111 protein-coding genes are annotated in these 111,608 nt (G+C 68.8%); 69 read left to right on the top strand and 42 right to left on the bottom strand.

Going from position 1 to position 111,608, the window contains the following annotated elements; translation table 11 throughout:
- Nucleotides 1–91: 91 nt before the first annotated feature.
- Together MKK51_RS08355 and rnd are read left to right on the top strand one after the other, a co-directional pair.
- Nucleotides 92–511: a hypothetical protein gene (locus tag MKK51_RS08355; protein ID WP_243976294.1), complete on the top strand. Its 420-nt coding sequence runs from the start codon at nt 92–94 to the stop codon at nt 509–511.
- A 106-nt stretch (nt 512–617) separates the two neighbouring features.
- Nucleotides 618–1,769 (top strand): ribonuclease D, encoded by a 1,152-nt coding sequence (gene rnd, locus MKK51_RS08350; protein WP_243976291.1) that lies wholly within the window; start codon nt 618–620, stop codon nt 1,767–1,769.
- Between the two features lie 66 nt (nt 1,770–1,835).
- On the opposite strand, the gene MKK51_RS08345 is transcribed toward rnd, so the two are convergent.
- Together MKK51_RS08345 and MKK51_RS08340 are read right to left on the bottom strand one after the other, a co-directional pair.
- The gene (locus MKK51_RS08345) at nt 1,836–3,680 is read right to left on the bottom strand and encodes a hypothetical protein (protein WP_243976289.1); all 1,845 of its coding nucleotides are present in this window, start codon (nt 3,678–3,680) and stop codon (nt 1,836–1,838) included.
- A gap of 131 nt (nt 3,681–3,811) precedes the next feature.
- Nucleotides 3,812–4,138 carry a HesB/IscA family protein gene (locus MKK51_RS08340; RefSeq protein WP_018043514.1) on the bottom strand — a complete coding sequence of 109 codons (327 nt, stop codon included), beginning with the start codon at nt 4,136–4,138 and terminating at the stop codon, nt 3,812–3,814.
- A gap of 99 nt (nt 4,139–4,237) precedes the next feature.
- Between MKK51_RS08340 and MKK51_RS08335 the strand changes: the two genes are divergently transcribed.
- The 13 genes from MKK51_RS08335 (at nt 4,238) to MKK51_RS08280 (ending at nt 17,176) form a co-directional block, all read left to right on the top strand.
- Nucleotides 4,238–5,506, top strand: a complete 1,269-nt coding sequence (locus MKK51_RS08335; RefSeq protein WP_243976287.1) for a deoxyguanosinetriphosphate triphosphohydrolase — start codon at nt 4,238–4,240, stop codon at nt 5,504–5,506.
- Nucleotides 5,424–5,915 carry a GDSL-type esterase/lipase family protein gene (locus tag MKK51_RS08330; protein WP_409565645.1) on the top strand — a complete coding sequence of 164 codons (492 nt, stop codon included), beginning with the start codon at nt 5,424–5,426 and terminating at the stop codon, nt 5,913–5,915. Before MKK51_RS08335 ends, MKK51_RS08330 begins: the two co-directional genes overlap by 83 nt.
- 72 nt (nt 5,916–5,987) lie before the next feature.
- A complete protein-coding gene (locus tag MKK51_RS27170; protein ID WP_279601032.1) occupies nt 5,988–6,116 on the top strand; it encodes a hypothetical protein in 129 nt (42 codons plus the stop codon).
- A 136-nt stretch (nt 6,117–6,252) separates the two neighbouring features.
- On the top strand, nt 6,253–7,998 hold the full coding sequence (gene argS / locus MKK51_RS08325) for an arginine--tRNA ligase (protein WP_243976283.1): 1,746 nt from the start codon (nt 6,253–6,255) through the stop codon (nt 7,996–7,998).
- Nucleotides 7,999–8,028: 30 nt separating this feature from the next.
- Nucleotides 8,029–9,459, top strand: a complete 1,431-nt coding sequence (locus tag MKK51_RS08320) for an SPOR domain-containing protein (protein ID WP_243976281.1) — start codon at nt 8,029–8,031, stop codon at nt 9,457–9,459.
- A gap of 245 nt (nt 9,460–9,704) precedes the next feature.
- Nucleotides 9,705–10,709, top strand: a complete 1,005-nt coding sequence (gene nagZ, locus MKK51_RS08315; protein WP_243976279.1) for a beta-N-acetylhexosaminidase — start codon at nt 9,705–9,707, stop codon at nt 10,707–10,709.
- A gap of 175 nt (nt 10,710–10,884) precedes the next feature.
- Nucleotides 10,885–11,148: a twin-arginine translocase TatA/TatE family subunit gene (locus tag MKK51_RS08310; RefSeq protein WP_018043520.1), complete on the top strand. Its 264-nt coding sequence runs from the start codon at nt 10,885–10,887 to the stop codon at nt 11,146–11,148.
- A 150-nt stretch (nt 11,149–11,298) separates the two neighbouring features.
- Entirely contained in the window at nt 11,299–11,814 is a 516-nt protein-coding gene (gene tatB / locus MKK51_RS08305) for a Sec-independent protein translocase protein TatB (RefSeq protein ID WP_243976277.1), read from the top strand.
- Complete coding sequence (gene tatC / locus MKK51_RS08300; RefSeq protein WP_243976275.1) at nt 11,811–12,611, top strand: twin-arginine translocase subunit TatC; 801 nt, start codon at nt 11,811–11,813, stop codon at nt 12,609–12,611. The genes tatB and tatC overlap by 4 nt, the downstream gene beginning before the upstream one ends.
- A 153-nt stretch (nt 12,612–12,764) precedes the next feature.
- Entirely contained in the window at nt 12,765–14,051 is a 1,287-nt protein-coding gene (gene serS / locus MKK51_RS08295) for a serine--tRNA ligase (RefSeq protein ID WP_243976273.1), read from the top strand.
- On the top strand, nt 14,051–14,815 hold the full coding sequence (surE, locus tag MKK51_RS08290) for a 5'/3'-nucleotidase SurE (protein WP_243976270.1): 765 nt from the start codon (nt 14,051–14,053) through the stop codon (nt 14,813–14,815). Before serS ends, surE begins: the two co-directional genes overlap by 1 nt.
- Nucleotides 14,816–14,926: 111 nt before the next feature.
- Nucleotides 14,927–15,580, top strand: a complete 654-nt coding sequence (locus MKK51_RS08285; RefSeq protein ID WP_243976268.1) for a protein-L-isoaspartate O-methyltransferase family protein — start codon at nt 14,927–14,929, stop codon at nt 15,578–15,580.
- A gap of 213 nt (nt 15,581–15,793) precedes the next feature.
- Nucleotides 15,794–17,176 (top strand): murein hydrolase activator EnvC family protein, encoded by a 1,383-nt coding sequence (locus MKK51_RS08280; protein WP_243976266.1) that lies wholly within the window; start codon nt 15,794–15,796, stop codon nt 17,174–17,176.
- Nucleotides 17,177–17,351: 175 nt separating this feature from the next.
- On the opposite strand, the gene MKK51_RS08275 is transcribed toward MKK51_RS08280, so the two are convergent.
- Complete coding sequence (locus MKK51_RS08275; protein WP_243976265.1) at nt 17,352–18,242, bottom strand: ATP-binding protein; 891 nt, start codon at nt 18,240–18,242, stop codon at nt 17,352–17,354.
- Nucleotides 18,243–18,475: 233 nt separating this feature from the next.
- Between MKK51_RS08275 and yajC the strand changes: the two genes are divergently transcribed.
- From yajC to MKK51_RS08250, 5 genes are all read left to right on the top strand, one after another.
- A complete protein-coding gene (gene yajC, locus MKK51_RS08270) occupies nt 18,476–18,811 on the top strand; it encodes a preprotein translocase subunit YajC (protein ID WP_056424225.1) in 336 nt (111 codons plus the stop codon).
- 91 nt (nt 18,812–18,902) lie between these two features.
- Complete coding sequence (gene secD, locus MKK51_RS08265) at nt 18,903–20,510, top strand: protein translocase subunit SecD (RefSeq protein ID WP_243976264.1); 1,608 nt, start codon at nt 18,903–18,905, stop codon at nt 20,508–20,510.
- A 193-nt stretch (nt 20,511–20,703) separates the two neighbouring features.
- The gene (secF, locus tag MKK51_RS08260) at nt 20,704–21,651 is read left to right on the top strand and encodes a protein translocase subunit SecF (RefSeq protein ID WP_243976263.1); all 948 of its coding nucleotides are present in this window, start codon (nt 20,704–20,706) and stop codon (nt 21,649–21,651) included.
- A gap of 2 nt (nt 21,652–21,653) precedes the next feature.
- Nucleotides 21,654–22,040, top strand: a complete 387-nt coding sequence (locus MKK51_RS08255; RefSeq protein WP_243976262.1) for an Mth938-like domain-containing protein — start codon at nt 21,654–21,656, stop codon at nt 22,038–22,040.
- Nucleotides 22,037–22,915, top strand: coding sequence for a phytoene/squalene synthase family protein (locus tag MKK51_RS08250; RefSeq protein WP_243976261.1), 879 nt, complete (start codon nt 22,037–22,039; stop codon nt 22,913–22,915). Before MKK51_RS08255 ends, MKK51_RS08250 begins: the two co-directional genes overlap by 4 nt.
- Before the next feature lie 152 nt (nt 22,916–23,067).
- Here MKK51_RS08250 and MKK51_RS08245 read toward each other — a convergent pair whose 3' ends face one another.
- Entirely contained in the window at nt 23,068–23,991 is a 924-nt protein-coding gene (locus tag MKK51_RS08245; RefSeq protein ID WP_243976260.1) for a manganese catalase family protein, read from the bottom strand.
- Nucleotides 23,992–24,239: 248 nt separating this feature from the next.
- On the opposite strand from MKK51_RS08245, the gene MKK51_RS08240 reads away from it, so the two are divergent.
- The 4 genes from MKK51_RS08240 to MKK51_RS27165 all read left to right on the top strand — a co-directional run bounded on the left by MKK51_RS08240 (nt 24,240) and on the right by MKK51_RS27165 (nt 26,999).
- The gene (locus tag MKK51_RS08240) at nt 24,240–25,934 is read left to right on the top strand and encodes an L-lactate permease (RefSeq protein WP_243976259.1); all 1,695 of its coding nucleotides are present in this window, start codon (nt 24,240–24,242) and stop codon (nt 25,932–25,934) included.
- A 140-nt stretch (nt 25,935–26,074) separates the two neighbouring features.
- The gene (locus tag MKK51_RS08235; RefSeq protein WP_243976377.1) at nt 26,075–26,599 is read left to right on the top strand and encodes a GNAT family N-acetyltransferase; all 525 of its coding nucleotides are present in this window, start codon (nt 26,075–26,077) and stop codon (nt 26,597–26,599) included.
- 26 nt (nt 26,600–26,625) lie between these two features.
- Nucleotides 26,626–26,862, top strand: a complete 237-nt coding sequence (locus tag MKK51_RS08230; RefSeq protein ID WP_243976258.1) for a hypothetical protein — start codon at nt 26,626–26,628, stop codon at nt 26,860–26,862.
- Nucleotides 26,863–26,867: 5 nt separating this feature from the next.
- On the top strand, nt 26,868–26,999 hold the full coding sequence (locus MKK51_RS27165; protein WP_279601031.1) for a hypothetical protein: 132 nt from the start codon (nt 26,868–26,870) through the stop codon (nt 26,997–26,999).
- 25 nt (nt 27,000–27,024) lie between these two features.
- Here MKK51_RS27165 and MKK51_RS08225 read toward each other — a convergent pair whose 3' ends face one another.
- The 3 genes from MKK51_RS08225 to MKK51_RS08215 form a co-directional block, all read right to left on the bottom strand.
- Nucleotides 27,025–27,360, bottom strand: a complete 336-nt coding sequence (locus MKK51_RS08225; protein WP_243976255.1) for a hypothetical protein — start codon at nt 27,358–27,360, stop codon at nt 27,025–27,027.
- A 130-nt stretch (nt 27,361–27,490) separates the two neighbouring features.
- Complete coding sequence (gene trmFO, locus MKK51_RS08220; protein ID WP_243976253.1) at nt 27,491–28,921, bottom strand: methylenetetrahydrofolate--tRNA-(uracil(54)-C(5))-methyltransferase (FADH(2)-oxidizing) TrmFO; 1,431 nt, start codon at nt 28,919–28,921, stop codon at nt 27,491–27,493.
- Between the two features lie 31 nt (nt 28,922–28,952).
- Nucleotides 28,953–29,927 (bottom strand): S1C family serine protease, encoded by a 975-nt coding sequence (locus MKK51_RS08215; RefSeq protein ID WP_243976251.1) that lies wholly within the window; start codon nt 29,925–29,927, stop codon nt 28,953–28,955.
- A 238-nt stretch (nt 29,928–30,165) separates the two neighbouring features.
- Here MKK51_RS08215 and MKK51_RS08210 point away from each other — a divergent pair, with 238 nt between their 5' ends.
- From MKK51_RS08210 to MKK51_RS08195, 4 genes are all read left to right on the top strand, one after another.
- Complete coding sequence (locus tag MKK51_RS08210) at nt 30,166–30,717, top strand: sigma-70 family RNA polymerase sigma factor (RefSeq protein WP_243976249.1); 552 nt, start codon at nt 30,166–30,168, stop codon at nt 30,715–30,717.
- Nucleotides 30,714–31,427, top strand: coding sequence for an anti-sigma factor domain-containing protein (locus tag MKK51_RS08205; protein WP_243976247.1), 714 nt, complete (start codon nt 30,714–30,716; stop codon nt 31,425–31,427). The genes MKK51_RS08210 and MKK51_RS08205 overlap by 4 nt, the downstream gene beginning before the upstream one ends.
- A gap of 41 nt (nt 31,428–31,468) precedes the next feature.
- Nucleotides 31,469–32,266, top strand: coding sequence for a 2-oxo-tetronate isomerase (gene otnI / locus MKK51_RS08200; RefSeq protein WP_243976245.1), 798 nt, complete (start codon nt 31,469–31,471; stop codon nt 32,264–32,266).
- Between the two features lie 155 nt (nt 32,267–32,421).
- On the top strand, nt 32,422–32,769 hold the full coding sequence (locus MKK51_RS08195; RefSeq protein ID WP_243976243.1) for a hypothetical protein: 348 nt from the start codon (nt 32,422–32,424) through the stop codon (nt 32,767–32,769).
- A gap of 18 nt (nt 32,770–32,787) precedes the next feature.
- On the opposite strand, the gene MKK51_RS08190 is transcribed toward MKK51_RS08195, so the two are convergent.
- The 4 genes from MKK51_RS08190 to MKK51_RS08175 form a co-directional block, all read right to left on the bottom strand.
- Entirely contained in the window at nt 32,788–33,198 is a 411-nt protein-coding gene (locus tag MKK51_RS08190; RefSeq protein ID WP_243976241.1) for a DUF305 domain-containing protein, read from the bottom strand.
- A gap of 15 nt (nt 33,199–33,213) precedes the next feature.
- On the bottom strand, nt 33,214–36,354 hold the full coding sequence (locus MKK51_RS08185) for an efflux RND transporter permease subunit (protein WP_243976239.1): 3,141 nt from the start codon (nt 36,352–36,354) through the stop codon (nt 33,214–33,216).
- A 12-nt stretch (nt 36,355–36,366) separates the two neighbouring features.
- Nucleotides 36,367–38,055 carry an efflux RND transporter periplasmic adaptor subunit gene (locus tag MKK51_RS08180; RefSeq protein WP_243976237.1) on the bottom strand — a complete coding sequence of 563 codons (1,689 nt, stop codon included), beginning with the start codon at nt 38,053–38,055 and terminating at the stop codon, nt 36,367–36,369.
- Nucleotides 38,056–38,141: 86 nt separating this feature from the next.
- The gene (locus MKK51_RS08175) at nt 38,142–38,576 is read right to left on the bottom strand and encodes a hypothetical protein (protein ID WP_243976234.1); all 435 of its coding nucleotides are present in this window, start codon (nt 38,574–38,576) and stop codon (nt 38,142–38,144) included.
- 79 nt (nt 38,577–38,655) lie between these two features.
- Here MKK51_RS08175 and cobF point away from each other — a divergent pair, with 79 nt between their 5' ends.
- Nucleotides 38,656–39,414 (top strand): precorrin-6A synthase (deacetylating), encoded by a 759-nt coding sequence (cobF, locus tag MKK51_RS08170; RefSeq protein WP_243976232.1) that lies wholly within the window; start codon nt 38,656–38,658, stop codon nt 39,412–39,414.
- A gap of 15 nt (nt 39,415–39,429) precedes the next feature.
- Here the strand turns inward: cobF and MKK51_RS08165 are convergent, their stop codons facing one another.
- Nucleotides 39,430–40,011 carry a PAS domain-containing protein gene (locus tag MKK51_RS08165; RefSeq protein WP_243976230.1) on the bottom strand — a complete coding sequence of 194 codons (582 nt, stop codon included), beginning with the start codon at nt 40,009–40,011 and terminating at the stop codon, nt 39,430–39,432.
- Between the two features lie 474 nt (nt 40,012–40,485).
- On the opposite strand from MKK51_RS08165, the gene MKK51_RS08160 reads away from it, so the two are divergent.
- From MKK51_RS08160 to MKK51_RS08120, 9 genes are all read left to right on the top strand, one after another.
- Complete coding sequence (locus tag MKK51_RS08160) at nt 40,486–41,124, top strand: ParA family protein (RefSeq protein ID WP_027173591.1); 639 nt, start codon at nt 40,486–40,488, stop codon at nt 41,122–41,124.
- Nucleotides 41,108–41,413, top strand: a complete 306-nt coding sequence (locus MKK51_RS08155; protein WP_027173590.1) for a ribbon-helix-helix domain-containing protein — start codon at nt 41,108–41,110, stop codon at nt 41,411–41,413. The genes MKK51_RS08160 and MKK51_RS08155 overlap by 17 nt, the downstream gene beginning before the upstream one ends.
- Before the next feature lie 393 nt (nt 41,414–41,806).
- Complete coding sequence (locus MKK51_RS08150) at nt 41,807–43,237, top strand: septal ring lytic transglycosylase RlpA family protein (RefSeq protein ID WP_243976229.1); 1,431 nt, start codon at nt 41,807–41,809, stop codon at nt 43,235–43,237.
- Between the two features lie 195 nt (nt 43,238–43,432).
- The gene (locus MKK51_RS08145; RefSeq protein ID WP_243976227.1) at nt 43,433–44,674 is read left to right on the top strand and encodes a D-alanyl-D-alanine carboxypeptidase family protein; all 1,242 of its coding nucleotides are present in this window, start codon (nt 43,433–43,435) and stop codon (nt 44,672–44,674) included.
- Nucleotides 44,671–45,375: a dTMP kinase gene (gene tmk, locus MKK51_RS08140; RefSeq protein ID WP_243976225.1), complete on the top strand. Its 705-nt coding sequence runs from the start codon at nt 44,671–44,673 to the stop codon at nt 45,373–45,375. Before MKK51_RS08145 ends, tmk begins: the two co-directional genes overlap by 4 nt.
- Complete coding sequence (locus MKK51_RS08135; protein WP_243976223.1) at nt 45,365–46,429, top strand: DNA polymerase III subunit delta'; 1,065 nt, start codon at nt 45,365–45,367, stop codon at nt 46,427–46,429. The genes tmk and MKK51_RS08135 overlap by 11 nt, the downstream gene beginning before the upstream one ends.
- A 53-nt stretch (nt 46,430–46,482) precedes the next feature.
- Nucleotides 46,483–48,108 carry a methionine--tRNA ligase gene (metG, locus tag MKK51_RS08130; protein ID WP_243976221.1) on the top strand — a complete coding sequence of 542 codons (1,626 nt, stop codon included), beginning with the start codon at nt 46,483–46,485 and terminating at the stop codon, nt 48,106–48,108.
- A gap of 41 nt (nt 48,109–48,149) precedes the next feature.
- Complete coding sequence (locus tag MKK51_RS08125) at nt 48,150–48,947, top strand: TatD family hydrolase (protein WP_243976219.1); 798 nt, start codon at nt 48,150–48,152, stop codon at nt 48,945–48,947.
- A 43-nt stretch (nt 48,948–48,990) separates the two neighbouring features.
- Nucleotides 48,991–49,794 carry an MBL fold metallo-hydrolase gene (locus tag MKK51_RS08120; RefSeq protein ID WP_243976218.1) on the top strand — a complete coding sequence of 268 codons (804 nt, stop codon included), beginning with the start codon at nt 48,991–48,993 and terminating at the stop codon, nt 49,792–49,794.
- Nucleotides 49,795–49,841: 47 nt separating this feature from the next.
- Here the strand turns inward: MKK51_RS08120 and MKK51_RS08115 are convergent, their stop codons facing one another.
- From MKK51_RS08115 to MKK51_RS08100, 4 genes are all read right to left on the bottom strand, one after another.
- Nucleotides 49,842–50,633 (bottom strand): SGNH/GDSL hydrolase family protein, encoded by a 792-nt coding sequence (locus MKK51_RS08115; RefSeq protein ID WP_243976216.1) that lies wholly within the window; start codon nt 50,631–50,633, stop codon nt 49,842–49,844.
- A gap of 317 nt (nt 50,634–50,950) precedes the next feature.
- Entirely contained in the window at nt 50,951–51,466 is a 516-nt protein-coding gene (locus MKK51_RS08110; protein ID WP_243976214.1) for a hypothetical protein, read from the bottom strand.
- Nucleotides 51,467–51,516: 50 nt separating this feature from the next.
- Nucleotides 51,517–54,666, bottom strand: coding sequence for an efflux RND transporter permease subunit (locus MKK51_RS08105; protein WP_243976212.1), 3,150 nt, complete (start codon nt 54,664–54,666; stop codon nt 51,517–51,519).
- A 1-nt stretch (nt 54,667) separates the two neighbouring features.
- Nucleotides 54,668–55,732, bottom strand: coding sequence for an efflux RND transporter periplasmic adaptor subunit (locus tag MKK51_RS08100; protein ID WP_409565643.1), 1,065 nt, complete (start codon nt 55,730–55,732; stop codon nt 54,668–54,670).
- Nucleotides 55,733–55,948: 216 nt separating this feature from the next.
- On the opposite strand from MKK51_RS08100, the gene MKK51_RS08095 reads away from it, so the two are divergent.
- Both MKK51_RS08095 and MKK51_RS08090 read left to right on the top strand, forming a co-directional pair.
- The gene (locus MKK51_RS08095; RefSeq protein ID WP_243976210.1) at nt 55,949–56,902 is read left to right on the top strand and encodes a DNA-3-methyladenine glycosylase family protein; all 954 of its coding nucleotides are present in this window, start codon (nt 55,949–55,951) and stop codon (nt 56,900–56,902) included.
- Between the two features lie 110 nt (nt 56,903–57,012).
- Nucleotides 57,013–57,954 carry a DMT family transporter gene (locus MKK51_RS08090; protein ID WP_243976208.1) on the top strand — a complete coding sequence of 314 codons (942 nt, stop codon included), beginning with the start codon at nt 57,013–57,015 and terminating at the stop codon, nt 57,952–57,954.
- 15 nt (nt 57,955–57,969) lie between these two features.
- On the opposite strand, the gene MKK51_RS08085 is transcribed toward MKK51_RS08090, so the two are convergent.
- The 3 genes from MKK51_RS08085 to MKK51_RS08075 form a co-directional block, all read right to left on the bottom strand.
- Nucleotides 57,970–58,482: a VOC family protein gene (locus tag MKK51_RS08085; protein ID WP_243976206.1), complete on the bottom strand. Its 513-nt coding sequence runs from the start codon at nt 58,480–58,482 to the stop codon at nt 57,970–57,972.
- Nucleotides 58,482–59,213 (bottom strand): LuxR family transcriptional regulator, encoded by a 732-nt coding sequence (locus MKK51_RS08080; protein WP_243976205.1) that lies wholly within the window; start codon nt 59,211–59,213, stop codon nt 58,482–58,484. Before MKK51_RS08080 ends, MKK51_RS08085 begins: the two co-directional genes overlap by 1 nt.
- Nucleotides 59,214–59,340: 127 nt before the next feature.
- Complete coding sequence (locus MKK51_RS08075) at nt 59,341–59,784, bottom strand: DUF488 family protein (RefSeq protein WP_243976374.1); 444 nt, start codon at nt 59,782–59,784, stop codon at nt 59,341–59,343.
- Nucleotides 59,785–60,030: 246 nt separating this feature from the next.
- Here MKK51_RS08075 and MKK51_RS08070 point away from each other — a divergent pair, with 246 nt between their 5' ends.
- Nucleotides 60,031–60,858, top strand: a complete 828-nt coding sequence (locus tag MKK51_RS08070) for a GH25 family lysozyme (RefSeq protein WP_409565649.1) — start codon at nt 60,031–60,033, stop codon at nt 60,856–60,858.
- 74 nt (nt 60,859–60,932) lie between these two features.
- Here the strand turns inward: MKK51_RS08070 and trhA are convergent, their stop codons facing one another.
- From trhA to MKK51_RS08055, 3 genes are all read right to left on the bottom strand, one after another.
- Complete coding sequence (gene trhA, locus MKK51_RS08065; protein WP_243976203.1) at nt 60,933–61,613, bottom strand: PAQR family membrane homeostasis protein TrhA; 681 nt, start codon at nt 61,611–61,613, stop codon at nt 60,933–60,935.
- 136 nt (nt 61,614–61,749) lie between these two features.
- On the bottom strand, nt 61,750–61,938 hold the full coding sequence (locus MKK51_RS08060) for a hypothetical protein (protein ID WP_018043569.1): 189 nt from the start codon (nt 61,936–61,938) through the stop codon (nt 61,750–61,752).
- 303 nt (nt 61,939–62,241) lie between these two features.
- Entirely contained in the window at nt 62,242–63,369 is a 1,128-nt protein-coding gene (locus tag MKK51_RS08055) for a COX15/CtaA family protein (protein ID WP_243976202.1), read from the bottom strand.
- Between the two features lie 242 nt (nt 63,370–63,611).
- On the opposite strand from MKK51_RS08055, the gene MKK51_RS08050 reads away from it, so the two are divergent.
- Nucleotides 63,612–63,830: a DUF2842 domain-containing protein gene (locus MKK51_RS08050; RefSeq protein WP_018043571.1), complete on the top strand. Its 219-nt coding sequence runs from the start codon at nt 63,612–63,614 to the stop codon at nt 63,828–63,830.
- A gap of 103 nt (nt 63,831–63,933) precedes the next feature.
- Entirely contained in the window at nt 63,934–64,344 is a 411-nt protein-coding gene (locus MKK51_RS08045) for a hypothetical protein (RefSeq protein ID WP_243976372.1), read from the top strand.
- 30 nt (nt 64,345–64,374) lie between these two features.
- Here MKK51_RS08045 and MKK51_RS08040 read toward each other — a convergent pair whose 3' ends face one another.
- Nucleotides 64,375–65,439, bottom strand: coding sequence for a polysaccharide deacetylase family protein (locus MKK51_RS08040; protein WP_243976201.1), 1,065 nt, complete (start codon nt 65,437–65,439; stop codon nt 64,375–64,377).
- A gap of 187 nt (nt 65,440–65,626) precedes the next feature.
- Here MKK51_RS08040 and MKK51_RS08035 point away from each other — a divergent pair, with 187 nt between their 5' ends.
- The gene (locus tag MKK51_RS08035) at nt 65,627–66,892 is read left to right on the top strand and encodes a GNAT family N-acetyltransferase (RefSeq protein ID WP_243976200.1); all 1,266 of its coding nucleotides are present in this window, start codon (nt 65,627–65,629) and stop codon (nt 66,890–66,892) included.
- Between the two features lie 69 nt (nt 66,893–66,961).
- Here MKK51_RS08035 and MKK51_RS08030 read toward each other — a convergent pair whose 3' ends face one another.
- Complete coding sequence (locus MKK51_RS08030) at nt 66,962–69,211, bottom strand: GumC family protein (protein ID WP_243976199.1); 2,250 nt, start codon at nt 69,209–69,211, stop codon at nt 66,962–66,964.
- A 182-nt stretch (nt 69,212–69,393) separates the two neighbouring features.
- Between MKK51_RS08030 and MKK51_RS08025 the strand changes: the two genes are divergently transcribed.
- The 3 genes from MKK51_RS08025 to MKK51_RS08015 all read left to right on the top strand — a co-directional run bounded on the left by MKK51_RS08025 (nt 69,394) and on the right by MKK51_RS08015 (nt 73,169).
- On the top strand, nt 69,394–69,966 hold the full coding sequence (locus MKK51_RS08025) for a polysaccharide biosynthesis/export family protein (protein WP_243976370.1): 573 nt from the start codon (nt 69,394–69,396) through the stop codon (nt 69,964–69,966).
- A 284-nt stretch (nt 69,967–70,250) separates the two neighbouring features.
- On the top strand, nt 70,251–71,516 hold the full coding sequence (locus MKK51_RS08020; protein WP_279601029.1) for a glycosyltransferase family 4 protein: 1,266 nt from the start codon (nt 70,251–70,253) through the stop codon (nt 71,514–71,516).
- A 108-nt stretch (nt 71,517–71,624) separates the two neighbouring features.
- Nucleotides 71,625–73,169 (top strand): undecaprenyl-phosphate glucose phosphotransferase, encoded by a 1,545-nt coding sequence (locus tag MKK51_RS08015; protein WP_243976196.1) that lies wholly within the window; start codon nt 71,625–71,627, stop codon nt 73,167–73,169.
- 91 nt (nt 73,170–73,260) lie between these two features.
- Here the strand turns inward: MKK51_RS08015 and MKK51_RS08010 are convergent, their stop codons facing one another.
- The 9 genes from MKK51_RS08010 to MKK51_RS07970 all read right to left on the bottom strand — a co-directional run bounded on the left by MKK51_RS08010 (nt 73,261) and on the right by MKK51_RS07970 (nt 82,340).
- On the bottom strand, nt 73,261–73,683 hold the full coding sequence (locus tag MKK51_RS08010; protein WP_243976194.1) for a hypothetical protein: 423 nt from the start codon (nt 73,681–73,683) through the stop codon (nt 73,261–73,263).
- A gap of 225 nt (nt 73,684–73,908) precedes the next feature.
- Nucleotides 73,909–76,359 (bottom strand): TonB-dependent receptor, encoded by a 2,451-nt coding sequence (locus tag MKK51_RS08005; protein ID WP_243976193.1) that lies wholly within the window; start codon nt 76,357–76,359, stop codon nt 73,909–73,911.
- 430 nt (nt 76,360–76,789) lie between these two features.
- Nucleotides 76,790–77,416 carry a hypothetical protein gene (locus tag MKK51_RS08000; RefSeq protein WP_243976192.1) on the bottom strand — a complete coding sequence of 209 codons (627 nt, stop codon included), beginning with the start codon at nt 77,414–77,416 and terminating at the stop codon, nt 76,790–76,792.
- Nucleotides 77,413–78,306 (bottom strand): ABC transporter permease, encoded by an 894-nt coding sequence (locus MKK51_RS07995; RefSeq protein ID WP_243976191.1) that lies wholly within the window; start codon nt 78,304–78,306, stop codon nt 77,413–77,415. Before MKK51_RS07995 ends, MKK51_RS08000 begins: the two co-directional genes overlap by 4 nt.
- A gap of 139 nt (nt 78,307–78,445) precedes the next feature.
- Nucleotides 78,446–79,201, bottom strand: a complete 756-nt coding sequence (locus tag MKK51_RS07990) for an ABC transporter ATP-binding protein (protein WP_243976190.1) — start codon at nt 79,199–79,201, stop codon at nt 78,446–78,448.
- Complete coding sequence (locus MKK51_RS07985; RefSeq protein ID WP_243976189.1) at nt 79,198–79,440, bottom strand: hypothetical protein; 243 nt, start codon at nt 79,438–79,440, stop codon at nt 79,198–79,200. Before MKK51_RS07985 ends, MKK51_RS07990 begins: the two co-directional genes overlap by 4 nt.
- Nucleotides 79,441–79,469: 29 nt before the next feature.
- Nucleotides 79,470–79,904, bottom strand: a complete 435-nt coding sequence (locus MKK51_RS07980; protein ID WP_243976188.1) for a hypothetical protein — start codon at nt 79,902–79,904, stop codon at nt 79,470–79,472.
- A 92-nt stretch (nt 79,905–79,996) separates the two neighbouring features.
- The gene (locus MKK51_RS07975; RefSeq protein ID WP_409565648.1) at nt 79,997–80,929 is read right to left on the bottom strand and encodes a YVTN family beta-propeller repeat protein; all 933 of its coding nucleotides are present in this window, start codon (nt 80,927–80,929) and stop codon (nt 79,997–79,999) included.
- A gap of 172 nt (nt 80,930–81,101) precedes the next feature.
- Nucleotides 81,102–82,340, bottom strand: a complete 1,239-nt coding sequence (locus tag MKK51_RS07970; RefSeq protein WP_243976185.1) for an ABC transporter substrate-binding protein — start codon at nt 82,338–82,340, stop codon at nt 81,102–81,104.
- Nucleotides 82,341–82,591: 251 nt separating this feature from the next.
- Here MKK51_RS07970 and MKK51_RS07965 point away from each other — a divergent pair, with 251 nt between their 5' ends.
- From MKK51_RS07965 to MKK51_RS07935, 7 genes are all read left to right on the top strand, one after another.
- Complete coding sequence (locus MKK51_RS07965; protein WP_409565642.1) at nt 82,592–83,134, top strand: DUF3280 domain-containing protein; 543 nt, start codon at nt 82,592–82,594, stop codon at nt 83,132–83,134.
- A 47-nt stretch (nt 83,135–83,181) separates the two neighbouring features.
- On the top strand, nt 83,182–83,877 hold the full coding sequence (locus MKK51_RS07960) for a (5-formylfuran-3-yl)methyl phosphate synthase (protein ID WP_243976183.1): 696 nt from the start codon (nt 83,182–83,184) through the stop codon (nt 83,875–83,877).
- The gene (locus tag MKK51_RS07955) at nt 83,874–84,452 is read left to right on the top strand and encodes a uridylate kinase (protein WP_243976181.1); all 579 of its coding nucleotides are present in this window, start codon (nt 83,874–83,876) and stop codon (nt 84,450–84,452) included. The genes MKK51_RS07960 and MKK51_RS07955 overlap by 4 nt, the downstream gene beginning before the upstream one ends.
- Complete coding sequence (locus MKK51_RS07950; RefSeq protein ID WP_243976179.1) at nt 84,449–86,020, top strand: DUF6513 domain-containing protein; 1,572 nt, start codon at nt 84,449–84,451, stop codon at nt 86,018–86,020. Before MKK51_RS07955 ends, MKK51_RS07950 begins: the two co-directional genes overlap by 4 nt.
- Nucleotides 86,021–86,024: 4 nt before the next feature.
- Nucleotides 86,025–86,621 carry a DUF447 domain-containing protein gene (locus MKK51_RS07945; protein ID WP_243976178.1) on the top strand — a complete coding sequence of 199 codons (597 nt, stop codon included), beginning with the start codon at nt 86,025–86,027 and terminating at the stop codon, nt 86,619–86,621.
- A 28-nt stretch (nt 86,622–86,649) separates the two neighbouring features.
- Nucleotides 86,650–87,180 (top strand): SRPBCC family protein, encoded by a 531-nt coding sequence (locus MKK51_RS07940; RefSeq protein WP_243976177.1) that lies wholly within the window; start codon nt 86,650–86,652, stop codon nt 87,178–87,180.
- 133 nt (nt 87,181–87,313) lie between these two features.
- The gene (locus MKK51_RS07935; protein WP_243976176.1) at nt 87,314–88,249 is read left to right on the top strand and encodes a beta-propeller fold lactonase family protein; all 936 of its coding nucleotides are present in this window, start codon (nt 87,314–87,316) and stop codon (nt 88,247–88,249) included.
- Between the two features lie 158 nt (nt 88,250–88,407).
- Here the strand turns inward: MKK51_RS07935 and dprA are convergent, their stop codons facing one another.
- From dprA to MKK51_RS07910, 5 genes are all read right to left on the bottom strand, one after another.
- The gene (dprA, locus tag MKK51_RS07930) at nt 88,408–89,598 is read right to left on the bottom strand and encodes a DNA-processing protein DprA (RefSeq protein WP_243976367.1); all 1,191 of its coding nucleotides are present in this window, start codon (nt 89,596–89,598) and stop codon (nt 88,408–88,410) included.
- Between the two features lie 36 nt (nt 89,599–89,634).
- Nucleotides 89,635–90,243 carry a glycerol-3-phosphate 1-O-acyltransferase PlsY gene (gene plsY / locus MKK51_RS07925; RefSeq protein ID WP_243976175.1) on the bottom strand — a complete coding sequence of 203 codons (609 nt, stop codon included), beginning with the start codon at nt 90,241–90,243 and terminating at the stop codon, nt 89,635–89,637.
- Complete coding sequence (locus MKK51_RS07920) at nt 90,240–91,553, bottom strand: dihydroorotase (RefSeq protein ID WP_243976174.1); 1,314 nt, start codon at nt 91,551–91,553, stop codon at nt 90,240–90,242. The genes plsY and MKK51_RS07920 overlap by 4 nt, the downstream gene beginning before the upstream one ends.
- Nucleotides 91,554–91,617: 64 nt before the next feature.
- Nucleotides 91,618–91,848, bottom strand: coding sequence for a hypothetical protein (locus tag MKK51_RS07915; protein WP_243976173.1), 231 nt, complete (start codon nt 91,846–91,848; stop codon nt 91,618–91,620).
- A 418-nt stretch (nt 91,849–92,266) separates the two neighbouring features.
- The gene (locus tag MKK51_RS07910) at nt 92,267–93,211 is read right to left on the bottom strand and encodes an aspartate carbamoyltransferase catalytic subunit (RefSeq protein WP_243976172.1); all 945 of its coding nucleotides are present in this window, start codon (nt 93,209–93,211) and stop codon (nt 92,267–92,269) included.
- 188 nt (nt 93,212–93,399) lie between these two features.
- Between MKK51_RS07910 and MKK51_RS07905 the strand changes: the two genes are divergently transcribed.
- The 15 genes from MKK51_RS07905 to folK all read left to right on the top strand — a co-directional run bounded on the left by MKK51_RS07905 (nt 93,400) and on the right by folK (nt 107,604).
- A complete protein-coding gene (locus MKK51_RS07905) occupies nt 93,400–94,269 on the top strand; it encodes a cytochrome b/b6 domain-containing protein (protein WP_243976171.1) in 870 nt (289 codons plus the stop codon).
- The gene (locus MKK51_RS07900) at nt 94,266–95,099 is read left to right on the top strand and encodes a molybdopterin-binding protein (RefSeq protein ID WP_243976170.1); all 834 of its coding nucleotides are present in this window, start codon (nt 94,266–94,268) and stop codon (nt 95,097–95,099) included. Before MKK51_RS07905 ends, MKK51_RS07900 begins: the two co-directional genes overlap by 4 nt.
- Before the next feature lie 208 nt (nt 95,100–95,307).
- The gene (topA, locus tag MKK51_RS07895; RefSeq protein ID WP_243976168.1) at nt 95,308–98,061 is read left to right on the top strand and encodes a type I DNA topoisomerase; all 2,754 of its coding nucleotides are present in this window, start codon (nt 95,308–95,310) and stop codon (nt 98,059–98,061) included.
- A 379-nt stretch (nt 98,062–98,440) separates the two neighbouring features.
- The gene (locus MKK51_RS07890) at nt 98,441–98,647 is read left to right on the top strand and encodes a hypothetical protein (RefSeq protein WP_243976166.1); all 207 of its coding nucleotides are present in this window, start codon (nt 98,441–98,443) and stop codon (nt 98,645–98,647) included.
- Nucleotides 98,648–98,739: 92 nt separating this feature from the next.
- Nucleotides 98,740–100,353, top strand: coding sequence for a sensor histidine kinase (locus tag MKK51_RS07885; protein ID WP_243976164.1), 1,614 nt, complete (start codon nt 98,740–98,742; stop codon nt 100,351–100,353).
- Nucleotides 100,350–101,054, top strand: a complete 705-nt coding sequence (locus MKK51_RS07880; protein ID WP_227438101.1) for a response regulator transcription factor — start codon at nt 100,350–100,352, stop codon at nt 101,052–101,054. The genes MKK51_RS07885 and MKK51_RS07880 overlap by 4 nt, the downstream gene beginning before the upstream one ends.
- A gap of 181 nt (nt 101,055–101,235) precedes the next feature.
- Nucleotides 101,236–101,325: a pyrroloquinoline quinone precursor peptide PqqA gene (gene pqqA, locus MKK51_RS07875; RefSeq protein ID WP_018043604.1), complete on the top strand. Its 90-nt coding sequence runs from the start codon at nt 101,236–101,238 to the stop codon at nt 101,323–101,325.
- 44 nt (nt 101,326–101,369) lie between these two features.
- The gene (gene pqqB, locus MKK51_RS07870) at nt 101,370–102,269 is read left to right on the top strand and encodes a pyrroloquinoline quinone biosynthesis protein PqqB (RefSeq protein WP_243976162.1); all 900 of its coding nucleotides are present in this window, start codon (nt 101,370–101,372) and stop codon (nt 102,267–102,269) included.
- Between the two features lie 148 nt (nt 102,270–102,417).
- On the top strand, nt 102,418–103,494 hold the full coding sequence (pqqC, locus tag MKK51_RS07865) for a pyrroloquinoline-quinone synthase PqqC (protein WP_243976160.1): 1,077 nt from the start codon (nt 102,418–102,420) through the stop codon (nt 103,492–103,494).
- Nucleotides 103,491–104,648 carry a pyrroloquinoline quinone biosynthesis protein PqqE gene (gene pqqE, locus MKK51_RS07860; protein WP_243976158.1) on the top strand — a complete coding sequence of 386 codons (1,158 nt, stop codon included), beginning with the start codon at nt 103,491–103,493 and terminating at the stop codon, nt 104,646–104,648. The genes pqqC and pqqE overlap by 4 nt, the downstream gene beginning before the upstream one ends.
- Complete coding sequence (locus MKK51_RS07855; protein ID WP_243976155.1) at nt 104,645–105,358, top strand: hypothetical protein; 714 nt, start codon at nt 104,645–104,647, stop codon at nt 105,356–105,358. The genes pqqE and MKK51_RS07855 overlap by 4 nt, the downstream gene beginning before the upstream one ends.
- A complete protein-coding gene (locus MKK51_RS07850; RefSeq protein WP_243976153.1) occupies nt 105,339–105,707 on the top strand; it encodes a hypothetical protein in 369 nt (122 codons plus the stop codon). Before MKK51_RS07855 ends, MKK51_RS07850 begins: the two co-directional genes overlap by 20 nt.
- Nucleotides 105,708–105,971: 264 nt before the next feature.
- Nucleotides 105,972–106,760, top strand: coding sequence for a dihydropteroate synthase (gene folP, locus MKK51_RS07845; RefSeq protein ID WP_243976365.1), 789 nt, complete (start codon nt 105,972–105,974; stop codon nt 106,758–106,760).
- Nucleotides 106,757–107,134, top strand: a complete 378-nt coding sequence (gene folB / locus MKK51_RS07840) for a dihydroneopterin aldolase (protein ID WP_243976152.1) — start codon at nt 106,757–106,759, stop codon at nt 107,132–107,134. Before folP ends, folB begins: the two co-directional genes overlap by 4 nt.
- Nucleotides 107,131–107,604 (top strand): 2-amino-4-hydroxy-6-hydroxymethyldihydropteridine diphosphokinase, encoded by a 474-nt coding sequence (folK, locus tag MKK51_RS07835; RefSeq protein ID WP_243976150.1) that lies wholly within the window; start codon nt 107,131–107,133, stop codon nt 107,602–107,604. The genes folB and folK overlap by 4 nt, the downstream gene beginning before the upstream one ends.
- Nucleotides 107,605–107,614: 10 nt before the next feature.
- Here folK and MKK51_RS07830 read toward each other — a convergent pair whose 3' ends face one another.
- From MKK51_RS07830 to xoxF5, 4 genes are all read right to left on the bottom strand, one after another.
- Entirely contained in the window at nt 107,615–108,160 is a 546-nt protein-coding gene (locus tag MKK51_RS07830) for a murein L,D-transpeptidase family protein (protein ID WP_243976149.1), read from the bottom strand.
- Nucleotides 108,161–108,233: 73 nt separating this feature from the next.
- Entirely contained in the window at nt 108,234–109,088 is an 855-nt protein-coding gene (gene xoxJ / locus MKK51_RS07825; RefSeq protein WP_243976147.1) for a rare earth element methanol dehydrogenase accessory protein XoxJ, read from the bottom strand.
- On the bottom strand, nt 109,088–109,696 hold the full coding sequence (locus MKK51_RS07820) for a c-type cytochrome, methanol metabolism-related (RefSeq protein ID WP_279601027.1): 609 nt from the start codon (nt 109,694–109,696) through the stop codon (nt 109,088–109,090). The genes xoxJ and MKK51_RS07820 overlap by 1 nt, the downstream gene beginning before the upstream one ends.
- Before the next feature lie 134 nt (nt 109,697–109,830).
- Nucleotides 109,831–111,597, bottom strand: a complete 1,767-nt coding sequence (gene xoxF5 / locus MKK51_RS07815) for a lanthanide-dependent methanol dehydrogenase XoxF5 (RefSeq protein ID WP_243976363.1) — start codon at nt 111,595–111,597, stop codon at nt 109,831–109,833.
- Nucleotides 111,598–111,608 lie beyond the last annotated feature (11 nt).

Here is a 111,608-nt window from a genome sequence, read left to right as displayed (position 1 = left end):
GCAGCCCAGCATGCACCAGAGAAGAAGCCCCAAGGTTGCCGAGGACAGCAAAGACCTTACGAAAACGAGGGGAAATCCCCATATCAAGTCCATGAATGCGAACGCGTTTTTCAACATTTTGCACGAGGCCGCAGCGGCTCCCTCCGTAGGGGGAAAGGGTGCGGCACGGGGCGAGCACAAGCCCGGCGCCTGGCAGATCCTACCGCTCGAAGGCCGGTTCGAGATCGTCTACGAGGATTCCCGTGGTCTCTGGAGCACGCGTGTCCTCGACGCGCGCGAGTTGAGGCTCGGACCGGGCCGGACGCTGCTCGGCGGCATCGACCGCGCACGCGGCGGCTATCGCGGCTTCCGGGTGGATCGCATCCGGCGCCTGACCGAGGAGGCCGGACCGCGGATGAAAGCCGGCATCCTCGACTGGCTTTTGACCCGTGCCTCGGCCCAGAAGCGCGAGCGCGCCGAACGGATGCGCAGCCTCGCCTGCCGGGACCGGTCCCGCAAGCACGCCGCCTGAAGAGGGATCCGGGGCACAGGATCCGGGCGGGGATGTCGGGGATAGCCGCGCGCGGCGCGAGATACGATCTCGCCTCGCGCGTCAACCTCCGATATAGCCGGCTCTCATGGATCTCATCGCCACCACGCCGGCCCTCGCCGAGGCCTGCATCCGTTTCGCCGGACAGCCGTTCGTCACCGTGGACACGGAGTTCATGCGGGAGACGACCTACTACCCCAAGCTCTGCCTCATCCAGATGGCGGGGCCGGACGGGTCGGGGGTGCTCGTCGACCCGTTGTCCCCCGACATCGACCTCGCGCCGTTCTTCGCGCTGATGGCCGACGAGGGCGTGGTCAAGGTGTTCCACTCGGCGCGCCAGGACCTCGAGATCATCTGGCTGCTCGGGGGGCTGCTGCCGCAGCCCTTCTTCGATACGCAGGTCGCCGCCATGGTCTGCGGCTACGGCGACTCGGTCTCCTACGAGCAACTCGTCAACGACGTGGCGAAGGCGAAGATCGACAAATCCTCCCGCTTCACCGACTGGTCGCGCCGCCCGCTCTCCGACGCCCAGTCGAGCTACGCCCTCTCCGACGTGACCCACCTGGTGAAGGTCTACGAGGTGCTGGCGGGGCAGCTCCTCTCCACCGATCGCGGCGAATGGCTCGACGAGGAGATGAGCGTCCTCACGTCGCCGGAGACCTACAAGGCCGACCCGGCCCAGGCCTGGCGCCGGTTGTCCGGCCGCATGCGCAAGCCGCGCGAGATCGCGGTGCTGGCCGAGGTCGCCGCCTGGCGCGAGCGCGAGGCGCAGACCCGCAACGTCCCGCGCGGCCGTATCCTGAAGGACGAGGCGGTGATCGACATCGCCACCTCCTCTCCGCGCAGCGTCGAGGCCCTGGGGCGCCTGCGCTCGATCCCGGCGGGCTTCGAGCGTTCGCGGACCGGAGCCGATATCCTCGCCGCCGTGGAGCGCGGCTTCCAGCGCGACCTGTCCGATATCGTCCTGCCCGAGCGCAGCCGGGGCCGGGGCGGCAACGGCGCCGTGGTGGAATTGCTGAAGGTGCTGCTCAAGGCGGTCTGCGAGGCCGAGGACGTGGCGCCCAAGATCGTCGCCACGATGGATGACCTCGAAGCCATCGCCGAAGACGACGAGGCCGACATCGCCGTCCTGCACGGCTGGCGCCGGACACTGTTCGGCGAGAAGGCGCTGGCCCTCAAGGCCGGCCGCCTCGCCCTGTCGGCCGAGGGCGGGCGGATCGTGGTGCGCACATTGGATTGATCCGGGCTCAGACGCCTCTCCACCCCGCAACGGGGGAGGAGAGACGTAGGCGTTCCTCCCCCGTCGTCAGTTCGCCTTCGCGCTCACGTCCAGCCTGTCGAGCACGGCGCCCGGCGTCGGGGCCGCGCTGAATTCGAGCATGCCGATGCCGCCGGCATTCTTCGCCTTGGCGCTGAGAAGAAGTGTGCCCGGCTTCATCACGAACTGGCCCAGGGCCGCGCCGATGGCCTTGGCCCCGGCCGAATTGCCGAGGATGGCCGGCACGCCGAACGTCGTGGCGGTGACGTATTCCTGAGTCAGTTCCTCGGGCTTGAGGCTCAGGCTCTTCGACTGCGTGGCGATGAAGCGCTCGAACAGGCCGGTATTCTCGATCCGCAGGTCGAGGGTCTTGGCGGTCGCGCCCAGCATGGCGAAGGTCGAGACGCTCGGATCCGGGTCGAACACCGCCGGGCCGATGCCGCCGAGGGTGCCGTTGATCTTCACGCTGCCCATGTCCTTGCCCGACACCGACACCTCGCTGAAGGTGAGTTCCTTGGCGGCCTCGTTCCAGGCCGTGTCGGCCACGACGTCGAGGTCGAGGTCGCGGTAGCCATAGGCGCCGAGGGAGCCGAGTCCCGGAATTCCGGCCACCGCCGAGGCGGGGAGGGTGAGGCCCGAGAGGTTGGCCCGGCCGGTGGTGGGCAGGCCGTCGCGCAGCGGTCCAAAGGCGAAGGCGCCGTCGCGCAGGCCGATATGCTTGGGCGCCGTCGCGGCCGCGGGCGACGGGGCGCCAGGGGGCTTCGCGGAGGGCTTGGGCGGAGCAGACACCTCGTCCGGCGGCAGGTCGAGGCTCAGATCCTTGAATGCCAGGGTGCCGAGCACCGGCGTCATCTGTCGTAAATCCGCTTCGGTGGGCTCCCCGGCCTGCGTCGAGAGCTTGCGCATGGCCGCCACGGTCGGGGCGAAGGAGAAGCCCGCGAAGGACAGGCGCGAGAGCTTGCCGCCGGCTTCGCCCACCGTGAAGCCGAGATCCTCGAAGGTCAGGTTTCCCGAAGCGAAGGCCATGCGTCCCATGGTCATCGCCACGGGCTCGCCGTCATGAGTCTGGTTGATCGTGAGTCCGCTGGCCTGGAACGAGCCGACAGAGAATCCGTCGATGAGGTCGGCCACGGTTCCCAGGATCCGCGCCTTGTCGGCGGAGGCGGGCTGGATGGGGTCCACGCGGGACATCGCGTCGAGCGCGCCGGTCCATGTAGCCGGAATCTGGCGTCCGCTGACGTCGCTGCCCTCGAGACGGGCAATCTTCACCACCGTGCCCTCGGCCTCCATCGAAATGTCGGCGGCCGAGAAGGCGCCATAGATCCGCAGCATCGGGCTCTTGGCGTCGCCCGCTTCACCGTAGAGCCGCGCCATCGCGGCGAGATCGACATCCTTCATCTCGATGCGACCGTAACTGGCGCTGTGTTTCGCCTCGCCCCCGGCCTCCACAGCCGTTAACCCCGCCGCACTTGCCTGGGCGATGCGGCCGCCACGCACGTCCTTGGCCGTCACGTCGCGATAGGTCGCGTTCTGGGTCTTGGTCCCGATCCGGGTCTCGGAGCGAAGCTCCGGGATCACGATGCTCGCGGCATCGAACTTCGCGAGACGCGCGGCCAGGGGCTCGGGGCCGGATCTCAGCAGACCGAGGAGATCGTCCTTCGTCAGGCGCGTCCCGCTGACGATGACCTGCGGCGCGGTGAGGACCGTGCCGCCGAAGGTCATCGTCACGTTCTGGAGCGTCACGTCCTGCACGGCGGACGCCGCTTCCTGGGCCGAGACCGGCAAGGGGCCGAGCAAGGGGCGGAGCGGGCCGCCGCCGCCGAAGATGAGGAGGGCGCAGACCGAAAGGCCAGCCGTCCGCATGAAGAAGGGACGACCTTGTGGGACGATCATGAGCGGATCCGGGGCGCTGCGAAAAAAGGCGCTTCGTGCAACGGTGCCGCGCCGAACCGCATCCGTGCCGCTTTTTCCACGGCGAGGCAATCGCGCAGCCGCACGCCGTGCCGTGACGGAATGACGATGCCTCAGAGCGAGAACGACGTGCCGCAGCCGCAGGAGGAAGTGACCTGCGGATTCTCGATCTTGAAGGCCTGGCCGATCAGATCGTTGGCGAAATCGATGGTCGATCCGCTCATGTATTCGAGGGAGACCGGATCGACGAGGACGGTGGCGCCGTCGCGCTCGATCACCACGTCGTCCTCGGCCCGCGCCCGCTCGATGTCGAAGGCGTAGGAGAAGCCCGAGCAGCCGCCGCCGTTCACGCTGATCCGCAGGGACGCGCCGGGAGGCTCGGCTCCCATGATCTCGTTGATGCGCTTGGCCGCGCGGGGGGTCAGGGTGATGTCGGCCATCGTGATGCTCTTGGGTTCTCGTCGATTGCCAGAAGCGCTAGCCCACACAAGATATGCGCCGTAGAGACGCGCTGCAACGCGAGATGGTCGTTGCGCGCGATGGCGCATTCAGGAGGTGACGTGCGGCACAGGGGCGAACGCTGGCGGGCGCGCTACGCCACCGATCCGGCGGCCACGCGCGGGCGGTTGATCCCGGAGGCGATCTCGCCCACGCGCAGCGACTTCCAGCGCGACCGCGACCGGATCATCCATTCGGCCGCCTTCCGCCGCCTCAAGCACAAGACCCAGGTTTTCGTCCACCACGAGGGCGATCATTACCGCACCCGCCTGACCCATACCCTCGAAGTCAGCCAGATCGCCCGCGCGCTGGCCCGGGCGCTCGGCCTCGACGAGGATCTCGCGGAGGCGCTGGCGCTCTCCCACGACCTCGGCCACACCTGTTTCGGCCATACCGGCGAGGACGCGCTCGATGCTCTGATGGCCGCTCATGGCGGGTTCGACCACAATGCCCAGGCCCTGAGGATCGTGACGCGGCTCGAACGGCGCTATGCCGGGTTCGACGGGCTCAACCTCGCCTGGGAGACCCTGGAGGGCCTCGTCAAGCACAATGGCCCTCTCCTCACGAAGGAGGGCGACCCGACCCCGCGCTGGGCGGGACGGGGCATTCCCGCCGCCATCCTCGAATACAACGCGCAGAACGATCTCGATCTCGCCCGTTTCGCCGGGCCGGAGGCGCAGGCGGCGGCCCTGGCCGACGACATCGCCTATGACAGCCACGACCTCGACGACGGCCTGCGGGCAGGCCTGTTCGAACTCTCGGATCTCGACGGCGTCCCCTTCCTCCGGGACATCCTCGACGAGATCGACGCGCTGCACCCGAATCTTGAGGAATCGCGAAAGATCCACGAACTGGCGCGTCGTGTGATCACCCGCTTCGTGGAGGACGTGATCGCCGAGAGCACCCGTCGGATCGAGGCCCTGGCACCGGGTTCCGTCGCCGATATCCGCGCGGCCAGCGAGGCGGTCGTCTCCTTCTCGCCGGCCCTGGAGGAGGCGGATGCCACGATCAAGCGCTTCCTCTACGCGCGGATGTACCGCCATCCGAGCGTGCTGGCGGTGCGGGCGAAGGCGGACATCATCGTCGCGGACCTGTTCGATGCCTTCAGCACGAACCCTGCCTCCATGCCGGAGGAATGGCAGGCCGGGCTCGAGGGGGCAGGGGAGGGGCGCATCGCCCGGCGCGTGGCCGACTACATCGCCGGCATGACCGACACCTACGCGGTGCTTGCCCACAAGCGCCTGTTCGCCACGACGCCGGACCTGCACTGGAGCCCCGAGAGCCGGGGCCTGCCGCTGGCGGAGGGGTAGGGGCCGGGATTTCGGCGCGATCCATGCGCATTGCTTCATCGGCGACAGTTTCGTGAACGGGGTCGGTGACGACACCTGTCTCGGATGGACGGGCCGTCTCTGTGCCGAGGCCCGCCGCGCGGGCTGGGACGTGACGCATGACAATCCCGGCATTCGCCGCGACACCAGCCTCGACATCCGCGGCCGCTGGCGGAACGAGGCCGAAGCCCGCCTGCCCGAGGGACTGGACGGCAGGCTCGTTTTCGCGTTCGGCGCAAACGATTGCACCCTCGTGGATGGCCGAACCCGCGTCCCTCACGTCCGCTCCCTCGAAATGGCCACGGCGATTCTCACGGACGCCGCCGGCTGGCGGAAGACCCTCATGGTCGGCCTGCTTCCCGTCTGCGACGATCCCTCGACGGATGCATGAATCCTGGCTCTGTCGCGGGACCTCGCTCTCCTCTGCGCCCGACTCGGCGTTCCGTTCCTGCCGGTCTTCGACGTGGCCACGGGATCCGACGCCTGGACCAGCGAGGCCGCGGCGGGAGACGGAACCCACCCCAATGCCGGCGGCTACGCGGCCCTGGCCAGCGCCGTGGCAGCGTGGGAGGCTTGGCGCGCCTGGTTCTGAAGCGCCGGGCTGAGAGAAGACCCCGAAGGGCGATGGGCGGTCTCCCGTGACACGTGCCCCCCGCATTGGTATGCCGCCGCATTGAGGCGCCGGCCGTCGTGACGATGCGGCTTGGCGCGAGCGGAACAGATATCCCATGAACATCTTCGCCACCTTCGAGGCGCGCGTGCGCGAGGCGCTCGAGAGCCTGATCCGGTCCGGGACGCTGCCCGAAGGGCTCGATCTCTCCCGCGTGGTGGTCGAGCCGCCGCGCGATGCCGCTCACGGCGACCTCGCCACCAATGCCGCCCTGGTCCTCGCCAAGGAGGCCCGGACCAATCCGAAGGCGCTCGGCGAGGCGCTGGCGGCGGAACTCCGGCAGGATCCCCGCGTGGTCGAGGCGAGCGTGGCGGGACCGGGTTTCATCAATCTGCGCCTGACGCCCGAGACCTATCACGAGGTCGTGCGTGCGGCGCTCGGCGACGGCGCCGCCTACGGCCGCGCCCGCATGCCCGGCGGCAAGGTCAACATCGAGTACGTCTCGGCCAACCCCACCGGGCCGATGCATGTGGGCCATGGCCGCGGTGCGGTGTTCGGCGACGCGCTGGCCAACCTGCTCGTGGCGGCCGGCCGCGACGTGACGCGCGAGTACTACATCAACGATGCCGGCGCACAGGTGGACGTTCTCGCCCGCTCGGCGTTCCTGCGCTACCGCGAGGCGCTCGGCGAAGAGGTCGGCACGGTGCCGGAAGGCCTTTATCCCGGCGACTATCTCGTGCCGGTGGGCAGGGCGCTCGCCGAGAAGCACGGCCGCGCGCTCCTCGACGCACCGGAATCCGATTGGCTGCCGCAGGTGCGGGCGGATGCCATCGCGGCGATGATGGCGCTGATCCGGGGCGACCTCGCGCGGCTCGGCATCCATCACGACGTCTTCTTCTCGGAAGCGACCCTGAAGGAGGCGGTGCCCGTCCTCCTGGCGGAGCTTCGCGAGAAGGGCCTCGTCTACGAGGGCCGGCTGCCGCCGCCGAAGGGTCAGCTGCCGGAGGATTGGGAGGACCGTGAGCAGACCCTGTTCCGCACCGTGGAGTTCGGTGACGACGTCGACCGGCCGCTCCTGAAGTCGGACGGCTCGTTCACCTACTTCGCCTCCGACATCGCCTATCACCGCGACAAGATCCGGCGCGGCGCCACCGACCTCATCGACGTGCTCGGGGCGGATCACGGCGGCTACGTCAAGCGCATGCAGGCGGCGGTCAGAGCGGTGAGCGACGGCGAGGCGACCCTCGACGTGAAGCTGTGCCAGCTGGTGCGCCTCCTTCGGGCCGGCGAGCCGGTGAAGATGTCCAAGCGCGCCGGCGAGTTCATCACCCTGGCCGAGGTGGTCGACGAGGTCGGTCGCGACGCGATCCGCTTCATGATGCTCTACCGCAAGAACGACGCGACCCTGGATTTCGACCTCGCCAAGGTGGTGGAGCAATCCAAGGACAACCCGGTCTTCTACGTGCAGTACGCCCATGCCCGCTGCGCCTCGGTGTTCCGGCAGGCGCGCGAAGCCATGCCCGGCGAGGACTTTTCCGTCGCCGGCCTCGCGGATGCGGATCTGACGCTGCTGGCCGATTCCGCGGAAGCCGAGATCATGCGGCTCATCGCCCAATACCCACGGGTGATCGAAGCGGCGGCGGCGGCGCACGAGCCGCACCGTGTGGCCTTCTACCTCTACGAGCTCGCAAGTTCCCTGCATGGTTTCTGGAACAAAGGCAAAGACTTGCCGCATTTGCGGTTTATTAATCTAAACGACCGAAACTCGACACGGGCAAGACTGGCCCTCGTGGAGGCTTTGAGAGGCGTCGTCGCCTCCGGCCTCGCGGTCTTGGGTGTCACCGCGCCGGATGAAATGCGGTGAGGTGATCTCGGCGTGAAGGGGAATGCTGCCATGACGACGAACGCTTCGCGAGCGCCTGTCGATTTCGACGCCTTCGCGCGTGACTTGCAGCCCACGACACCGCCCCAGCCGCAGGCCCAGCCTGCGGCAAAGCCCGACCCGTTGGCGGAGCTCGCCCGCATCGTCGGCCAGGACGACCCCTTCCGCGCCCTCCTCGAGGCCCGTGATTCCCGTACCGCGCCCCAGCCGCAGGGCCAGGGCGGGCGGAGGGAGCCGAGCTTCCACGACGAGGCGCCGGCAGCCGCTCCTTCGGCCCATGCCGGGGCGCCGGCGGCCTATGCAACCGCGCCGGCGGCCTACGCCCAGCATCCCCCGTACCAGACAGCGCCCGAATCTGAGGCCACGCTCTCGGCCCATCCGGCCGATGCCTTCGACCAGTATCTCGCCTCCGTCGATCACGGCGCCTATGCGGACGGGACCCACGATCCCCGGGGATCGGAGGCCTATGCGCCGGAGCAGGACGACCGCCTCAACCGCGCGGCCGAGCGGCCCCGCCAGCGGAGCCGCCTCGTCTCCGTGGGGGCCGGCCTCGGCGTGCTGGTGGTCTGCGTCACCGGTGCGCTCACCTGGCGCGGCCTGCATTCGAGCCAGGGCGACGGCACCGTGCCCACGATCCTGGCCGACAAGGCTCCGCTGAAGATCGCCCCGCAGAAGGCGGACGGCGTCGAAATCCCCGACCAGAACAAGCAGATCTACGACCGCAACGCCAAGGACGGCCAGATCCGCATCGTCAACCGCGAAGAGCAGCCGGTCGACGTCGCGCAGGCCGCCCGTTCCGCCCAGCGTGCCGGGGAGGGCGGAGCCACGCCGTCCACCGGGCAGGGCGGCAATACGGGTCCCCTCACCGAAACCCTCGGCGAGCCCCGCCGGGTGCGGACCGTTTCGGTGAAGCCGGATACGCCTCCCCCGCCACCCCAGCGCGAGGCTTCCGCCGCCCAATCCGTCATCCCCACCATGACCCTTCCGGGCGATAACGGTGGCTCCACCAGCGGGTCGATGCATCCGCGCGCCGGAAAGCTGCCGGCGACGACGCCCGCCTCGGCCGACGAAGCCCCGGCACCCGAGCAGGCCGCACCCGCTCCCCGCGTGAAGGCCTCGCAGCGCGTCGCCGCCGTCGCCCCCGATGCGACCTCCGCCCTGCCGACTCCCGCTCCCGCTCCGGCGGCTTCGACCGCCCCGGTCAGCGGGTACTCGGTCCAGCTCGGGGTACGCACCAGCGAGGCCGAGGCGCAGGCCGCGTTCAAGCAGATGCAGGGCAAGTTCAGCCAGCTCTCCGGCAAGCCCGCCCTGATCCGTCAGGCCGAGGTCAGCGGCAAGACCATCTACCGCGTCCGCGTCGGGCCCCTGGCCAAGGCGGAGGCGACGACCCTCTGCACCGAACTGCAGGGTGCCGGCGGCCAGTGCTTCGTCGCCAAGAACTGAGACACGGGATGCGGGCGTCGAAGCCGAGTTCCGGCAGTCGCCCCTCGTGAGCCGAGCGTCCGCGATCCCGGTCTGAGAACTCGAGACCGACGTCGCCGAAGCGCAGACTTCGAAGGCGACCGTCGACGCCTCGCATGGGCAGCGCTCCGTGCGGGACCCGCCCATGCGAGGGCCGCCGCGACCGGGACGAGCAGGGACGGACGTTCCTCGGATCCTCCGTGCATTCAAGCCGAGCAGCATACCCCATGACCACTCGCGCCCTGATCCTCGGCTGTGCCGGCCGGACCCTCTCGGACGAGGAGGCCGCGTTCTTCCGCGATGCGCAGCCCTGGGGCTTCATCCTGTTCAAGCGCAACATCGGCTCGCCGGACGAGGTGAGGGCGCTGACCGATGCGCTGCGGGCCACATCGGGCCGGGCCGACACGCCGATCCTGATCGACCAGGAGGGCGGACGGGTACAGCGCATGGGGCCGCCGCACTGGCCGTCCTATCCGGCCGGCGCCCGCTTCGGCCGGCTCAACGGGTCGGGCACCGCCATGGCGCGCCTCGGCGCACGGCTGATGGCGCACGACCTCGCCTCGGTGGGGATCAACGTCGATTGCGCGCCCGTCCTCGACGTACCGGTGGCCGGCGCCCACGACATCATCGGCGACCGTGCCTACGGCACCGATCCGCACGCCGTCATCGCCCTGGGACGCGCGGTGGCCGAAGGGCTGATGGAGGGCGGCGTCCTCCCCGTGATCAAGCATATTCCCGGGCATGGCCGTGCCGCCTGCGACAGCCACATGGATCTGCCCGTGGTGGAGGCCGAGGGCGTGAGCCTCGCCGCCCACGATTTCGTTCCGTTCCGCGCCCTCGCGGACCTGCCGATGGCGATGAGCGCGCACGTGGTCTACGCCGCCCTCGACCCGCATCATCCCGCGACACAGTCCAGCGTGGTGATCGGACAGGTGATCCGCGGCCTGATCGGCTTCGATGGCCTCCTCATGACCGACGACCTCTCGATGAAAGCACTGGACGGCAGTTTTCGCGAGAAGGCCGAGAAAGCCTTCGCCGCCGGAATCGACGTCGCGCTCCATTGCAACGGCGATCGGCAGGAGATGCGCGTCGTCCTGGAGGGCACGCCGACCCTGTCCGGCGAAGCCCTGCGCCGCGCCGAGGCCGCCCTGGCCCGGCTCGCACCGCATGCGGAGTTCGATGTCGCCGAGGCGCGCTCGCGTTTCGAAGCGGGTCTTTCCGCCCAGGCATGAATGCGATGCGTCCCGCGCGTCCGTGACGCACTGCACAATTGCCTCAGATGCCGTGAATGCCGCAGCCGGAGCCCCCGTGGTTCTTGTGTTCGCTCCTTCCCATCCCTAGTTTCCCGACAATCCGTCGTGAGAGGGCGTCGCTGGGCAGGCGACCGCATGGGCGCAGGAGTTTGCCATGGGCAGCATGAGTATCTGGCACTGGATCATCGTTGCGGGCATCGTGATGCTGCTGTTCGGGCGCGGCAAGATCTCCGACCTGATGGGCGACGTCGCCAAGGGCATCAAGGCCTTCAAGAAGGGCATGGCCGAGGACGAGACGCCTGCCGGACAGGCGCCGGCCGTGCCGCCGCCGAGCAACGGCGAGCCCGTGCGCACCCTGCCTCACCAGGGCGAGCCGGCCACCGCCAGCCACGTCTCGGCCGACCGCAAGGTCGTCTGAGACTCCTTAGGCGATATCGGCGGTCCTGGACGGGATCGCCCAGAGTTCGTGTGAGCGAAATCGCCCGGACGGACATCGGCCCGGCGTGAACCATGCTAGGCCGCCGGTCGTGACGAGGCACAGGCCATCGGCCGCGGGACGAGCGACACCATGTTCGACATGAGTTGGGGCGAGGTGATGCTGATCGGCGGCGTCGCCCTCATCGTCATCGGGCCCAAGGACCTGCCCAAGGCCCTGCGCACCGTTGGCCAGGTGACGGGCAAGATGCGCCGCATGGCCGGCGAGTTCCACGCCCAGTTCAACGAGGCGATCCGCGAGGCCGAGTTCGATGAGGTCCGCCGCGAGGTCGACGGCATCAAGCGCTCCGCGAGCACGATGGGGCCGAGTTTCAATCCGGTCCAGACCATCCGCGACGAGATCCGTGGCGCCGTGGACGGACGCTCGCAATCGAGCACGCAGCCGCTGGCCAACGTGGCCGCCAAGCTCGCCGAGAACGACCCGCCCGCGCCCTCCGAGCCGTCGATCCAGGCTCCCGCGTTGGCAGAGCCGGCAAACGTCGAGCCACCGCCCCCGCCGGACTACGCGCTGCCCGATCTGCCCCCCCGGACGACCGTGGCCCCGACCGAACCCTCCACCAAGCTGACCGAGCCCGGCGCCACCTCATGATCGATCCGGTCGACGAATCCGAGGTCGAGGCGTCACGCGCGCCGCTCCTCGACCATCTGATCGAGTTGCGCTCGCGGCTGATCAAGTCCCTGGCGGCATTCGTCGTGATGTTCTTTGCGTGCTTCTTCGTCTCGCGGCACATCTACAACATCCTGCTCCACCCCTACGTCTCCATCGTCGGCCCGGAGAAGGCGCAGCTCATCGCGACGCATTTCCTCGAACAGGTATTCACCAACATCAAGCTCAGCGTGTTCGGCGCAGGCTTCCTCGCCTTTCCCGTCATCGCGACCCAGATTTATGCGTTCGTGGCCCCGGGCCTCTACCGCAACGAGCGCCAGGCCTTCCTGCCCTACCTCGTCGCCACGCCGATCTTCTTCGTGCTGGGTTCGCTGGTGGTGTTCTTCCTGGCGATGCCGCTGCTGATCCAGTTCTCGGTGAGCCTGCAGCAGGTCGGGCAGCCGGGCGAGGCGACGATCTCGCTGCTGCCGAAGGTGGACGAGTATCTCTCGCTCATCATGACCCTGATCTTCGCCTTCGGACTGGCGTTCCAGTTGCCGGTGATCCTGACCCTGCTCGGCCAGATCGGCGTGATCGATACCGCCTTCCTGCGCGAGAAGCGCCGCTACGCCATCGTCCTCGTCTTCGTGGCGGCCGCGATCCTGACCCCGCCCGACGTGATCTCGCAGCTGTCGCTGGCCCTGCCGATGCTCCTCCTCTACGAGGCCTCGATCTTCTCGGTGGCCCGCGTCGAGCGCCGTCGCAAGGCCAAGCGCGTGGCCGAGGGGCTGGAGCCGTAGCCGCTCCATAAGCCCCATCCGCATGCCTCATGATGAGATGCCGCGTGAGCGGCCTCAGGATGAGGGGGTGTCGGGAAAGCTCGGTCGCCCGGCCTTGTCGGGGTCGCCCCGATGCTGCAAAGCGTCGGCGACTCTTAGCGAACCGAGCCGCCCATGCACGACATCCGCGCCATCCGCGAGAATCCGCAAGCGTTCGACGAGGCCCTGCGCCGTCGCGGTCTTGACGCGCTCTCGGCCGAGTTGATCGCCCTCGACGACGCGCGGAAATCCGCCACCTCGGCGGCGCAGGCCAACCAGGAACGTCGCAATGCGCTCGCCAAGGAGATCGGCGGCGCGAAGAAGGCGAAGGACGAGGTGCGTGCCGCCGAGCTCATGGCCGAGGTGGCGCGGCTGAAGGAGGAGGGGCCGGCCCTGGAGGCGGCCCAGGGGGAAGCCGGCAGGATCCTCGACGACCGCCTCGCGTCCATCCCGAACCGCCCGAACCCGGACGTGCCGGAGGGCGCCGACGAGCACGGCAATGTCGAGCACCGCGCCTTTTCCGGCAGCCGGACCAAGCTCGCCACCGGCCGCCAGCATTTCGAGCTCGGCGAAGCCTTCGGCCTGATGGATTTCGAGGCGGCCTCGCGCATGTCCGGCGCCCGCTTCGTGGTGCTGAAGGGCCAGCTCGCCCGGCTCGAACGGGCGCTCGGCCAGTTCATGCTGGACCTCCATACCGGCGAGCACGGCTATACCGAAGTGGCGCCGCCGATCCTGGTGCGCGACGAGGCGATGTTCGGCACGGCGCAGCTGCCGAAGTTCCGGGACGACCAGTTCCGGGCCGGAGAGGAGCATTGGCTCATCCCCACGGCGGAGGTCCCACTCACCAATCTCGTGCGTGAATCGATCCTCTCCGAGGACGAGCTGCCGCTTCGCTTCACCGCGCTCACCCCGTGCTTCCGCGCCGAGGCCGGTTCGGCCGGGCGGGACACGCGGGGCATGTTGCGCCAGCACCAGTTCAACAAGGTCGAGCTCGTCTCGATCACCACGCCCGAGCAATCGGCGAGCGAGCACGAGCGCATGCTGGGTTCGGCGGAAGCCGTGCTAAAGAAGCTCGACCTCACCTACCGGGTGATGACGCTCTGCACCGGCGACATGGGCTTCGCCAGCCAGAAGACCTACGACATCGAGGTCTGGATGCCGGGGCAGGAGACGTTCCGCGAAATTTCGTCCTGCTCGGTCTGCGGCGACTTCCAGGCGCGGCGGATGAACGCGCGCTATCGTCCGAAGGAGGGCAAGGGCGCACAATTCGTGCATACCCTCAACGGATCGGGAGTCGCGGTCGGCCGCGCCCTCATCGCCGTGATGGAAAATTACCAGAACCCGGACGGCAGCGTCACCATCCCGTCGGTTCTCAAGCCCTACATGGGCGGCATCGAGAAGATCGAAGGGCTCAAGAGCTGATGCGCATTCTGGTCACCAACGACGACGGCATCCACGCGCCGGGCCTCGAGACCCTGGAGGGCATCGCCCGGACCCTGTCGGACGACGTCTGGGTCGTGGCGCCCGAGAGCGACCAGTCCGGCGTCTCGCACTCGCTGTCGCTCAACGATCCCCTGCGCCTGCGCCAGGTCTCCGAGAAGCGCTTCGCGGTGAAGGGCACGCCCTCCGATTGCGTGATCATGGGCGTGCGCCACATCCTCAAGGACCATGGGCCGGACCTCGTCCTGTCCGGGGTCAATCGCGGCCAGAACGTCGCCGAGGACGTGACCTATTCGGGCACGATCGCGGCGGCGATGGAGGGCACCATCCTCAACGTGCGCTCCATCGCCCTGAGCCAGGCCTATGGTGCGGGCGGGCGCGGGGCGATCAAGTGGGCCTGCGCCGCCCATCACGGGCCGGGCGTGGTCAGGAAGATCCTCGATATCGGGATCGAGCCCGGCATCGTCGTCAACGTGAACTTCCCCGATTGCGAGCCCGAGGAGGTCGCGGGCACCGCCGTGGCCGCGCAGGGCATGCGCAACCAGGCGCTGCTGGCCATCGACGCCCGCCAGGACGGGCGCGGCAACCCGTATTTCTGGCTCGCCTTCGCCAAGGCGCGGTTCGAGCCGGGCCACGGCACCGACCTGAAGGCCATCGCCGAGAAGCGCATCTCGGTGACGCCGCTCCGCCTCGATCTCACCGACGAGCCGACCCTGACGCGCTTCGCGCAAGCCTTCGCCGAGTGAGACGCACCGGCCTTCGCACGGCGCAAGCGGGACCGCGCGTCGGCACGCATGCGCCCGATCGCGGACATTCCGGAAAGCGGAACGTCCGCACACAGCCGTGAGACGACGCCCATGACGATGGAAGGCTCGGTGGAGGATGCCGCTTTCGTCATGGCCCTGCGCGGCCTCGGCGTGCGCGACACCAATACCCTGCGGGCCATGGAGCGGGTGCCGCGCGCCCGTTTCGCCCCCCGCGAGCACCGGGATCTCGCCCGGCGGGACGTCGCCCTGCCGCTGCCCTGCGGCCAGACCATGTCGGCGCCCACCGTCGTGGCCGCCATGCTCACCGCCCTGAAGGTGAGGCCCAGCGCCCGCATCCTCGAGATCGGCACCGGCTCGGGCTACGTCACCGCCCTGCTGATCCGCCTCGGCGCCGCCTCCATCCTGAGCGTCGAGCGCTACGCCACCCTGGCGGAGGATGCCGTCTCGGCCCTCGACCCGGAGGACCGGGTGATCGCCCGCGTGGAGGTCGGCGACGGCCTCGAACCGGGCGTCGCGGGGAAGGGGGCGTTCGACCGCATCCTGGTCAACGGCGCCCTGCCGGCCATACCCGCTCATCTCGACGCACTCCTGGCGCCCGGCGGCCGGCTCGTGGGCGCTCTCGCGGAGGCGGGCGGGGCACGCCTCGTCCTCGCCGATCGGGGCGGGGAGGGGGCCGTCGTTAAAAATCTCGGCGGACGCTTAAGGCTGGCACCCCTCACGCCAGGCCGAGCCTTCGTTCTCTAGGCGGCGGGCGCAGGCCCGGCACCGGGGACCTCAAATCCTTGATCCATCACGATCTTCTCGCCTGACACGACCGCAACCGACCTCCATCGAGCCGGTGCGTGCCCGCCGGGAAAGTTCCTTGCGCGCCGAAAACGTGGTGAACGGGAACGGTTGTTTAACCTGAATCCCGTTTGAATGACGTCATCAAGTTGCGTCAGGCAAACAGGTGCGTCGATGCGGGTTCGCGGGACTGGTCTAGGGTTGAGGACGCTGTCGCGTTTCGCGCTCATCGGTGTGATCGGCGGCAGTGCCGCCGGATGCTCAACCGATGCGTCGCGGTTGGGCGACCCCTTCGGGAACCCCTTCGCCTCCAATGTTTCAAGTGAGCCGAGCGCCACGGGCAGCCTGCCCGAGGACGGCGAGATGGCTCCGGCTCCGGCGGTGCGGACCCCCAGGATCCAGTCGCAGGCCCTCGGTGCGCCGATGTCGCCGCGTCCGCTGGCCGCGACGCCTCCCATGGCCACCGGCCGCGTCGCCTCCACCGCGCCGTCCTCCGGGATGGTCTCCGGCATGAACCCCTCGGGGATGAATCCTGCGGGCATTAATCCGGATGCCGGCCGCGGCATGGTGGCAACGCCACGCACCGTTCCTGCCGCGCCCCTGGCCCGTTTCCCGGTCAATGCCGGCGCCAAGGCGGCGGAAGCGAGGGCCGCCGAAGCGAAGGCCCGCGCAGAGGCTGCCCGTGCCGAGGCCGCCCGTCAGGACAACGTCCGTCAGGAAGCCGCCCGCAAGGAATCCGAAGCCCGGACGCTGGCTGCGGCCAAGACGGCCGCCGACGCCAGGAAGATCGCCGAGGCGAACAAGGCCTCGGAGGCCAAGCGGGCCGTGGAATCGAAGAAGCTCGCGGAGGCCAAGCTCGTGGCCGATGCCAAGCATGCGGCCGAAGCCAAGAAGCTCGCGGAGGCCAAGAAGGTCGCTGACGCGAAGAAGGCCGCCGAGGCGAAGAAGCCCGTCGAGGTCGCCAAGGCCGAGGCTCCGAAGATCGATCCCGCCAAGGCGAAGGCCGAAGCCGCCCGCAAGGCCGCGGACGCCGAGGCCAAGCTCGCCAAGGCCGAAGCCGCCAAGGATGCGGCCAGGAAGGTCGCCGAAGCCAAGGCCGCGCCCGTCAAGGTCGCCTCGCTGACACCCGTGCCCGAGAAGGCCGAACCCGCCAGCACCGGCTCCGTCGCGGCTCCCGCCGCTGAGCCCGATCAGTCGTTCCGCTGGCCCGCCAAGGGCCGGGTGATCTCGGGCTACGGCACCAGCGGCAACGAGGGCATCAACATCGCGGTGCCCGAGGGTACGGCTGTGAAGGCCGCCGAGGAAGGCACGGTCGCCTATGCCGGCTCGGACGTGAAGGGCTACGGCAAACTGGTGCTGGTTCGCCACACCAATGGCTACGTCTCGGCCTACGCCCATAACGGCGAACTCGACGTGCGCCCCGGCGAGAAGGTCAAGCGCGGCCAGACCATCGCCAAGTCCGGCGCCTCGGGCAACGTCACCTCGCCCCAGCTCCACTTCGAGATCCGCAAGGGCGCGACCCCGGTCGACCCGATGCCGCATCTGGCCAGCAACTGATCTTTATCTCGTCACCGAGAACGAAAACGGCGGCTCCAACGAGCCGCCGTTTTCGTTTGGGAACTCCCTCCATGGGCCTCATCCCGAGGTGCCCGCGTCAGCGGGCCTCGAAGAAGGGCTCCAGCGACTTCCGCGCGAGTGGGAAGCCACCGCATCGCCCGAGCGTGCCGAGATCTCATTCCAGCCGCTGTCCCAGGCGCCCTGCCAAGTCCTGGATGAACTGGAACGCCGTCCGACCCGAGCGCGAGCCGCGGGTGGTGGCCCATTCCAGTGCTTCGGCACGCACCGTATCCGGGTCGGCCTTGAGACCGTGGCGCTCCACATAGGCGCGGATCATGGCGAGGTACTCGTCCTGGCTGCATTTGTGGAAGCCGAGCCAGAGGCCGAACCGGTCGGAGAGGGAGACCTTCTCCTCGACCGCCTCGCCGGGATTGATCGCGGTGGAGCGCTCGTTCTCCACCATCTCGCGGGCGAGCAGGTGGCGGCGGTTGGAGGTGGCGTAGAACAGCACGTTGTCGGGTCGGCCCTCGATGCCCCCGTCGAGGGCCGTCTTGAGCGACTTGTACGAGGTGTCGTCGCCGTCGAAGGACAGGTCGTCGCAGAACACGATCCAGCGGTGCTCGTCGCCGCGCAGGATCGCCATCAGGTCGGGCAGGGCCTCGATATCCTCGCGGTGGATCTCCACGAGCTTCATCGGCAGTTCGCCCTCGGCCCGCTCGGCGTTGATCCGGGCATGGGCGGCCTTCACCAGGGACGACTTGCCCATGCCACGCGCCCCCCAGAGCAGGGCGTTGTTGGCGGGCAGCCCGCGGGCGAAGCGCGTGGTGTTGTCGACGAGGATGTCGCGGGCCCGGTCGATGCCGGTGAGAAGATCGATCTCCACCCGGTTGACCTTGGGCACCGGGATCAGGCGGCGGTCCGATCCCCAGAGGAAGGCATCGGCCGAGTTCAGATCCAGGGCGGGCGTCGCGGCCGGAGCGGAGCGCTCCAGGGCGGCGGCGATCCGCTCGAGGACGGGCAGGATCGCGTCGAGCATCGCCCGGTCGGCAGGTTGGGTCGCGGTCATGGCGTCTCGAAGCTCCCTGGATGTGCTGTCGATCGCGTCCATACGGACAATGCGGCCGAAAATCACGGGGGCGGCATCGGGTGCGGACCCTTCGATCCGCGTATCCGGCGGACGCGCCGTTGCTTTCACCAAGTGCATGGCTATAGTCCGCGCGCTTTTAGACCTGTCCTGACGCGCCCTCACCCGCCTGCGCGCGACTCCCCAGGACCGGCTCAGCCTAAGGAGTCACCCGCTTGATCACCCCCGCCTTCGCGCAAGGGGCCACCTCGGCCGCTGGCGGAGCGGACATCGCCTTGCAGGTGGTGCCGTTCGTCCTCATCTTCGTCATCATGTACTTCCTGATCCTCCGCCCGCAGCAGCGCCGCGTGAAGGAGCATCAGGCCCTCGTGAAGAACGTGCGCCGGGACGACACCATCGTCACCACCGGCGGATTGGTCGGTCGCGTCACCAAGGTCGCCGACGAGGCCTCCGAGATCGAGGTCGAGATCGCCCCGAACGTGCGGGTGAAGATCGTCCGCACCATGATTTCGGAAGTCCGCGTCAAGGGCGGTCCGGTCAAGGCGGCCTGAGATCCCAGGGCCGTCACGTGCGGCGGCCTTGTGCACCGCTTGAAGATGCCGGTGCAAACTCCGGCATCGTAAGAAGAAACGGAACGGGCGGATGCTGCGCTTTTCGAGAACCAAGATCGTCGCGACGCTGGCCGTCATCCTGCTCGGCTTGAGCCTTGCCGTGCCGAGCTTCTTCTCGGCCGAGCAGCGCAAGGGCTTCATGGCCTCCCTGCCGGGCTGGTTCCCGAGCTGGATCGTGCCCCAGCGTGCCATCGTGCTCGGTCTCGATCTGCAGGGCGGCTCGCAGATCCTCCTCGAGATCGACCGGAACGACCTGATCCGGTCGCAGACCACGGGGCTGCGCGACGACGTGCGCCGTACCCTGCGCGAGGCCGGCGTCACCCCCGAAGGCGGAATCCAGGTGATCCCGCGGGGCGTCCAGATCCGCATCTCCGATCCGGCCAACCGCGCCAAGGCCATGCCGAAGCTGCGCGAACTGTCCCAGCCGATCTCCAACGCCATGGTGGCCCAGGCCGGCGGCCAGACCCTCGACGTCGCCGAGCGGCCCGACGGCACGATCCAGCTCCTGCTCACCGATGCCGGCCTCACCGACCGCACCCGCCGGGCCGTGACCCAGGCCATCGAAGTCATCCGCCGCCGCATCGATTTCGGCGGCACCAAGGAGCCCTCGATCCAGCAGCAGGGCGCAGACCGCGTCCTCGTCCAGGTTCCGGGCTTGCAGGACCCGCAGCAGCTCGAGGATCAGCTCGGCAAGACCGCCAAGCTCGAATTCCGCATGCTGGCCGATTCGCCTTCCGGCGACGTGGACATGCTCACCAACAAGGACGAAGGCGGCGGCAAGGTGCCGGTGGAGCGCCGGGTCATGGCCGATGGCGGCGATCTCACCGACGCGCAGCCGGCCTTCGACCAGCAGAGCCACGAACCCATGGTGAGCTTCAAGTTCAACCTGAAGGGCGCCCAGCGCTTCGGCCAGGCGACCTCGGAGAATGTCGGCCGCCGCATGGCGATCGTGCTCGACAACGAGGTCGTCTCGGCGCCGCGCATCAACACGCCGATCACCGGCGGCTCCGGCCAGATCACCGGCAACTTCACCGTCAAGCAGGCCAACGACCTCTCGATCCTGCTGCGCGCCGGCGCGCTCCCTGCCAAGCTCACCGTGGTCGAGCGCCGCGTCGTCGGCCCCGGCCTCGGCAACGATTCGATCGAGGCCGGCAAGAAGGCGACCCTGGTCGCCGGCGCCCTCGTCATCGTCTTCATGTTCGCCACCTACGGCGTGTTCGGCTTCTTCGCCAACATCGCCCTCCTCGTCCATGTGGGCCTCATCCTCGGCCTGATGTCGGTGCTGGAGGCGACCATGACCCTGCCCGGCATCGCCGGCATCGTGCTCACCATCGGCACGGCGGTGGATTCCAACGTGCTGATCTACGAGCGCGTGCGCGAGGAGGTGAGGGCGGGGCGCTCCATCGTCTCGGCCCTGCAGGCCGGCTTCGACAAGGCCTTCGCCACCATCATCGATTCGAACTCGACCATGGCCATCGCCGCCCTGATCCTGTTCTTCCTCGGCTCCGGCCCCGTGAAGGGCTTTGCGGTGGTGTTCATCCTCGGCATCCTCACCACCGTCATCACGGCGGTGACGCTCACCCGCATGATGATCGCCCTGTGGTACAACTACGCCCGACCCAAGGCCCTGCCGTTCTGAAAACCCCTGCCGTTCCGATCCGAGCCCCGTTTCCCTGAGTTCAAGACAAGGACGCTTCGCTTCCCAGACGATCGATTGGCCCACCATCCCGTCAATCCAGGCCCGCCTGCAGCGCCCCGGAATGACGGGATGACGGCGGCACCGATGCGATCGTCCGAGACCGGGTATCGTCCACGAAAGACCGAGACCGAACATGCGTCTGCTCCGCCTCTGGCCCGATGAGTCGCACGTCGACTTCATGCGCTTCCGGCGCTTCACCTTTCCGCTCTCGGCCTTTCTGTCGGTGGGGACGGTGATCCTGTTCCTGACGGTCGGCCTGAATTTCGGCATCGACTTCAAGGGCGGCACCCTGGTGGAGCTGCAGGCGAAATCGAAGACGGCCGACGTGGCCGCCGTGCGCCACACCGCCAACAGCTTCGGCTTCGGCGAGACCGAGGTGCAGGAACTCGGCGGCGACGGACAGATCCTCGTCCGCTTCCCGCTCCAGCCCGGCGAGCAGGGCCAGACGGCGGTGATGCAGAAGGCGCACGGCGCCTTCGACGCGGAATACGAGTTCCGCCGCACCGAGACGGTGGGGCCGCGCGTCTCGGGCGAGCTCGTTCAGTCGGGGACGCTCGGCGTCGTCCTGTCGGTGCTCGCGGTGCTCCTCTACCTCTGGTTCCGCTTCGAACGGGAACTGGCGCTCGGCGCCATCGTCGGTACCCTGCACGACATCGTGCTCACCATCGGCATCTTCGTCATCAGTCGGATCGAGTTCAACATGACGTCGATCGCGGCGATCCTCACCATCGTCGGCTACTCGCTGAACGAGACGGTGGTGGTGTTCGACCGGACCCGCGAGCTGATGCGGCGTTACAAGACCATCCCCACGGTGGGGCTGCTCAACCTGTCGATCAACTCCACCATGTCGCGTACGGTGATGACGGCGACCTCCGCCTTCCTCTCGCTGCTGGCCCTGGTGCTGTTCGGCGGCGAGGCGATCCAGGGCTTTGCCGTGGTGATGCTCGCGGGCGTGGTGATCTGCACCTATTCGGCGATCTTCGTGTCGACCCCCGTCCTGATCTATCTCGGCCTGATCCTGTCGGGCGTGAAGTCGCAGAGCCGGCCCACCGGCGGCCGCGTGCCCCAGGCGGCGGAGTAGAGATGGCGGAGGGCAGCCTGCACGACGGGTTCGTTCCCGGGCGCCACCTCATCGACGCCTACGGCAATGGCGGCTTCCGCTTCGCCGACATGTCCCATCGCGGCTCGATCCTGGTGACGCCGGGGGGTATCAGGGCCTGGGATGTCCTGGAGGCCAATGCCATCGACCGCAACGCCCTGCGCCCGGTGGTGGCCGAGGCGGGAGCGGTGGACCTCCTCCTCATCGGCACCGGCCTCGACATCGCGCCGTTTCCCGACGGTCTGCGGCGCTGGCTCAAGGACAACGGCATCGGCCTCGACGTGATGCAGACGGGGGCCGCCGCGCGGACCTACAACATCCTGATGGCGGAGAACCGCAAGGTCGCCGCCGCGATGATCGCGGTCGCGTGACCAGAACCGACACCAGCCCCGGAACGGCCGAACCCCTCGCCTTCGCCTTCGAGCATTGCGAGGCCCTGGTCCGCGAGGGCGACCCGGACCGCTACTTCGCCACGCTCTTCGCGCCGGCAGCCTTCCGGCCGCATCTCTTCGCCCTCGCTGCCTTCAGCCTCACCATCGCCCGCGTGCGCGACGCCGTCACCAACCCGGTCGCGGGGGAGATCCGCCTGCAATGGTGGCGCGACGCCTTGCAGGGCGAGGCGAGGGGGGACGTGAAGGCCAACCCCGTGGCCGCCGCGCTGGAGGACGCTATCGTCAGGCGCAAGCTCGGCCGCCAGCCCTTCGTCGATTTGATCGACGCCCGCGTCTTCGACCTCTACGATGATCCGATGCCGCGGGTGAACGATCTCGAAGGCTATTGCGGCGAGACCGCTTCCTCCCTCATCCGCCTCGGCGGCCTCGTCCTCTGCGACGGAGCGGAACCGGGAGGCGCCGCCGCCGCCGGCCATGCCGGTGTCGCCTACGGCGTCGTCGGATTGCTCAGGGCGCTGCCGTGGCACGCCCGCAACGGGCAGGTCTACCTGCCGGCCGATATCCTCAAGGATCACGGCGTCACCCGCGAAGACATCGTCACGGGACGCGGCGGCCCCGGCCTTCTTGGCGCAACGGCGGACCTGCGGGCCCTGGCCAGGCGCCATCTGAAGGCCTTCGAGGACGCGCGAGCCACCATCGCGCCTGCCGCTTTGCCCGCCTTCCTGCCCACCGCCCTGGTAGAGCCGGGTCTCGCGATGATGGAGCGGCCGGGCTACGATCCGTTGAACACCGCCATCACCCTCCCGCGCTGGCGGCGGCTGTGGCGGCTGTGGCGGGGATCGCGACGGGGGTGAGATGTCTCCCATCGCGAAAGGGCCGGGATTTTTCCCAGCCCCTCACCTCATCCTGACCTGGCGTGTGAAAGGGCGTGCACCCCGACCGCATTTCCGCTCGTCGAACCAAAGACGGGGCCTCCCGATAGCATCTTATCGGGAGGCCCTTGGTTTCAGCGCGCCTTCTTCGTCAGCTTCTGCGCAATCTCGAACATTTCCTCCGGCGCGTAGTCCGGGGTGAAGGCCGAGGGGACGCCGGTGAGCTGGTGGATCTTGCCGCCGTCCGGCATGCCTTCGACCACCGAGAGTTCGCCGGGCGGATCACCCGGCAGGGCGACTTCGCCGTTGCCCCAGATGCCGGACATCTCTTTGTAGTCGTCCGGGCTGAAGGTGTAGAGCCGGCGGTGCGAACCCTCCTGCAGGTACTTCTGGCATTCGGGGATCTTGTCGAGGTTGATGTTCGGCGTGGGGAGGAACTTCTCCAGCTCGACGCCGGTGATCTTCTTCAAGGCCAGGGCGTAGGCGTGGGCGTGGACCGAGCCGCGCACGAGCAGGTAGCCGCAGACCTCGCGGCCCGTCGGGTCGGTGAGGGTCTCGTAGACCCGCAGCTTGTGCAGGCGGGCGCCGCATTCGAGGTGGAAGTTGTGGAGCAGGTCGACGACCACATTACCGGTGGTGGTGATGAAATCGTTGTTCCAGGATGCGCCGTTGCTGTTCACCGGGGTGACGCCGCCGCCATTCGACAGGAACGCGGCCGCGAGACGAATGTCCTTCATGTCCTCGAACGGTGCACCCGAGATGTCGCCGCCATCCTGCTTGTCGCCGTCATTGTCGGGGCCGTTGTTGAGCATGGCGACGCCATTGCTCACCAGCTCCACGTGGCCCAGTTCCTCGGCAGTGATCGCGGCAACGAGGCTATAGAACGGGCGCAGCTTAGACTTGCTTCGGAAGTTGAAGCTCTGGAACATGTAGTTCCCTAGCGTCGACATCTCCCCATACTTGCCACCCAGCAATTCCTGCAGGGCCGCGGCGGCATTGGGATCTTTCCTTTTCGGGGCGGGAAGCTCGGCCTGTAGTTTGTCGACGCGCATGAACATAAGTGATTCTCCGTCTCGCCACGTAATGAATACGATTGGGAACGGTCGCCCGGTCGGCATGTTCCGCCGCCACGGCACTTGGCCGCGCGGGTCCGGACCCCGCCCGGAGAGGCCCGGCCGAGAACCGCAGCCTTCGCGCAACAGTTTTTGAATACAAGATTCCTCGCGTTGAGCCGGTCCCACTGCTCTGCTAGCAACGATGTCAAGACCTCGACGTGAGATCGGGGCCACCGAGGAGTGCGACGCCCGTGAATACCTGGAATCAAGTCTACGACCCGTTCGGGAGCCCCTGGCTCTCGACGCTGGCCGCCTCCCTGCCGGTGATCGCCCTGCTCGGCATGATCGCCAGCGGCAAGGTCAAGGCCCACATCGCTGCCGTCCTCTCCCTGGTCCTGGCGTTCTGCGTCGCCGTCTTCCTGTTCGGCATGCCGGCCGACCTCGCCACCCGCGCCTCCGGCTACGGCATCGCGCTCGGCCTGTTCCCCATCGGCTGGATCATCCTCAACGTCATCTTCCTCTACCGGCTCACGGTGGAGAAGGGCTGGTTCGCCACCCTGCAGCAATCGGTGGCGGGCATCACCACCGACCGGCGGCTCCAGCTCCTCCTCGTCGCCTTCGCGTTCGGCGCGTTCTTCGAGGGCGCCGGCGGCTTCGGCACCCCCGTGGCCGTCACCGGCGCCATCCTGATCGGGCTGGGCTTCTCGCCGCTGGCCGCCTCGGGCCTCTCGCTCATCGCCAACACCGCCCCGGTGGCCTACGGGGCGCTCGGCGCCCCGATCCAGGGCCTCGCCTCGGTGACGGGCTACGACCCCTATATCCTCGGCGCGATGATCGGCCGGCAGCTGCCGTTCTTCTCCGTGCTGGTGCCGTTCTGGCTCATCTGGGTGTTCGCGGGCTTCCGCGGCATGGTCCAGATCTGGCCCGCCATCCTCGTCTGCGGCGGCTCCTTCGCCCTCGCCCAGTTCGGCATCTCGAACTACGTCAATCCGTGGATCGTCGATATCGGCGCGGCCCTCGTCTCCATGGGCGCCCTGGTGCTGTTCCTGCGCGTCTGGCGCCCGGCCGTGATCTGGACCTCGCCGGCCCTGCGCGGCAACGATCCGTCGCTCGGCTTCGTCACTGCCGAGGGCGGCGCCAAGGTCGCCCCCACGGGCGCCTATGCCCGCACCGCCTCCTCCTCCGAGATCATGATGGCGTGGGTCCCGTGGATCATCCTGTCGGTGATCGTGGCGATCTGGGGCACGGGCTGGTTCAAGGCCATCGTCAATCCGATCTTCACCTGGAAGTACGAGGTGCCGGGCCTCCACAACGTCATCATGAAGGTGCCGCCGGTGGTGGCGAAGGCCCATCCGGAAGCCGCCGTCTTCGCCTTCACCTACATGTCCTACACCGGCACCGGCGTCCTGTTCGCGGCCATCCTCTCCGGCCTGCTCATGCGGTTCTCGCCCTGGCGCCTCGTGACGGCCTACCTCGAGACCATCTGGGTGCTGCGCTACTCGCTCATCACCATCTCGGCGATGCTGGCGCTCGGCGTGCTCACCCGCTACGCGGGCGTCGACGCCACGTTGGGTCTCGCCTTCGCCGGCACGGGCATCCTCTACCCGTTCTTCGGCACCCTGCTCGGCTGGCTCGGCGTGGCGCTCACGGGCTCCGACACCGCCTCGAACGTCCTGTTCGGCGGCCTGCAAAAGATCACGTCGGAGCAGCTCGGCCTGTCGGGCATCCTCATGGCCTCGGCGAACTCGTCCGGCGGCGTCATGGGCAAGATGATCGACGCCCAGTCCATCGTCGTCGCCTCCACGGCGACGGGGTATTTCGGGCAGGAGGGCAAGATCCTGCGCTTCGTGTTCTGGCACTCCATCGTGCTGGCCTGCCTCGTCGGCTGCCTCGTGATGCTCCAGGCCTATGTCTATCCGTTCAACGCGATGGTCATCCATCCGTAAGGGCGAACCGGTAGGCTAAATCCATGACCCGTCCCGGCAATGCCGGGGCGGGTTTCATTTTTGTCGCGCCGCGCGAGGAAGGCGCCCTCCGGCAAAGAGGGATCTTGCCCTCGTGGCCGCGCGGCTCCACCACGCAATCCATGTTCTTCCGCACGCTCGCCTCGCGCTACTCCCTGTCGAACCTGCCCGCGCAGGCGACCGCACGCCTGCGTCTCGCGCCGCTGGTCCCGGCGGATGCGGAGGCGGTCCGGGCCCTCACCGACGATCAGGCGATCACGGGGGCGGTGGATTTCCTGCCCGATCCCTTCACCCTCGACCACGCCCGCCGCCTGATCGGCAGGGGGAAGCCGACCAAGGATTGCTTCCTCGGGGCCAAGGCCGACGGCGTTCTCGTGGCGGTGGTCGGCCTCCACCTGCGCGGCGAGCACGCGGTGGAACTCGGCTACTGGGTCGGCGGCGCCGCCCGGGGGCAGGGCTACGGCAGCGAGGCGGTGACGGGGGCCATCGCGATTCTGCGCAAGCGCTTCCCCCACCGCTTCATCGTCGCGGAGTGCCGGCCCGAGAACGAAGCCTCGCGCGGCCTCCTTCTCAGGACCGGATTTCGCGATACCGGCGACGAGGGCCACCGACCGGGCCGGCGCATCTTCTCGCTGGATCCGGTCTGATCGGGCATTGATCTAGGGAGCGAGGTGTGACCGACACGCGCAACCGAAAGCTCATCGCCAAGCGGTTCAACGAGCACGTCAAGCTTCTCGCGACGCTCTTTAACGCTCTGTCGATCGCGACATTCGGTGCCGCTTTCGTCGTCCCGCTCACGCAGGGACAAGCAGGCTCCATCAAGGATGGCCACTGGATTTTGCTTCTTGTGGCCTTGGCCTTACATATGGCGGGCCATATTGCCATTCGGTTCATGAGAAGCGAGGATTGAGCCCGATGACGCTCACCCTGCAAATCGCGGCCGTCGCCGCTCTCCTGATCGTTGGCGGGCTCTCGGCGCTGGCGCTCGCCGCACGGGATTTCGACCGGCGTTACCCGCCCCGCAACGAATCCGCACGGCGTGATTAGGTCGGGAACCCATAAACTTTGCCGCTCACATGATGCGCGGGACGCCTGGTGTGCGGTCCGAACGCGTGTCCCCTGCAATCAAGCGATCGAGCATCTCCTCGAAGTCATCGGCCAAGTGAAGCTGGTGCCGGACGGCAGGGAGATACTCCGCTCGGCTTCGTATCGCGGCAGCAGCCGATCGAAGGATCATGAGTATCTGCTTTGAGATACAAGTCTCATGCTGAAGTCGTTCGGCTTTTTGCCAAAAGTGGTCCCGCAGAACGCTGAACGCCGATACATCGAAGACATCAGCCTTAAGAAATTTTCCGACCGCCTTGTCGGTCAGTTCGTCCATCACGACGTCAAAATCGTTTTTCGACATGCGTGTCTCCCGTTGGACGTCGACAAGACCGGCCTCCAAACGCGATGCAGGCTGATCACATCCGCAAGCTGATCCGAAAGTAGGTCCCCTCGCCCCGCACGCGGGGAGAGAGGGAATGCTCACGCGCCGTCTACTCCGCCGCGATCGGCACCGCCTCGCGTCCCATCCACGCCGCCAGATCCGCCCGCGCCCGGTCGGTATAGGCGCGCTTCTTCGCCACCGCCTTTTCCGGCCCCTTCAGGCGCTTGCCGCCCTCTCCCTTCGGGGACTGCGCGAGGGGCGGGAACAGGCCGAAATTGACGTTCATCGGCTGGAAGGAGCGGGGGCTCCCGGCCTCCTCGGCGGCGATGTGACCGCCGGTGATGTGGCCGATGAGGGCGCCGAGCGCCGTGGTGGCGGGGAGCGGCGCCAGGGTCTCGCCGCGTGCCTCGGCCACGGCGAAACGGCCCGCCATGAGACCGATGGCGGCGCTCTCGACATAGCCCTCGCAGCCCGTGATCTGACCGGCAAAGCGTAAGGCGGGCCGGGCCTTCAGGCGCAGGGTGGCGTCGAGGAGGCGGGGGCTGTCGAGGTAGGTGTTGCGGTGGAGGCCGCCGAGGCGCGCGAACTCGGCGTTCTCGAGGCCCGGAATCGTGCGGAACACCCGCACCTGCTCGGAATAGGTCAGCTTCGTCTGGAAGCCGACCATGTTGTAGAGGGTGCCGAGCGCATTGTCCTGGCGCAGCTGAACGATGGCGCAGGCCTTCACCGTAGGGTCGTGCGGGTTGGTCAAGCCCACCGGCTTCATCGGGCCGTGACGCAGGGTCTCGGGCCCTCGCTCGGCCATGACCTCGATCGGCAGGCAGCCGTCGAAATAGGGGGTGGTCGCCTCCCATTCCTTGAAACCGATCTTGTCGCCCGCGATCAGCGCCTGGATGAAGGCGTCGTACTGCTCGCGATTCATCGGGCAGTTGATGTAGTCGGCCCCCGTCCCACCCGGCCCGACCTTGTCGTAGCGCGACTGGAACCAGGCCTTGTCCATGTCGATGGAGTCGCGGTGGACGATGGGCGCGATGGCATCGAAGAAGGCGAGGGCCTCGGCCCCCGTCAGACCACGGATCGCTTCCGCCAGGGCGGGAGAGGTGAGGGGGCCGGTGGCGATGATGGTCCGGCCCCATTCCTCCGGCGGCAGGCCCTCGACCTCCTCGCGGACGATGGTGACGAGCGGATGCGCCTCCAGGGCGGCGGTGACGGCGGCGGCGAACCCATTCCGGTCCACGGCGAGCGCGCCGCCGGCCGGCACCTGGTTGGCGTCGGCGGCGCGCAGGATCAGCGAGCCGAGGGTCCGCATCTCCTGGTGCAGCAGGCCGACGGCGTTGCCGTTGGCGTCGTCCGAGCGGAACGAGTTCGAGCAGACGAGTTCGGCCAGATCCTGACCGTGATGCGCCTCGGTGGCGCGCATCGGGCGCATCTCGTGCAGCACCACGGCATGGCCGCTCTCGGCGATCTGCCAGGCGGCCTCGGATCCGGCGAGGCCGCCGCCGACGATGTGGATGGGGGACGTGTCTGCTCGGTCGGTCATGGGCACGGGATAGACCCGCGCACCGTCCCGATCAATGCAGCTGCGGCGACACCAGGAAGCGCTCGCGGTCGCTTGATGTCACGACGAGCTTGATCGGGCGTCCGTCGCGCTCGATCGTGAGCGGCACCCGCACCCCCGCCTCGCCGAGGGCCCAGACCTGACGGAAGAACCCGGCGAGATCCTCCACCGGCTCGCCCGCCACCGCCGCGAGCACGTCGCCGACGCGCAGGTCCGCGCTCTCGGCGGGGCCGTCATCGGCGAGCCCCATCACCACCACCGCGCCGTCGCTGTCGCTGGCATAGAGGCCGAGCCAGGGCCGGGTCGGGCGGTCCGCCCGTCCCCGAGTGGTCAGATCCTCGAGGATCGGCGGCAGGAGGTCGATGGGCACCACGAGGTTGATCGCCTTGGGGCCTTCCGCGCCGCCCTGCTGCAGCTGCAGGGAGCCGATGCCGAGGAGGTCGCCGGCCGGCCCGATCAGGGCCGTACCGCCCCAATGCGGGTGCGAGGGCGCGGTGAACAGGGCCTCGTCGAGGACGTATTCCCAGTAACCCGCGAATTCCTGCCGCGCGATCAGCTCGGCGGCGACACAGCGCGTGCGGCCGCCGGCTCCGGCCACCACCGCCTTGTCGCCGATCTTCAGGCTGGCCGAGCGCCCGATGGGAAGCGGCGGCAGCGACAGGTCGCCCAGGGCCTGGACCAGGCCGAACCCGGTCACGGCGTCGAAGCCGACCACGTGGCCGGGGACCGAGCGTCCGTCATGCGTCGTCATCCAGACACTGTCCGCCTCGGTGACGAGGTAGCCGATGGTGAGGACGAGGCCGTCCTCGCGGATCACCACGCCGTTGCCGGCCCGCTCCGTGCCCAGGGTCTCGGCGGTGAACGCCTCCGGCGGGATGCGCGTGGAGAGCGACACGATCGCCGACAGGGCCCTGTCGAGGTCGTACGCGTAGTCGCCGGCCTTGGGTTGCACGGCGGCGGGAATTTTCCAGTCTCCGTGCGACGTCATCAATCCCGTATCCTTGTCGTGCGTCCGATGTCAGGACTTGGAAATAGGTCGCCGGCTCGCCGTCGAACACCCATCCCGGCACCCTTGCGCCTCTCGGCGTCGATCAGAGGTGTGCCGATCCACATCGATTGCGCGCCATGCGGTAGCCTGCGGCGGTTCGCTCCATTAGGATTCGCATTCAACGTTCCCGACAGATCGAACGGTCAAATCATGTCGCGCAGAAAGGACGCCCTTCCCCTTGCGTGACGATGCTGCACTGGCGCGCCTGATCGCGGCCGTAGCATCCGGCAACGAGCAGGCCCTTCGGGCTCTCTACGATCTCACCGCTCCGAAACTTTTCGGCATCGTGCTCCGTATCCAACGGGATCGCGGCATGGCCGAAGACGTGCTCCAGGACGTCTATCTGCGCATCTGGCAGAATGCCGGTTCGTTCTCTCCGGAGGCGGGCCGCCCTTTGTCATGGCTCTGTACCATCGCCCGCAACCGGGCGATCGACGGGGTTCGGCGCAAGGGCGAGGTCCAGGGGCCCGTGAGCGAAGACGGAGAGGACTGGGTGGAACGGTTGGCCGATCCCCATGACAGCGAAGGGGCGATTCTCGGGCGCGACGCCCTGCGCGCCTGCCTGTCCCGCTTGGAGGCGACGCAGCGCGACTGCATCGTGCTGGCCTATTGCGAGGGGCATTCGCGGGAAGAGCTGGCAGAGCGGTTCTCGCGTCCCGTCAACACCATCAAGACCTGGCTGCATCGCGGGCTCGCGGCCCTGCGCGGCTGCCTGGAGGGCCCGGCATGACCGAGGACCCCGCCGAGCGCGACCTGCGCGCCGCCGAATACGTCATCGGCACGCTCGACGCCACCGAGCGCGCCGCCATGGACCTGGAACTCGCCGTCGATCCTGCCGCGCGCGCCGCCGTGCGGGAATGGGAGCGCCGCCTGGCGCCCCTCGCCGCCGCCATTCCCGAGATCGAGCCGGGCGAGGGCGTGTGGCCGGCGATCCTGCGCGCGCTGCCCCACCGGACATCCCCGTCTCCGGCGGCGAACGACAACCGCGTGGCCACCCTGTCGCGCAAGCTCGGCCTGTGGCGGGCCGCCACGGCGGGAGCCGGGGCCCTGGCGGCCGGACTCGCCCTGTTCATCGCGTTCGGCCCCCGCCCCGGTGCGGAGGGCGAGACCCGCTACGTCGCCGTGGTCAGCAGCGGCGGCGAGGCGCCGGCCCTCATCGTCAGCATCGATACGGCGGCCGGAACCGCGCGGGTGCGCCCGGTGGGCGCCGAGGCTCCGCCCGGCCGCAGCCTTCAATTGTGGTATGTCGGAGCCGACAAGACGCCGAAATCCCTCGGGCTGATCGGCAGGGATGCCGCACGCTTGGCCCTGCCCGCCGGATCCGATGCCGCGCGGCGCGGCGAGGGTGTCTTCGCTGTCTCGGTGGAGCCGCCGAACGGCTCGGCCACCGGCCTGCCCACCGGTCCCGTCGTCTATACGGGCAAGCTCATCCGCGATTGAGGGCGGCCCGGACGGGAACCTGCCACGATGGAAACCTGTCCATGCCGCGCTTTGCCGCCAACCTGACGCTGCTCTTCACGGAGCACGCCTTCCTCGACCGGTTCGAGGCCGCGTCCCGTGCCGGATTCACGGCTGTGGAGGTCCTGTTCCCCTACGAGCATTCGCCGGAGGCGATCGCCGGGCGCCTCGCCGCGCACGGGCTCGACCTCGTCCTGTTCAACCTGCCGCCGGGCGATTGGACGGCCGGTGAGCGGGGCCTCGCCGCTCTGCCCGACCGCTTCGACGAGATGGCCGCCGGGGTCGAGACGGCGCTCGCCTATGCGCTGGCCACCGGCTGCCCGCGCCTGCACATGATGGCGGGCTTGGCCGATGCGCGCGACAGCCGCGCCGGAGAGGCGTATCGTAGGTCCCTGCGGCACGCAGCCGGACGGCTTGCCCGGCAGGGCATCGACCTCCTGATCGAGCCGATCAACCGCCGCTCCATGCCCGGTTACTTCCTCGACGATGTCGATGCCGCCGCCGGTCTCGTGGCGGACCTGCGCGCGGAGGGTCTCACCAACCTGAAGCTCCAGTTCGACATCTTCCACTGCCAGATCCTGCACGGCGACGTGACCACGCGGCTAGCCCGCCTGCTGGCGCTCATCGGCCATGTCCAGGTCGCCAGCGTGCCGGCCCGCCACGAGCCGGGAACGGGAGAGGTGAACGACGCCTTCGTCTTCGCCGAACTCGACCGCCTCGGATATTCGGGCTCGGTCGGGTGCGAGTACAATCCGCGTGGCCGGACCGAGGACGGCCTCGACTGGCTGGGCGCCTGTGCAGGGAGACCGACGACACGGTGAGGAGCTTCGCGGCAGTCGATGTCGCCGGAGGGACGGTGGAGCAGGCTCCGCTGATCCAGCGCCCGGACGTGGGCGGAGGAGCCTGAAACTTTCCGACCGTCCTGTCCGTAGCCTTGCGAAAGCGGGGAATGCCTTCCGCGAGTGTGGAGGCACGCATGCGATTGATCGTGGGATTATTTGCGGGTCTGAGCATCCTGTCGTCGCCCTGCGGCGCTCAACCGGGGCAGAACCCGCCGACCGTCACGGCCCGGCAGCGCGAGGCCGTCAGCGAGGAGCGGGCGGCCGAGGTCAGGGCCGCCATCGCCGAGGCGCGAAAGCGCCAGGACAGCATCGACCGGGAGAACACCAATCTCTGGCTGCGCTGGACCTACGCGGTCTGTATCGGGTGCGGCCCGATGCCCCGGACGTTTCGCCCGGTCCACACGCATCCGCTGCGTGTGCTCAGCGGCGTTCCGGCGGCCCTGGACGACGAGCGCGACAGGCGGAAAAGCCGCCGCGCCTGACGCCGCCCGGGGCCGACCTCACTTCTTAGCGGGATCGGTGCGCTTGAGGATCGCCTCCATCTGCGCGATCTCGGCTTCCTGTGCCTTGACGATGGCCTCGGCCAGGGAGCGGACCTCCGGATCCTTCGAATACTGAAGCGCGACCTTGGCCATGGCCAGGGCGCCCTTGTGATGCGGGATCATGCCGGCGGCGAAATCGCGGTCGACGTCGCCGGAATAGCGGATGTCCATGTCGCCGTGCATGCGCATGCTCGCCTCCTTGAAGGCGCGCGTCGCCGGCGTGTCGGCGGCCTTGCCCTTGGCGGGGGATTTTGGGCCGTGGTCATGGTCGTCGGAATGGGTGGTGCCGTCGTCGTGGCGGTGCTCGGCGGCGAGGAGAGGGGAGGCGAGGGTCAGAACCAGGATCGCCGTGAGGGCTGTCTTCGTCATGGGAGTTCCCTGTGGTCAGAAGGTTGCGGGCGGGGAGGGCATGGCCCCCGTCACGGGGGAGGGCGTTTCGTCGCCCTGCGCCTCGCGCAGGCGGGCGAAGGCGGGGGCGCCGAAGCGCAGCATCAGGACCGGCGTCAGCACGGCGTCGAGCAGCGTCGCGCTGATGAGGCCGCCGAAGATCGTCACGGCCACGGGATGCAGGATCTCCTTGCCCGGCGCGGTCCCGTCGACCAGCAGCGGCACCAGGGCGATGCCGGCGGCCAGCGCCGTCATCAGCACCGGCACGAGACGCTCGTTGCTCGCCCGCAGGACCAGGGCGGGTCCGAAGGGCAGACCCTCGCTGAGGCCGAGATTCAGGACGTGGCTGATCTTGAGGATGCCGTTGCGGGCGACGATGCCGGTGAGCGTCACGAAGCCGATCATCGAGGCCACGGAGAGGGGTAGCCCGGCGATGGTGAGGGCGACCACGCTGCCGATGAGGGCGAGGGGCACGTTGCCCATGACGATGAGGGCCAGCACGCCGGAGCGGTAGCGGCTCGCCAGCAGGGCGAAGACCAGGGCGAAGGAGACGAGACCGAGGAGCCCGATCCGGCGGGTCGCCTCCCCTTGCGCCTCGAACGCGCCTTCGAGGCGGGCGCTGATCCCCTCCGGCAGGGTCGTCCGCGCCAGGGCCTGCGCGATGTCGGCCGCGATCTTCGAACCGTCGGAGCCCGGCACGGTGTTGGCCTGGACCACGATGCGGCGGCGGCCGTTCTCGCGCAGGATCTGGTTGGGACCGGCCCGCTCGGCGATGTCGGCCAGCGCGTGGGCAGGCACCCAGCCCGACGGCGTCTCGATGAGGAGGTCGCGCAAGGCCGCCATCGAGCGCCCGCTTTCCGGCAGGCGCAGGACCACGTCGAAGCGGCGCAGACCGTCCACCAGGGTCGAGACCACGCGGCCATTGGCGAGATTCCCCACCGTCTCCACCACCGTCGCGGGCGAGACGCCGTAGAGCGCCGCCTTGGCCGGATCGACCCGTATCTCGATCTGGGGAACGCGCACCTGCCGCTCCACCTGGAGGTCGGCGACGCCGGGGATGCCCGACAGGGTCTCGCGCAGGGATTCGGCGGTGCGGCGCAAGGCGTCGAGATCCTCTCCGAACAGCTTGAGGGCGATCTCGGCCCGGACGCCGGAGAGCATGTGGTCGAGCCGGTGCGAGATCGGCTGGCCGACATTCACCGTCACCGGAAGGGCGGAGAGCCGCCCCCTGATGTCGGCGACGATTGCCGGGCGTTCACGCCCGCCCGGCTTGAGGCGGATCTCCAGATCGGTGGAATGGACCCCTTCGGCATGCTCGTCGAGTTCGGCGCGCCCGGTCCGGCGCCCGACCTTGTCCACCTCGGGGATCTCCATCAGCAGGCGCTCGGCGATGGCGCCGACGCGGGCGGATTCGGCGAGCGAGATGCCGGGGGTGAAGGTCGTGGTGACCGTGAACGAGCCCTCGTTGAAGGTCGGCAGGAAGGCGCGCGGCAACCGGCCCGCGCCGTAGCCGGCGGCCGCCACCGCGACGATCGCACAGACGATGGCGAGGCGCTGACGGGCGAAGGCCGCCGCCACGAGGCGCCCGTTGGCGCGCTTGAGGCCGCGGATCAGCCGGCTCTCGGGATGGTCGAGGCTCTTCAGGCCGGGGAGCAGCCAGGAGGAGAGGACGGGCGTCAGGGTCAGGGAGACCACGAGGCTCGACAGGATGGCGATGATGTAGGCCTGGCCGAGCGGCGCGAACAGCCGGCCCTCGACGCCCGACAGGGCGAAGAGCGGCACGAAGACGAGGCAGATGATGACGGTGGCGTAGACGATGCCGGAGCGCACCTCGTTGGAGGCGTCGACGATCACCGCGAAGGACGTGCGGGGCGAACCCGCCGCCCGGTTGTCGCGCAGGCGCCGCAGGATGTTCTCCACATCGACGACGGCGTCGTCCACCAGCTCGCCGATGGCGATGGCGAGGCCGCCCAGCGTCATCGTGTTGATCGAGAGGCCCAGCAGCGAGAACACCGTCGCGGTGGCGAGAATCGAAACGGGGATCGCGGCGAGCGAGATCAGCGTCGTGCGCAGGTTCATCAGGAAGGCGAACAGCACCACGGCCACCACGGCCACGGCCTCGATCAGCACCGTGATGACGTTGCGAAGCGATGTCTCGATGAAGTCCGCCTGCCGGAACAGGACGCTGCCGGCCTCGATCCCGTGGGGCAGGGAGGGGCCGATCTCCTTGAGCGCCGCCTCGACCTCGCGGGTCAGGCGCACGGTGTCGATGCCCGGCTGCTTCTCGATGGAGACCACCACGGCGGGCTGGCCCATGAAGCCGCCGTCGCCGCGCTTGGGCCGCGCCCCGAAGGCGATGTCGGCGACCTGCCGCAGGTAGACCGGACCGCCCGGCGTCGTGACGACGAGATGGCGCAGGTCGTCGAGATCGGTGGTACGGCCGAGCGCCCGGATCAGGACCTCGCGGCCGCCGGCCTCGGAATAGCCGCCGCCGGCATTGCCGCCGTAATTCTGCAGGGCGCGGGCCAGGGCCTCGTCGGTGACGCCGAGCGCCCGCATGGCGGCGGGGTTGGGCGCGACCCGGAACTGGCGTACCTCGCCGCCGATGGGGATCACCTGCGCCACCCCGGGGATGGAGAGCAGGCGCGGGCGCAGGGTGAAGTCGGCGGTCTCGCGCACCTGCATCGGGGTCGCGGTCTTCGACGTGACGGCGACCAGCAGGATGCCGCCCATGATCGAGGAGACCGGCCCCATCTGCGGGACCACGTTGGGCGGCAGTTCCGAGCGCGCCAGCGCCAGCCTCTCGTTGACGAACTGCCGGTCGCGGAACAGGTCCGTGTCCCATTCGAACTCCACCGTGACGATGGACAGGCCGATGCCGGAGACCGAGCGCACCCGGCTGACGCCCGGCAGGCCGTTCATGCGGGTCTCGATCGGGTAAGTCACCCGCTGCTCCACCTCCGTGGGGGCGAACCCCTCGGCCTCGGTCAGGATCGTGACGGTGGGCCGGTTGAGGTCGGGAAGCACGTCGACGGGCAGGTGCGCGAGGGAGAGGGCGCCGGTCAGCACCAGGGCGAAGGCGAGGGCCAGGACGAGCAGGCGGTTGCGCAGGGACTGCGCGACGATGAGGCCGAACATGGGGTTCTTTCCTCAGCGGATCTGGTCGAGGAGTTCGGCGCCCTGGACGACGACGCGCCGTCCCGGCTCCAGACCGCCGGCGATGAGCGTACGGTCGGCGTCGAGGGGATCGGTGCGGACGGCGCGTGCCACGAAGCGCTCCGCACCGACATGCTCGTAGACGACGCTGCCGCCCTCCGCCCGCAGGATGCCGGAGCGCGGCACGGCGAGACCCGTCCGCTCGCCCGTGAGGGGGGCATGAACGGTGACGAACTGGCCGAGGCGCAGGCCGGCCGGATCGCCCGCCACCGCGAACTGAACCGGCACGGCCTGATTGCGGTCGGCGAGGCCGGCCCCGCGATAGGTCAGCGCGAGGCTGCGCCCGTCCCCGAGGCGGGCCGTCGCCGCGCCTTCCGGCGACAGGGCCTCGAAGCTCAGCGCCTCGACCCAGAGCTTGCCCGGATCGACAATGCGGAAGACGACGGTGCCGGAGGCCGCCATGGCGCCCGCCGTGGCGCTCGCCTCGGCGATGACCCCGTCCACCGGCGCGACCAGGGCCTCGGGCGAGCCGCGGACCGCATCGAGGGCGGCGCGGCGGTCCTTCAGCCCGTCACGCTCGGAGCGGGCATCGTCGAGTTGGGTCCGGGCCACGGCGCCCGTCCCCGCCAGCCGCTCGAACCGGACCACCCGACGGTCGAGGATCGCGATCTGCTGGTCGAGTTCGCCCTGGCGCTGGCGCATGTCGGAGACGTCCACGGCCTGGACCGGCGGGGTGACGGTGGCGAGCACCTCGCCGCGCGTCACGCGGGTTCCGAGGCGCGGGAAGCCGTTCGCCGGAGGGGCCAGACGGCCGCCCACGGAGGATTGCACGACGCCGCTGGCATTGGGATCGGCGATGACCCGACCGGGCAGGGCCACGGTACGGGCCACGCTCTCCGTCGCCGTCACGGCGGTGCGCAGGACGAGGAGGCGCTGCAGGGATTTGGGCACGAAGATCGAGCCGTCGCCCAGGCGCTTCGCCCGGTCGGCGCCGCCGGCGGGCGGACTCGCCATCATCCCGCCCTCGGCCGGCGCGGCATCGTGGCCTTCATGGGCGAGGGCGGCGCTGCCCAGCACGATCGTCGCCGTGACCGCCAGGACGACGACGATGGGAATCGTCCGCCGACGCCGGAACAGGACGACGGCGCCGAGGCCGAGGAGGAAGCCCCCGGCGGCGGTGACGGAGGGCGGCTGGTGCGTGAAGCGCTCGACCAGGGAGGCGTTGGCCGGCGTCTCGGACTTCGTTGCAGCGCCTTTGGCAGTTGGCAGATCGAGATCGAGGGAGAGGATGTCGGTACTGCCCTCCGCCGTCACCGCCGCGATGAGATCGTGATGCGCCGCGTCCTCGAGCCAGGGTGCGGAGAGCCGGTAGCTGCCATCGGCCTGGAGCTCGGCCGTCCTGCGCCCGTCCGGCGTCGAGAGGGCGAGGGTGGCGTCGGTGATCGGCGCGTTGGTCTCGAACGCGTCGAGATAGAAGACGAGATCGTGCCCCTGCACGGCGGCGACGAGTTCGTAGCGCTCCGACCTCGCCTCCGCCCGCGGTGCCGCCGCCGTAACGGGCAGGAGAGCCGTCTCGTCGCCGTGGGAATGGCCCTCATGGGACAGGGCCGTGCCGGACAGGCCTACCCAGGCGATGGCGCACGCCGCGACGAGGCGCAGGGCTGCCGGAAAAACGATGGACATGATGGGAGAACCTCGACGCCGATGAAGCAGGGACGGCTTTCCCCACGGCGCCGACAGGCAGCCGGGCGCGGAACGCCGTCGTTACGTCAGGCGAAGGGTCTCGGTGGTTCGGACGGAGAATCCGGGGCGACGTCCGTGCGGGCGGACATGGCGCCCACGGGAACGGGACCGGTCAAGCCGGGCGCGGATGCAGCATCTCCGTCGGCCGGTGCCAGGCCGATGGCGCAGCAGCAGGCGGCTCCACAGGGGCCGGTGCAGCAGGGACCGGCACAGCCGAGATGGGGTTCGGCCCGCAGGACGGACACGATCTCATGCAGGCCGGGGGTGGCGGCATCCGCCCGAACCGCCTGCGCGTCGAGGGAGACCGGAGCCTGGACCCATTCGACAGGAGCGCCGCCATCGTGCCCATGGCCCGTATGGGCGCTCGCGGGCGACGACATGGCGAAGCCGGCGATCGCGAGGATCACCGTCATCAGCCAGAGCGCGAGGCTCCGATCCAGATTGCGCCGGATGGGTTTCATGTCGGCACGGAGCGTAGCATAGGGCATGCGCCCGCGACAGGGCCGATCGCCAGCGATCCCAACCCGAGAGGCTACACGCGTGAGACAGATCCTCGTGATCGGCATCGGCACCGGCAATCCGGAGCACGTCACGATCCAGGCGATCCGCGCCTTGAACACGGTGGATGTGGTCTTCGTCCTCGACAAGGGCGGGGAGAAAGCCGACCTCGTCGCCCTGCGCCGGGCGATCTGCGAGCGCTACATCGAGGACCGGCCCTATCGCATCGTCGAGGCGCAGGACCCGGAGCGCGACCGCAATCCGGCCGATTACGGTGTCGCCGTGGACGATTGGCACGGTGCCCGCGCGGCCCTCTACGAGGCGATGATCGCGCGCGAACTCCCTGAGGACGGCACCGGCGCCTTCCTGGTCTGGGGCGACCCCTCCCTCTACGACAGCACCCTGCGGATCATCGACCGGATCGTGGCGCGGGGACGCCTCGCCTTCGACCATCGGGTGATTCCCGGCATCACCAGCGTCCAGGCCCTGGCGGCGAGCCACCGCATCGCCCTCAACCGCATCGGTGCGCCGGTGCAGATCACCACGGGGCGCCAGATCGCCGGCGGACTCTCCGAGGAGGCCGACACCACCGTGGTGATGCTCGACGGCGACCCGACCTTCGCCCATCTCGACCCGGACCTGACGATCTACTGGGGCGCCTATCTCGGGAGCGACGACGAGATCGTCCTGTCGGGCCGCCTCGGCGACATCGCCGGCGAGATCCGGCGCGTGCGCGCCGAGGCGAGGGCGCGCCACGGCTGGATCATGGACATCTACCTGCTGCGCAGGCCTGCGGATTAGGCCGGATCCTCGCCCTCAATGGTTGCGCCGTCGCCCGCCTTTCTCGAGGTGGCCGGCCAGGGTGAAGGCGATTTCCCGTATCAGGGAATCGAGGAGTGCGGCCAGTCTCGGCTGGTGAAGGTCGGCCACGAGGTCGTGCAGGGCGATGGCGTGTTCCGCCATGCGGTTGGCCGCCTGCTCGGCATGCAGGCCGGGCTGGTGAAGAATTGCCCCATCCTCGGTGCGATCGATGGCGATGCCGAGGCCCCTCGCCCGCCCCCCGGCGGACTCGCCCCGGTCGATCCGCCCGCGCAGACCGAGCCGGCGCTCGCCGCGAACCGTCCGGAACGCGATCTCGAACGGGCCGCCCGCCTCGACGGCGGCATGCAGGGCGTTCTCCACGCGAAGCCGGTCCTCCGCGAGGATCGTCGCCAGGAAGGCGTCGAGACTCACGCCCGACGCTTTCGGAGCGAGACCGAGCACGTCCGCGAAGGAGTCCGAGACGGCGATCCGGCCGGCCCAGACGTCGTGGGACCAGACGCCCACGACGCCCGACGCATCGAGCGCGGCCAGAATGCCGTCCGTGTCGCCGGTGAGAAGGCTCGTGCGCGCAGGCATGGATCTCCTGGGCCGCCGGGGCGGATCGCTGAGGACGAAACCCGTGATCGCGGACCGACACGCGACAGGAATCGCCCTCGCCTAGAATTTACCTGAAGTTGACAGATCCCCATCGATCCACGGGAACAGGCGCAACTTAGCCGCTGACATAAGCGATTGGAAGGGCAAGACACGCCCTGCGGGAAGTTTTGGCAACCTCAGATTGATTGAAGACTCTGGGGTTGAACGTGGGCGGGAGCGTCCATCCTGGCCCCCATCTGCGGTCCACGGAACCCGTCGATACCAAGCCGCGGTCTTAACCACTGGTTAACCATGACGGGCCAAAACCGGGATCAGGGCATCCTGGTGTCACGGGACGACGGCTGCGAGCCGGACCGCTGACGATCCGAGGCAGGGAATTCCGTCGGCTTCCGAGCCTAAGGATCCCCCGGCACGGCAGGACGCGACATCTCAGGACGCGAGAAGGGCTCCCGTATGAAAGCCATCACCTTCGTCACCCAGAAGGGGGGGAGTGGGAAGAGCACGCTGTGCATCTCACTGGCCGTCGCGGCGCAGGAGCGCGGCCTGTCGGTCTGCATCCTGGAAATGGATCGTCAGGCGACGATCAGCGACTGGCTCGACCACCGCACGGCGGACGGCCCGGAAGTCGCGCAGATCGATGCGTCGCAGATCGAGGCCGTCATGGCCCAGCTGCGCGAATCCTCCTACGATTACGTCTTCATCGATACGCCGGGCGTGGATTCCACCGGAACGCTCTCGGCGATCCGCGCGGCCGATCTCTGCATCATCCCCTGCCGCCCCACCCCGGCCGACCTGCGCGCGTTCAAGCCGACCCTGGCCGCCATCTACCGCCTGGAGAAGAAGTTCGCCTTCGTCCTGAACCAGACCCCGCCGCGCTCCTACCGGATCCGCGACGCGGCCGACGGCCTCGCCGTACTGGGTATCCTGCCGGACGTGAACATCGTCGCGCGCACCGACCATCAGGACGCGATCGGCGTCGGTCAGGGTGTCACCGAATTCAACCCCAAGGGCCAGGCCGCCGGCGAAGTGCGCAGGCTCTGGACGTGGATCGAGAAGAGGATGCAGGTCGTCAAGCATGCCAAAGCCGCCTAGGCCGAGCCTCGCTTCCATCGTCGCGGGAGCCGCTTCCCCAGCCAGGAGCGCCGACATCGTCCAGCTCGATACGGGCCACGTACCGGTCCGCAAGACACCGAGCACCCTGAAGGAGCGCGCCCGGCAGATGTCGGTCTATCTGGAGCCGCCGGTCTACGACCAGCTCCGCGACCTCGCCCATACCGAGCGCACCAAGATGCACGCGCTCATGCTCGAAGCCCTCGACCTCCTGTTCAAACAGCGGGGGACCATGCCGATCGAGCGGCTGAACGAGACGAACCACCGCTGAAGCCCTCTCCTGTCGACATCGATCGTCGACAGGAGAAAACTGTTTCTTGATCACGGCTTACACGTCACTTCTCACCTGGTACATCCGCCCGTGACGGCGTCGCCCGATGGGTCGGACGGATGCGTCCGGAGCAGGATATCCACATCCTCGAAACCATGATTTCCGTCAGTTTCACAGCGCGATAGCGATACCCTCTCATTCATCGGACGAGGGATCGGCGGCGGATCGGGGCCCCATCAGCAGCGTTCAGGTTTCCTTTACGTCAACCCGACAATTGTCTGTGCAATCGAAGCCCGCTCTTTCGGGACGGTCTTCGACGGCCGGACCGGATCGCTCTTCCGTTCCTCGGCCCCGGATGGTGTTTCGAGAGCGCAGAGTGCTGGGCGGTTCGGTATGGCGCGTTCGACGAAGGCCGGATCGGCTCCAATGGCGGGCGTACCGCTGTTGCGCCTCCTCGCCGTGTCCGTGGTGGCACTGACCACCGCGAATTGCGCGCAGAACACCCAGAAACTCGCCGGCCCGGCCGGCGCTTCCGGATCGTCCTACGATCCGAAATACGGCGTGAAGGCGAGCCCGCGCCTCTACAACGAGGGCGACACGATTCCGAAGGGCGGCGGCCGCCGCTTCTCGGGAAAGCCCTACGTGGTGGCGGGCCGCACCTATGTGCCCCGCGACGACGCCAAGGGCTATGTCCGCGAGGGCCTGGCATCCTGGTACGGCAGCGCGTTCCACGGCCGGATGACGGCCAATGGCGAGGTGTTCGACCGCCATTCCATCGCAGCCGCTCACCCGACCCTGCCGCTGCCGAGCTATGTGCGGGTGACCAACCTCGCCAACCGCCATTCGATGATCGTGCGCGTCAACGATCGCGGCCCCTATCACGCCAACCGCCTCATGGACGTATCCGAGGAGGTGGCCCAGGCCCTGGAATTCCATCGCAGCGGCACCGCCAAGGTGCGGGTGGAGTATGTCGGCAAGGCGTCCACCGCCGGCAGCGACGACCGCAAGCTGATGGCAACCCTGCGCACCGACGGCGCGCCCGCCCGTGTCGGCGGCGGCTCGCCGGTGATGATGGCCGATCTCGGACCCGATGCCGAGCCGGAGCGTCTGTCGCGCGCGCAACGTCCCGCCCTGGCCTTCAAGCCGGCCCCTGACGAGGACGACGCCGCCCCCGCGCCGCGTCCCGTCCGGCCCGCGCCGGTCCTGGTGGCGGGCGGCTCCAGCGTCGCCGTGCCGGCGGCCCTGCAGCCCACCGCGTCCCGGTCGCACGGCTTCCGGCCGACCATGCCGGATCGCCCCGCTCCTGCCCTGCAGATGGCCCATGCCGGACCGAATGCCGGGCCGAAGACGAGGGGGTCCTTCCCCCCGGCACCGACGCGCCTCGCCTCGAGCGCCGGCCCCGCCCAGGCCCAGGCATCCAAGCCCGGTGCCCCGTCGCACAAGGAGGCGACGACGCTCCAGGCCAGGCTGGGCACGTCCGCTCCCAGGACGAAACTCGCCCAGTCGCCGGTTCCGGCGGCACCGCAGAAGATGGCCGCCGCCCCCGCTCCCTCGCGCGGCCAGGTCGCGAAGACCGCGAGCGCCACGGCGCCGGCACGCTCGGCGACGGGCCATGCCGCGGTGGCGAACCTGCGCCCGGCTCCGCTGCCCACGGGCCCGCTGGGAACGGCCAAGGCCAGCGTCGCCAAGCTCTCCGTGCCCCCGGCCGGCTCCCAGATCGCCGGCGCCCGGGCCGGGCGGGGCAAGTCGCCCGCCCCGGTCGTCGCCGCCGCTGCCGCGAAGTTTATCCAGGCGCGCCGCTCGCGCATCGCCGAGGTGAACTGATCGCGGGTGGTGGAGACCGGCGGCTGTGTCTCGACGAAGGATACGGCCCCGCGGCGTCATGTCGTCCACCGCGCTGCGATATCGTCGCCAAAGTTGCGTTCGATTTCGCCGGGAATCCCCTGTATCATCTCGCAAGGGCGAGAACGGACCGGGCTTATCAGCCAAGCCTCGGGGTCGACGGGCATGAGGCGAACGATGCGTGCGACGACGAACCGGACGAATCTGGCCGCCGGGTTTCGGGCCGGACTGGCCGGCTTGAGCCTGTCGGCGATCGGCTGGTTCGCGGCGCTGCCCGCCCTTGCCCAGAGCTTCCAGACGGCCGCCCCCCACGCCATCCTGATCGATGCGGATTCGGGCTCCGTGCTGTTCGAGAAGGGGGCCGACGAGCTGTTCTCGCCGGCCAGCATGGCCAAGCTGATGACCACGGAGATTGTGTTCAACGAGATCCGGCAGGGCCGGCTCAGCATGGACAGCGAATTCCAGATCACCGAGGACGCCTGGCGCCGGGGCGGCGCCGGGGGAGGCGGCTCCTCGATGTTCGCCCAGCTCAACAGCCGCATCAAGCTGTCCGACCTGCTGCGCGGCCTGATCGTGCAATCGGGCAATGACGCGGCCATCGCCATCGGCGAGGGCATCGCCGGCTCGGAGGAGAATTTCGGGCGGATGATGACGGCGCGGGCGCGTGAAATCGGCCTGACGCGCTCCACCTTCCGCAACGCCACCGGCTATTCCGCGCCGGACCAGAAGGTCACCGCGCGCGACCTCGCCAAGCTGGCGATCCACATCATCGACACCTATCCCGACCTGTACAAGATCTTCTCCGAGCGCGAATTCACCTGGAACAAGATCAAGCAGCAGAACCGTAATCCGCTCCTCACCCTCGATATCGGCGCCGATGGCCTCAAGACCGGATATCTCGAGGAATCGGGCTACGGCCTCACCGGCTCGGCGGTGCAGAACGGCCAGCGCCTCATCATGGTGGTGAGCGGCCTCAAGACGGCGCGCGACCGCGCCGCCGAATCCCGCAAGCTGGTGGAATGGGGGTTTCGCGCCTTCGAGCCGCGCCAGATCTTCGCCAGCGGCGAGACCGTGGCCGATGCCTCCGTCTTCGGCGGGGCACAGGGCAGCGTTCCCCTGGTGGCCAAGAAACCGGTCCGGGTGCTCCTGCCCCGGGGCAATGGCGATCGCATCAGCGCCCGCGTCGTCTATCAGGGCCCGCTGACCGCGCCGGTGGAGCAGGGCCGGGAGGTCGGCCGCCTGCGCATCACCCGTGGCGACACCCAGGCCCTCGACCTGCCGGTCTATGCCGGGGAGGACGTGGCGGCCGGCACGATCCCGCAGCGTGCCCTCGACGGGGCCTGGGAGGTCGGGACCGGACTGTTCCGCCGCGCCTTCGACAAGGCTGGCGTGGGTGACAAGGCCGGCGCCAAATCGTGACCGACCGAAACCGCGGGCAGGTTGGGCGGAGCGGGGCGTTCATCACGTTCGAGGGCGGGGAGGGGGCCGGGAAGTCGACCCAGATCGGCCGCCTGGCCGCGCGCCTGCGCGGTCGTTCCTCCGTCCCGGTGGTGACGACGCGCGAGCCCGGTGGCTCGGCCAAGGCCGAGGCGATCCGTGAGGCACTGCTGGCCGGCACGGTGAAGCGGCACGGTCCCTTCGCCGAGGCACTCCTGTTCTCCGCCGCCCGCATCGACCATCTCGACACGCTGATCCGCCCGGCCCTCGCCCGCGGCGAGACCGTCCTGTGCGACCGCTTCTCGGATTCGACCCGTGCCTATCAGGGGGCGGCGGGCGGCCTCGATTCCGCCCTGCTCTCGACCCTGGAGCGGGTGGTCGTCGGGGATATGACGCCCGACCTCACCCTGATCCTCGACCTCGACCCCGCCATCGGCCTCGCCAGGGCGAAGGCCCGGGCCGGGGAGGGGGAGGCGGCCGACCGGTTCGAGGCGGAGGCGCTCGGCTTCCACACCCGCCTGCGGCAGGCGTTTCTCACCATTGCGGCGGAGGAACCGGAGCGCTGCATCGTCATCGATGCCGGTCTCTCCCCCGATGCGGTGGAGGCGGCGATCGCGGCCGCCCTCGCCGCCCGCCTGCCCGGCCTTCTGTCCGGCCCGGAGGCCGCCGACGATGCGGCCTGAACGCGCGCCGGAGGACGTCGAGCCCGGCGACCTCGCCGACATCCCCCGCCCGCGCGAGCAGGCCGGCCTCGTCGGCCATGCGGAGGCGGAGGCCGCCTTCATCGAGGGGATCGGTTCGGGCCGCCTGCACCATGCCTGGCTCATCGGCGGCCCGCGCGGCATCGGCAAGGCGACCCTGGCCTACCGGGTGGCGCGCTGGCTCATCGCCAACCCGCGCTCCGGCCGCGTCCCGGACACCCTGGCCGTCGATCCCACGCATCCGGCGGCCCGACAGGTGGCGGCCCTGTCGCATCCCAACCTCGTGGCCCTGCGCCGGACGCGGCCGCACACTGCCAAGACGCTCGCCACCAAGATCTCGGTGGATGCCGCCCGCCACGCCCTCGACCTGTTCGGCTCGACGGCGGGCAATGACGGCTACCGCATCTGCATCGTCGACAGCGCCGAGGACCTCAACGCCAACAGCGCCAATGCCCTCCTCAAGATGGTGGAGGAGCCGCCGCCCCGCTGTCTGTTCCTCATCGTCAGCCACGCGCCGGGGCGGCTGCTGCCGACGATCCGTTCGCGCTGCCGCGCCCTCAACCTGCGGCCCCTGGGGGAGGGGGAGGTGGCTCGGGTGCTGGACAGCTTCCCTCCCCCCTTCGTGCGGCCCGACCCGGAGGCCCTGGCCCGCGCCGCCGCCCTGTCCGAGGGCTCGGTGGCGCAGGGCTTCGCCATGCTCGACCCGGCGACGTCGGGCCTCGTCGGCGAGATGGAGACCCTGCTGTCGCGCCTCGACCATCCCGACTGGTGCCGCATCCTGGCGCTCGCCGAGAAGCTCTCGGGGCGCGACGCGGACGAGCATTTCGCCGCGAGCCTCGACACGGTGTTCCGCTTCGTCTCGTCGGAACTGGACCGCCGCCGCCACGAGCCCCCCGCTCGCCTTGCGGCCCTGGTGGAGGTGTGTGACAAGATCGCCCGCGCCGCCCGGGAGGCCGCGACCTACAATCTCGACAGGCGGCCGCTGATCCTCTCGCTGTTCGGCGATCTCGCGGGGGCCGTGCGCGCCGGGACATGAGCAGGCTCGTCCTGTGATCCGATGAACCGCGTATCCGAGGGTATTTCGACGCGATGGCCAACGAGTCAGGGCCCAGCCCATCCATTGCCAAGACGTCCGGTTCCGACAACGAGACCGTCGGTTCCGATGCCAAGTCCTTCGGCATCAGCACGGCGATCTCCTATCCCAACGGCGCGCCGCATATCGGCCACGCCTATGAGGTGATCGCCACCGACGCAATTGCGCGGTTCAAGCGTCTCGACGGCTACGACGTGCTGTTCTCCACCGGCACCGACGAGCACGGGCTCAAGATCCAGCAGACCGCGTCCAGGGCCGGCATCGGCCCGAAGGCCCTGGTCGACGACATGGCCGCGCGCTTCAAGGCCATGGCCGAGGCGCTGAACTGCAGCCACGACCGCTTCATCCGCACCACGGAGCCCGACCATTATGCCGCCGCCCAGGAACTCTGGCGGCGCATGGAGGCCAACGGCGACATCTACCTGTCGAAATACGCCGGCTGGTACTCGGTGCGCGACGAGGCCTATTACAACGAGGACGAGACCGAGACCGCCCCAGACGGGACGCGCCGCGCGCGGGAGACCGGCACGGCCGTGACCTGGATGGAGGAGGAGAATTTCCTGTTCCGTCTCTCCGCCTACCAGGATCGGCTGCTCGCCCTCTACGAGGCCCAGCCCGACTTCATCGGTCCCGAGACGCGGCGCAACGAGGTGGCGAGCTTCGTCCGCTCCGGCCTCAAGGACCTGTCGGTGAGCCGCACCAATTTCGACTGGGGCGTGCCGGTGCCGGGTCACCCGGACCACGTCATGTATGTCTGGGTCGACGCTCTGACGAACTACCTCACCGTCACGGGCTTCCCCGACGAGTCCGATCGCCGAAACAAGTTCTGGCCGATGGATCTGCACGTCATCGGCAAGGACATCGTGCGCTTCCACGCGGTGTACTGGCCGGCCTTCCTGATGTCGGCGGGCCTGCCGCTCCCGAAGCGCGTCTTCGGCCATGGCTTCCTGCTCTCCAAGGGCGAGAAGATGTCGAAGTCCCTCGGCAACGTGGTCGATCCGATGGACCTCATCGCGACCTACGGGGTCGATGCTTTGCGCCAGTTCGTCCTGCGCGAAGTGCCCTTCGGCGGCGACGGCAATTACAGCCACGAGGCCATCATCACCCGCTACACGGCGGATCTCTCCAACGGGCTCGGCAACCTCGCCCAGCGCTCGCTCTCCATGATCGCCAAGAATTGCGGCGGCCTCGTCCCCGAGCACGGCGCGTTCACGGAGGACGACCGGGCACTCCTGGCGCTCGCCGACGCCCTGCCGGCCTCGGTGCGGGTGGCGATGAACAAGCTCGCCCTCCACACGGCGCTCGCCGACATCTGGGCCGTGGTGACGGCCTCCGACCGCTATTTCGACGCTCAGAAGCCCTGGGTCCTGCGCAAGACCGACCCGGCCCGCATGGCCGCGTCCCTCTACGTGGTGGCCGAGACCCTGCGCGCCATCGGCATCCTGGTGCAGCCCTTCATGCCGGATTCGGGCGGGAAGCTCCTCGACCTCCTGGCCGTGCCCGCCGACAGGCGGCAACTCGCCGATATCGGGGAGGGGGGCCGGCTGGTGCCGGGCACGGCGCTCCCGGCGCCGAGCGGGCTGTTCCCGCGCTTCGTCGAGCCGGAGAGTCCCGCCGCCTGAGGCGGTGTCCGCAGAGTCAACAAGAATCCCGAGCTTTGTCCATGCTGGTCGATAGCCACTGCCATCTCGACTTCCCGAATTTTGCCGAGGATCTCCCCGGCGTGATCGCCCGTGCCGAGGCGGCGGGCGTGACGGGGATGCTCACCATCTCGACGCGGGTCGCCAAGGCACGGGTCTACGAGGCCCTGTCCGAGGCTCATCCGCAGATCTGGCACACGGTGGGGACCCATCCGAACGGGGCAGGGGACGAACCCGACGTGCCCACGGACGCCATCGTCGCCCTCACCCACCATCCGCGCTGCATCGGCATCGGCGAGGCGGGGCTCGACTACCATTACGAGGACGCCGCCCCGGAAGCGGTGCAGGAGCGGGTGTTCCGCCGGCATATCGCAGCCTCCCGCGAGACCGGCCTCCCCCTCGTCATCCATGCCCGCGATGCCGATGACCACATGGAGGCGGTGCTCGTCGACGAGATGAAGCGCGGGGCGTTCAAAGCGGTTCTGCACTGCTTCTCCTCCGGCCGGCGCCTGGCCGAGGTCGGGATCGAACTCGGCCTGTCGATCTCGTTCTCGGGCATCGTCACCTTCCGGCGCTCGCACGAGCTGCGCGACATCGCCCTCGCCGTCCCCCGCGACCGCATCCTGGTGGAGACCGACGCGCCGTTCCTGGCGCCCGAGCCGCATCGCGGACGCAGCAACGAGCCGGCCTATACCGCCGACACCGCCCGCTCCCTGGCCAAGACCCTGGACATGGAATTCGCGGCCTTCGCGAGCCTGACGACGGCGAATTTCCACCGCCTGTTCGACAAGGCGACGCTATCCGGCGGCCGCGGGGCGTGACAGGCGCCCGCCCCTTTCGATACCAACGGACCGGGAGGTGCGGATGGGTTCTCTGACGCTGACGATCCTCGGCTGCGGCTCGTCCGGCGGCGTTCCCCGGGTGGGCTACGGCTGGGGTGCCTGCGACCCGGCCGATGCCAGGAACCGGCGGCGGCGCTGCTCGATCCTCGTGGAGCGGCGAGGGGAGGCGGGCGCCACCAGCCTCCTCGTGGACACCTCGCCCGATCTGCGCGAGCAATTGCTGACGGCGGGGGTGAGCCGCCTCGACGCGGTGCTGTACACCCATGCCCATGCCGACCACACCCACGGCATCGACGACGTGCGGCCCCTGGTGATCCACATGCACCGGCGCATCCCGGTCTATGCCGACGCCGAGACGCGGGCCCTGCTCACGCTCCGCTTCGGCTATTGCTTCGAGACGCCGCCCGGCAGCGCCTACCCGCCGATCCTCGACCTGAACGATCTCGTGGCCGGCGAGCCGGTCACGATACGGGGTGAGGGCGGTACGATCGAGGCGGTCGCCTTCGGCATGGAGCACGGCGCCGAGTCCGCCCACGGCTTCCGCTTCGGGCCGGCGGCCTATGCGCCCGACGTGAGCCTGATGCCGGAGGCGGCCAAGGCGCGGCTCCACGGCCTCGATCTCCTCATCATCGATGCCCTGCGCGACACCCCTCACCCGACCCATTACTCGGTCTCGGATGCGCTCGCGCTCATCGAGGAGGTGCGTCCGCGCCGCGCGATCCTCACCAATCTCCACACCGATCTCGACTACGCCACGCTCGCGGCCAAGCTGCCGCCGGGGGTGGTGCCGGCCTATGACGGGCTGTCGGTGAGCGTGGACCTGTAGCCACGTCCTGCCGACCTTCTCGAGCCGAGCACCGGGGAGGGCGCGCTTCAGTTGCGCAGGGGCTCGGCCGGGATCAGGCCGGCATTGACCAGGATCTGCGCCGTGGCGGCCTTGGCGAGGCGGTCGTAGCCTGCATCGGTCATGTGCAGCCCGTCGGGACCGATCATCTGCGCCGGGCTCAGGAGGCCGCTGGCGGCCCAGGTCCGCATCAGGGCGTGGCGGCGGATCACCGGCACGTCGAGGTCGGCCGCGAGGCTATGCAGCGCCTCGCCGTAGCGCTCGGCGCCGTTGGTCGTGCTCAGGCGGCGGCACCATTGCTGGTCCATCAGGATCACGTCCGAGCCGGCGGCGCGCATCGCCGCGATGCCCTGGCGCGTCAGTTCTGTGAAACGCTCCACCGTGACGCCGGTCATCGGGTCGTTGCTGCCGGTCTGCCAGATTACGAGGTCGGGCCGCTCGGCCAGCACGTCCCGGTCGAGACGGCGGGCCATGGCCTCTGCGTCGTCGCCGCCCTTGCCACGGTTGAGGACGGTGACGATGGGATGCTTCGCGCCACCCATATCGAGGCGGCCCTGCAGGTCTTCCTGCAATTGCGCGGGGTAGGCGGCGGCCGGGGAGGAGGCGCCCGACCCTTCCGTGGACGAGGAGCCGAAGGCGACGATGCGGATGTCGGATCCCGCCTTCACCAGGGCGGCCACGTGGGAGAGCTTAGCCAGCGCCCTGGCGGGGATCGCCGGCTTCGTCACCGCCGGCTCCGCCCAGGCCGGAGCACCGAGGCCCAGAGCCGCGAGGGCCAGGCCGAGGATCGGGGCGGCGCAGGGTTTGAGCAGGGTCAGCATCAGATCCGCTTCGAGAACGAACGGGGCGGGCGGCCACGAAGACCGGTCCCACTCCGCGACGGGTTAGACACGCCGTTTGAGATAGGATTGTGACGATTGCGCCGGAAACTGGCGGATCGCTTAAGGAAGCTGGTGAGCAAGGCGTAAAGCTGCCATCTCACGGCGGCACCTCATGGAATGGTGAATCCCAGCTTCCTGTCAAGGTGCCGGCAATGCCCCCCCTCACCCCGTTCGTAGGGGCATCAAGTTCCATAATATATCTTATGCGAACGGCGCTTCTGGGGCTGGGCGGGGGCTCTGCAGCCTCTGCTTCCGCCTCAGCGCACCCAGACCTTCAGGTCGTATTCGGCCGCCGAACCATCCGGGTTGATTGTGAGAACGCGGTAGGTGTCGAACCCCTCGAAATTCTCTTCCGTCTCGTAGGTCATCCGGAGGCCGGGTACCTTCTTGGCGTTGCAGGACGCGAGCGGCGACGCGGTGGGATAGCGAGGGAAAGAATCGATCTTGTCGAACGTCACGCTGCCGTGGCGCGGCTGCTCCAGGATTCGCGCCACCACCGGCCCCTGCGACGAGCAATCGGGATAGAGGTAGGCGAAGAAGGCGATGCTCCGCGCCTCCCCCTTGGGCACCACCCGCGTCAGGGGAAGGACCGGGATGGGCATGGGAGCGTCGGGCTTCCCGCCGGTCGGAGGCACCGCCGGAACCTGGACCGCGTGCGCGGCGAAGGGCCCGGACAGGAGCGGAACGGCGAGGAGGACAAGAAGCGGCTTCAGGCGCATGACGACGTCCGGCTGGCGAAGATGCTGGTGCATCCTGTCTAGTTGCAGGGTCACGCTTTTCACAATCACGGAAACCGGAGGTCCGGCTCCGCGGCGAGGGCGGTTTACGGGACCTGCTCGACCACCCTGCCCTGCGGAACGACGAAGCGCCCGTAGCGGAGCGCCAGGGTCGGCAGGATCAGGAGGTTCAGGATCGTCGAGGTCACGAGGCCGCCTAGGATGACGATGGCCATCGGACCCTCGATCTCGCGGCCGGGCTCGCCGGCTCCCAGCGCCAGGGGCAGCAGGCCGAGGCCGGTGACGAGGGAGGTCATCAGGATCGGCACGAGGCGGTCGGCGGCGCCCTCCACCGCCGTATCGCGATCCCATGCCCGGCCCTCGGCGGCGACGAGATGCTCGTAATGCGAGATCATCATGATGGTGTTGCGCAGCGAGATGCCGAACAGGGTCACGAAGCCGACGATGGAGCCCAGCGACAGAACGGCGCCGGTGGCGAAGACCGCGAGCACGCCGCCGACGAAGGCGAAGGGCAGGTTGACCAGGACCAGCATGAGGTTGCGCGCGCTGCCGGTGACCACGGCGAGCAGCAGCACGATGCCGAGGCCGGCAAAGCCGGAGAACAGCAGCAGGTCGCGCTTGGCCCGCGCCTGCGCCTCGGCCGAGCCGGCGAAGCCCACGTAGACCCCGGTCGGGAGGGCCACCTCCTTGGCGATCTTGCGCCGTGCGGCCTCGACGAAGGAGGCGACGTCGCGGCCCGTGACGTTGGCGGTGATGACCTGGACGCGCTGGGCACCCTGGTGCTGGACCTGGTAGCGTCCCGAGGTCTCGTAGATGTCCGCCACCTGCGACAGGCGGATGAAGCGGCCGTTCGACGAGCGCAAGGGGAGGTCGCCCACGGCGGTGAGACGCCCCCTCGCCCCGGAATCGAGGATGACGAGGACGTTGAAGACCGCGTTGCCCTCGTAGGTCTGGCCGACCACGTCGCCCTGGTAGGCGGTGCGCACCACCTCCATCACTTCCACGGCCGAGAGTCCCCAATGGCGCAGGTCGTTGGGCCGGAGCCCCACATTGATCTGCGGCAGGCCGGCGGGCGACGCCTGCTGGATGTCCGTGGCGCCGCGCACCTCGGCGAGTTCGCGGGCGATGTCGCGGGCCGCCGCCTCGATCCGGGCGAGGTCGTTGCCGAAGACGTTGATGACCACCGGTGCGGTGTAGCCCGAGACGGTCTCCTCGATGCGCTCGGTGAGGAAGGTCTTGAGCGAGAAGGCGGCACCGGGAAACCCCGCCATCAGGGCGCGGATATCGGCCTCGGCCCTGCCCTGCCCGGCACCGTCCAGCCCCTGGTCGAGGTCGATATGGATCTCGCTGTAATGGGTGCCGGCGGTGTCCTGGCCGGCCTCGGCGCGGCCGATCTGCGAGGCGACGGCGCGGATGCCGGGGATCTTCAGGAGTTCGGCGGTGATCCGGCCGCCGAGCCGCATGGATTCCCCCAGCGACGTGCCCGGAGCCGCCGCCATGTGCAGGATCAGGTGGCCCTCCTTCAGGTCGGGCAGGAAGGTGCTGCCGAAGAACGGCGTCACGGCGGCGCCCGCGAGGGTCACGAGGATGCCGCAGGCGATGACGATGCGCGGCGTGCGGTTGATCCGGCGCAGGAGCCGCGTGTAGCCGCCGCGCGACCAGCGCATCACCGGGGGATCGCGCATGTCCGTCTCGCCCCGCCCGGTGAGGAGCATCATCGACAGGGCGGGGGTGACGGTGAGCGCCACGGCCAGCGAAGCCACCACGGCGAGGATGTAGGCGAGGGCGAGGGGGCCGAACAGCTTGCCGGCGATGCCCGACAGGACCAGCACCGGCAGGAACACCAGGAGCACGGCGAAGGTGGCGTAGGCGACCGCGGTGCGGACTTCGAGGATGGCGTCGACGACCACCCTCCCCTCCGGGACGGGCGCGGTCAGGCGCCGGTTCTCGCGCAGGCGCCGCACCACGTTCTCGACGCCGATCACCGCGTCGTCCACCACCTCGCCGATGGCGATGGCGAGGCCGCCCAGCGTCATGGTGTTGAGGCTCTCGCCCATGGCCTGAAGCGCCACCACGGCGGCGATGAGCGAGAGGGGGATCGCCACCGACGAGATCACGCAGGTGCGCCAATCGTAGAGAAAGGCGAACAGCACCACGACCACGAGGATACCGCCGAGCCCCAGCGCCTGGAGCACGTTGGCATTGGCGATGGTGATGAAGTTCGCCGGCCGGAACAGGTCCGCCCGCAGCGCGACGTCTTCCCGGTCGAGGGCGGGGCGGAGATCCTCCAGGGCCGCTTCCACGCGGGCGGTGACCTCGCGGGTGTTGGCACCGTATTGCGCGCCGACCATGAGGAGCACGCCGCGCTTGCCATCGACCAAAGCGGCGCTGATCGGCGGCTCGCCGGCGGCGACCACGGTCGCGACGTCGCCGAGGGTCACGCTCGCCCCGCCCTCGTTGATGAGGACCGTGCGGGCCAGCTCCTCCGGGGTGAGCGACTGCCCCTCGGTCTGGAGGGTGACGCGCTGGTTGATCGTGTCGACGAAGCCCGCCCCGCGCACGCCGGTGGCCTTGCGGGCGGCGGCGAGCACGTCGTTCATGCCGATATTGTAGCGGATCAGGTCCGCCGGGCGGATCTGGACCTGGAGCGAGCGCACCGCGCCGCCATAGACGGAGACTTGGGCGACGCCCGGCACCGCCAGAAGCCTCAGCCGCACGGTCCAGTCCGCGAGGGTGCGCAAGTCGAGGTCGGAGCGCCGCTGCGCGGTGAGGCCGACGAGGAGCACGGTGCTGGTGGCCGAGGTGAGCGCCGTCATCGCCGGGGGCAGCACGCCCTGGGGCAGGCGGCCGGCCAGCGCCGTCAGCCGCTCGGTGACGAGTTGCCGGACGCGGTAGACGTCGCTGCCGGTGCCGAAGGTGACGGTAATGACCGACAGGCCCTGGATCGAGCTCGAGCGCAGGGACTCGATTCCCGGCAAGCCGTTCACCGCCACCTCGATCGGCTGGGTGACCAGCACCTCCACCTGTTCGGGGTTGAGGCCCGGCGCCTCGGTCTGGACCACCACGGAGGGCGGCGCGAATTCGGGGAACACGTCGTACTTCGCGTCCCCGAGCACGGAGATGCCGTAACCGGCGAGCGCGAGGCTGAGCGCCAGGACGATGCCGCGGAAGCGCACCGCGAAGGCGACGAGGGCCGCCTGGGGGCCGGCAGGAGAGGCGTTCGGACTGTCGCTCACGTCAATCGTCGTCCACGCCGCCGGAGACGGAGAGCAGGCTCTTCATCTCCTCGGACAGGAGTGCCTGGGCTCCGGTGAGCACGATCTCGGTGTCGCCGGGCAGGTCCTCCACCACATAGGCATCCGCCGACATCGGCGGGTCGGCCTTGAGCGCGTGGCGGGCGAAGGCGTCGGGCGCCACGGCACGGTAGATCCAGGTCCCCCCCTGCCAATGCACCACCGCGTCCTCGGGTACGCTGATGCCGGTGACGGTCCGGTCCGAAGCGAGGAAAGCGAGCATGCTCATGCCGGGCAGGAAGCCGCTGTCACCGGGCACGGTGTAGAAGAAGCTGAGGCCCTGGATGCGCTGGTCGGTGCGGGTCGCCGGCGAGACGTAGCGCAGCGCGATCCGCGCGCTCTGCGGCGGCACTTCGGCGAAGGCGGCGGCGGGCTGGCCTTTGATGCTCTCGCCCGGCGGCAGGGTCACCTGGACCAGGAAATCGACGCGCTCGATCAGGCGGGTGATGGCGGGCGAGCGCTCGACGATGGCCCGGCCGATCACCGGCCCCCATTCCTGCTGCGCGGTGGCGGACAGGGTGCGGACCTGGGATTCCGCCGCCGCCAGGGAGGCCTGATCGGTCTGGAACGTGCCTTCGGTGGTCTCGACCTGAACCGTGGTGGCGTAGGGACCGAGATTCTTGGCGCGCTGGAACGCGTTGCGCGAGACCTCGACGCGGGCCTGGGCGGTCTGGAGCTGCGCCTTGGCGCTGGCATAGGAATTGGTGAGGTCGGTGACCCTGGCGACGTCGAGGACGCTGCCATAGGCCTGGAGTTCCTCGCGGTGGGGGGCGGAGGGCCGCACCTGCGTGGCAATGCCGAGACGTTCGCGCTCCTCCGCCTTCAGCCGGACCACCGTGCGCCCGTCCTCGATGGCGGTGCGCTGGGCGGGGAGGTGACGATGTGCGGCGGGCGCAGGCGCGATCCGCTCGCGCAGATCGGCGATGAGGGCCCTGCCGGCTTCGCTCACCGCGAAGGCGGCGAGGCCGGCCACGAGTCCCGCGAAAAGGAGAGCACGCACCCACGACACCAGAACCGCCCTCCCCGGCCTCGCGATCGATGCGCCGCGTCGCACCCCGTGAACGGATACAGCGTCGGCCCGCACCCCGATACGGGCGATGCCGGATTATCCCGTCCGACCTCCCTCTTGCTCCCTCTCCGCCACCGGCGTCGTTCAGGCCCGCGCGCCGTCTCGCGGTTTCGCCATCCTCGCGGCCATGGGATGGTGGGGTGGCCGGAGAGCGTCGTGACCCACATCATCCCCCTGCCCTACAGGCCGCCCTACGACTGGCCCGCGATCCTGGCCTATTTCGGCGGCCGGACCATTCCCGGCGTCGAGGTGGTGACGGCGGACGGCTATGCCCGGACCGTCTTCCTCGGCGGCCGCCCCGGCACGATCGCGGTGGCGCCGGGGCAGGGCGACGCCCTCGTCGCCAGGGTCGATCATCCCGATCCCGCGGTCCTGCCACAGGTTCTCGCCCGTCTGAGGCCGATGTTCGATTGCGATGCCGACCCGGCCGTCATTGCGGCCGTGCTCTCGCGCGACTCGCATCTCGCCCCCCTCGTGGCCGAACGGCCGGGCCTGCGGGTTCCCGGCGCCTGGGACGGGTTCGAGATCGCGGTGCGCGCCATCCTCGGCCAACAGGTCTCGGTGCATGCGGCGACCCGCCTCGCCGGCCGCCTGGTCTCCGCCTTCGGCGATACGCTGCAACCGATCCCTGCGAGGGCGGGCCTGACCCATCTGTTTCCGACACCGGAGCGGTTGCTTGACGTCGACGTGGCCGCGGCGCTCGGCATGCCGGGCGCACGCGGCCGGGCGATTGGCGCGCTGGCCGCAGAGGTGCGCAGGAACCCCGATCTGTTCGCCAGGGGGCGCGGCCTCGACCCGGCGGTGGCCGCCCTCAAGGCCCTGAGCGGCATCGGGGAGTGGACGGCGCAGTACATCGCCCTGCGAACCTTGCGCGAACCGGACGCGCTGCCGGCGGCCGACCTCGCCCTGCTCCGGTCCCTCGATACCGGGTCGGGCCGTCCGACGCCGGCGCACCTGCTGATGCGGTCCGAGGCTTGGCGCCCGTGGCGGGCCTACGCCGCCGTGCATCTCTGGACGAGCGACGCGGCGCGGATCGCCGCCGCCCCGCCCGCCGCCAAGCCCACCACGAAGCGCCGCCCTCCCCGGCCCGCCTCCGGATCGGGTCCGTGAGGTGCAGCCCTGCTTCCGGCGGGCTTGATCAGCCCGTCATGGGCGGGACAGAAGGGGCGGCGGCGCCTGCAAGTGAAGAACCATCTCCGAGCAAAGCCCCCGAAGGGATCATGACCTCTCCGTCCGCCTCCCCCGGCCCGGCCGTCGAGACCCGCGCGGTCGCCGCCTACCCGCTCCTCCTGTTCACGACCCTGCTCTGGGGTGGCAACGTGGTCGCCGGCAAATGGGCCGTGGGCGAGGTCTCGCCCCAGGTGCTCACCTGCCTGCGCTGGGCCTTCGCCTGCCTCGCCCTGGCCTGGCCGGCCTGGCGCGGGATCGTGGCCGAGCGCCACCTCATCGCGCGGCATTGGCGCTACGTCCTGCTGATGGGAGCCTGCGGCTACACCGCTTATGCGAGCCTGTTCTATGCCGCCGGCATCTACACCACCGGCGTGAACGTCGCCCTGTTCCAGGGGGCGATCCCGGTCCTCGTCATCCTGCTGAACTACGTCGTGCACCGCGTCGCCGTCACCGGGGCGCAGATCCTCGGCGTCGTCATCACCCTGGGCGGCGCGGGCGTCGCGGCGACCCACGGCGACTGGCACATCCTGTCGACGCTGTCCTTCAATGTCGGCGACATGCTGATGCTCGGCGCCTGCCTCCTCTATGCCGGCTACACCGTCGCCCTCGCCGACCGGCCGAAAATGTCCGGCCTGACCTTCTTCTCGGCGATGGCGCTGGCGGCCCTCGTGACCTCCCTGCCCGCCCTCGCCCTGGAACAGGCCGCCGGACGCCTGATCTGGCCGACGCCGCAGGGCTGGGCCATCGTCGCCTTCGTGGCCCTCGGACCGTCCCTCATCGCCCAGCTCTCGTTCATGCGGGGCGTCGAACTGATCGGCCCGAACCGGGCGGGGGTGTTCGTGAACCTCGTGCCGATCTTCGGCTCGGGCCTCGCCATCCTCGTCGTCGGCGAGCCCTTCCAATGGTACCAGGCCGCGGCTTTGGCCCTCGTGCTCGGTGGCATCGTCATCGCCGAGCGCTTCGGCCGCCGCGCACGCCCGGGCGGCGGCTGAAACGGGACGGCCGGTTCAGCCGGCGGCCGCGCGTTCGAGCGCGGCGATGTCGAGCTTGATCATGTCCTGCATGGCGGAGAAGACGCGGCGCGCCACGGCCGGATCGGGGTCGGCCAGCAACCGGGGGAGGATCGTGGGCACGATCTGCCAGGGCACGCCCCACCTGTCCCGGAGCCAGCCGCACATAATCTCGGCCCCTCCATCCGCGATGAGCGCCGCCCATAACCGGTCGACCTCCTCCTGGTCGGCGCAGGCCACCGAGATGGAGGCGGCCATTCCGTAGTCGGCCTGGCCGCCTCCGTTCAGGGCCTGAAAGCCCTGTCCGCAGAGGGTGAACGCCACCAGAAGCGCGTCGCCCGCCTTACCGCCCGGCCAGGGCCCCGGCGCGCGCTGGACGTAGTCGATCCGCGAATCGGGGACGAGGGAGACGTAGAGGCCGACGGCCGCCTCGATGTCCTGATCCAACCACAGGCAGGTGCTGACCTTCGGCGTCGTCGACCCCTCCCGCGAGATCGGCCCTGATCCCATCAGATGATGAGCCCCCGCCGCAGGGCGATGGCGACGGCCTGGGTGCGGTTGGCGGTACCGAGCTTGGCCCGGGCCGAGCGGAGGTGGAAATCGACGCCGTGGGTCGAGATGCCCATGACCTCGCCGATCTCCCAATCGGTCTTGCCTTCGGCCGCCCATTGCAGCGCCTCGCGCTCGCGCGGGGCGAGGCGCGCCGTGGCCGCCGGGCTCTGGCCGTTCAACAGCAGCAGGTGGCCGAACGCGTAGGTGGCGGCCAGCTGGAGCATGCCCCTGTCCGCGGGATCGATGGCGAGACGCTCGCCCGAAACACTGAACCCGGCGGTCTCGCCGTCGAGGGTCATCAACGGAATGGTCAGGCCGTCGCGCAGACCGAAATCCGCCGCCTCGTCCATGACCCTGCGCGCCAACGGATCGTCGGCATGCTCATCGGTGGCGTCGCTCCAGGCGAAGGGCAAGGTGGAGTGGCCGAGACGCTGCACCGTGGGGTCGTGGAAGGCATAGCCGCGCGTCAGGTAGCGCCGGCCCCATTCCATCGGGAAGGTGTTGAGGAGAACGTGGCCGCGCTGCTGTCGGACGGGCGCGCCACGGGCCGGCACGGTGGCCGCCATGATGTGGGCGACGCCGAGATCCGCCAGTTCCGCCATCAGAAGCCGGGCCACGTCCTCGCCGCTGGCCGTCCGGTCGAGGGAGCGGAGGAAGCCGAGGGTCTGATCGAGGGATTTGCGCGTCACACGCGTACTGCCAGGAAAGTCCGATCACGCTTTCATGATCATGGGCATGTGAGCGACCTAACTCTAGATTGTCAACGCATTCCCCCGGGGAAGAGCGATTTTGCGCGCATGAGTCTCCGGGGAGGCATCAGCCGAACAGGTCCACGGTCCTGAAACCGGTCGCTTCCAGCCGCTCGGCCAGCACGCGGCGATGGCACCGTTCCGGATCGCGCTCGAAGCAGAGAAGACAGGTGGGCGCCCGCGCGGCGAGCTCGCACAGGGCGTCGAGGGCGAGGCCACCATCGGCGGTATCGAGCACCTCCTCGCAGTAGATCCGACGCATCAGCGCCGCATCATGGGCCCGGGCGGCCTCCCGCCCGGCCTTCGGCGTGCCGAGTTCCCGCACATGCGCGTAGGCGAGACCCGCTTCCTCCAGGCTCGTCCTGAGGGCGTTCTTCGAGAAGCCGCGCTTGCGCGAATTCGCCACCGCGCGAACGTCGGCCAGGGTCGCGACGCCGGCATCCGTCAGGGTCGTCACGAAACGCTCGGAATCGAGCCCTTCGTAGCCGATGGTGAACAAAACCTTGTCCAGTCTCCCCTCCCCTCGAAACGCCAGACCGGCTCGTGACTTAGCATCGGGTTCCGGCCTGCGGCCAAAGCGCCGGAATGCACCCTATGTGGCTCGCACGCAACGGCTTCCGGAATTCCGCCGCATTACCGTCAAAGCTCTGTTAACCGCGCGGGGGTCATCCCTTAGCCATGAGTTTAGCGCGTGAGAACGGTGGGCCGGGCATCGATGTCGCTTAAGAACGGGATCGCCCCGACAATCCTGGCCGGGATGCCACGCGGCGTCGCGCTGCGCTGGGCCAAACGCTCTCTGACCGCCGCCCTGCTCGCGAGCCTCGCGGCCTGCGCCGGAAACCACAGCGACTTCTACCCCACCAAGGGCGACGTGAAGCCCCATCCGGGGGTCGCGCGCGCCAAGCAGCACCCGATCCAGGGCATCGACATCTCGAAATGGCAGGGCCCGATCGATTGGGCCTCGGTGCGCGGGGCCGGCACGCAGTTCGCCTTCATCAAGGCGACGGAGGGCGGCGACCACGTGGACGAGCGGTTCCGCGCCAATTGGGACGGCGCCGCCAAGGCCGGCGTGCCCCGCGGGGCCTACCACTTCGTGTTCTGGTGCCGTTCGGCCCAGGACCAGATGGAGTGGTTCAAGAAGAACGTGCCCAACGATCCGACCGCCCTGCCCCCCGTCCTCGACGTGGAATGGAACGGCCATTCGCAGCTCTGCCCCAAGAAGCTGCCGAAGGCCCAGGCGCTGGCGATGATGCGCTACATGCTCGACGAGATGGAGCGCTACACCGGCAAGCGTCCGATCATCTATACCGACATCACCTTCCACAAGGACGTTCTCGAGGACGAGCTGCCCGACTACCCGCACTGGGTCCGCTCCACGGCGGCCGAGCCCGAGCAACGCTACGCCAAGCGCAAGTGGATGCTGTGGCAGTTCACGTCCACGGGCCGGGTTCCGGGCGTGCGCGGCGACGTCGACCGCAACGCATTCTACGGCTCGACGGCGGAATGGGCCTCGTTCCTGTCCACGGATTGCGACCCCCGCGACCATGTCCGGCTCGCCGGACAGGGGCTGTGCAGCGAGAAGTGAACGGGATCCCGAGACCTGCGACACATCAGGGAGCTAAGCGGGGTGAAGCGTTGGCTTGCTGACGCGGAACCTGCTCAGAGGCCCGTATCGATGACGCTGGTGAGGACGGTGCCGTAATGGCAGGCCGTCGCGGCGAGGACGAAGGCGTGCCAGATGGCGTTCTGGTACGGCAGGCTGCGCCAGACGTGGAAGACGATCCCGAGGGAGTACAGCACACCGCCGATGGCCAGAAACCAGAAAGCGTCCGGCTTCAGCGCGCCAATTACGGATTCATAGGTAGCGACGCCGCTCCATCCGAGGAGCAGGTAGAGACCGATGGCGGCCCGGTCGAAACGGCCGGGCAGGAAAAGCTTCAGGGCGATGCCGATTCCCGCCAGGACCCAGATGAAGGCCAGCAGGATCGAGGCCGTCGATCCGCGCCCGACCAGGGCAACGAGGGGTGTGTAGGTGCCCGCGATCATGAGGTAGATGATGGCGTGGTCGGCCCGGCGCAGGATCCACTTCCGCCGGCCGACCGGCCACATGTTGTAGGTGGCCGAGACACCGAGCATCGAGACCAGGGCGGCGGCATAGACCGCCACTCCCGCGCGTTCCGTCCAATCCAGCGGCGCCATCGCCGCGAGGATGACGATGGCGATGGCGCCAGCGACCCCGAAGACGATGCCGGCGACATGGATGGCGGCATCCGCCATCAATTCCTTGCGCGTGTAGTTCCAGCTCAGTCCGATGGGTCTACCGTCCTCAGCCAGAAACATCGCTGACTCCGAACTATCCTCACCCAAGCTTAAGCGCCCAAGGCCCGGACTCGTTCCTTGTTCGCACTGCGTAGGCGGCGAGGATCGTGAACCGCCGCCTACGGAATTCCTGCGCATTCTCCCGTCGGGGCGATCCTCAGAAGGAGAACGTGGTGAAGCGGCTTGCGAGGACGACGGCCCAGGCCGCTCCGAGAAGTCCCGTGAGACCGACGACGACCTTCCGGGTCCGCGCATGGCGGGTCCCGTCCGTGTCGGCGCCTTCGCGTGCCGTCTGGTCGCGCTCAACGAGTACCTGCTCTTCCGACACGAGGCGTTGGTCGTGCATGCTGGACGGCCTTTCGGTTGTGGCGTGACACTGCCGGACGCCGCTCTCGCGGCGCCATCGACACATCGGCTAACGGAACAGCCCCGAGCTTGGTTTCGCTGCGACGCAACAAAATATGGCCGAGGGGCACGCTTTCCGATGTCGACCGGCAGGGTGCAAGCATCCGGCCAAGCCGCATTCTCTATCCCGCGTCGCCACGACACGGTCTGTGCGATGCAGCAGCCCGCGCGCCGAGAAAATCCCGATCCGGGGCGGGACATGCCCCCCTCGGACCTCCTCGCCGATGACGTATCCCGGAAGGGATCAGGCGCGTCGTCCCGTCATGCCTTCGAAGCCGAAGGCGGCCGATGCACCGGCGGGCGACGGCAGGGGGCGCCGGGCCGTCCCCCGGCTGAGTCGGGCATGCACGGTCGCCATCATCAGGACCGCCATCGCGAAGACCTGATGGGCGAGGCCCGCCCAGAGCGGCACCGCCAGCAGGAGGGTCACGATGCCCAGTCCCGCCTGCGCCAGGGTCAGGCCCGCGATGCCTACGGCACGGCGGGCCGTGCCGCTGGCGGGAAGGCGCCTGCTCGCGTCGACGGCGTGGAACAACGCTGCCGCGAGCAGGAGATAGGCCATCAGGCGGTGGTTGAACTGCACCAGGGTGACGTTGTCGACGAAGTTCTCGATCCACGGGCGCACCGCGAACAGCTCGGACGCCCCCGGCACGAGGACGCCGTCCATGTCGGGCCAGGTATTGTGCACGAGCCCGGCCTTCGATCCGGCGACGAGTCCGCCGAGACCGATCTGGAACAGGACGAGGATCGGCAGCAGTCCGGCCGTGATCCGCAGGCGCCCCGGCGCCGGCTCGGACGGGCCGGAACGCAGCCCGGCCGCCAGCCAGACGAGCCCGGCCAGGATCAGGCTCGCCGTGGTGAGGTGGAGGGCGAGCTTGAGGGGCGCCACCGCCGTCATGCCCGGCTGGAGGCCGGACGCGACCATGATCCAGCCGATGGCCCCTTGAAGACCGCCGAGGACGCCCAGCGCCAGGAGCCCGTATCCGAGGCGCCGGTCGACGAGGCCGCGCCACCAGAACACCAGGAGCGGTCCGAAGAAGGCGAGTCCGAGGAGGCGCCCGAGCAGGCGGTGGCCCCATTCCCAGGCATAGATGACCTTGAAGTCCGACAACCCCATGCCCTGGTTGAGGATGCGGTATTGCGGCGTGTCCTTGTACTTGTCGAACTCGGCGGCCCAGGCCTGTTCGGAGACCGGCGGGACCACGCCCGTCACCGGCCGCCATTCGGTGATCGACAATCCCGATCCGGTCAGGCGGGTGGCACCGCCGACGGCGACCATGGCCACGACGAGGATGGCCAGCGTGTAGAGCCAGATGCGCACCGGATTCGTCGAACGGACCGGCGCGGTCGGGGTGGTGTCGCGTGAAGGCATCGCGGTGGGGGGCTCGCGTGGTGTCGGGATCGGCACGGGATTCTCGTGCCTAGCCCTGCGTTACGCATGCGGAGCCACCGGGGCAACGTCGCCCAGGGCCGCAGAGGGGCCGGATGCGGCACGAGCGGCGATTGCCTTGCCGAGGCGGCCGGCCTAACCCCGGCGGACCGACTGCGGGGCAGTCGACGGACATCCCTGCCGGACCTGCCGCCGGGGACAGGACCCATACCAGGAGAGCGCCCATGCGCCGCCGCACCCGCACGCTCCTCGGCACGATCGGCATGCTCGCCTTCGTGGCGCTCTACGCCCCCCTGGCCATGGCTTTGGCCGACAGCCGCATCTCCCAGACGCCCCCCGCCGTGCAGGCGATCCTCTACGCCTTCCTCGGCATCGCCTGGATTTTTCCGCTGATGCCGCTGATCCGCTGGATGGAGCGAAAGGACGTCGACGGCGGGAGCTGAGAACCGGGATTTCACCCGACGCCGGGATTTCGCCGCACTCGGCCGTCACAGGCTTGGGCACGCTTCGATGTTCCGTCAGACCCAGGCCGAGATCCGCCGCTTCATGAACCGATTCCTCGCGTCCTTCCTGCTCGTAGGCTTCGGCTGCGCCGCTCTCCCGGTTCTCGCCACCCAGGCCTCGGCGCAGAATGCGCCCCGCTCGATGGCGGAATGCGAACGCCTTAAGAACGACCTCGCCTACAACCAGTGCCTCGCGATGTTCGGGCCGGCCGCGAGGAATGTCGGAGGCGGGGGCAGCGACGGGGGATCGTCCTCCTCCGTGGCGACGGCGCTCGCCGCCGTGCCGCCGGTGAGCACCGACTCCCTGCCCGTGGCCGACGAGCCCGCGCAGGAGGCCGGCAGGGGCCAGCGCGGCAGGCGCGGGCGCTACACCCGCCACGGCCGCCAGAGCGCCAGCTTCACCGTCGGTGGCAGCGAGGGCCGCTCGTCCTACCGCCGTCGCCGCCGGCATTAGCCAGCCCGAGGCGGGCTCGCTCGACCGGACTTACTCGACATCGAGCCGCCGCCCGCGATTCCAGGCGAGGAACGGAACGCCCGATAGCAGCGCGGATAGCGCCGCCTTCGATTGATGCAGCCCATTCACCGAGACCCGCGGCAGGGCATGGAGGTGGCCGGCATGGCCGGGGAAGAGATGGCCGGGGCGGGTCGTCACGGCCGTGTCGAACCCGGCCTCGCGGGCGATTCCGAATTCCCGCCTCCCGGCCGAGGTCGGATCGCCCACCGGATAGGACAGGTGCCGGACCGGCCGTCCGATCTCCCGCGCGATCCGCGCCCTGCCCTCCCCGATCTCATGGCGGACCCGCTCCTCCGCGTGTTTCGCCAGCATCGGATGGCCGATGGTATGGGCTCCGATCGCCAGGGCGGGATCGGCCGCCAGATCGCGCAACTCTCCCCAGGACAGGCAGAGCTCCTCCGCCACCCGCCCGATTCCGATGCCGGCCTCGCCGCAGAGATCGGCGATGACGGCGAGCAGGCGCTCCTCCGATCCGGCGCGCAGGTGCCGGTAGAGCGCGGCGAAGGCCGCCATCTTCTCCTCGGCCGTGGCGGCGGGCAGATCGAGGGGCGGGGCCTCGTCCCGGACCACCCTCACCCGGTCGAGACGAGCGATCGCGCGTTCGAGTTCGATCCACCACAGGCGGCCCCGCCCCTCGGCGAAGTCGCTCGCGACGAACAGGGTCCAGGGAACGCGATGCCGCGTCAGAATGGGAGCGGCGTATCGGGCGTTGTCGCGATAGCCGTCGTCGAAGGTCAGGACGGCGAAGGGCCTGTCCCCGCCGGGCCGGGCGAGCCGCTCTGGCACGGAATCGAGGCCGATCACGTCGAACCCCTTCGCGTCCAGCGTGACCAGCACCGCGTCGAGGAAGTCGGGCGAGATCGAGAGAATGCCGTTGGGGGCATAGGCCCTCGCGGGGGCCGGGTCGACGTGGTGGAAGGTCAGGATCAGGCCGCGCCCTTGCGCGACTCGCTTCAGCCAACGGTCGGCCCCCGAGGCGGCGATGGCGCGAAAGCCCGCATCGAACAGGCGGTGACGGAACTCGGGCGCGGGCATGGGCGTCCCCTGAGAGAAGCGGAACGGACGGACATTCGGCCACCAACCCGCAAGGTTTCGTTACCCACATCGCGAGATGATGCCCTGCCGTTTCCCATCGTCACCGGCGCTTAAGAAGCCGGAGGGATAGGTATTCGACGATGGATGCTCGTGCACCGCGCTCGCGGAGCCGTGCCAGGGAGCGGTGATGGCGGTTCTTGTTCACGATCTCACCGGAGCGGGCATGATTCAGGAGCGCGTCCGAGGGCAACTGGTTCCGGAGGTGTTTCGCGATCTGGCGAGCGTCGAGGCTCTGTGGCGCAGCATGGAGAGCGACCCCGCCGCCCTGTCGACCCCCTATCAGAGATTCGACTGGGTCTCGGCCTTCGTCTCGGCCAAGCTCGGCTGCACCCCGTCGGAGCAGGACGCCTCCCTGCGGGTCATCGTGCTGCGCGATCCCGGCGGACGCCCCCGCGTGATCCTGCCGCTGCAAGTGGCGCGCGAGCGCGGCGTCCGCGTGGCGCGGGTGATCGGCTGCAAGCACGCGAACTACCACATGCCGATGTTCGCCTCCCGCGAGGCGGCGGCCATGCGCGCGGAGGATCTCGTCGGCCTGCTGCGCCGCGTCGGACACGAGGCCGGGATCGACGTCTATCTGCTCGGACATCAGCCGCGCTTCTGGGACGGCGCCGCCAATCCGTTGAGCCTCCACGCCGCCCCGGCGGTGAGCGACGCCTACGGCCTGATCCTCGGCCCCGACCCCGAAACCACCGCCAGGCGCGTCTTCAGCGCCGATGCGCGCAAGAAGATGCGCTCGAAGGAAAGGAAGCTGATCGAGGCCTTCGGCCCCGTGGAGTATCGCGTGGCCGCGAATGCCGAAGAGGTGAGGACCTACCTCTCCGCCTTCTTCACACAGAAGGCCTCACGCTTCGCCGCCATGGGCATCGCCAATCCCTATGCCGACGAGGGAATCCGCCGCTTCATCGCCACCGGCGCCTGCCGGCAGGACGATCCGAACGAGGTCCGGGGCGCCGCGATCGAGGTCTCCGCCCTGGTGGCATGCAACGACGGGCGCGTCTTCGCGACCTTCGCCGGTGCGGTCAGCGACGCGCGCTACAGCGGCATGATGACTTCCTTCGACCAGGATCCCGTCGTCGGACGGTCGAGCCCCGGCGACATCCTGCTGCAGCACCTCATCCGCGATCAGGCCGAACGCGGCCGCCGCAGCTTCGATCTCGGCGTCGGGGAGGCCCGCTACAAGGCGAATATCTGCGACGAGACGATCCAGCTCGGCGAGGTGACCATCGCCGTCACCCTGCGCGGCCATCTCTTCGCCGTTCCGGCCATGGCCGCCACCCGCCTCAAGCGCCGGATCAAGCGGAGCGAGCGACTGGCGCGCTGGGCGAAGACGGTCCAGAAGGCGATCCGACGCTCGGCCCGCCATGGCCGGCCTGCCGGAGAGGCGCAGACCTGAAGCAACGGGTCGAGCCGGAGGCCGCCCGCGTCCCGGTGGAGGTGAGGCCGGACGAGCCGACCCCCGCGCTCAGGCCGCCGACAGCCTGGTGCCGGTCCCCGGCTTTCCCGCATCGGCGCGCTCGTTTGCGGTCCGCTCTCCGGCAACGACGATCGGGCCGGCCCCCTCCCGGTCGACAAGGCCGTAGAGCGCGGCGAGTTCGGGATCCTCGGGCGACTTGTCGGAGGCGATGACGATGGCGCTCATCCGGCCCGCCATGGCCGTCAGCAGGTCGCGCGCCCCTTCGGACTGGGCGTCGCCCAAGCGATAGACGACCCAGTCGTAGCTCTGCGCCAGGGCATCGAGGGCGATGGCCAGGGCCTCCGGCTCGTCCGTGAGGATGTCGCACTCGACGAAACCGCGCGGAATGGCGTGGAGCCTGCGCACCGAGGGCACCGACCGGATCACGTCGAGGAACGCCGCCTCGCCCGCCACCAGGTCGGTGAGGCCGGCATCGTCCGAGGGTGAGGCCGGGCCGTTGACGTCCACGAGGAGGACGCGCCCGCCCGCGGCCAAGGCCTCCGCCAGGATCCCGGCGAGCTGCCGGTCGGCGTCCGGATCGGTCTCCGCCACGAGAAGGCTTCCGCCATTGCGGCCGATGCGCTCGCGCAGGCGGCGGGTGAGGGCCTGGAGATCGTAGGCGGGGATGGCCGTCCGGCCCGCTTCCTCGTCCGCCTCTGCGGCGGCGACGGGAGCCGCGGCGACGAGAGGGACGACGACGCGGGCGATCAACGGCGCCTCGTAGAGGGCGGCGGCGGTCCCGGTGCGCGACAGGGCCGCGGACGCTTCCGGGAAGGCGAAGGGGGCGGGCTCGGGGGCCCGATCGTTCGGTTCATCGCTCCGGCGGCGGCGGGTCTCGTCGGGATCGCGGAGGAGATGGCGCGCCGCCACCCCGCCGCTAGACAGGAGCATCGCCATCACGAGGGCGAGCGCCACGATGGGCAGCTTCTTCGGGAAGGACGGGATCTGGGGCACCACGGCGCGGGAGACCACGCGGGCATCGGCGGGGGCCGCGCTCTCGGCATCGCGGGCCGAAGCCTCGCGATAGCGCGAGAGGTAGGATTCGAGCTGGTCGCGCTGGGCCTTGGCCTCGCGCTCGAGGGCGCGGAGCTGGACCTCGCTGGAATTGCCCTTCGAGACGACCTCGCGCTGCGCGTCGACGGCGGCGCTCAGGCTCTCGACCCGGGCCTCGGCGATACGGGCGTCGTTCTCCATCGTCCGCACCACCCGGTCGGCGGTGGCCTTGATCTGCGCGTCGAGGTCGCTGATCTGTGCCGTCAATTCCTTGATGCGGGGGTGGGCCGGCATCAGCGTCCGCGACTCGAGCGCGAGCTGCCCGCGCAGGGTGATGCGCTGCTCCACCGTGCGCCGGATGACCTCGTTGTTGGCGACATCCGGGATTTCGAAGGCGCGGCCGTCCTTGATCATCGCGCGGATGAGTTTGGCCCGGCTCGCGAGATCGGCCTTGACCGTGCGGGCCTGGGACAGCTGGGTCGACAATTCGCTGAGCTGCTGGGTGCCCAGAGGCTGGCTGGTGGTGCCGCCGCCGCCGCTGATCAGGCCGTTGCGGGCGCGGAAGGCCTCCACCTTGGCCTCGGCCTCGGACACGCGGGTGCGCAGGGTGTCGATGTTGCCGCCGAGCCAGGTCGACGCGTAGCGGGCGGTGTCCACCTTCGCCGTTTCCAGGGAGGCGATGTAGAGTTCCGCGATGGTGTTGGCGGCCTTGGCCGCGAGGTCCGGATCGCGCGAGCGGAACTCGACCGTCAGGATGCGGGACTTGCCGGCGGGGTAGACCAGGAGCCGGTCGAAATAGGTCTCGAGCACCCGGTCCTCGGGCGCCCGCTCCATCGGGTTCCTGCCGAGGCCGATCATCATCAGGACGCGCTGGACCGGACCGATGCCGTCGACATCGGGATCGAACTCGGCATTGCCCACGAGCTTCAGGCGGCGGATCGCCTCCCTCGCGATGTCCCGGGACATCACCACCTGGACCTGGCTCGCCACCGCCTGTTCGTCGATGGCCAGGGGCTGTTCGCCACGCTCCTGGGCGGTGCGGGCGAAGCTCGCGTCGCGGCTCTCCAGCAGGATCTTGGCCTCGCCGGTGTAGCGGGGCGGAACGACCTGCACGAAGACGACGGCCCCGATCCCCGCCGCCAGGGTGGGAAGGACGATCCAGCGCCAGGACCGCGCCAGCACCCCGAACAGCTGGGACAGGCCGAGCCCTTCGTCCCGCTGCGGGATCGGTTCGATCGAGGAAACGGTCTGCTGCGAGCGGGGCATGAGACGATCTTTACGCAAGGCAGGACGGCGCATCGGACGCCTCACGGAAGAGTAGAACTCGTTAAGATTGATCGTCGGTTAAGATCGACTTCAACGCAGCGCATTCCTGGCGGAGCATCAGTTTTTGTTAACCATATGAACCTACCAATAGAGGCAGAAACTTGCTCTTAGCGGCTTGGATGATGAACCGGCGCTCCCTGCTCCTCGCTCTCACCTCAACTCTGGCACTGGGCGGATGCCTGCGTCCCGATTTCAGGACCGCGCAGCTCGACGCCACCGCCACCGGATCGATCGGCGGACGCTATACGCTCGCCACCGGCGACCGGCTGCGCGTCATCGTCTTCGGCCAGGACAACCTCTCCAACATCTATGCCATCGACGGGGCGGGCGGCATCGCCATGCCGCTCATTGGGCTCGTGAAGGTGGGAGGGCAATCGACGGCCCAGGCCGCCCGGACCATCGAGGCCAAGCTGGCGGCGGGCTTCGTGCGCGAGCCGCATGTGACCGTGGAGGTGGACGCCTATCGGCCGTTCTACATCCTCGGCGAGGTCACGACCTCGGGGCAGTACCCTTACGTGAACGGCATGGCCGTCGAGACGGCGGTGGCGATCGCGGCGGGCTTCGGGCCGCGGGCGGCCCGCGACTACGCCGTCCTCACCCGCGAGGGACCGAACGGCCTCGTCTCGGGCATCGTCCCGATGACCTACCTGGTGAGGCCCGGCGACACGATCGTCATCAAGGAACGCTTCTTCTGAGGACGTCTCGCCGTCACCACGTCGTCGATTGATGTCGGCCCGGATCCGCCTGATCCGGGCCTTCGTCGTTCCAAGCCCGGTCGGACGATGTCCAGGCAACGGAGTGTCCGTTGCCTTGCCGCCGGAGGGGCTGTCGTCATCGTCGTGCGTTAGGGCCCGCCTAACCGAACGAAAGGTTTTCGATCTCCCGCCCGCCGGAAACAACCGCGCGGCGCACGGTCCTTAACGGTCGCACCATCTCTGGAGACCAGTCTCCGCTAAAGTCGTACCGTCGCCCGGTTCGAATGGTCGTCGCGTGGAGCTTGTCCGTCGTGAGTGCGTCCGCCTCCATCCCGTCCATACGCCCCTCCCCCGGCGAGGGCGGGAGCGTCTACCGCATCCTTCACGTCTTCCGGGCGCCGGTGGGCGGGCTGTTCCGCCACGTCTGCGACCTCATCAGGATCCAGGCCGCCGCCGGCCACGAGATCGGCATCGTCTGCGATGCGTCCACGGGCGGCGAACACGCGGCGCGGGCCCTGGACGAGCTCCTGCCCCACCTCGCACTCGGCGTCGTCCGGCTCCCCATGCGGCGCAACCCGCACGGATCGGACCTCGCCGCGGTGCGGGCGGTCGCCGAACGGGCGCGGGAGGTCGGCGCCACGATCCTGCACGGCCACGGCGCCAAGGGGGGGGCCTATGCCCGCATCGCCCGCCTGCCCAGGGGTTCGCCCTCGCCGATCCGGGCCTACACGCCGCATGGCGGCAGCTACAATTACAAGCCCGGTACCCTGCGCCACCGGCTCTACATGGGGGTCGAGCGCCTGCTCTCGAGGCGCACCGACGTGTTCCTGTTCGAGAGCGAATACGTGGCCGGCCGGCACCGGCGCTTCGTGGGGGGCAGGCCCCGCACCGTGCGGATCGTCCATAACGGCATCGACGAGGCGGAGTTCGCGCCGGTGACGCACCGGGCGGACGCTTACGACCTCGTCTATGTGGGCGAGCTGCGCGAAGCCAAGGGGATCACCGTCCTGCTCGACGCCCTGGCGGCGCTCCGGGCCGAGGGGCATCCCTGCCGCCTCCTCATGGTGGGCTCGGGCCCGGAGGCCGCCTCCTTGGCGGAGCGGGCACGGCGGCTCGGCCTGTCCGGTTGCGTGGCGTTCGAGCCGCCCCAGCCGATCCGTTCCGCATTGGCGAAGGGACGGATCATGGTGGTCCCGTCCCTCGCCGAATCCCTGCCCTACGTGGTGCTGGAGGCCGCAGCGGCACGCCAGCCCCTCGTCTCGACCAATGTGGGCGGCATCCCTGAGATCTTCGGAGAGACGGCGGACGATCTCGTCGGACCCAACGACCCCGTCGCCCTCAAGGACGCGATCGTCCGCCTGCTCGGCGAAGACCCCGCCCGGGGCCTCGCTCGATCCCACGCGCTCAGCGAATCCGTGCGGACGCGGTTCTCGATGAAACGGATGGGGGCGGATGTGCTATCCGGCTACGCTGCCGCCCTGCGGTTTCGCGGAACGTTTACCGTAGCAACAGCGCTGCCGCCGATGAAGGAACTGCCGAAGTCACGCTAACTTATTCTTTGCCATGCTTTTGGCGGCCGGGCCGTCGTTAAACGTTCCGTGGTGCCGACTTGGCATCGTCTCCCTCTCACCGACGAAAAGTTCGAACGAAAGCAGACGATGAGTGCCTTCGACGTTCGCGACCTTCTGAAGGCGGCGGGACATCCCGGCCAGCCGAACGCGGTCGATGCGGCCCAGAACGGCCCCGCCGAATCCACGCTTCCTCCCGCCGAGGTCGGGGCGCCCCGCGACCATGGCGGTGTGCTGTCTCCCGTCGTGCTGTCGGGCAGCGTGCGGCTGGCGGATCTGGCGCTCATCGTCATCCTCGGGTTTGCCACCCACTTCGGGCAGCTCCGCGGCGTCGTCGCACTGGGATGGAGCTATCCCACGGCGATCCTGTCCGTGGCCGGGCTCGCGGTGGCGTTGTTCCAGATCTTCGGCAGTTACCGGATTGCCTCCTTTCGGACCTTCTTCAAACCCGCTCTGCGCCTCACGGCGGCCTGGTCGCTGACCTTCCTCGTCGTGGCCACGGTCATGGTCTTCGCCAAGGTCGCCGACCATTATTCCCGCATCTGGCTCGCGCTGTTCTACGCCCTCGGGCTGGCCCTGCTCCTCGCCGAACGCCTCGTCCTAATCCGATTCGTCACCGCCCGCATGCTGCGGGGACAGTTCGACCGACGCACGGCCATCGTCGGGGGCGGGCCATTGGCGGAAGAGCTGATCCGCGCGCTGGAAACGGAATCCGAATCGGGCATCCGCATCGTCGGCGTGTTCGACGATCGCGGGGACAACCGGTCCTCCTCGGTGGTGGCCGGCTACCCGAAGCTCGGGACGGTGAGCGATCTCGTGGATTACGCGCGCTCCACCCGCCTCGACCTCGTGGTCTTCACGCTGCCGATCGCGGCCGAGGATCGCCTGCTCCAGATGCTGGCCAAGCTCTGGGTGCTGCCCATCGACATCCGCCTCTCCGCCAAGGCGACGAAGCTCAAGCTGCGCCCGAGGGCCTATTCCTATCTCGGCTCCGTTCCCGTCCTCGACGTGTTCGACAAGCCGATGGCCGATTGGGACATCGTCGCCAAGGCGATCTTCGACCGCGTCGTCGGCACGGCCATGCTGATCGTGCTGGCCCCGGTCATGCTCGGCCTGGCCATCGCCGTCCGCCTGACCTCACCCGGTCCGATCCTGTTCCGGCAGAAGCGTCTCGGCTTCAACAACGAGACGATCGAGGTCTACAAGTTCCGGTCGATGTATGCGGACCAGTCCGATTTCACGGCCTCCAAGCAGGTCACCCGCGGCGATCCCCGCGTCACCCCCCTCGGCCGGTTCATCCGCAGGACGTCGCTGGACGAGCTTCCGCAGCTGTTCAACGTCCTGAAGGGGGAACTGTCCCTGGTCGGACCGCGCCCACATGCCGTTCAGGCCAAGACCAGCACCACCCTCTACGATCAGGTGGTCGACGGGTATTTCGCCCGCCACAAGGTCAAGCCCGGCATCACCGGCTGGGCCCAGATCAACGGCTGGCGCGGCGAGACCGACACGGACGAGAAGATCCAGCGCCGCGTCGACCACGACCTCTACTATATCGAGAACTGGTCGATCCTGTTCGACGTGCAGATCATGCTGGCGACCCCGCTCTCCCTCGTCACCACCAAGAACGCCTATTGAGGCCCGACCATGAGAAAGGCCGCCCCTCGCATGGCGACGGGCGGCCTTTCTTCGTTCCGGCACCGAAAGCCGGTGCGTCGGGATGGTCCCGTTACGGCAGGGAGCCCGCAGCCTTCTTGGCCTCGGTCATCGTGTCCTCGCAGCCCTTGGCATCCCCGGCCGCTTCCTGCTTGCGGGCCTGCTCGATCAGGTGACGGGCGTGGTCGACACTCTTGGCATTGGGGCTGGTCGAGGGATCGGTCGGCTTGCCCCCGGGGGGCGCGTCGAGCCCCATCGACGGATTGGATGCGACCTTGCCGTCGGCCGAGGCGGTGCCGGTGACCGACACGGCGCCGGAGCTGTTGAGGCGCCGCTCGATCGTGGCGATCTGGTCGGAGCAGGCCGAGGCGAAGGCCGGACCGGCAATGGCGGTGAAGACGAGGGCGGGCACGAGGACGCGGATCAGGGGCGAGGCCGTGGTCGGCGAATGCGCCTTGGCCGAGGACGTCCTGGTCTCGCTGAGGGCCTTGATCATGCGATGCTTTCCGGTGATGTCGAACATGGCACGCCAACGCTCGAATCGCCCGGCATGTTGCTGCGACATCGTGGAACCCGGGGCGGATCATCCCCTGCTACCAGGTCTCACCGGCCCCGACCCATCGGTCAGGGTCGGTGAGGTCCGACGGACGACCGCCGCCGCGCGGTCGCACGGCCAGACCCCGATGAGTCGGACTCACCGAGGTCTGGCATCACGGGGCGGCTACCAGAAGATGCGCATTCCGCCATAGGCCGCGATCGGCGCGCCGGGGGCCAGGCTCCGGTTGGAGCTGGCATTGGGCAGGGCCAGGATCGGAACCTCGCCGACCGGCGAGAAGGTGCCGAAGGTCGCGTATTTCGCGTTCAGCGCGTTCTCGACGTAGCCGTAGACCTCGAAATGCTCGCTCACCCGGTAGCTCGTGTTGAACCCGATGACCGCGTAATTGCCGGTGGTCTTGTTGAGGTTCGACTCGTCGCCCACGAGGTACTTGCCGGTGGCGACACGGCCGAGGATGCCCACGCGCCATTCCGGCGTGACGTTGTATTGCACGCCGACCTTGACCTGATGCGGTGCGACGCCCGGGAGCTTGTCGCCGCGTCTCACGAAGATCTGGTTGGCCTCGCTGTTGTCGGGCTGGGCCGGGTTCGGGCTGGCGAACGGATTGCCGCCGGAGGCCAGGGTGAGCGGCGACTGGAAGGTCGCGTCGACGAAGGCGTAGTCGATGAAGGCGTTCCAGACCGGTGTGGTGATGGCGAGGCTCGCCTCGACGCCCTGGCGGCGGGTGGAGCCGACATTCTGGAAATAGGCCCGGCCGATGGTGATGTCGGAGGGCACGAAGGTGATGTCATCCTCGTTGCGGGCCCGGAACACGCCGGCCTTCCAGCTGAGCACCCCGAGTTCGATCGGCGAGGGCAGCTTGCCACGGAAACCCGCCTCCACCGTGCGGGAAATGACCTGCTTCAGCGGCGGATCGCCGACGAAGAAGTTGGTGAGCGAGCAGGGCGCCAGCGGATCGGCGCAGGAGAGCTCGGCCGGGGTCGGTGCGCGGTTCGCCTCGACATAGCCGCCATAGGCGGTGAGGAAGTCGGGCACGATCTTGTAGGTCGCGCCGACGCCCGGATTGAACCGCTGGAAATAGTGGTTGCCGTTCAGCGCCGTGCCGAGCTGATCCTCCAGCACGATCTTGGCCATGTTGAACCGGCCCTGCAGCGTCAGGGTCAGGCGGTCGGTCAGATCGGTGTTGTTCTGCAGGTAGATGCCGCCGTAATCGTTGCTCGATTTCACGCTCACCGGCGTGATCGAGTTGTCGTCGCTGCGCACGACGATGCCGGGGCCGAAGAAGCCGCGGTCGAAGGTCAGGCCGCCCACCGCGTTGTCGGCGGTGAAGGCCGTGCGGCCGCCGTCGTAGGAGCCGCCCAGCACGAAGCGGTTCGGCAGCCCGAACAGCGTCTCGCGCACGTTGGTCTGGACCGAGACGCCGAAATTCTCGGTGTTGGTCCGGGTCGAGTTGAGGAAGGCATAGGGACCGCCCTCGTCGAACCGATCCGCGAAGGCCGGAAGCCGGGCGAAGTTCGCCGTTCTGACGCTGCTCGCCTGGACGCGACGGTTCAACCGGTCGCGCAGGAAGAACTGCTCCTCGTTGGCGCCTTCCGAGCAGAGGAACCGCTCGTTCTCCTCGCAACGCTCCACCTCGGCGGCGTCGCCGTTGGCGGTGTTCTGCTCGAACCGGCCGTAATAGGCGTTGCCCTGGATCGTCACGGTGGGGGTGATGTCGTAGGTGCCGGAGAGCCCGATGCGGCCGAACGCGTTCAGCGTCTTGTCGGGATAGGTGAAGACCTCGCTGCGCTTGAAGTCCAGCAGATCGACCGGCAGGGTTCCGTTGCCGGTCAGGCTGTTGACCGCGCCCATGAAGTTGAGGTGGAACTCACCCTTCTCCGCCTGCACGCCGAGATCGCCGTAGAACTGGCGCAGGCGCGAGGGCGAATGGCTGCGCCATCCGTTCTCGGAGAGGGCCGTGCCGGCGACGTAGAGGCCGACATTGTCCGAGCGCTGCCCGTGCTGGAACGAGCCGCCGAAGCGCCCGAACGAACCGCCCGAGAGATTCAGCTCGGTGCCCTGATAGGTGAAGCCGTTCTTGAGCTGGACGCTGAGCGCGCCGCCCAGCGCGTTGAGGCCGTAGGCCGGGTTCGAGCCTTCGAGCTCGATGCGGTCGACGGCGATGTCGGGGATGAGGTCCCACTGCACGGTGTCGCCGAAGGAGGTATTGAAGCGGTTGCCGTTGACGTAGACGGCCACGCCCTGGGGGCTTCCGCCCAGGGGCGAGGCCTCGAAGCCGCGATAGGTGATGGTCGGCTGGAAGGGATTGCCCTGCGCGTTGTTGATGCTGATCGAGCCGATCCGCTCGTCGAGGGCCCGGAGCACGCTCGGGGTGCCGACCCGGTTCACGTCCGCCGAGGTCAGGACGCTGGTGTTCTGGGGGAGCTTGTCACGGTCCTGGCCGAGCAGGACGCCCTGGGCGTTGCGCAGGGTGGGCGTCGGCGTGGTGGCGACCACGTCGAGTTCCTGCAGCGTCACGGCCTGCTGGCCGCCGACGACCGTCGTCTGCGCATAGGCGACGCCCGGCAGCAGCGCTACCGACACGAGGAGGCTGCTCCGCAGCGTCCGCTTCTTCATGTCCCGAGACCCTTCGATTCAAATGGCATGGCCGGTTTGTCCCGGCTCGTCACTGAATGTTGCGGGGCGTATCCGGCTTGGACAATCCGGTCGCGGGGGGATTCGACGATTCTAATAAGGACACCCCAGAGATGGCGTCCTCGCGTGGTCTCCGGGCAACACGATTTGCCAGATAATACAAGGGCTTCGGGATCAATAGGAACTGATGACGGGATAATTAGGCAATCGACGCTGCCGGAATGTTTTCCGCAAAATGGGGATGGGATGAGCCGCTTCGGACGTGGCGGACCTTCACGAAGGTAACGCGAATCAACCGCGTCCGGTCCTCAGCGTCCGAGGCGAGTATCCACGGCAAGTAAAAGGCCCGCCGGAGGGTCCGGCGGGCCTGTAGACGACACGTCGCTTGCGAAAGCCTGATGGAGACGTCGGCTCAGAGACGCGCCTGGATCTTGCGGGCGACCTCGCCGAGACGCTGCTCCAGGAGGGTGGGCACTTCGCAGACGTAGCTCAGCGACTGGCTGCGTTCCTGGAAGATGCGGCGATCCCAGGCGAACTTGGTCTCGAGCTCCGAGGCCTCCTTGGGCATCTCGCGGGCATCGTTGGCGCTGGGGCCGTCCTTCACCGAACTGATCTGATCGGCTTCCTGGCGGATGCGCTCCGCCATCCGCCGCTGCCCCTGCGCGTAGCGCGTGATACCCCCGATCACCCGGTTGCGCTCGTTGTTCACCACCTCGAACACGCCGGCGAAGACGCGGGTCAGGCGCTTGGCCTTCTCGTCACCGGCCTTGGCGACGAACTCGTCGAGGAGGGGATCCACCTCGCCGAGCTCGGTCCGGCGCGAGGCGATCTTCTGGGCGAGCGAGGCCGCCTCGTAATCGTCGCCCCACGGGCCGGCGGCCTCCAGATCGGGGCCCGTCCAGACCGTGCCGGGGCTCAAGGTCGAGACCTTGCGCTGGACACAGGGCCAGTCCGGGTCCGCCTTGGGCTGGGCCAGGGCCGGCCCGCAGGTGAGGCTGCCGGCCGTCATGGCCAGGAGGAGTGTCCGGGAAAAAATCATGCAGTGTCTCCGGCCGGTCCGCCGCGCCGGGCCATGATGCCGCGACCGGGATCGTAGGCGATGACGGCGAGGGTGAAGAAGGCGATGGTGGTGCCCACGACGACGGCGCAGGCGATCGGCTCGAACTGCCCGTAGAGGGCGAAGCGCACGAGCTGGACGGCATGGCTGAACGGGTTGGCCATGCAGATCATGTAGAGCGTCTCGCTCGACTCGCGGATGCGCCAGAGCGGGTAGAGGGCCGATGAGGCGAAGAACATCGGGAAGATCACGAAGTTCATCACGCTGGCGAAATTTTCCAGCTGCTTGACCATCGAGGACAGGAGCAGGCCGATGGCGCCGAGCATCAGCCCCGAGGCGATGAAGGCCGGCAGCGCCGCGACGTAGCCGATGGCCGGGATGTCGAGGTCCCAGAACCAGGCGATGGCGAGGAAGGCATAGGCCTGCACCACAGAGACGGTGACGCCGGCGATCAGCTTGGCCAGCAGCAGCAGCCAGCGCGGATAGGGGCTCGTGAGCAGCACCTTCATCGAGCCGACCTCGCGGTCGTAGACCATGGAGAGCGAGGATTGCATGCCGTTGAACAGCTGGATCATCACGGCCAGCCCCGGCACCACGTAGACCTCGTAGAGGACATAGGTCTGGTAGGGCGGCTCGATCGAGACCCCGAGCGTGTTGCGAAAGCCCGCCGCGAAGATGAACAGCCAGACCAGCGGCCGCACCAGGGCCGAGAAGAACCGCTCCTTCTGGTTGAAGAAGCGCAGCAACTCGCGACGCACGATGCCGCCGAGGCAGATCAGGTAACCGATCGCGTCGAGGCGGCCGAGATGGGGCACGGGTTTTTCAATGGAGGCCGCAGCCGTCGAGGGCGTGGTGGCGACAGTCTTCGTCATGAGGATAACCGCTCGTTTGACCTGATCGCGAACAACCCTCCCCCCTCTGCGGGGGAGGGTGCCTGCGGAGCGGGCGGGAGAGGGGGGAGGGAAGCAGCGCGGCGTTCGACAATCGCCGGCTTGAGTCCGGACCGCATCCTCATGCGGCCTGCCTCGGCGGTTCGGCGACGAGGCGCCGGAACGCGGCCTCCAGGGACTCGTCGCCCTGCGCGATGGAGTTCGCAGTTCCACGCGCGACGATGCGGCCCTTGTGAAGGACGACCGCGTCGTCGGCCCCGTCGATCTCCTCGAAGATGTGGGTCGCCCACAGGACCGACAGCCCCTCCTCCCGCACCAGGGCGCGGACGATGGCGACGATGTCGGCCCGCGATTCGAGATCGAGGCCGACGGTGGGCTCGTCGAGCAGCAGGAGCTTGGGCTCGTGCACCAGGGAGCGGGCGATCTCGATCCGCCGCGACTGTCCGCCGGAGAGGGTTCGCACCTTGTCGTCGCGCCGGTCGCTCAGGCCCACCCGGGCGAGCAGCACCGCGATGCGGGCTTTCGCGGCCTTTCGGCCGATGCCGTGCAGGCTGGCATGGTAGAGGAGGTTCTGTTCGACGGTGAGGTCGGTGTCGAGGGTCCGGGCCTGGAACACCACGCCGAGGCGGGCGAGGGCCCGGGACGGCTCGCGGTCGAGGCCATGGCCGAAGATCGAGACCCGCCCGTCCTGGCTGGCGTAGAGCCGGGTGATCACCGAGAACAGGGTGGTCTTGCCCGCGCCGTTGGGGCCGAGCAGGGCCATGAAGCGGCCCCGCTCCACCCGGATCGAGACGTCGGACAGGGCCGCGCGCGCGCCGAAGCGGTGGCTCACGCCCGCCACGTCGAGGGCCGCGCTGGCGCCCGGGGCGTCGCTCACGGCTTCATCGCCCGCTTGGCGTCGCCGACCGCGTCGAGGCATTCGTCGAACTCACCCTCGCCCTGCTCGCGCTCGGCCACGCGCAGGGCCTTCTTCAGCTTCGGCGCCGCCGCCTCGGACGGCCCCTTGGCGATGGCGTCCTTGATCATGGCGATGCCCTCGGCACAGGCAGTCTTGTCGTCGGCGAGCGCCGGGCCAGCGGCGAGGAGGAGGGCGACGGTGGGGAGGAGGAGACGCATGCGGAGGCCCTGCTCTGTTGCGAGACGGCTCACTTGACGATGAACTTGCCGGTCATGCCCTTGGACTCGAGTCCATGGACCGACCAGGGATATTCGCCCGGCTTGATCGTGACGAATTCGAGGGCGATCTCGCCCGGATCGTCGAATTCCAGGTGGTCCGGCGGGCCGCTGCCGTGGATCTCGAGATGCTGGATCACGATCTGGTTGAACCAGATGTTGCGGAAGAACTCGGTGGCGTAGAACTTATATTCCTGCCGACCCTTGGCGACGATGCGCAGGCGGTAGGCCTTGCCGGATTCGAGTTCGATCTCCCGGTTCTCCACCACGAAATCGTTGCCCTCCTCGTTGCCGAGGACGAGATCGGGCAGGTTGGAGCGCTTCTTGGTGAGATCGAGGGCCGAGGCTGGCCCGGTGGCGAGCAGGGCCGCCAGGGCGAGGGCTATCGTCCGCATCGTCCTCGTCATGTGGTCGTCCTCCCTTTGGCCGCCTTGAGGCGGTCCGTCCTTCGGCATATCCGCGCGTCCCTCCTCCCCCTTGTGGGGAGGGACAACGCACCTCAATTCGGCGACACCGCCACGCCCCACGGCAGCAATCCCACCGGGATGCTCTTGATCACCTTGTCCGCCTCCACATCCACCACCGAGACATCGTTGGAGGAGCCGTTGGTGGAGAACAGGAACTTCTGGTCCGGGGTGAAGGCGAGCTGCCACACCCGCTGGCCCACGGGCAGGTATTTCTGAACGTCATAGGTCTTGGCGTCGATCACCGCGATGCGGTTGGCGGGGCCGAGCGCCGCGAAGGCCTTGGTGCCGTCCTTGGTGATGCGGATGCCCACGGGCTGGATCGCCTCGTCGTTCACGCCGGGGATCTTGAAGGTGATCTTCTTGACCACCCGCCGCGCGGCGACGTCGATGATGCTGATCGTGCCGCCGACCTCGGCCGAGACCCAGAGGAACTTGCCGTCCGAGGTGAATTCGGCGAAGCGCGGGCGGGCATCCACCAGCACGTTGTCGATCACCTGGAACGTGGTGGTGTCGATGAAATGCGCCATGTTGGTGGTCTCGGAGGTGTTCACCAGGATCTTGCCGTCCGGCGACAGCCCCATCCCCTCCGGCTCCACCCCGACCGGCACCTCGGCCAGCACCTTGTTCTTCTCGATGTCGATGACCGTGACCTGGCTGTCATCCTCGTTGGCGACGTAGAGCGGGTTGCCGCCCGGTCCCAGGATGAACTGCTCCGGATCGGGGCCGGAGCGGAGAGACCGCACCACCTTGCCGGTGGCGGTGTCGAGGACGTCGATGCGGTCGTCGTCGCTGGCGCAGACGAAGAGCTCCTTGCCGTCCTTGCTCGTCGTCACCCCGCGCGGGCGCCGGCCGACCTTCCAGGTCCCGGTAACGGCCATCGTCGCCGTGTCGATGACGCTGACGGAGTTGCCCTTCTCGTTGGTCACGTAGACCGTGTAGGCCTGCGCGGAGGCGCCGAGCGCCATCGTCGCACCGACGATGGCGGCGACACTCACGCCTGCCTTGAAGCCGCGGCTCATTCCGTTGTCTCCCTGGGGCATCGCTTCTATGCGCGATTGTCCGTGATTATAGTGCAGTTTGTCCCCACGGGGAGCGCACGAGTGCCTGCGGAACGCAAGCGCGTTGCCGCAGGCCCGTTCAAGAAAATTTGCAGGCGGTCTCGGGAAGATCGATGCCGAGGGTGTCCAGCGGCGTGCGCTGGTGGGTGAAACCCTGCTCGGGCGCCACGGTCACCATGGCTTTGGGCTGCACCACGATGATCGGCTGGCGCAGCTGGTGGTCCCAGGGACGGTAGGTCAGCGAGACGCCCTTATAGGCGGGCAGGCTGAAGGCCGGGTCGGCGAAATAGGGTGCGAGCACTGCCGGATCGGCGGTCTTCTTCTGCGTCGCCGCCTCCCCCACCGAGCGCACCGCCGCCCAGACCTGGTAATCGAGGGGCCGCATCAGCCGGCCGGCGAGGCGCCGGAAGCGGTTCTGCGCCTGCGCCGCCCCCCAGGTCTCCAGGGTCGGGTGCCAGGTCGTGGCGATGAGGCCCTGCGTGCCCCCGACCGGGCGGGGGTCGACGGTGCGGAACGGGACGTAGTCGCCCCAATCGTTGGCCTCGTCGGCGACGATGGCGAGGTCGTAATCGACGCCGCGGGTGAAGACCATCGCCTCGGAGCGGGTCGGCGTGTCGCCCCGCGCCTTGGCGAGCGGGCCGAAGGTCCAGGGCTTCTCGGCGGTGATCTTCAGGGAGAACTTCTTCGCCGAGGCCCGGAACGCGTCGGCGTAGAGCCTGTCGTTGTCGTTGGGGCCGGTGATCAGGAACATCTTGCGCCAGCGCATCAGCGTGAAGAACTGCGCCAGGGCATCGGTCTGCATCGCCCGGCTCGGGATCACGTGGAAGACGTTCCTGCGGCAATCGGCGCCGCGCAGGCGGTCGTCGGGCGCGGCGGTGTTGAACACGGTCACGCCGTCGCCCTTGATCGCGTCGGCCACGGCCAGGACCTCGTCCGCCGGCAGCGCCAGGACGAGATAGCGGATCCCCTTGCCCACGAGGTCGCGGGCGGCGTCGACGGCACTCTTGCCCTCCGTCAGGGCGACCTCGTCGAGGGCGTAGGTCTGCTTGGTGAAGCGGCCGGTCGTGTTGTTGTCCTTCACCGCCATGCGGGCGCCGGCGACGCCCTCATCCTCCGGCGCGGCCTCGGCATCGTAGGAGGACGGCGCGATCTCGGGCCGGTAGATCAGGCCGATATGGGTATCGCCCGTGGCGCCTTCGGCGGCTTGCGCGGAGGCTGCCGGTTCCTGAGAACGGAGACCGGTCGCGGTGAGGGAAGCGCCGGACAGCCCCAGCATGAGGGCGAGGGCGGCGGAGGGGATCGGAAGCGATGCTGTCATGGGAGCGGCACGCTAACAGCATTGCGCGGGCGCTCAATCCCCGGATTCATAAGGATATTCTAAGCGATTCCGCCGGGGCGGCGGGGTCTCCGGCGATATCCGGATCGACGTCGACCGGATGGCGCGACGGGATGCGAAGGGTTTGCGCCTCTTGACGGTTTGCGCGTCTTGCCAAATCCGGGCACTGCTCGACTTGGAAGGCAGCGGCGCGTGGAGGTCCACCGCCGTATCGATCGTGACGCAGGTTCGCCATGGCCCCCATCGCCTCCTCCCTTGCCGCCATTGGACGCATCGGCCTGACCGGGCTGGCGCTCGTCTCGGGAATGGTCCTTCCGGCCCTCGCCGGCCCCGACAAGGCGGCGATCTTCGGGATCGAACTCAACGATCCGGGCGTGGTCGGCGGCCGCAAGGCTCGGCCGGACGAGGCCCGTCGCCTTGCCCTGGTCACGGAGGAACTCCGCAAGGCGCTGACCGCCGGCAATGCGGTGGAGACGGTGGACGTGGCGCCGCAGGCCGCCGAGATCGCCAAGCAGGCGCCCCTCTTCAAATGCGAGGGCTGCGCCGCCACCATCGCCAAGAGCCTCGGGGCCGATCTCGCCGTGAACGGCTTCGTGGAGAAGGGCTCCAACCAGATCTTCAACCTGTACGTCCTCATCTCGGACGCCGCCTCCGGCAAGGTCGTGCGGGCTGGACAGGTGGTGATCCGGGCCGATACCGACGACACATGGGCCCATGCCATGCGATGGGTGGTCAAGAACCGTCTCCTGGCCGAACCCTTGCCCAACCGATCCTGAGTCTCCCGTTGCCGAATCATTCCGTGTCGAAGCCGATGTCATCCGATATGCGCGCGCGTCCCCGCCTTCTCGTCAGCGTCCGCGACGCGGACGAGGCCGTGATGGCGGCGCGGGCGGGCGCCGACCTCGTCGATGCCAAGGATCCTGTCCGGGGCGCCCTCGGGGCGCTCCCCGTCGAGACGGTCCGGGCGATCGTCGAGGCCATCGCGGACGAGGCCGTCAGCAGCGCGGTGGCCGGCGAGCCGCAGGACGCAGCTTCCCTGCCCGGATCGGTCGCGGCGATGGCCGGGACCGGCATCGGCTACGTCAAGGTCGCCGTGCGGCCGGATTTCGACTACGACGCCCTCGCGGCCGCGGCGCAGGCCGCCCCCGGCCGCCTGATCGCGGTCCTCTTCGCCGGACGGCCCATGCCGGACGACCTCGTCGGCCGCCTCGCCGGAGCGGGCTTTGCCGGGGTGATGATCGACACCGCCACCAAGGACGGCCGCCGCCTCGGCGATTTCCTGCCCGCCCCTCGCCTCTCGGCCTTCACCGCCGACGCCCGCAGCCACGGCCTGCTTTCCGGCCTCGCGGGATCCCTGACGATCGCCGACATCGCCGTCCTCGCCGCACACCGGCCGGATTACCTCGGCTTTCGTGGCGGTCTCTGCGTCGGGAGCGACCGCACGCGCGGCCTCGACCCGGAGCGCATCGCCCTGGCCGTGAAGACCCTTCGCGGACTCGACCGGCGGAACGCGGCGTGACGGGCGCGCCTTCCACCATCGTGAAGCTCGGCGGCAGCCTCGTCTCGGACGCGGCGCGGCTCGGACGCCTGCTCGGCGCACTGGCGGAGGGCAGCGAGGGCCGCTGCGTCGTCGTGCCCGGCGGCGGCCCGTTCGCCGACGCGGTGCGCCAGGCCCAGGGCCAGCTGGGCTTCTCGGACGCCCTCGCCCATCGCCTCGCCCTCGATGCCATGGGCCGGATGGCGGAGGTGCTTGCGGAGGGCGAGCCGCGCCTCGCCATCGTACGCAGCGTGAGGGAAGCCGGCTCGGCCGAGGCGCCCGTCATCTGGGATCCGGTCGCGCTGAAGGAGGGGCACCCTTCCATTCTCGAATCCTGGGACGTCACCTCCGACAGCCTCGCCCTCTGGCTCGCCACCGAACTCGCGGCGCCCCGCTGCATCCTGGTGAAATCTGTCGATCGCCCGGCCGGTGCGAGCCTGTCCGACCTCGCCCGGATGGGGATGGTCGATGCGGCCCTCCCCGGTCTTGCCGCGTCCTACGCTGGCGAGATCGTGATCCGGGGGCCGGCCGCGGACATCGTAAGGGCTGCCGCGTGAGCGCGCCCGAGCATCTCGTCTTCATCACCGGCCGGATGGCGAAGGCGCGCCTGGAGAAGGTCGCCGCCACCCTGCCCACCGAGCGCTTCGCCTGGAGCATCGCCGATGCCGGGGTGAAGGTCGCAGCGCTCATGACGGAGGAGATCATCCGCCGCCGGGTGACGATCCCCGAGGGCGCCACCCGCATCGTCCTGCCCGGCCGCTGCCGCGCCAATCCGGAAGCCCTCGCCGCGCATTTCGGCCTGCCGGTGGAGCGCGGCCCCGACGAGGTGGTGGACCTGCCGGCCCATCTCGGCCTCGCCGGCCGCAAGGTCGATCTCTCGCGGCACGATCTGCGCATCTTCTCCGAGATCGTCGACGCCTCGAAGATGACGCCCGAGCAGATCCTGGCCAAGGGCCTCGACCTCGCCCGACGCGGCGCCGACGTGATCGATCTCGGCGGCCTGCCCGACACCGAGTTCCCGCATCTCGAAGAGTGCGTGCGCCTGCTGAAGGGGGCGGGGCTGAAGGTCAGCGTCGATTCCTTCTCCCTCGACGAGCTGACCCGCGGGGCGAAGGCCGGGGCCGATTATCTCCTCAGCCTCAACGAGGAGACCCTGGACCTCGCCTTCGAGACCGGCGCGGTGCCGATCCTGGTGCCGATGCGGCCGGACGACCTGCCCTCCCTCGACCGGGCGATCGAGCGCATGGAGAAGGCCGGCCTGCCCTACATGGCCGACCCGATCCTCGAGCCGATCCATTTCGGATTCGTCGAATCGATCACGCGCTATCACGAGACGCGCAAGCGCTGGCCCGGCATCGAGATGATGATGGGCACCGGCAACCTCACCGAGCTCACCGAGGCCGACAGCCTCGGCGTCACCGCCCTCCTCGTGGGCATGTGCTCGGAACTGTCGATCCGCAACGTCCTGATCGTGCAGGTCTCCAACCACACGCGGCGCACGGTGGAGGAGCATGACGCCGCCCGCCGGGTGATGTTCGCGGCCAAGGCCGATTCCGCCCTGCCGAAGGGCTACGGACGCCAGCTCCTGGCCTTGCACGACAAGCGCCCCTTCGTGCAGACCCCGGAGGAGATCGCGGCCCAGGCGGCGGAGGTGCGCGACCCGAACTACCGCATCGCGGTGGCCGAGGACGGCATCCACGCCTTCAACCGCGACGTCCACACGATCGGCACCGATGCGATGGCGTTCTTTCCCGATCTCGATGTCGCCGCCGACGGGGCCCACGCCTTCTATCTCGGCGGCGAGCTGACCAAGGCCGAGACGGCCTGGCGCCTCGGCAAGCGCTACGTCCAGGACGAGCCCCTGCGCTGGGGCGTCGCCGCCGACGAGGAGGTCGAGGACACCACCGCCTTCAAGAAGGCGGGGCATACCAAGCATTCCGGACCCGGCGGCGCGGAGCGCGCCACCCGCGACGCGACGCCCGTGGAGGCCGATGCCGGCAAGCCCGAGGTGGTGGAATCCGGCGAGGCCAAGGCCCCGGGGACCAAGGCCCCGGGGACCGAGGCCACGGGCGACAAGGGCGCGCGCATCGTCTGCGGCAAGCTCGTTCCCGCCGGGGAGGCGTGAGGCCGTGCCGCTGATCCTCGAGACCATCGTCACCACGACGTCGCCTGCGGGCGACCTGCATCTCGTGCCCTTCGGCCTGATCAGCGAGGGCGAGGATTGGGTGCTCGCCCCGTTCCGGCCCTCGCCCACCATCCTCAACCTCGACGCCAACCCGGTCTTTGCCGCGTCGAGCCCGAGCGACGTGCGGGTGATCGCGGGCGCGGTGACCGGGCGGCGCGACTGGGCGACCCTGCCCTGCGACCGCATCCCGGGCCGGCGCCTTGCCGACAGCTTCGGCCATGCCGAGTTCGAGGTCATCGCTGTGGAGGACGATGCGACGCGCCCGCGCTACCGCGCCCGCATGGTACACAGCGTCAGCCATATGCCGTTCTTCGGCTACAACCGGGCTCAAGGAGCGGTGCTGGAGGCGGCGATCCTGTCGACGCGCCTGCACATGCTGGAGCCGGACAAGATCCTGACGGAGATGCGCTACCACGCCATCGCGATATCCAAGACAGCCGGGCCCGCTGAGCGCGAGGCCTGGGACTGGATCGAGGACAAGGTCGCCGCAGCCCTCGGGCGCGACGAGCCGGTTCTCGCACGAGCCCCCCAAGCACCCTAGACGGTGCGTTCCCGAGGAGACAGGGTTGATGAGATTCAAGACGCTGGCCGCCGTGGCGGCGCTCGCCACGGTATCCTACGCGGCCCAGGCCCATGGCCCGACCCGCCAGAAGGTCTCCCAGACCATCGAGATCAACGCCCCCGCCGACAAGGTCTGGGCCGTGCTCGGCAACTTCCAGGATGCCAGCTGGATTCCCGTGGTCGAGAAGACCGAGGGCAAGGGTGGCAACGAGGTCAAGGCCAGCCGCGTCCTGACCCTCAAGGGCGGCGCCACGGTCGAGGAAGAGCTCGCCAAGTACGACGCCGAGAAGAAGACCTACATGTACCGGATCACCAAGGTGGACGTGAAGACGCTGCCGGTGAACGACTATTCCTCGACCATCGAGGTCGAGGGCGACGGCGCCAAGTCCAAGGTGACCTGGCGCGGCGCGTTCTACCGCGGCTACATGAACAACGATCCGCCGCCGGACCTGAACGACGACGCCTCCAAAGCGGCGGTCCTCGGACTCTACAAGGCCGGCCTGGATAACGTGAAGGCCAAGGCCGAGAAGGGCTCTTGATCGGAGCTTTTTCCAAGGCACGGCGACGGCGCGCATCGCCTCTCCCCGCGCGCGGGGAGAGGATCGCGGGCACCTCGTCGTGTCCGCGATGAGCGCAGGCGAAGCCGAAGCGACGGTGAGGGGGCCATTCCGGATGAGACGCTATCGGCCCCTCGCCCTCGCCCTCGCGTTACTCGCATCCCCCGCCCTCGCCGACGAGGCCCTGGTCACGGCGCAGGGGGCCAACATCCTCGCGGTGGTCGATCTCGAGACGCAGGTCGTCGCCGCGCAGATCCCGGTGGACGGCGCGCCCGCCGGCATCGCCCTGTCGCCCGATCGCAAGACCGCCTACGTCACCCGCCCCGAGGGCCACGGCCTCGCCATCGTCGATCTCGACGCCCGCGCGGTGACGGGCACCCTCGATCTGCCCGGCGGCCCGCTCGGAATCGCCGTCAATCCGAAATCCGGCGCGGTCTACGTGGCCGACTGGTATGGTAGCCGGATCTTCGTGGTCTCGGCGGACGGTTCGAAGATCGAGACCGAGATCCAGGTGGGCGCCTCGCCCTCGGGCATCGCGGTGACGCCCGACGGCGCCACGATCCTGGTGGCCAACCGCGAGGGCAATTCCGTCTCTGTGGTCGATACCGCCACCGCCACCGAGACGGTGAAGATCCCCGTGGGCGAACACCCGTTCGGCATCACCCTCGATGAGACCGGCACCCGCGCCTACACCGCCAACGTCATGTCGAACGACGTCTCCGTCATCGATGTCGCGGGGCGGCGGGAATTCGGCCGGGTCACCACCGGCGAGCGGCCCTACGTGGTGGCCCTCACCGCCACGCGCGGCTTCGTCACCGACCAGTATTCGAACACCGTGACGGTGTTCAACCTGAAGACCCTCACCAACGTGGCGGCCATCGATGTGGGCGACCATCCAGAGAGCATCGCCGCCTCCCGCGACGGCAGCCGCCTCTACGTGACGAACTGGGGCTCCAACACCCTGGGGGTCATCGACGCGACGACGCTGAAGGTGATCAAGGACATTCCGGTCCCGGACGGGCCGCGCTCGTTCGGAGACTTTTTGCGGTAGGGCGCCCTTCCCGCTTGCGGCGCTACGGCATACGCACCTCTGCTCCCTCAGGCAGAGCGCGTCCCTCTCCCCCTTGGGGGGAGGAGGGCAGGACAGAGCATCCCGCGAGATGGGCGAACCAGGAGGCTGGCGGCGGGAGAGCCGGGCCCTCGTCCGTCCTACGACAGCAGCGACACCGCTCCGCTTCCGTGCCGCTCGATCCGGCCGTCGAGTTCGAGTTCCAGAAGCGTCGTCTGGACGACGCGCACGCTCAGCCCCGCCGCGCGGGCGAGGTCGTCGGTGCCGATGGGGGTCGGGCTGAGATAGGCGATGAGGCGGGCGCGGTCGTCGGCGGGTTCCGGCGGTTCGGGTTCCGGCTCCTCGAGCCCCTCCTCCGGCTCGGAGGCCGGGCCGCCGATCCCGTCGAGCTCGTCCCAGAAGATCGGCGCGTCGGCGAGGTCGGGCCGGTGGAGGGCGAGCTGGCCGGCCCCCTGTTCGAAATCCCGCCGCCCGATCAGCGGCGCGATGGCGGAGGTGACGTGGTCCACGTCCGAGACCAGGGTCGCACCCTGGCGGATGAGGTCGTTGGTCCCCTCGGCGCGGGGATCGAGGGGCGAGCCCGGCACGGCGAAGACCTCCCGGCCCTGTTCCAGGGCGAAGCGCGCGGTGATGAGCGAGCCGGAGCGTCGCGCGGCCTCCACCACGACGGTCCCGTAGGCGAGGCCGGAAATGATGCGGTTGCGCCGGGGAAAGTCGCGGCCGCGCGGCTCCCAGCCCATGGGCATCTCGGCAAGCACCGCGCCGCCGGACTCGAGAATGCCCTCCATCAGGCCCTGATGGTTGGCGGGGTAGACCCGGTCATGGCCGCCGGCGAGCACCGCCACCGTCCCCGAGTCCAGGGACGCCCTGTGCGCGCGGGCATCGATGCCGCGCGCCAGCCCCGAGACCACGACGAGACCGGCCTCGCCGAGGCCCCGTGCCAGACGCTCCGTGAAGCCGAGGCCGGCGGCGGAGGCGTTGCGGGAACCGACGATGGCGATGGCGGGCCGGGAGAGGATCGCCGCCTGTCCCCGGATCGCGATCAGGGGCGGCGCCGAATCGGCCGCCTGGAGCAGCTTGGGGTAATCGTCCTCGCCCATGGCCACGAGGCGGACGCCGATCCTGGCCGCCGCCTCCAATTCGGCCTCCGCCTCGGCCCGCGTCACCGGCACGATGCGCTTGGCCCCGCGCTTCGCCAGGTCCGGCAGGGCGTCCAGCGCCGCGCCGGCGCCGCCGAAGCGGTTGATCAGGGTGCGGAAGGTGCGCGGGCCGACGCCCTCGGTGCGGATCAGGCGGAGCCAGTCGAGGCGCTGGGCGGGGTTGAGTTGCATGCCCATGCCCCGGACCTCCGTCGACGGGAGATCGGGTCAGCCCTTCTGCCCGATCCGCCCCTCGGAGCCGTCGCGCAGTCGGCGGATGTTGGGAGCGTGCTTCCACCATAGCAGGATCGCGAGCACGAGGAAGAGCAGCGCAACCGCAGGCTGTCCCGCCGCCCACAGGACGATGGGCGTCGCGGCGGAGGCGGCGAGCGCCGCCAGGGAGGAGTATTTCAGCGTGAAGGCGAGGCCGAGCCAGATCGCCGCGAAGGCGGCGAGCCCGATGGGGCTGAAGGCGAGGAGCACGCCGAGGAAGGTGGCGACCCCCTTGCCGCCCCTGAACCCGAGCCAGACCGGGAAGAGGTGGCCGAGGAAGGCGCCGAGCCCCGCCGCCAGGGCGGCGCCCTCGCCGAAGCGGGCGGCCACCAGCACGGCGAGGGTGCCCTTCAGCGCATCGCCGAGGAGGGTCGCGGCGGCGAGGCTCTTCCGGCCGGTGCGCAGCACGTTGGTGGCGCCGATATTGCCCGAACCGATGGCCCGCACGTCGCCGAGGCCGGCGAGGCGAGTGACGATCAGGCCGAACGGGATCGAGCCGGCGAGGTAGCCGCCGGCCAAGCTCGCGAGCAGGAGAGGCCAGCCGGCATCGAGGAGAAGGGTCACGCCGCCGTCTCCGCATCCTGCACGGCCCGGAAAACGATGCGCCCGCCGACCAGGGTCAGCACGGCCGCCCCCTGCAGCCGCGCCTCGTCGAAGGGCGAGTTCTTCGAGCGCGACTTCAGGCGCCGCTTGTCGAGCACATAGGGCAGGTCGGGATCGATCAGCACAAGATCAGCCGGCGCGCCGACGGCGAGACGTCCGGCCTCGCGCCCGAGGATCGCCGCCGGGGTGACGGTGAGGGCCTCCAGTAGGCGCGGCAGCGCCACGTCGCCGGTATGGACGAGGCGCAGCGCCGCGCCGAGCAGGGTCTCGATGCCGAGCGCCCCGTCAGCAGCCTCGGCGAAGGGCAGGCGCTTGGTCTCGACGTCCTGCGGGTTGTGGTCGGAGACGATGACGTCGATCACGCCTTCGTTCAGGGCGTCCACCAGGGCGAGGCGGTCGGTCTCGTGGCGCAGCGGGGGCGAGAGCCGGCAGAAGGTGCGGTAATGGCCGATATCGCCCTCGTTGAGGACGAGGTTGTTCACGGACGCGCCGCAGGTGACGGGCAGGCCGTCCTGCTTGGCCCGCCGCACGATCTCCACCGAATCGGCGCAGGAGATCATGGCGGCGTGGTAGCGCCCGCCGGTGAGGCGCACGAGGCGGATGTCGCGCTCCAGCATCACCGTCTCGGCCTCCCGCGGGATGCCGACGAGGCCGAGGCGCGAGGCCATCTCGCCTTCGTTCATCACGCCCTCGCCGACGAGGTCGGGCTCCTCCACGTGCTGCATCAGCAGGGCGCCAAAATCGCGGGCATAGGTGAGGGCGCGGCGCATCACCTGAGCGTTGCGCACGGCCTTGAGACCGTCGGTGAAGGCGACGGCGCCGGCCTCCTGCAGCAGGCCGAACTCGGTCATCTCCTGGCCCGCCAGCCCCTTGGTGATGGCGGCGGCGGGCAGGACGGTGACGCAGGCCGTGTCGCGGGCGCGGCGCAGGACAAAATCGACGATGGCCGGCCCGTCGATGACCGGGTTGGTGTCCGGCATGCAGACCAGGGTGGTGACCCCGCCGGCCGCCGCCGCCGCGCTGGCGCTGGCCAGGGTCTCGCGGTGCTCGGCTCCGGGCTCGCCGACGAAGGCACGCAGATCCATGAGTCCAGGGCTCAGGACCTGCCCGCCGCAATCGATGATCTCGACGCCCTCGGGAGCGGCGGGTAACGCGCCCCAGGCGATGTCGGCGATGCGGCCGTCGCGGACGAGGACATGCCCCGGCCCCTCGCGGCTCGTGGCCGGATCGAGGAGGCTGGCGTTCATCAAGAGGAGAGGACGAGAGATCATGGGGCAGCGTTATCGTGTGTTGGGCAGTCTTGCACCAGGGAGCTTTCCACTGGCCGGTCGCGATTCATTGTGCCGCTCGACGTCTGTTGATGGCCCAACCCATCCAGCAAACGAGCCCGATCTGTAAAGCCGATAGCACCGGAGCGACGATGTCGCCTGACAGATCAAAAGCGATCCCAAGCGCTATCAATCCAAGGCCGCCGATGAAACCGGTTGCCATCCCGCGGAACACGATGGTTGCCAAGTTGGGAGTATCGGTGAACCACCGCTCCAGCCAAAACCAGACACTCAGCATGGATGCCTCCCTACCTGCATCCCCTCCCCGAGAGCGCTCTGCGCAGAAGTGGATGCCGGTTCGGCGAAAAAGAGCACGGCAAAACAAGGATCTAGAGATGTGTCCCGGCCCAACGTGGTCGGGCGCGGTTGTAGGGGCATCGGTCAGGGATGATCGGTCTGCAAGACAAAATTCCGGAAACTATGGGTGAACAAGCGGCACGCGAGCTGTCATTTCATGCATCGGCCGCATCGCACCTGAGTTGCGCAGTGCCCGCCTGGTATCGCCGCAGGTCACCGGCGCGCATATTCTTGTGGTCGGCGCAGCAGCCATTCGCCTTGTGCGGCTTGCAGAGCAGGCAGCCGGCCCGGGCGCTCTTCGGGCGTTTCCTTTTGTGGTGCATGGCAGCCGCCCGAGATGAGTGTGGACCGCATCACGCTCACGCGTTCGGCAGATGCGTCGCGAGGGCTTCGAGGACCGCCATGCGGACGGCGACCCCCATCTCCACCTGCTCGCGGATCAGGGATTGTGCCCCGTCGGCGATCTCGGACGAGATCTCCACGCCGCGGTTCATGGGGCCGGGATGCATCACCAGGGCGTCGGGCGCGGCCAGGGCCAGCTTCTCGGCGTCGAGGCCGAAATAGCGGAAATATTCCTTCACCGAGGGGACGAAGGAGCCGTTCATGCGCTCGCGCTGCAGCCGCAGCATCATCACGATGTCGCAGCCCTCCAGCCCCTTGCGCATGTCGGTGAAGACCTCGACGCCGAAACGCTCGATTCCGGTGGGCAGCAGCGTCGAGGGGCCGATGACCCGCACACGGGCGCCGAGCGCCTGGAGCAGGATGATGTTGGAGCGGGCGACGCGGGAATGCAGGACGTCGCCGCAGATCGCCACCCTCAAGCCCTCGATCCGCCCCTTGTTGCGGCGGATGGTCAGCGCGTCGAGGAGCGCCTGGGTCGGGTGCTCGTGGGCGCCGTCGCCGGCATTGACCACCGAACAATCGACCTTGCGGGCCAGGAGATGCACGGCACCGGCCGCGTGGTGGCGCACGACGATGATGTCGGGCCGCATGGCGTTGAGGGTGGCGGCCGTGTCGATGAGGGTCTCGCCCTTCTTCACCGAGGAGGAGGCCACCGACATGTTCATGACGTCGGCGCCCAGACGCTTGCCCGCGAGTTCGAACGAACTCTGGGTCCGGGTTGAGGGCTCGAAGAACAGGTTGATCTGGGTGCGGCCGCGCAGGGTGGTGCGCTTCTTCTCCACCTGGCGGGAGAGCGCCACGGCATCCTCCGCCCGGTCGAGGAGGGCCTCGATGTCGGGGCGGGTCAGCCCCTCGATGCCGAGGAGGTGCCGATGGGGGAAGGAGGCGGGTGCGGCGGTCATTCTGAGACCATGGCTATAGGGAGGCGGACGGGGAGCGGCAAGGAGCCATGGGCCGGGGACCGGTCGCTCGCTGCCGCGGGACGGGGGCGTGTAACCTTTCCGCCCCGTGGCTCGTAGTCTCCTGTAGAATGCGCCTTTCCGTCTTGTCCGGATGGGCGCGAGACGTGATCGAGGTCGGAGTCCGCCCCTTGGCAGCCAGCACGACGAGACGGTCCGACGAGCGGGTCGAGACGATCCGCCGCCGCTGGATCTTCCGTCACCCCGCGGTGATCCGGGCCGCCCACTGGATCAACCTCGTCTGCCTCGCGGTGCTGCTGATGAGCGGGCTGCAGATCTTCAACGCCCATCCCGCCCTGTACTGGGGCTCGGCCTCGACCTTCGACGCGCCGCTCCTCGCCATCACGAACGACGAGACGGCGGAGGGCGCGGCACGGGGGATCGTCAGGGTCGGCGATCACGCGATCGACACCACCGGCTGGCTCGGCCTCTCCACCGCGCAGGGCCAGAGCGCGGGCCGGGCCTTCCCCGCCTGGATCACCCTGCCGGCGAACCAGGACCTCGCCACCGGGCGCCGCTGGCACTTCCTGTTCGCCTGGGCCTTCGTGATCAACGGGCTGATCTACCTCATCTACGGCATCGAGAGCGGCCAGCTGCGTCGCCGGATCGTGCTTCAAAGAGATCAGGTCCGGCATCTCGGCGGCTCGATCCGCGAGCATCTCACCCTGACCTTCCCGAAAGGCGAGGAGGCCCGGCGCTACAACGCACTGCAGAAACTGAGCTATTTCGCCGTCATCGTCGTCCTCCTGCCAACGATGCTGCTCACGGGCCTCGCCATGTCGCCGGGTTTCAATGCCGTGCTGCCCCTGCCCGCCCTGTTCGGCGGGCGGCAATCGGCGCGGACCGTCCATTTCATCGTCACGAACCTGCTCGTGCTGTTCACCCTCGTCCATGTGGCCCTCGTGCTGGTCTCGGGGGCCTGGAACAACCTGCGCGGCATGGTTACCGGCTGGTTCGTGATCGAGACGACCAAGACCTACGATCCGAGGAAAGGCCGATGACGCGCGGGCCCAACCGTCGCGGCCTCCTCACCGGCGCGGCCGGCCTGCTGGGGGCCGCCGTCCTCGGCGGCTGCGACCGCATCGCCGGCAGCGATTGGGGACGGCGCACGCTGAAGCTCGGAGAGGATGCCAACCTGTTCGTGCAGCGCCTGCTGCTGACGCCGACCTCCCTCGCCCACGAGTTCGACGAGGGCGACATCTCCCCCTGGTTCAAGCCGAACGGCACGATCGACCCTCCGGACGACGGCTACAAGGCCCTGGCCCGGGCCGGGTTCGCGAGTTTCAGACTGAGGATCGACGGCCTCGTCGAACAGCCACAGGACCTGTCCCTCGCGGACCTGCGCGCCCTGCCCTCGCGGACCCAGATCACGCGGCACGATTGCGTCGAGGGGTGGAGCGCCATCGGCAAGTGGACGGGCGTCCCGCTCGGTGAAGTCCTGACGAGGGCGCGGCTGAAGCCGACTGCGCGCTATGTCGTGTTTCATTGCGCCGACACGATGGAGATGGCCGGTGGCGGTCTCGAGGGGGGGGACGTGGCGGAGATGGAGGCCGGCGATGGCGCTCCGAACGGCCGTCCGATCCGGTACTACGAGAGCATCGATCTCACCGACGCCTTCCATCCGCAGACGATCCTGGCCTACGACATGAACGGCAAGGCCCTGCCCGTCTCGAACGGCGCCCCCTTGCGCCTGCGGGTCGAGCGCCAGCTCGGCTACAAGCACGCCAAGTACGTCATGCGGGTCGAGGTGGTCGACAGCCTGACCGGGATCGGAGACGGCCAGGGCGGCTATTGGGAGGATCGCGGCTACGAATGGTATGCGGGGATCTGACGGGTACCGGATCTTGCAAAGGCCCGGCCCCTCGCGATTTGACAACCCCGCGCCCTTGACCCACTTGTCCACCGCAAAGCGCCGGGCCGGCCATGGTGCCAGGCCACGTTCGAAGTCTTGCACACAATCTGTGAGGCCCGGTGGGAGAACCCCCGCCGGCTGCGAGTCCCGGCGGCAGCTCGGGCGCTGACGAGAGGCTGATCCGCACATGAAAGTCGTCGTCGTCGAGTCGCCGGCCAAGGCCAAGACGATCAACAAGTATCTCGGCCGCGACTACGAGGTGCTCGCCTCGTTCGGCCATATCCGCGACCTTCCCGCCAAGGACGGCTCCGTCGACCCGGAGGCGGATTTCCGCATGCTGTGGGAGCTCGACGACCGCGGCTCGAAGCGCGTCTCGGAGATCGTCAGGGCGCTCAAGGGCGCCGACGGCCTGATCCTCGCCACCGATCCGGATCGCGAGGGCGAGGCCATCTCCTGGCACGTGGTCGAGGCCCTCAACGCCCGCAAGGCGATCAAGGGCATGCCGATCGAGCGCGTGACCTTCAACGCCATCACCAAGGCGGCGGTGGACACCGCCATGCGCAACCCGCGCCAGATCGACCAGGCCCTGGTGGACGCCTATCTGGCGCGCCGGGCGCTGGACTATCTCGTCGGCTTCAACCTTTCGCCGGTCCTGTGGCGCAAGCTGCCGGGCGCCCGTTCGGCCGGCCGCGTACAGTCCGTGGCGCTTCGCCTCGTCTGCGAGCGCGAGCGCGAGATCGAGACGTTCAAGCCCCGCGAATACTGGTCGCTGGTGGCGACCCTGGTGACCCAGGACGGCGCCGTGTTCGAGGCGCGTCTCGTGGGTGCCGACGGCAAGCGCATCCAGCGTCTCGACGTCGGCAACGGCGAGGACGCCGCCGCGTTCAAGCGCGACCTCGAACTGGCCACGTTCCAGGTCGGCAGCGTCGAGGCGAAGCCCGCCAAGCGTCACCCCGCCCCGCCCTTCACGACCTCGACCCTGCAGCAGGAGGCCTCGCGCAAGCTCGGGATGGCGCCGGCCCAGACCATGCGGGCGGCGCAGAAACTCTACGAGGGCGTCGAGATCGGCGGCGAGACCGTGGGCCTCATCACCTACATGCGGACCGACGGCGTCGACATGGCGCCCGAAGCCATCGCCGACGCACGCAGCGTCATCGGCAAGGAATACGGCGAGCGCTACCTTCCCAACGTCCCGCGCCGCTACAGCGTCAAGGCGAAGAACGCGCAGGAGGCCCACGAGGCGGTGCGCCCCACGGATATGAGCCGGCTACCGAAATCCGTAGCCCGCTATGTGGATGCGGAGCAGGCCAAGCTCTACGAGTTGATCTGGACCCGCACGGTGGCGAGCCAGATGGAATCGGCCGAGCTCGAACGCACCACCGTCGACATCGTCGCCTCCGTCGGCCCGCGCAGGATCGAGTTGCGCGCCACAGGCCAGGTGGTGAAGTTCGACGGCTTCCTCACCCTCTACCAGGAGGGCAAGGACGACGAGGAAGACGAGGACGGCAAGCGCCTGCCGCCGATGAAGGCCGGCGACGCGCTCAAGCGCGAGCGCATCGTCTCGACCCAGCACTTCACCGAGCCGCCGCCGCGCTTTTCCGAGGCCAGCCTCGTGAAGCGGATGGAGGAACTCGGCATCGGCCGGCCCTCGACCTATGCCGCCGTGCTGCAGACCCTGCGTGACCGCGAATACGTGAAGATCGAGAAGAAGCGCCTGGTGGCCGAGGACAAGGGCCGCCTCGTCACCGGCTTCCTGGAGAGCTTCTTCAAGCGCTACGTCGAGTACGATTTCACCGCCGACCTCGAGACCCAGCTCGACCGGGTTTCGAATGCCGAGATCGACTGGCGCGAGGTGCTGCGCGATTTCTGGCGGGACTTCTCGGCCGCGATCTCCGGCACCAAGGAATTGCGCGTCACCGAGGTTCTCGACGCCCTCAACGACCTGCTGGGCGCCCACATCTTCCCCGAGAAGGCGGACGGCTCGAACCCGCGCACCTGCCCGACCTGCGGCAGCGGTCAGCTCTCGCTGAAGCTCGGCAAGTTCGGTGCCTTCGTCGGCTGCTCGAACTACCCCGAATGCAAGTACACCCGCCAGCTCGCGGCCAACGCCGTGGAGGGCGAGGGTGACGGCACCTCCGGCGGCGGCCAGCCCGGCACGCGGGTGCTCGGCGACGATCCGGTCACCGGCCTGCCCGTCACCCTGCGCGACGGGCGCTTCGGTCCCTTCGTGCAGCTCGGCGAGGCCTCCACCGAGAAGGAGGCGCCGAAGCCCAAGCGCTCGTCCCTGCCGAAGGGATTGAGCCCCTCCGACGTCGATCTGGAGAAGGCGCTGCGTCTCCTCGCCCTCCCCCGCGAGGTCGCCAGGCACCCCGAGACCGGCGAGCCGATCCTGGCCAATCTCGGCCGGTTCGGTCCCTACGTGCAGCACGGGAAGATGTACGCCAATCTCGGCCGCGACGACGACGTGCTGGAGATCGGCGCCAACCGCGCCATCGACCTCATCGTCGCCAAGGAGCAGGGCGGCGGACGCCGCGGCCCGGCCTCCGATCCCGGCCGGTCCCTCGGAAACCATCCCGAGACCGGCAAGGCCATCGTGGTGAAGTCGGGCAAGTACGGCCCCTACGTCACCGACGGCACCACCAACGCGACGCTGCCCAAGACCCTGGCCGCCGAGGACATCGCCCTGCCCCAGGCCCTCGAACTGATCGCCGCCCGCGAGGCGGCGGGCGGCGGCAAGAAGAAGGCCCCGGCCCGCAAGACCGCGTCGAAGACGACTGCCAAGGCGGGGACGGCGAAGGCTCCCGCCAAGAAGACGGCGACCAAGGCGACGGCGGCCAAGGAACCGGCCGGAACGGCCGCGAAGGGCACGGCTGCCGCTGTCAAGGCGAGTGCTGCCAAGAGCACCGCAGCGAAGAAGCCGGCCACGCGCAAGAAGGCCTGATCCGCCGGCCCGTCTCTCCGCCCCTGCGGTCGAGACCAGTCCAACGACGGTAGACATTCCGTCTCCCCGCATACGGGGAGAGGACCGAAGGCACCTCCCCGTGCCTTCGGTGAAGGCAGGCCATGGCCGGAGCGACGGTGAGGGGGGGGCAGATGGAGGCTCGTCCTGAACCGCCCCCCACCCTCGGGCCGCCGCCGCGCCGCGCCGACGACGGGGTCGCCGCGGCAAGCTCTCCGCAGGCGTGGAGAGGAGATGCGCTCAACCGCCACGTCTCCGCGACAACCCTGCGCACGAGGAGGCCCCAATCCACTCTTGCGTCCGGCCGCCGGTCTGACGGACCATTGCCGAATTGTCCTTCCCGGACCGAGGCATTCGCCCTATGCTGATCCTGCTCTCCATATGTCTCGCGGCGCAGCCCTCCCATTGTAAGGAAGACAGGATCTCCCTGTCCTACGAGGCAACGAACCCGTTCATTTGCCTGCGCACCGCGCAGAGCGCACTCGCCACCTGGCAGGAGAGCCACCCCGAATGGCACGTGACGCGGTGGCGTTGCGCGGCGCGGGAGAGTCTGCCGAAAGACTTGTGACCCCGCCCCGTCCGTGAAGGGTCTGGACGCCGGGGCGGATTGCGCTATCGCTCGCCATCGAGGGAACGGCGAGACACGGGCGGCCATACGCGATGCGCTCTCTGAAAGTCCGGTTCGCGCTGCTGCTCGGCGGCGCTGCCTTCCTGGTGATCCTGGCAGCACTCGGGGTGCTCGGCTCCATCGGCGCGGCCGAGCGCACCATCGACCGGACGCTCGCGGCGCAGGCACGGCTCGAACTCCTGGTGGAACTGTCCGGCCGCATGACCCAGTACGGCCTCGCCGCGCTGGAGACCGTCAGCAACCCCGATGCCCAGCCCGAGGGTCTCGCCATCGCCCGCACCAATGTCGACCGGGCGCTCGTCGCCGTGGACGAGGCGCTGGGCAAGAGCATCGCCGTCAGCGACGATCCCCTCGACCGGATGCAGTACGCCGCGCGCACGCGGCCGCTGGCCCAGCTCCGCTCGGCCCGCGCCATCCTCGACCGGCAGGTCTCCCAGGTCCTGCGCCAATCCGAGGAGGACCAGCGGCGCAACTCCATCCGCGGCGCCCTGAACGGATTCGGCGCCATGACCGGCCAGCCGCTCTCCTTCCTCATCGAGGTGGAGCGCCGCTCGATGATCGCGGGATCGGACGAGGCGCGCCAGCTGTCCTCGACCCTGCGGATCGCGTCGCTCGCCGCCGTCGTCCTGGCGCTGGCCCTGGTCTTCGTCCTGTACCGGGCGGTGACCCGGCCGACCCTGGCGCGGATCGAGGCGGTGCGGCGGGCAGCGGGGGCCGTCGGGCGCGGTGAGCTCGACACGCGGCTCTCGGTGGCGACGCGGGACGAACTCGGCCTGCTGGTGGCGAACTTCAACCGCATGGCCGCGCGCCTCGCCCGGCGTGAAGGGCGGCTCGCCGCCGACCGCGCCGCCCTCGAGGACACGGTGGAGGCGAGGACCACTGACCTGCGCGCCGCCAACGAGCGCCTGGAGGCGGTGGACCGCTCGCGTCGGCGCTTCTTCGCCGATGTCAGCCACGAATTGCGCACGCCGCTCACCGTGATCCTTGGCGAATGCGACATCGCCGCCCGCTCGGCCGGCCGGCCGGGGGTCGATTACGCCCCGGTCTTTGCCACCATCCGCAAACGGGCCCTGCGGCTCCAGCGCCGCGTCGAGGATCTGCTGCGGGTCGCCCGCTCCGAATCCGGCCAGATCGAGCTCGACCGGCGTGCTGCCAGCGCCGTGGCCATCCTCACCGACGCCGTGGACAGCGCCGCCTCCGAGGCGGCGCGCCGGCGGGTGAGCCTCACCCTCGACCCCGCCCCCCGTGACGCGACCCTTCTCGCCGACCGGGAATGGCTGCGGCAGGTGGTGGAGAGCCTGATCGACAACGCCCTGCGGCACGCCACGGGGCTGACCAGGGTCGTGGTCGCCCTTCGCCTCGACGACGGGCGATCGGCCGCGATCACCATCACCGATGACGGGCCGGGCTTTCCCGATGCCGCCGGAGACCTGTTCGAGCGCTTCCGGCGCGAGGGCGGTTCGGGTGAAACCGGCTTCGGCATCGGCCTGGCACTGGCGCGCTGGGTCACGGAGCGGCATGATGGCACGATCGGCCTCGGGACGGGCGCGGACGGCAGGGGGGCATGCGTGACCCTGATCCTGCCCGTCCTCGACCTCGTTTCCGGGGACCAGGACGAGACCAAGCGGAAGGAAGGCGTCGCATGACGCGAGTGCTCATCGTCGAGGACGACAGCGACATCCAGGCCATGCTGGCCCGGGGCCTCGAAGCGGAAGGATTTTCGGTGGGGGTGGCCGGTTGCGTCGACGACGCGCTGACGTCCGCCCGCGAGGACGCGCCCGGTGCCGTCGTCCTCGACATCACCCTGCCCGACGGGTCCGGCCACGACGTCTGCCGCTCCCTGCGCGAGGGCGGCTATCCCGGCCCGATCCTGTTCCTCTCCGCCCGCGACGAAGTCCGCGACCGGGCCGAAGGGCTGGCGCTCGGGGCCGACGACTACATCGTGAAGCCCTTCGTCTTCGACGAGCTACTGGCCCGCCTGCAGACGCATCTCCTGCGCCGCAAGGAATCGGACCAGCCGCGCACCATCGTCACCGCCGGCAAGCTCGTCCTCGATCTCAACATCCGGCAGGTCTCCCTGGGGGATGCGACGGCGCGCCTCACGCCCCGCGAATCGGAGCTGCTCGCCCTGCTGATGGACAAGGCCAACCAGCCGGTGTCCCGCGGCGACATCTTCGACAAGCTCTGGGCCGGCCAGGGTGGCCTGTCGCTGAATGTGGTCGACGTCTACGTGGGTTACCTGCGCACCAAGCTCTCGGATTTCGTCCGCTTCGGCGGACCGGTCATCGTCACCGTTCGGGGCCGGGGCTTCATGCTCGACCTGCGCGGACAGGATTTTCGCCATTGAGCATGGTGCGCTTTCTCGCCGCCTCCTGGGATAATCCGGCAATTTATCGCTTGAAGAGTCCGGCGGAATTGTCGATATAGCTCCCGCGACAGAAATGACTGCGCCGTCAGTGTCTTAGGATCTCCTTAATACGAGATCCGGCGGTTGCTGACGTCCAAGAAACATACCGAGGAGAAACACCATGACCTGGGCTGCCCCCGTCGTTTCCGAGATCTGTGTCGGCATGGAAGTCACCAGCTACGAGTCGGCTGAGATCGACACCTTCAACTGAGATATCGTGTCGCGCGTGAGGATCGAGGCCGTGCCGGTTCAGCCATGCATGTCGTGATCCTCGGCTCGGCTGCGGGCGGCGGCCTTCCCCAGTGGAATTGCCGCTGCCCCATCTGCTCCCTCGCCCGCGAGGATTCCTCGAAGGTGCGTCCACGGACCCAGTCGAGCATCGCCGTGTCGCCCGATGGCGAGCGGTGGCTCCTGGTGAACGCCTCCCCGGACATCCGACAGCAACTCTTCGACAATCCGGCGATGCATCCGCAGGAAGGCCTGCGCCACTCGCCGATCCATGCCGTGCTGCTCACCAACGGCGACGTCGATCACGTGGCGGGGCTGCTGACCCTGCGCGAGGGCCAGCCCTACACGCTCTACGCCACCTCCGGCATCCTCGATTCCGTCAATGCCAACCGCGTCTTCGACGTAATGGCGGCCGACGTGGTGAAGCGCGAGAAGATCGCCCTCGACCATACGTTCGAACCGGTCCCCGGGCTCACCGTCACGCTGTTCTCGGTGCCCGGCAAGGTGCCGCTCTGGCTCGAGGACGAGACCATGGAGATCGGTGCCGAGACCGAGACCACGGTGGGCGCGATGATCGAGGCCGGTGGGCGCCGCCTCGCCTACATCCCCGGCTGCGCCCGCGTGACGGATGGACTGAAGCAGCGCATCTCGGGGGTCGATGCGCTTCTGTTCGATGGAACGGTGCTCCTCGACGACGACATGATCCGTGCCGGGGTCGGCGTGAAGACCGGATGGCGGATGGGGCATGTTCCCATGACCGGCGACGGCGGATCGATCGCGGCCCTCTCCGACGTGGAGATCGGTCGCCGGATCTTCGTCCATATCAACAACACCAACCCGGTCCTGGTGGAAGAGTCCGACGAACGCCGATCGGTGGAGGCGGAGGGCTGGACCGTCGCCCATGACGGGTTGACCCTGGCGCTCTAGATCGCCGTCCGGCTGGCATTTTAATGCCGCCATCTTATATTGTGTCCAATAGGATTGTGCGATTCAGGTCCGTGGCCTTCACGGAGATCGTCGCCATCTATAAGAAAAGTTCTTCTCGCCGCCCTTCGTCGAAACGCCGAGCCACGCCATGACCGCGCCTTTCCCAACGCCCAAGACCGACGAGTCCCAGCGCCTGCTCAGCCCCGAGGAACTCGAGGCGGCGCTGCGCGACATCGGCGCGCGGCGCTACCACAACCTGCATCCGTTCCACCGCCTGCTGCACGACGGTAAGCTGAACAAGGATCAGATCCGGGCCTGGGCGCTCAACCGCTACTATTACCAGGCCATGATCCCGGTGAAGGACGCCGCCGTCCTCGCCCGGATGGAGGATGCGAGCCTGCGACGGGTCTGGCGCCAGCGCATCGTCGACCATGACGGCGACGCGCCCGGAGACGGCGGCATCGAGCGTTGGCTGAAGCTCGCCGAGGGGGTCGGTTTCCGACGCGACTACGTGGAGTCGACACAAGGGATCCTGTCGGCGACGCGCTTCTCGGTGGATGCCTATGTGCATTTCGTGAAGGAGCGCTCGCTTCTGGAGGCCATCGCCTCCTCGCTCACCGAGATGTTCTCGCCGACGATCATCTCCGAGCGCGTGGCCGGGATGCTGAAGAACTACGACTTCATCACCAAGGACACGCTGGCCTATTTCGACAAGCGCCTGACCCAGGCCCCGCGCGACGCCGAATTCGCCATCGACTACGTCAAGCAGCACGCCACCACGCCGGAGCTTCAACGGCAGGCCATGGCCGCGCTGACCTTCAAGTGCAACGTGCTCTGGACGCAGCTCGACGCCTTGTATTTCTCCTATGTGGCGCCCGGCATGACCCCGCCGGATGCCTGGGTTCCGGGAACCGGCCTCGTGGCCGAGGTGGCGCAGGCGGCCGGCACCGGCACGGTCCGGTCGGCTGACGTGCCGCGCTTGCCCCGCGGCGTGCGCCTGCGCCACGACGAGGTCCGTGGCCAGCATGTGCTGCTGGCGCCCGAGCGCACCTTCGACCTCGACGCCAACGCCGTGGCGGTCCTGTCGCTGGTCGACGGCCAGCGCAGCGTGCGCGACATCGCGGTGAAACTCGCGGAGACCTTCGCGGCCGACCCGGACGTAATCGAGGCCGACGTCCTGGCCATGCTCAACGACCTCGCCACCAAACGGGTTCTGGAGCGATGAACGCCATCACGCCGAATACCCCCTCCCTGCCGGCTCCGGTCGGGCTCCTCGCGGAGCTGACCCACCGCTGCCCCCTGCGCTGTCCCTATTGCTCGAACCCGCTCGAACTCGATCGGCGCTCGGGCGAGCTCGACACGGCGACATGGCAGCGGGTGCTGACGGAGGCGGCGGGCCTCGGCGTGCTGCATGTCCACCTCTCCGGCGGCGAGCCCACGGCCCGCAACGACATCGTCGAGATCACCCAGACCTGCGCCAGGTTGGGCCTGTATTCCAACCTCATCACCTCGGGCGTCGGCGGTGCGCTGGCCAAGCTCGATGCCCTCTACGATGCCGGGCTCGACCACGTGCAGCTCTCGGTGCAAGGCGTCGACGCGGCCAATGCGGAAAAAATCGGCGGCCTGAAGAACGCTCAGCCGCAGAAATTCGCCTTCGCCGAGCGGGTGACGCAGCTCGGCTTGCCGTTGACCCTGAATTCCGTGATCCACCGGGGCAACATCCACGAGGTCGAGGGCTTCATCGACCTCGCCGTCAAGCTCGGCGCCAAGCGCCTGGAAGTCGCCCACACGCAGTATTACGGCTGGGCCTACGTGAACCGCGCCGCCCTGATGCCGGACAAGGCCCAGGTCGATCAGTCGATCCGCATCGTCGAGGCGGCGCGCGAACGGCTCAAGGGCCAGCTCGTCATCGATCTCGTGGTGCCCGACTACTATGCGAAATACCCCAAGGCCTGCGCCGGCGGCTGGGGCCGCAAGCTGATGAACGTCACGCCGGCCGGCAAGGTGCTGCCCTGCCACGCTGCCGAGACCATCAAGCATCTCGAATTCTGGTACGTCTCCGACCATTCGCTCGCCGACATCTGGGCGAACTCCCCGGCCTTCACCGCCTATCGCGGCACGGACTGGATGAAGGAGCCGTGCCGCTCCTGCGACCGGCGCGAGAAGGATTGGGGCGGCTGCCGCTGCCAGGCGCTGGCTCTGGCGGGTGATGCCGCCGCCACCGACCCGGCCTGCTCGCTCTCCCCGCTCCATTCGAAGGTGCGGGAACTCGCCAAGGAAGAGGCGGCCGAGACGCCGCCCGACTATGTCTACCGGACGATCGGCAGCAACGTGGACCGCGCTGCGCCGCCGCCCCTGAAAGAGGATGCTCCCCTGTGAAGCCCGTTCTCGTCGCGTTCGCCCTGTCGCTTGCCGGCCTGCCCGTCCTGGCGCAGGGCACGCCCCCGACCGACGCCCCCGCCGTGACCAAGGCCAACACCGCCGCCCCGCCCAACGCCTCGGACCTGCTGTTCGAAGAGCCGCAGATGAAGAACGTGGCGCCGGGCTCGACCCTGACCTATTCCTATCTCCGGCGCAGCGGCATCTCCAAGGGTCCGTTCGGCCCGACCATGGACGACCAGATCAAGCTCACCATCGAGCCGGGCGGGGCGCCGGAGAACCGGACGATCCGCGTGCAGATGTTCTCGGGCGCGAACCGCTTCCCGGCCGGCCCGTTCAACGACATGCCCGGCAACCCGGTGATGACGCTCTTCCTCGAACATCACCTCATCGACCTCGCCAAGGTGCTGTCGGCCAACCCGCGCTACATCAAGAACGGCATCCGCAAGGCCCTGCGCGACAACGCGACCGTGACCGCGACGACGGCCACCGTGAAGGGGCAGACCGTGGATGCCTGGCGGGTGGAGGTGCAGCCCTTCGTCGACGACAAGATGAAGGACCGCATGCGCGGTCTCGAAAACCTGAAATATACCTTCGTGACGTCGCCCGCCGTGCCCGGCGAGCTGCTCTCCATTGAGGCGCAGTCGAAGACGGCGGATGGCGGCGAACTTCTCCAGGAGAACCTGACCTATGATCCGAACGCTGGCTAAAGGCGGCCTCGTCGCCCTCATGCTCGGCCTTGCCGGTGCTCCCGCCCATGCGGTCGACGGCGAGAACGACTACCCCACCGAGGCGCGGGCGGATTACGTGTTCGGATGCATGGCGGCCAACGGGCAGTCGCGGGAATCGCTCTCGCGCTGCTCCTGCTCCATCGACGCCCTCGCCTCGATCCTCACCTACGACAAATATGTTCAGGCGAGCACCGTCCTGTCCATGCGCCAGGGCATCGGCGCCCGCTCGAACGAGTTCCGCTCGACCAAGGTGTTCGACGACAAGGTCGCCGATCTCCGTCGCGCACAGGCCGAGGCCGAGATACGCTGCTATCGCGGCGGGGTGTGACCGGCAGGATCCACCTCCGATACGGCGATCCCACCCATTCACTTCATCCCGAGGCGCTACGAAGCGGCCTCGAAGGAGCCCTCCAACGCTCGCGGTGCGATCTGGAGGGCTCCTTCGAGGCCTTCGCTTTGCTTCGGCACCTCACGATGAGGTGGAAGAATGGGATCATCCTAGTCTACAGCATCAAGTTCGATCCCTCGTCGAAGAGCCCCCGTGACGTCCTCTCCCGCCTCTGCCCTGAAAACCCTCCTGCCCGGCCTCGGGATGCGCGTGCTCGTCATGGGCATTCTCAACGTCACCCCGGATTCCTTCTCGGACGGGGGCCGTTTTGAGGATGTCGAAGCGGCACGCTCCCAGGCCGATGCCCTCGTGGCGGAAGGGGCGGCCCTCGTCGACATAGGCGGGGAATCGACGCGGCCGGGCCATACGCCCGTGTCGGCGGAGGAGGAGCAGGCCCGCATCCTGCCCGTCATCCGGGATCTCGCCCCGCGCCTCGCCGTCCCGATCTCGGTAGACACCTACAAGGCCTCCACCGCCGCTGCGGCGCTGGCCGCGGGCGCGCGCATCGTCAACGACGTCTGGGGCCTGCAACGTGAGCCCGACATCGCGCGCGTGGCCGCCGCCCATGGTGCGCCGGTCATGGTGATGCACAATCGCGAGACCATCGATCCCGCCATCGACATCGTCGCCGACATGCTGCGCTTCTTCGAGCGTTCCCTCGAAATCGCCCGCCGCGCCGGCATCCCGGACGCCGACATCGTGCTCGATCCCGGCATTGGGTTCGGCAAGAGCTGGGCCCAGCATCTCGAAGCCCTGCGGCGCCTGCCCGAACTCAAGGCGCTGGGCTTTCCGATCCTGGTGGGCGTCTCACGCAAATCGATGCTCGGGCGCCTGCACGATGCCGAGACCAAGCCGGTGGATCGCCTCACCGGCTCGCTGTCGAGCCATGTCCTCGCCGCGACCTTGGGAGCCGACATCGTCCGCGTCCACGACGTGGCCCCCCATGTCGACGCCCTGCGCGTGGTCGACGCCGTGATGCGGACAGCCTCATGACCGACCGCATCCTCGTCGAACGCATCGCCGTCTTCGCCTATCACGGCCTCCTCGAGGAGGAAGCGCGGATCGGCCAGCGCTTCTACATCTCGCTCGATTGCCGGACCGACCTGCGGCCGGCAGGCCTGTCGGACGACATGGCGAAGACCGTGAGCTATGCCGACCTCACCGAGATCGTCGTGCGGATCGCCACCACCCGGCGCTTCGCCCTCATCGAGGCGCTGGCCGAGGCCATCGCCGCCGAGATCCTCGACCGGTTCGAGGGCGTGGACAGCATCATCGTGCGCGTCGACAAGCCGAGCGCGCCGGTCCCGGCGGTGATCGACGGCGTCGCCATCTCGATTCTGCGCAGCCGTGCGGGACTCGCGCGATGACGGCCGCCTATCTCGGTCTCGGCAGCAATATCGGCGACAAGGCCGCAACCATCGCCGAGGCGATACGGCGGCTCGAAGCCAGTCCGGGCATCCGCCTCACGGCCCGTTCCAGCGACTACCGCACGCCTCCCTGGGGCGATACGGACCAGGACTGGTTCCTCAACGCGGCGGTCGCCGTCGAGACCGACCTCACCCCGCACGCCCTGCTGGAGACGGGCCTCGCCATCGAGACAGCCATGGGCCGGGTGCGCGAACGGCGCTGGGGACCGCGCATCATCGACATCGACGTGCTCTCATATGAGGGAGCGGCGATCTCCGACGAACGCCTTGTCCTGCCGCATCGTTTCGTGCGCGAGCGCGCCTTCGTCCTCGTTCCCCTCGCCGAGATCGCGCCGGATCTGGTGATCGGTCCCGAGACCGTGAGCCAAGCCCTGTCGAAACTCGACACCGCCGGTATCGTGCGGGACTGAGGTCGGTCGTTCAGGGCCGAAGCTCCACCGGCGTGCCCACATCCACCCGCGCGTAGATGGCTGCCATCTCGTCATTGGCCACGCCGATGCAGCCGCTGGTCCAGTCCCTCAACCGGTGCAAACGGCCGAGCCAGGAAAAGCCGTTCATGATGCCGTGGATCATGATGTCCCCGCCCGGCTCGTAGCCGCCGTCATGGGCGGCCGCCGTGTCGGCTTCGTTCGGGTAGGACACTTTCAGGGAGAGATGCGCGACGCTGAGCGGGTTGCGATAGGCGATGGAATAGAGCCCCTCCGGCGTGCGCCCGTCACCTTCCCGCTGCTTGTGGCCGACGGGGGAGAAGCCGAGGGAGACGGGATACGTCGCCAGGACTCGCCCGTCCCGAAACAGGGTCAGGCGACGGGCGGATTTCTCCACGAGAACGCGGTCGGCGCGGTCGGTCTCGGCGACAAGATCCGGAGCGACGCGGCCAATCTGCGCGCGATCGGCTGCGACGATGCCCACGGCGAGGACGGCGACGAAAGCCGCGACCGCAAGACCGCTCCGCCATCGTCCCATCGCCGCCCTCCCCCGTTGATTCGGGAGGCTCATAGCAAACCCCACCGATCGTGACGACCGGCAAGGCCTGATCTCAGGGCGCCGCCGGCTCGAGGAGCTTGTTGCCTTCGTCCTCCAGCAGCGGAACGTCGTAGTCGCGCAGGACCTTTTCGATATCGGCGCGGCGTTTGCGCAGGATCGTGTTGAGGCTGCGCTTCCAGTCGTTCTCTTCCATCCGCACGCCCATGGCGATGCGGAAGGTGAGAGCGGGACGATCCGGCTCCTGGAGAAGAGGCACGACCTTCATGGCGACGCCGCTCTGCTTGGCGAGCCAACCGGCGGCCGGCCCCCACAGGATCGCCGCGTCGATCTTCTTCTCGGCGAGATCGCCGACGACCTCGGCGGAAACCGTCTGGTATTTGCGCGCGGGATCGAGCTGGTAGGGCGCGTAGGCCTTCATGGAGGAGATGAGGCCGACCTCGCCCATCCGGTTCACAGGCGGCGTGCCGCCGATGACGCCGATGGACTTACCCTTGAGCTTCGGGTCGTCGAGCTTCGTCACGCCCTCGAAATCACCGGCGCGGGTGACCAGGGCGTAGCTGGAGCGATAATAAGGGTTGGTGTGCTGGACGAGTTCTCCGCCCGCGGCCGAACCGATGATCAGGTCGCACAGGCCGGTGCCCAGCGTATTGCGGACGAATCCAGGCCCCTGCGTCAGCCAGTAATAGCGGAGCTTGACCTTCAATTCGTCGGCGACGATCGCCGCGATCTTGTTCTCGAACCCGTCCTCCTTGCGCTGGGAGAACGGCATGTTGCCGGGATCTCCGCAGACGCGCAGGACATCGGTGGTGACGAGATCGGGGAGGGATTGAGAGAGCGCGGGACGCGCCCCTGCCGAGATCAGCAGGAGCGCGCAGAACGCCGTGGAAACGGAGCCAAAGCGAGCCATTAGCCGCCCAGGCACTCCTTCTCGGCCTTCTTGGCCGCTTCCGGCTTCTCTTCCTTGTCGGTCGGACGCACGCGCGGCATCGCGCCGGAGGCGCGGGCCTTCAGGTAAGTGTAGAGGTCGTCGGCGTAGCACATGACGTTCTTGTTATCGCCGAAGGCGGGCATGACGTTGGTGCCGCTCGAGCTGATGTCCTGCTTGCCGCCGGCGATGATGCCGATGAATTCCTCATAAGAGATGCGCTTGAGCGAGTCCTTGAGGGCGGGCGCGTAGGTCGATCCCATGGCGTCGGGGCCGTGGCAGACATGGCACTCGGCGTGATAGCGGCGGTAGCCGGAATAGGCGTACCAGTCGAACTTCTTGCCGTCGTTGGTGATGTGGTAGGTCGGGGCGCCGTCCTTGTCGAAATACTTGCCGTCTTCGACCTTCACCGCCTGATACTTGTCGAGAAGCTTGGCGTCCTTTTCAGCAGAGTTGGGGTCGAGCTGGTTGGCCACTGCAGGATCGGCAGCGGGCTTGGCGTCCTGGGCCTGAACGGCGCCGGCGGAGGCGAATGCGAAAACGAGGGCGGCCACGAGCGGACGGATGGCGGCTTTGCTTTGGTACTGCAACGACGTTTCTCCCAGGAGCAACCGTCGACCCGTTCGGCCGACGTTCGAAGTGTTCTTAATAACGATCTAATCATAAAGGTGCCGGCGCGGAAACCCGCGCCGGCACCCTATCGTCTCAGACTTCGTGCGACCGATTAGTTCGGGAGCGCGAAGACGGTCAGCTGACCACCGAGGTTGGTGTAGTTCGAGAGAGCGGCATAGCCACCCACCGCGCCGAGACCGGCATTCGGGTCGGTCAGGCCGGCCGCGAGGCCGATGCCGGCCCAGCCACCGACACCCGACAGGATGCCGACGAACTGCTTGCCCTTGTGCTGGTAGGTCATCACGTTGCCGATGATGCCCGACGGGGTCTTGAACTTGTACAGTTCCTTACCGGTCTTCGAGTCGACGGCCTTCAGATAGCCCTCGAGCGTGCCGTAGAACACCACGTCACCGGCGGTGGCGAGAGCACCCGACCACACCGAGAACTGCTCCTGGTTCGACCACTTGATCTTACCAGCGACGCCGTCCCAGGCGATGAAGTTACCCATGCCGCCATGGCTGTTGGGGGCGGGGTACATGGCCAGCGTCGCGCCGACATAGGGCTGACCCGGGGTGTAGGACACCCGGAACGGCTCGTAGTCCATGCAGACGTGGTTGGTGGGCACGTAGAACAGGTTGGTCTTCGGCGAGAACGCAGCAGGCTGCTGATCCTTGGTGCCGAGGGCCGCGGGGCAGATACCCTTGGAGTTGGTATCTTCACCGTTCTGCTCGGTGGAGTACTTGGCCTGGACGAGGGGGCGACCGTAGGTCTTGGAGCCCTTGTCCATGTCGACCTTGGAGGCCCAGTTCACCACCGGATCGAACTTCTCGGCGACCAGGAGCTCGCCGGTGGCGCGATCGAGGGTGTAGCCGAAGCCGTTACGATCGAAGTGGGTGAGGAGCGGACGATCCTTGCCGTCAACCTTCTGATCCGTGAGGATCATCTCGTTGATGCCGTCGTAATCCCACTCGTCGTGCGGGGTCATCTGGTAGACCCACTTGGTCATGCCGGTATCGGGGTTACGAGCCCAGATGGTCATGGACCACTTGTTGTCGCCCGGACGCTGCTTGGGGTTCCAGGTCGAGGGGTTGCCCGAGCCGTAGTACATCAGGTCGAGCTTGGGATCGTAGGAGAACCAGCCCCAGGTGCAACCGCCGCCGGTCTTCCACTGGTCGCCTTCCCAGGTCTTGGTCGAGGAGTCCTTGCCGACGGGCTTGCCGAGCGACGTGGTCTTCTCGGGGTCCATGATCAACTGATCATCGGTGCCCACCGAGTAGCCGCGCCACACCTTCTTGCCCGACTTGGCATCGTAGGCGGTGACGTGGCACTGCACGCCGAACTCGCCGCCGGAGATGCCGACGATGATCTTGTCCTTCACGGGCAGGACGGTGGCGGTGTTGGTCTCACCCTTCTTGGGGTCGCCGTTGACGACGGACCAGTTCACCTTGCCGGACTTGGCGTCCAGCGAGACGACCGTGGTGTCGGCCTGGTGCAGGATGATGGCGCCGTCGGCATAGGCCAGACCACGGTTGACCGTGTCACAGCACATCACCGGGATGACGCTCGGGTCCTGCTTGGGCTCGTACTTCCAGACGATCACGCCGTCCTTGTCGAGGTCGAGGGCGCAGACGACGTTCGGGCAGGGGGTGTGGGCGCACATCATGTTGCCGACGACGATGGGCGAAGCCGCGTGGCCGCGCAGGACGCCGGTCGAGAACGACCAGGCCACCTGCCGCTGCGTCACGTTGCTGGCGTTGATCTGGTCGAGCTTCGAGTCGCGCGTGTTGGCGTAATCTACCGTCTGCAGTGCCTGCGGGGCCGGATCGGCCGAGCGCTGCACGACTGCGTCCGGTGGTATGGCTCGGGTCGACCGCCCCACACCACGCCGGA

Source organism: Methylobacterium sp. E-045 (assembly GCF_022829685.1).
Taxonomy (GTDB): Bacteria; Pseudomonadota; Alphaproteobacteria; order Rhizobiales; family Beijerinckiaceae; genus Methylobacterium.
This window is presented reverse-complemented; position numbering and strand designations above follow the sequence as displayed.

Bases quoted from the DNA above. Each gene is read 5' to 3' on its own strand.
- MKK51_RS08355 (WP_243976294.1), top strand. From the start codon at position 92: ATGAATGCGAACGCGTTTTTCAACATTTTGCACGAGGCCGCAGCGGCT.
- rnd (WP_243976291.1), top strand. From the start codon at position 618: ATGGATCTCATCGCCACCACGCCGGCCCTCGCCGAGGCCTGCATCCGT.
- MKK51_RS08345 (WP_243976289.1), bottom strand. From the start codon at position 3,680: ATGATCGTCCCACAAGGTCGTCCCTTCTTCATGCGGACGGCTGGCCTT.
- MKK51_RS08340 (WP_018043514.1), bottom strand. From the start codon at position 4,138: ATGGCCGACATCACCCTGACCCCCCGCGCGGCCAAGCGCATCAACGAG.
- MKK51_RS08335 (WP_243976287.1), top strand. From the start codon at position 4,238: ATGGCGCATTCAGGAGGTGACGTGCGGCACAGGGGCGAACGCTGGCGG.
- argS (WP_243976283.1), top strand. From the start codon at position 6,253: ATGAACATCTTCGCCACCTTCGAGGCGCGCGTGCGCGAGGCGCTCGAG.
- MKK51_RS08320 (WP_243976281.1), top strand. From the start codon at position 8,029: ATGACGACGAACGCTTCGCGAGCGCCTGTCGATTTCGACGCCTTCGCG.
- nagZ (WP_243976279.1), top strand. From the start codon at position 9,705: ATGACCACTCGCGCCCTGATCCTCGGCTGTGCCGGCCGGACCCTCTCG.
- MKK51_RS08310 (WP_018043520.1), top strand. From the start codon at position 10,885: ATGGGCAGCATGAGTATCTGGCACTGGATCATCGTTGCGGGCATCGTG.
- tatB (WP_243976277.1), top strand. From the start codon at position 11,299: ATGTTCGACATGAGTTGGGGCGAGGTGATGCTGATCGGCGGCGTCGCC.
- tatC (WP_243976275.1), top strand. From the start codon at position 11,811: ATGATCGATCCGGTCGACGAATCCGAGGTCGAGGCGTCACGCGCGCCG.
- serS (WP_243976273.1), top strand. From the start codon at position 12,765: ATGCACGACATCCGCGCCATCCGCGAGAATCCGCAAGCGTTCGACGAG.
- surE (WP_243976270.1), top strand. From the start codon at position 14,051: ATGCGCATTCTGGTCACCAACGACGACGGCATCCACGCGCCGGGCCTC.
- MKK51_RS08285 (WP_243976268.1), top strand. From the start codon at position 14,927: ATGACGATGGAAGGCTCGGTGGAGGATGCCGCTTTCGTCATGGCCCTG.
- MKK51_RS08280 (WP_243976266.1), top strand. From the start codon at position 15,794: ATGCGGGTTCGCGGGACTGGTCTAGGGTTGAGGACGCTGTCGCGTTTC.
- MKK51_RS08275 (WP_243976265.1), bottom strand. From the start codon at position 18,242: ATGACCGCGACCCAACCTGCCGACCGGGCGATGCTCGACGCGATCCTG.
- secD (WP_243976264.1), top strand. From the start codon at position 18,903: ATGCTGCGCTTTTCGAGAACCAAGATCGTCGCGACGCTGGCCGTCATC.
- secF (WP_243976263.1), top strand. From the start codon at position 20,704: ATGCGTCTGCTCCGCCTCTGGCCCGATGAGTCGCACGTCGACTTCATG.
- MKK51_RS08255 (WP_243976262.1), top strand. From the start codon at position 21,654: ATGGCGGAGGGCAGCCTGCACGACGGGTTCGTTCCCGGGCGCCACCTC.
- MKK51_RS08245 (WP_243976260.1), bottom strand. From the start codon at position 23,991: ATGTTCATGCGCGTCGACAAACTACAGGCCGAGCTTCCCGCCCCGAAA.
- MKK51_RS08235 (WP_243976377.1), top strand. From the start codon at position 26,075: ATGTTCTTCCGCACGCTCGCCTCGCGCTACTCCCTGTCGAACCTGCCC.
- MKK51_RS27165 (WP_279601031.1), top strand. From the start codon at position 26,868: ATGACGCTCACCCTGCAAATCGCGGCCGTCGCCGCTCTCCTGATCGTT.
- MKK51_RS08225 (WP_243976255.1), bottom strand. From the start codon at position 27,360: ATGTCGAAAAACGATTTTGACGTCGTGATGGACGAACTGACCGACAAG.
- trmFO (WP_243976253.1), bottom strand. From the start codon at position 28,921: ATGACCGACCGAGCAGACACGTCCCCCATCCACATCGTCGGCGGCGGC.
- MKK51_RS08215 (WP_243976251.1), bottom strand. From the start codon at position 29,927: ATGACGTCGCACGGAGACTGGAAAATTCCCGCCGCCGTGCAACCCAAG.
- MKK51_RS08205 (WP_243976247.1), top strand. From the start codon at position 30,714: ATGACCGAGGACCCCGCCGAGCGCGACCTGCGCGCCGCCGAATACGTC.
- otnI (WP_243976245.1), top strand. From the start codon at position 31,469: ATGCCGCGCTTTGCCGCCAACCTGACGCTGCTCTTCACGGAGCACGCC.
- MKK51_RS08195 (WP_243976243.1), top strand. From the start codon at position 32,422: ATGCGATTGATCGTGGGATTATTTGCGGGTCTGAGCATCCTGTCGTCG.
- MKK51_RS08190 (WP_243976241.1), bottom strand. From the start codon at position 33,198: ATGACGAAGACAGCCCTCACGGCGATCCTGGTTCTGACCCTCGCCTCC.
- MKK51_RS08185 (WP_243976239.1), bottom strand. From the start codon at position 36,354: ATGTTCGGCCTCATCGTCGCGCAGTCCCTGCGCAACCGCCTGCTCGTC.
- MKK51_RS08180 (WP_243976237.1), bottom strand. From the start codon at position 38,055: ATGTCCATCGTTTTTCCGGCAGCCCTGCGCCTCGTCGCGGCGTGCGCC.
- MKK51_RS08175 (WP_243976234.1), bottom strand. From the start codon at position 38,576: ATGAAACCCATCCGGCGCAATCTGGATCGGAGCCTCGCGCTCTGGCTG.
- MKK51_RS08165 (WP_243976230.1), bottom strand. From the start codon at position 40,011: ATGCCTGCGCGCACGAGCCTTCTCACCGGCGACACGGACGGCATTCTG.
- MKK51_RS08160 (WP_027173591.1), top strand. From the start codon at position 40,486: ATGAAAGCCATCACCTTCGTCACCCAGAAGGGGGGGAGTGGGAAGAGC.
- MKK51_RS08155 (WP_027173590.1), top strand. From the start codon at position 41,108: ATGCCAAAGCCGCCTAGGCCGAGCCTCGCTTCCATCGTCGCGGGAGCC.
- MKK51_RS08150 (WP_243976229.1), top strand. From the start codon at position 41,807: ATGGCGCGTTCGACGAAGGCCGGATCGGCTCCAATGGCGGGCGTACCG.
- MKK51_RS08145 (WP_243976227.1), top strand. From the start codon at position 43,433: ATGCGTGCGACGACGAACCGGACGAATCTGGCCGCCGGGTTTCGGGCC.
- MKK51_RS08135 (WP_243976223.1), top strand. From the start codon at position 45,365: ATGCGGCCTGAACGCGCGCCGGAGGACGTCGAGCCCGGCGACCTCGCC.
- metG (WP_243976221.1), top strand. From the start codon at position 46,483: ATGGCCAACGAGTCAGGGCCCAGCCCATCCATTGCCAAGACGTCCGGT.
- MKK51_RS08125 (WP_243976219.1), top strand. From the start codon at position 48,150: ATGCTGGTCGATAGCCACTGCCATCTCGACTTCCCGAATTTTGCCGAG.
- MKK51_RS08120 (WP_243976218.1), top strand. From the start codon at position 48,991: ATGGGTTCTCTGACGCTGACGATCCTCGGCTGCGGCTCGTCCGGCGGC.
- MKK51_RS08115 (WP_243976216.1), bottom strand. From the start codon at position 50,633: ATGCTGACCCTGCTCAAACCCTGCGCCGCCCCGATCCTCGGCCTGGCC.
- MKK51_RS08090 (WP_243976208.1), top strand. From the start codon at position 57,013: ATGACCTCTCCGTCCGCCTCCCCCGGCCCGGCCGTCGAGACCCGCGCG.
- MKK51_RS08085 (WP_243976206.1), bottom strand. From the start codon at position 58,482: ATGGGATCAGGGCCGATCTCGCGGGAGGGGTCGACGACGCCGAAGGTC.
- MKK51_RS08070 (WP_409565649.1), top strand. From the start codon at position 60,031: ATGCCACGCGGCGTCGCGCTGCGCTGGGCCAAACGCTCTCTGACCGCC.
- trhA (WP_243976203.1), bottom strand. From the start codon at position 61,613: ATGTTTCTGGCTGAGGACGGTAGACCCATCGGACTGAGCTGGAACTAC.
- MKK51_RS08060 (WP_018043569.1), bottom strand. From the start codon at position 61,938: ATGCACGACCAACGCCTCGTGTCGGAAGAGCAGGTACTCGTTGAGCGC.
- MKK51_RS08055 (WP_243976202.1), bottom strand. From the start codon at position 63,369: ATGCCTTCACGCGACACCACCCCGACCGCGCCGGTCCGTTCGACGAAT.
- MKK51_RS08050 (WP_018043571.1), top strand. From the start codon at position 63,612: ATGCGCCGCCGCACCCGCACGCTCCTCGGCACGATCGGCATGCTCGCC.
- MKK51_RS08045 (WP_243976372.1), top strand. From the start codon at position 63,934: ATGAACCGATTCCTCGCGTCCTTCCTGCTCGTAGGCTTCGGCTGCGCC.
- MKK51_RS08040 (WP_243976201.1), bottom strand. From the start codon at position 65,439: ATGCCCGCGCCCGAGTTCCGTCACCGCCTGTTCGATGCGGGCTTTCGC.
- MKK51_RS08035 (WP_243976200.1), top strand. From the start codon at position 65,627: ATGGCGGTTCTTGTTCACGATCTCACCGGAGCGGGCATGATTCAGGAG.
- MKK51_RS08030 (WP_243976199.1), bottom strand. From the start codon at position 69,211: ATGCCCCGCTCGCAGCAGACCGTTTCCTCGATCGAACCGATCCCGCAG.
- MKK51_RS08025 (WP_243976370.1), top strand. From the start codon at position 69,394: ATGAACCGGCGCTCCCTGCTCCTCGCTCTCACCTCAACTCTGGCACTG.
- MKK51_RS08020 (WP_279601029.1), top strand. From the start codon at position 70,251: ATGGTCGTCGCGTGGAGCTTGTCCGTCGTGAGTGCGTCCGCCTCCATC.
- MKK51_RS08015 (WP_243976196.1), top strand. From the start codon at position 71,625: ATGAGTGCCTTCGACGTTCGCGACCTTCTGAAGGCGGCGGGACATCCC.
- MKK51_RS08010 (WP_243976194.1), bottom strand. From the start codon at position 73,683: ATGATCAAGGCCCTCAGCGAGACCAGGACGTCCTCGGCCAAGGCGCAT.
- MKK51_RS08005 (WP_243976193.1), bottom strand. From the start codon at position 76,359: ATGAAGAAGCGGACGCTGCGGAGCAGCCTCCTCGTGTCGGTAGCGCTG.
- MKK51_RS08000 (WP_243976192.1), bottom strand. From the start codon at position 77,416: ATGATTTTTTCCCGGACACTCCTCCTGGCCATGACGGCCGGCAGCCTC.
- MKK51_RS07995 (WP_243976191.1), bottom strand. From the start codon at position 78,306: ATGACGAAGACTGTCGCCACCACGCCCTCGACGGCTGCGGCCTCCATT.
- MKK51_RS07985 (WP_243976189.1), bottom strand. From the start codon at position 79,440: ATGCGTCTCCTCCTCCCCACCGTCGCCCTCCTCCTCGCCGCTGGCCCG.
- MKK51_RS07980 (WP_243976188.1), bottom strand. From the start codon at position 79,904: ATGACGAGGACGATGCGGACGATAGCCCTCGCCCTGGCGGCCCTGCTC.
- MKK51_RS07975 (WP_409565648.1), bottom strand. From the start codon at position 80,929: ATGGCGCTCGGCGCCTCCGCGCAGGCCTACACGGTCTACGTGACCAAC.
- MKK51_RS07970 (WP_243976185.1), bottom strand. From the start codon at position 82,340: ATGACAGCATCGCTTCCGATCCCCTCCGCCGCCCTCGCCCTCATGCTG.
- MKK51_RS07965 (WP_409565642.1), top strand. From the start codon at position 82,592: ATGGCCCCCATCGCCTCCTCCCTTGCCGCCATTGGACGCATCGGCCTG.
- MKK51_RS07960 (WP_243976183.1), top strand. From the start codon at position 83,182: ATGCGCGCGCGTCCCCGCCTTCTCGTCAGCGTCCGCGACGCGGACGAG.
- MKK51_RS07940 (WP_243976177.1), top strand. From the start codon at position 86,650: ATGAGATTCAAGACGCTGGCCGCCGTGGCGGCGCTCGCCACGGTATCC.
- MKK51_RS07935 (WP_243976176.1), top strand. From the start codon at position 87,314: ATGAGACGCTATCGGCCCCTCGCCCTCGCCCTCGCGTTACTCGCATCC.
- dprA (WP_243976367.1), bottom strand. From the start codon at position 89,598: ATGCAACTCAACCCCGCCCAGCGCCTCGACTGGCTCCGCCTGATCCGC.
- MKK51_RS07920 (WP_243976174.1), bottom strand. From the start codon at position 91,553: ATGATCTCTCGTCCTCTCCTCTTGATGAACGCCAGCCTCCTCGATCCG.
- MKK51_RS07915 (WP_243976173.1), bottom strand. From the start codon at position 91,848: ATGCTGAGTGTCTGGTTTTGGCTGGAGCGGTGGTTCACCGATACTCCC.
- MKK51_RS07910 (WP_243976172.1), bottom strand. From the start codon at position 93,211: ATGACCGCCGCACCCGCCTCCTTCCCCCATCGGCACCTCCTCGGCATC.
- MKK51_RS07900 (WP_243976170.1), top strand. From the start codon at position 94,266: ATGACGCGCGGGCCCAACCGTCGCGGCCTCCTCACCGGCGCGGCCGGC.
- topA (WP_243976168.1), top strand. From the start codon at position 95,308: ATGAAAGTCGTCGTCGTCGAGTCGCCGGCCAAGGCCAAGACGATCAAC.
- MKK51_RS07890 (WP_243976166.1), top strand. From the start codon at position 98,441: ATGCTGATCCTGCTCTCCATATGTCTCGCGGCGCAGCCCTCCCATTGT.
- MKK51_RS07885 (WP_243976164.1), top strand. From the start codon at position 98,740: ATGCGCTCTCTGAAAGTCCGGTTCGCGCTGCTGCTCGGCGGCGCTGCC.
- MKK51_RS07880 (WP_227438101.1), top strand. From the start codon at position 100,350: ATGACGCGAGTGCTCATCGTCGAGGACGACAGCGACATCCAGGCCATG.
- pqqA (WP_018043604.1), top strand. From the start codon at position 101,236: ATGACCTGGGCTGCCCCCGTCGTTTCCGAGATCTGTGTCGGCATGGAA.
- pqqB (WP_243976162.1), top strand. From the start codon at position 101,370: ATGCATGTCGTGATCCTCGGCTCGGCTGCGGGCGGCGGCCTTCCCCAG.
- pqqC (WP_243976160.1), top strand. From the start codon at position 102,418: ATGACCGCGCCTTTCCCAACGCCCAAGACCGACGAGTCCCAGCGCCTG.
- pqqE (WP_243976158.1), top strand. From the start codon at position 103,491: ATGAACGCCATCACGCCGAATACCCCCTCCCTGCCGGCTCCGGTCGGG.
- MKK51_RS07850 (WP_243976153.1), top strand. From the start codon at position 105,339: ATGATCCGAACGCTGGCTAAAGGCGGCCTCGTCGCCCTCATGCTCGGC.
- folP (WP_243976365.1), top strand. From the start codon at position 105,972: ATGCGCGTGCTCGTCATGGGCATTCTCAACGTCACCCCGGATTCCTTC.
- folB (WP_243976152.1), top strand. From the start codon at position 106,757: ATGACCGACCGCATCCTCGTCGAACGCATCGCCGTCTTCGCCTATCAC.
- folK (WP_243976150.1), top strand. From the start codon at position 107,131: ATGACGGCCGCCTATCTCGGTCTCGGCAGCAATATCGGCGACAAGGCC.
- MKK51_RS07830 (WP_243976149.1), bottom strand. From the start codon at position 108,160: ATGGGACGATGGCGGAGCGGTCTTGCGGTCGCGGCTTTCGTCGCCGTC.
- xoxJ (WP_243976147.1), bottom strand. From the start codon at position 109,088: ATGGCTCGCTTTGGCTCCGTTTCCACGGCGTTCTGCGCGCTCCTGCTG.